The sequence below is a fragment of the Streptomyces sp. NPDC024017 genome, assembly GCF_040638895.1.
Classification (GTDB): domain Bacteria; phylum Actinomycetota; class Actinomycetes; order Streptomycetales; family Streptomycetaceae; genus Streptomyces.
Genome location: NZ_JBEZYZ010000002.1, coordinates 680,129 through 775,208, shown reverse-complemented (window position 1 = coordinate 775,208; position 95,080 = coordinate 680,129). Strand labels below are relative to the sequence as shown.

94 protein-coding genes (1 of these 94 only partly in view) are annotated in these 95,080 nt (G+C 71.6%); 38 read left to right on the top strand and 56 right to left on the bottom strand.

The genetic code is table 11. The annotated features are described in order from the left end of the window. The first annotated feature begins 843 nt into the window (after positions 1-843). Positions 844-1,881: a tryptophan--tRNA ligase gene (gene trpS / locus AB0G20_RS08345; protein WP_361297661.1), complete on the top strand. Its 1,038-nt coding sequence runs from the start codon at positions 844-846 to the stop codon at positions 1,879-1,881. Positions 1,882-1,925: 44 nt separating this feature from the next. Here the strand turns inward: trpS and proC are convergent, their stop codons facing one another. From proC to AB0G20_RS08320, 5 genes are all read right to left on the bottom strand, one after another. After that, entirely contained in the window at positions 1,926-2,738 is an 813-nt protein-coding gene (proC, locus tag AB0G20_RS08340) for a pyrroline-5-carboxylate reductase (RefSeq protein WP_361297658.1), read from the bottom strand. Between the two features lie 112 nt (positions 2,739-2,850). Further along, the gene (locus AB0G20_RS08335; RefSeq protein WP_361297655.1) at positions 2,851-3,630 is read right to left on the bottom strand and encodes an ABC transporter permease; all 780 of its coding nucleotides are present in this window, start codon (positions 3,628-3,630) and stop codon (positions 2,851-2,853) included. Next, positions 3,627-4,460: an ABC transporter ATP-binding protein gene (locus AB0G20_RS08330; protein ID WP_361297652.1), complete on the bottom strand. Its 834-nt coding sequence runs from the start codon at positions 4,458-4,460 to the stop codon at positions 3,627-3,629. The genes AB0G20_RS08335 and AB0G20_RS08330 overlap by 4 nt, the downstream gene beginning before the upstream one ends. Before the next feature lie 47 nt (positions 4,461-4,507). Beyond that, positions 4,508-5,332 carry a class I SAM-dependent methyltransferase gene (locus AB0G20_RS08325; RefSeq protein ID WP_361297649.1) on the bottom strand — a complete coding sequence of 275 codons (825 nt, stop codon included), beginning with the start codon at positions 5,330-5,332 and terminating at the stop codon, positions 4,508-4,510. Positions 5,333-5,451: 119 nt separating this feature from the next. Beyond that, positions 5,452-6,048, bottom strand: a complete 597-nt coding sequence (locus AB0G20_RS08320) for a dihydrofolate reductase family protein (protein ID WP_361297646.1) — start codon at positions 6,046-6,048, stop codon at positions 5,452-5,454. 72 nt (positions 6,049-6,120) lie between these two features. On the opposite strand from AB0G20_RS08320, the gene AB0G20_RS08315 reads away from it, so the two are divergent. Continuing rightward, positions 6,121-6,699, top strand: coding sequence for a TetR family transcriptional regulator (locus AB0G20_RS08315; RefSeq protein ID WP_361297643.1), 579 nt, complete (start codon positions 6,121-6,123; stop codon positions 6,697-6,699). A 47-nt stretch (positions 6,700-6,746) separates the two neighbouring features. Here AB0G20_RS08315 and AB0G20_RS08310 read toward each other — a convergent pair whose 3' ends face one another. Further along, positions 6,747-7,259, bottom strand: coding sequence for an EamA/RhaT family transporter (locus AB0G20_RS08310; protein WP_361297640.1), 513 nt, complete (start codon positions 7,257-7,259; stop codon positions 6,747-6,749). Between the two features lie 280 nt (positions 7,260-7,539). Beyond that, entirely contained in the window at positions 7,540-7,860 is a 321-nt protein-coding gene (locus tag AB0G20_RS08305; protein ID WP_031108843.1) for an SH3 domain-containing protein, read from the bottom strand. Between the two features lie 181 nt (positions 7,861-8,041). Here AB0G20_RS08305 and AB0G20_RS08300 point away from each other — a divergent pair, with 181 nt between their 5' ends. Beyond that, positions 8,042-10,186, top strand: coding sequence for a serine/threonine-protein kinase (locus AB0G20_RS08300; protein WP_361297636.1), 2,145 nt, complete (start codon positions 8,042-8,044; stop codon positions 10,184-10,186). 93 nt (positions 10,187-10,279) lie between these two features. Here the strand turns inward: AB0G20_RS08300 and ilvD are convergent, their stop codons facing one another. From ilvD to AB0G20_RS08280, 4 genes are all read right to left on the bottom strand, one after another. Further along, positions 10,280-12,133 (bottom strand): dihydroxy-acid dehydratase, encoded by a 1,854-nt coding sequence (gene ilvD / locus AB0G20_RS08295; RefSeq protein WP_361297633.1) that lies wholly within the window; start codon positions 12,131-12,133, stop codon positions 10,280-10,282. A gap of 138 nt (positions 12,134-12,271) precedes the next feature. Then, a complete protein-coding gene (locus AB0G20_RS08290; protein ID WP_361297630.1) occupies positions 12,272-12,904 on the bottom strand; it encodes a TetR family transcriptional regulator in 633 nt (210 codons plus the stop codon). Further along, positions 12,901-13,725 (bottom strand): sugar phosphate isomerase/epimerase, encoded by an 825-nt coding sequence (locus AB0G20_RS08285; protein ID WP_184560907.1) that lies wholly within the window; start codon positions 13,723-13,725, stop codon positions 12,901-12,903. Before AB0G20_RS08285 ends, AB0G20_RS08290 begins: the two co-directional genes overlap by 4 nt. A gap of 82 nt (positions 13,726-13,807) precedes the next feature. After that, on the bottom strand, positions 13,808-14,740 hold the full coding sequence (locus AB0G20_RS08280; protein ID WP_361297627.1) for a Ppx/GppA phosphatase family protein: 933 nt from the start codon (positions 14,738-14,740) through the stop codon (positions 13,808-13,810). 71 nt (positions 14,741-14,811) lie between these two features. Here AB0G20_RS08280 and AB0G20_RS08275 point away from each other — a divergent pair, with 71 nt between their 5' ends. Further along, positions 14,812-15,612, top strand: a complete 801-nt coding sequence (locus AB0G20_RS08275) for a hypothetical protein (RefSeq protein ID WP_361297624.1) — start codon at positions 14,812-14,814, stop codon at positions 15,610-15,612. An 8-nt stretch (positions 15,613-15,620) separates the two neighbouring features. Here AB0G20_RS08275 and AB0G20_RS08270 read toward each other — a convergent pair whose 3' ends face one another. Then, the gene (locus AB0G20_RS08270; protein WP_361297621.1) at positions 15,621-17,345 is read right to left on the bottom strand and encodes a hypothetical protein; all 1,725 of its coding nucleotides are present in this window, start codon (positions 17,343-17,345) and stop codon (positions 15,621-15,623) included. 197 nt (positions 17,346-17,542) lie between these two features. Between AB0G20_RS08270 and radA the strand changes: the two genes are divergently transcribed. Both radA and disA read left to right on the top strand, forming a co-directional pair. After that, positions 17,543-18,952, top strand: coding sequence for a DNA repair protein RadA (gene radA / locus AB0G20_RS08265; protein WP_361297618.1), 1,410 nt, complete (start codon positions 17,543-17,545; stop codon positions 18,950-18,952). Positions 18,953-19,032: 80 nt separating this feature from the next. Next, complete coding sequence (gene disA / locus AB0G20_RS08260) at positions 19,033-20,157, top strand: DNA integrity scanning diadenylate cyclase DisA (protein ID WP_361297615.1); 1,125 nt, start codon at positions 19,033-19,035, stop codon at positions 20,155-20,157. 221 nt (positions 20,158-20,378) lie between these two features. On the opposite strand, the gene AB0G20_RS08255 is transcribed toward disA, so the two are convergent. Then, positions 20,379-21,239 carry a hypothetical protein gene (locus AB0G20_RS08255; RefSeq protein ID WP_361297612.1) on the bottom strand — a complete coding sequence of 287 codons (861 nt, stop codon included), beginning with the start codon at positions 21,237-21,239 and terminating at the stop codon, positions 20,379-20,381. A 175-nt stretch (positions 21,240-21,414) separates the two neighbouring features. Between AB0G20_RS08255 and AB0G20_RS08250 the strand changes: the two genes are divergently transcribed. Continuing rightward, complete coding sequence (locus tag AB0G20_RS08250; protein ID WP_361297609.1) at positions 21,415-22,083, top strand: phosphatase PAP2 family protein; 669 nt, start codon at positions 21,415-21,417, stop codon at positions 22,081-22,083. A gap of 165 nt (positions 22,084-22,248) precedes the next feature. On the opposite strand, the gene AB0G20_RS08245 is transcribed toward AB0G20_RS08250, so the two are convergent. Further along, entirely contained in the window at positions 22,249-22,872 is a 624-nt protein-coding gene (locus tag AB0G20_RS08245; RefSeq protein WP_361297734.1) for a response regulator transcription factor, read from the bottom strand. 56 nt (positions 22,873-22,928) lie between these two features. Continuing rightward, positions 22,929-24,506, bottom strand: a complete 1,578-nt coding sequence (locus tag AB0G20_RS08240; RefSeq protein ID WP_361297606.1) for a histidine kinase — start codon at positions 24,504-24,506, stop codon at positions 22,929-22,931. A 218-nt stretch (positions 24,507-24,724) separates the two neighbouring features. Between AB0G20_RS08240 and AB0G20_RS08235 the strand changes: the two genes are divergently transcribed. The 5 genes from AB0G20_RS08235 (at position 24,725) to cseC (ending at position 29,363) form a co-directional block, all read left to right on the top strand. Then, complete coding sequence (locus tag AB0G20_RS08235; RefSeq protein WP_361297603.1) at positions 24,725-25,660, top strand: A/G-specific adenine glycosylase; 936 nt, start codon at positions 24,725-24,727, stop codon at positions 25,658-25,660. Positions 25,661-25,943: 283 nt separating this feature from the next. Next, entirely contained in the window at positions 25,944-26,483 is a 540-nt protein-coding gene (locus AB0G20_RS08230) for a SigE family RNA polymerase sigma factor (protein ID WP_030251439.1), read from the top strand. Beyond that, positions 26,471-27,127 carry a hypothetical protein gene (locus tag AB0G20_RS08225; protein WP_361297600.1) on the top strand — a complete coding sequence of 219 codons (657 nt, stop codon included), beginning with the start codon at positions 26,471-26,473 and terminating at the stop codon, positions 27,125-27,127. The genes AB0G20_RS08230 and AB0G20_RS08225 overlap by 13 nt, the downstream gene beginning before the upstream one ends. A gap of 164 nt (positions 27,128-27,291) precedes the next feature. Continuing rightward, positions 27,292-27,993 carry a two-component system response regulator CseB gene (gene cseB / locus AB0G20_RS08220; protein WP_248510204.1) on the top strand — a complete coding sequence of 234 codons (702 nt, stop codon included), beginning with the start codon at positions 27,292-27,294 and terminating at the stop codon, positions 27,991-27,993. Positions 27,994-28,007: 14 nt separating this feature from the next. After that, complete coding sequence (cseC, locus tag AB0G20_RS08215) at positions 28,008-29,363, top strand: two-component system sensor histidine kinase CseC (protein WP_361297597.1); 1,356 nt, start codon at positions 28,008-28,010, stop codon at positions 29,361-29,363. 16 nt (positions 29,364-29,379) lie between these two features. On the opposite strand, the gene AB0G20_RS08210 is transcribed toward cseC, so the two are convergent. The 3 genes from AB0G20_RS08210 to AB0G20_RS08200 all read right to left on the bottom strand — a co-directional run bounded on the left by AB0G20_RS08210 (position 29,380) and on the right by AB0G20_RS08200 (position 32,551). Continuing rightward, positions 29,380-29,826, bottom strand: coding sequence for a VOC family protein (locus tag AB0G20_RS08210; RefSeq protein ID WP_361297594.1), 447 nt, complete (start codon positions 29,824-29,826; stop codon positions 29,380-29,382). A gap of 65 nt (positions 29,827-29,891) precedes the next feature. Then, entirely contained in the window at positions 29,892-30,326 is a 435-nt protein-coding gene (locus tag AB0G20_RS08205; RefSeq protein ID WP_361297591.1) for a helix-turn-helix transcriptional regulator, read from the bottom strand. Positions 30,327-30,961: 635 nt separating this feature from the next. Then, complete coding sequence (locus AB0G20_RS08200) at positions 30,962-32,551, bottom strand: MDR family MFS transporter (RefSeq protein ID WP_361297588.1); 1,590 nt, start codon at positions 32,549-32,551, stop codon at positions 30,962-30,964. A gap of 124 nt (positions 32,552-32,675) precedes the next feature. Between AB0G20_RS08200 and AB0G20_RS08195 the strand changes: the two genes are divergently transcribed. Further along, positions 32,676-33,272 (top strand): helix-turn-helix domain-containing protein, encoded by a 597-nt coding sequence (locus AB0G20_RS08195; protein ID WP_361297585.1) that lies wholly within the window; start codon positions 32,676-32,678, stop codon positions 33,270-33,272. 20 nt (positions 33,273-33,292) lie between these two features. Here AB0G20_RS08195 and AB0G20_RS08190 read toward each other — a convergent pair whose 3' ends face one another. After that, positions 33,293-34,006 (bottom strand): M23 family metallopeptidase, encoded by a 714-nt coding sequence (locus AB0G20_RS08190; protein ID WP_361297582.1) that lies wholly within the window; start codon positions 34,004-34,006, stop codon positions 33,293-33,295. Positions 34,007-34,447: 441 nt separating this feature from the next. Between AB0G20_RS08190 and AB0G20_RS08185 the strand changes: the two genes are divergently transcribed. Beyond that, positions 34,448-35,080: an HAD family acid phosphatase gene (locus tag AB0G20_RS08185; RefSeq protein ID WP_361297579.1), complete on the top strand. Its 633-nt coding sequence runs from the start codon at positions 34,448-34,450 to the stop codon at positions 35,078-35,080. A gap of 60 nt (positions 35,081-35,140) precedes the next feature. Further along, positions 35,141-38,188 carry an NACHT domain-containing protein gene (locus tag AB0G20_RS08180; RefSeq protein WP_361297576.1) on the top strand — a complete coding sequence of 1,016 codons (3,048 nt, stop codon included), beginning with the start codon at positions 35,141-35,143 and terminating at the stop codon, positions 38,186-38,188. 65 nt (positions 38,189-38,253) lie between these two features. On the opposite strand, the gene AB0G20_RS08175 is transcribed toward AB0G20_RS08180, so the two are convergent. Further along, positions 38,254-40,779 (bottom strand): ATP-dependent Clp protease ATP-binding subunit, encoded by a 2,526-nt coding sequence (locus tag AB0G20_RS08175; protein ID WP_361297573.1) that lies wholly within the window; start codon positions 40,777-40,779, stop codon positions 38,254-38,256. A 430-nt stretch (positions 40,780-41,209) separates the two neighbouring features. Between AB0G20_RS08175 and AB0G20_RS08170 the strand changes: the two genes are divergently transcribed. Continuing rightward, complete coding sequence (locus AB0G20_RS08170) at positions 41,210-41,977, top strand: SCO3374 family protein (protein ID WP_361297570.1); 768 nt, start codon at positions 41,210-41,212, stop codon at positions 41,975-41,977. Positions 41,978-41,986: 9 nt separating this feature from the next. On the opposite strand, the gene AB0G20_RS08165 is transcribed toward AB0G20_RS08170, so the two are convergent. The 10 genes from AB0G20_RS08165 to AB0G20_RS08120 all read right to left on the bottom strand — a co-directional run bounded on the left by AB0G20_RS08165 (position 41,987) and on the right by AB0G20_RS08120 (position 50,183). Continuing rightward, positions 41,987-42,322: an Lsr2 family protein gene (locus AB0G20_RS08165; protein ID WP_361297567.1), complete on the bottom strand. Its 336-nt coding sequence runs from the start codon at positions 42,320-42,322 to the stop codon at positions 41,987-41,989. Positions 42,323-42,588: 266 nt separating this feature from the next. Further along, positions 42,589-43,122, bottom strand: a complete 534-nt coding sequence (locus tag AB0G20_RS08160) for an amino-acid N-acetyltransferase (protein WP_361297564.1) — start codon at positions 43,120-43,122, stop codon at positions 42,589-42,591. Positions 43,123-43,131: 9 nt separating this feature from the next. Continuing rightward, positions 43,132-43,605, bottom strand: coding sequence for a BlaI/MecI/CopY family transcriptional regulator (locus AB0G20_RS08155; RefSeq protein WP_361297561.1), 474 nt, complete (start codon positions 43,603-43,605; stop codon positions 43,132-43,134). A gap of 147 nt (positions 43,606-43,752) precedes the next feature. Then, on the bottom strand, positions 43,753-43,941 hold the full coding sequence (locus AB0G20_RS08150; RefSeq protein ID WP_184560884.1) for a hypothetical protein: 189 nt from the start codon (positions 43,939-43,941) through the stop codon (positions 43,753-43,755). Positions 43,942-43,959: 18 nt separating this feature from the next. Continuing rightward, positions 43,960-44,610 carry a hypothetical protein gene (locus AB0G20_RS08145; protein ID WP_361297558.1) on the bottom strand — a complete coding sequence of 217 codons (651 nt, stop codon included), beginning with the start codon at positions 44,608-44,610 and terminating at the stop codon, positions 43,960-43,962. Positions 44,611-44,756: 146 nt separating this feature from the next. Further along, positions 44,757-45,554, bottom strand: a complete 798-nt coding sequence (locus AB0G20_RS08140) for a type III pantothenate kinase (protein ID WP_361297555.1) — start codon at positions 45,552-45,554, stop codon at positions 44,757-44,759. A gap of 15 nt (positions 45,555-45,569) precedes the next feature. After that, positions 45,570-46,544, bottom strand: coding sequence for a carboxylating nicotinate-nucleotide diphosphorylase (gene nadC / locus AB0G20_RS08135; RefSeq protein ID WP_361297552.1), 975 nt, complete (start codon positions 46,542-46,544; stop codon positions 45,570-45,572). 5 nt (positions 46,545-46,549) lie between these two features. Beyond that, positions 46,550-48,259, bottom strand: a complete 1,710-nt coding sequence (locus AB0G20_RS08130) for an L-aspartate oxidase (RefSeq protein ID WP_361297549.1) — start codon at positions 48,257-48,259, stop codon at positions 46,550-46,552. Then, a complete protein-coding gene (panC, locus tag AB0G20_RS08125; protein WP_361297546.1) occupies positions 48,256-49,257 on the bottom strand; it encodes a pantoate--beta-alanine ligase in 1,002 nt (333 codons plus the stop codon). The genes AB0G20_RS08130 and panC overlap by 4 nt, the downstream gene beginning before the upstream one ends. Further along, a complete protein-coding gene (locus AB0G20_RS08120) occupies positions 49,254-50,183 on the bottom strand; it encodes a DUF2520 domain-containing protein (protein ID WP_361297543.1) in 930 nt (309 codons plus the stop codon). Before AB0G20_RS08120 ends, panC begins: the two co-directional genes overlap by 4 nt. A gap of 181 nt (positions 50,184-50,364) precedes the next feature. On the opposite strand from AB0G20_RS08120, the gene AB0G20_RS08115 reads away from it, so the two are divergent. Beyond that, complete coding sequence (locus AB0G20_RS08115) at positions 50,365-51,546, top strand: beta-eliminating lyase-related protein (RefSeq protein ID WP_361297540.1); 1,182 nt, start codon at positions 50,365-50,367, stop codon at positions 51,544-51,546. Here the strand turns inward: AB0G20_RS08115 and AB0G20_RS08110 are convergent. Next, complete coding sequence (locus tag AB0G20_RS08110; RefSeq protein ID WP_361297537.1) at positions 51,539-51,742, bottom strand: hypothetical protein; 204 nt, start codon at positions 51,740-51,742, stop codon at positions 51,539-51,541. The genes AB0G20_RS08115 and AB0G20_RS08110 overlap by 8 nt on opposite strands. 159 nt (positions 51,743-51,901) lie before the next feature. On the opposite strand from AB0G20_RS08110, the gene AB0G20_RS08105 reads away from it, so the two are divergent. After that, positions 51,902-53,008 carry a DUF5937 family protein gene (locus AB0G20_RS08105; RefSeq protein ID WP_361297534.1) on the top strand — a complete coding sequence of 369 codons (1,107 nt, stop codon included), beginning with the start codon at positions 51,902-51,904 and terminating at the stop codon, positions 53,006-53,008. A gap of 51 nt (positions 53,009-53,059) precedes the next feature. Here AB0G20_RS08105 and AB0G20_RS08100 read toward each other — a convergent pair whose 3' ends face one another. Further along, on the bottom strand, positions 53,060-53,728 hold the full coding sequence (locus tag AB0G20_RS08100) for a response regulator transcription factor (protein WP_361297531.1): 669 nt from the start codon (positions 53,726-53,728) through the stop codon (positions 53,060-53,062). Positions 53,729-53,784: 56 nt separating this feature from the next. Then, positions 53,785-54,978, bottom strand: a complete 1,194-nt coding sequence (locus AB0G20_RS08095) for a sensor histidine kinase (RefSeq protein WP_361297528.1) — start codon at positions 54,976-54,978, stop codon at positions 53,785-53,787. A gap of 118 nt (positions 54,979-55,096) precedes the next feature. On the opposite strand from AB0G20_RS08095, the gene AB0G20_RS08090 reads away from it, so the two are divergent. Then, complete coding sequence (locus tag AB0G20_RS08090) at positions 55,097-56,095, top strand: SAM-dependent methyltransferase (protein ID WP_361297525.1); 999 nt, start codon at positions 55,097-55,099, stop codon at positions 56,093-56,095. Positions 56,096-56,098: 3 nt separating this feature from the next. On the opposite strand, the gene AB0G20_RS08085 is transcribed toward AB0G20_RS08090, so the two are convergent. Beyond that, on the bottom strand, positions 56,099-57,250 hold the full coding sequence (locus AB0G20_RS08085) for an NADH-quinone oxidoreductase subunit D (protein ID WP_361297522.1): 1,152 nt from the start codon (positions 57,248-57,250) through the stop codon (positions 56,099-56,101). A gap of 31 nt (positions 57,251-57,281) precedes the next feature. Between AB0G20_RS08085 and AB0G20_RS08080 the strand changes: the two genes are divergently transcribed. Next, the gene (locus AB0G20_RS08080; protein WP_361297519.1) at positions 57,282-57,812 is read left to right on the top strand and encodes a PH domain-containing protein; all 531 of its coding nucleotides are present in this window, start codon (positions 57,282-57,284) and stop codon (positions 57,810-57,812) included. Next, positions 57,809-59,143, top strand: a complete 1,335-nt coding sequence (locus tag AB0G20_RS08075; protein WP_361297516.1) for a PH domain-containing protein — start codon at positions 57,809-57,811, stop codon at positions 59,141-59,143. Before AB0G20_RS08080 ends, AB0G20_RS08075 begins: the two co-directional genes overlap by 4 nt. A 59-nt stretch (positions 59,144-59,202) precedes the next feature. Here AB0G20_RS08075 and AB0G20_RS08070 read toward each other — a convergent pair whose 3' ends face one another. Continuing rightward, entirely contained in the window at positions 59,203-60,486 is a 1,284-nt protein-coding gene (locus AB0G20_RS08070) for a hypothetical protein (RefSeq protein ID WP_361297513.1), read from the bottom strand. A gap of 135 nt (positions 60,487-60,621) precedes the next feature. Continuing rightward, on the bottom strand, positions 60,622-61,740 hold the full coding sequence (locus AB0G20_RS08065) for an alpha/beta hydrolase-fold protein (protein WP_361297510.1): 1,119 nt from the start codon (positions 61,738-61,740) through the stop codon (positions 60,622-60,624). Between the two features lie 233 nt (positions 61,741-61,973). On the opposite strand from AB0G20_RS08065, the gene AB0G20_RS08060 reads away from it, so the two are divergent. From AB0G20_RS08060 to AB0G20_RS08035, 6 genes are all read left to right on the top strand, one after another. Continuing rightward, a complete protein-coding gene (locus AB0G20_RS08060) occupies positions 61,974-63,809 on the top strand; it encodes a phosphatidylglycerol lysyltransferase domain-containing protein (protein WP_361297507.1) in 1,836 nt (611 codons plus the stop codon). A 73-nt stretch (positions 63,810-63,882) separates the two neighbouring features. Further along, positions 63,883-64,773, top strand: coding sequence for a dihydropteroate synthase (gene folP / locus AB0G20_RS08055; RefSeq protein WP_361297504.1), 891 nt, complete (start codon positions 63,883-63,885; stop codon positions 64,771-64,773). Further along, positions 64,770-65,276 carry a nuclear transport factor 2 family protein gene (locus AB0G20_RS08050; RefSeq protein WP_031106701.1) on the top strand — a complete coding sequence of 169 codons (507 nt, stop codon included), beginning with the start codon at positions 64,770-64,772 and terminating at the stop codon, positions 65,274-65,276. Before folP ends, AB0G20_RS08050 begins: the two co-directional genes overlap by 4 nt. A gap of 237 nt (positions 65,277-65,513) precedes the next feature. Beyond that, a complete protein-coding gene (gene folB / locus AB0G20_RS08045; RefSeq protein WP_361297501.1) occupies positions 65,514-65,873 on the top strand; it encodes a dihydroneopterin aldolase in 360 nt (119 codons plus the stop codon). Beyond that, a complete protein-coding gene (gene folK, locus AB0G20_RS08040) occupies positions 65,870-66,481 on the top strand; it encodes a 2-amino-4-hydroxy-6-hydroxymethyldihydropteridine diphosphokinase (RefSeq protein ID WP_361297499.1) in 612 nt (203 codons plus the stop codon). The genes folB and folK overlap by 4 nt, the downstream gene beginning before the upstream one ends. Positions 66,482-66,540: 59 nt before the next feature. Beyond that, entirely contained in the window at positions 66,541-67,029 is a 489-nt protein-coding gene (locus AB0G20_RS08035) for a DUF3180 domain-containing protein (RefSeq protein WP_361297496.1), read from the top strand. A gap of 12 nt (positions 67,030-67,041) precedes the next feature. On the opposite strand, the gene folE is transcribed toward AB0G20_RS08035, so the two are convergent. The 6 genes from folE to dacB form a co-directional block, all read right to left on the bottom strand. After that, entirely contained in the window at positions 67,042-67,647 is a 606-nt protein-coding gene (gene folE / locus AB0G20_RS08030) for a GTP cyclohydrolase I FolE (RefSeq protein ID WP_361297493.1), read from the bottom strand. 126 nt (positions 67,648-67,773) lie between these two features. Then, positions 67,774-69,813, bottom strand: a complete 2,040-nt coding sequence (gene ftsH, locus AB0G20_RS08025; RefSeq protein WP_361297490.1) for an ATP-dependent zinc metalloprotease FtsH — start codon at positions 69,811-69,813, stop codon at positions 67,774-67,776. A gap of 186 nt (positions 69,814-69,999) precedes the next feature. Continuing rightward, complete coding sequence (hpt, locus tag AB0G20_RS08020; protein WP_030845937.1) at positions 70,000-70,560, bottom strand: hypoxanthine phosphoribosyltransferase; 561 nt, start codon at positions 70,558-70,560, stop codon at positions 70,000-70,002. 61 nt (positions 70,561-70,621) lie between these two features. Beyond that, positions 70,622-71,656, bottom strand: coding sequence for a tRNA lysidine(34) synthetase TilS (tilS, locus tag AB0G20_RS08015; RefSeq protein ID WP_361297485.1), 1,035 nt, complete (start codon positions 71,654-71,656; stop codon positions 70,622-70,624). Between the two features lie 196 nt (positions 71,657-71,852). Next, the gene (locus tag AB0G20_RS08010) at positions 71,853-72,983 is read right to left on the bottom strand and encodes a zinc-dependent metalloprotease (RefSeq protein WP_361297483.1); all 1,131 of its coding nucleotides are present in this window, start codon (positions 72,981-72,983) and stop codon (positions 71,853-71,855) included. Between the two features lie 83 nt (positions 72,984-73,066). Next, positions 73,067-74,644, bottom strand: a complete 1,578-nt coding sequence (dacB, locus tag AB0G20_RS08005) for a D-alanyl-D-alanine carboxypeptidase/D-alanyl-D-alanine-endopeptidase (protein WP_361297480.1) — start codon at positions 74,642-74,644, stop codon at positions 73,067-73,069. A gap of 79 nt (positions 74,645-74,723) precedes the next feature. Here dacB and AB0G20_RS08000 point away from each other — a divergent pair, with 79 nt between their 5' ends. Both AB0G20_RS08000 and AB0G20_RS07995 read left to right on the top strand, forming a co-directional pair. Then, positions 74,724-75,215 carry an inorganic diphosphatase gene (locus AB0G20_RS08000; protein ID WP_003975424.1) on the top strand — a complete coding sequence of 164 codons (492 nt, stop codon included), beginning with the start codon at positions 74,724-74,726 and terminating at the stop codon, positions 75,213-75,215. Positions 75,216-75,335: 120 nt separating this feature from the next. Then, positions 75,336-77,036: a threonine/serine exporter family protein gene (locus AB0G20_RS07995; protein WP_361297477.1), complete on the top strand. Its 1,701-nt coding sequence runs from the start codon at positions 75,336-75,338 to the stop codon at positions 77,034-77,036. Between the two features lie 40 nt (positions 77,037-77,076). On the opposite strand, the gene AB0G20_RS07990 is transcribed toward AB0G20_RS07995, so the two are convergent. Then, entirely contained in the window at positions 77,077-77,940 is an 864-nt protein-coding gene (locus AB0G20_RS07990) for a VTT domain-containing protein (RefSeq protein ID WP_361297474.1), read from the bottom strand. 135 nt (positions 77,941-78,075) lie between these two features. On the opposite strand from AB0G20_RS07990, the gene AB0G20_RS07985 reads away from it, so the two are divergent. Continuing rightward, complete coding sequence (locus AB0G20_RS07985) at positions 78,076-78,441, top strand: YbjQ family protein (protein WP_361297471.1); 366 nt, start codon at positions 78,076-78,078, stop codon at positions 78,439-78,441. A 19-nt stretch (positions 78,442-78,460) separates the two neighbouring features. Here AB0G20_RS07985 and AB0G20_RS07980 read toward each other — a convergent pair whose 3' ends face one another. Next, entirely contained in the window at positions 78,461-79,222 is a 762-nt protein-coding gene (locus AB0G20_RS07980; protein ID WP_361297468.1) for a MerR family transcriptional regulator, read from the bottom strand. Between the two features lie 99 nt (positions 79,223-79,321). Here AB0G20_RS07980 and AB0G20_RS07975 point away from each other — a divergent pair, with 99 nt between their 5' ends. After that, positions 79,322-80,608: an ion channel protein gene (locus AB0G20_RS07975; RefSeq protein WP_361297465.1), complete on the top strand. Its 1,287-nt coding sequence runs from the start codon at positions 79,322-79,324 to the stop codon at positions 80,606-80,608. Positions 80,609-80,658: 50 nt separating this feature from the next. Further along, positions 80,659-82,062, top strand: a complete 1,404-nt coding sequence (locus AB0G20_RS07970; protein WP_361297462.1) for a glutamate decarboxylase — start codon at positions 80,659-80,661, stop codon at positions 82,060-82,062. A 53-nt stretch (positions 82,063-82,115) separates the two neighbouring features. Here the strand turns inward: AB0G20_RS07970 and AB0G20_RS07965 are convergent, their stop codons facing one another. From AB0G20_RS07965 to AB0G20_RS07940, 6 genes are all read right to left on the bottom strand, one after another. Beyond that, positions 82,116-82,877 (bottom strand): ABC transporter permease, encoded by a 762-nt coding sequence (locus AB0G20_RS07965; protein ID WP_361297459.1) that lies wholly within the window; start codon positions 82,875-82,877, stop codon positions 82,116-82,118. Beyond that, complete coding sequence (locus tag AB0G20_RS07960; RefSeq protein WP_361297457.1) at positions 82,874-83,824, bottom strand: ATP-binding cassette domain-containing protein; 951 nt, start codon at positions 83,822-83,824, stop codon at positions 82,874-82,876. Before AB0G20_RS07960 ends, AB0G20_RS07965 begins: the two co-directional genes overlap by 4 nt. A gap of 73 nt (positions 83,825-83,897) precedes the next feature. Continuing rightward, complete coding sequence (locus tag AB0G20_RS07955) at positions 83,898-84,539, bottom strand: PadR family transcriptional regulator (RefSeq protein WP_361297454.1); 642 nt, start codon at positions 84,537-84,539, stop codon at positions 83,898-83,900. 10 nt (positions 84,540-84,549) lie between these two features. After that, on the bottom strand, positions 84,550-85,101 hold the full coding sequence (locus AB0G20_RS07950; protein ID WP_361297451.1) for a DinB family protein: 552 nt from the start codon (positions 85,099-85,101) through the stop codon (positions 84,550-84,552). A gap of 105 nt (positions 85,102-85,206) precedes the next feature. Beyond that, the gene (locus AB0G20_RS07945) at positions 85,207-86,670 is read right to left on the bottom strand and encodes an aldehyde dehydrogenase family protein (RefSeq protein ID WP_361297448.1); all 1,464 of its coding nucleotides are present in this window, start codon (positions 86,668-86,670) and stop codon (positions 85,207-85,209) included. A gap of 96 nt (positions 86,671-86,766) precedes the next feature. Continuing rightward, positions 86,767-87,591 carry a helix-turn-helix transcriptional regulator gene (locus AB0G20_RS07940; RefSeq protein WP_248510256.1) on the bottom strand — a complete coding sequence of 275 codons (825 nt, stop codon included), beginning with the start codon at positions 87,589-87,591 and terminating at the stop codon, positions 86,767-86,769. Between the two features lie 364 nt (positions 87,592-87,955). On the opposite strand from AB0G20_RS07940, the gene AB0G20_RS07935 reads away from it, so the two are divergent. After that, entirely contained in the window at positions 87,956-88,447 is a 492-nt protein-coding gene (locus AB0G20_RS07935) for an ATP-binding protein (protein ID WP_361297445.1), read from the top strand. 93 nt (positions 88,448-88,540) lie between these two features. Here AB0G20_RS07935 and AB0G20_RS07930 read toward each other — a convergent pair whose 3' ends face one another. The 5 genes from AB0G20_RS07930 to rpmG all read right to left on the bottom strand — a co-directional run bounded on the left by AB0G20_RS07930 (position 88,541) and on the right by rpmG (position 91,322). After that, complete coding sequence (locus AB0G20_RS07930; protein ID WP_045296613.1) at positions 88,541-88,759, bottom strand: DUF397 domain-containing protein; 219 nt, start codon at positions 88,757-88,759, stop codon at positions 88,541-88,543. A gap of 701 nt (positions 88,760-89,460) precedes the next feature. Next, on the bottom strand, positions 89,461-89,694 hold the full coding sequence (rpsR, locus tag AB0G20_RS07925; RefSeq protein ID WP_053669730.1) for a 30S ribosomal protein S18: 234 nt from the start codon (positions 89,692-89,694) through the stop codon (positions 89,461-89,463). Between the two features lie 5 nt (positions 89,695-89,699). Beyond that, positions 89,700-90,902, bottom strand: coding sequence for a GTP-binding protein (locus AB0G20_RS07920; protein ID WP_361297442.1), 1,203 nt, complete (start codon positions 90,900-90,902; stop codon positions 89,700-89,702). 4 nt (positions 90,903-90,906) lie between these two features. After that, complete coding sequence (locus tag AB0G20_RS07915; RefSeq protein WP_361297439.1) at positions 90,907-91,155, bottom strand: type B 50S ribosomal protein L31; 249 nt, start codon at positions 91,153-91,155, stop codon at positions 90,907-90,909. Positions 91,156-91,157: 2 nt separating this feature from the next. Continuing rightward, the gene (rpmG, locus tag AB0G20_RS07910) at positions 91,158-91,322 is read right to left on the bottom strand and encodes a 50S ribosomal protein L33 (protein WP_003991959.1); all 165 of its coding nucleotides are present in this window, start codon (positions 91,320-91,322) and stop codon (positions 91,158-91,160) included. A gap of 65 nt (positions 91,323-91,387) precedes the next feature. Between rpmG and rpmB the strand changes: the two genes are divergently transcribed. The 4 genes from rpmB (at position 91,388) to AB0G20_RS07890 (ending at position 93,283) form a co-directional block, all read left to right on the top strand. Next, a complete protein-coding gene (gene rpmB, locus AB0G20_RS07905) occupies positions 91,388-91,624 on the top strand; it encodes a 50S ribosomal protein L28 (protein ID WP_361297436.1) in 237 nt (78 codons plus the stop codon). After that, the gene (gene rpsN, locus AB0G20_RS07900) at positions 91,624-91,929 is read left to right on the top strand and encodes a 30S ribosomal protein S14 (RefSeq protein ID WP_062928325.1); all 306 of its coding nucleotides are present in this window, start codon (positions 91,624-91,626) and stop codon (positions 91,927-91,929) included. The genes rpmB and rpsN overlap by 1 nt, the downstream gene beginning before the upstream one ends. A gap of 123 nt (positions 91,930-92,052) precedes the next feature. Beyond that, positions 92,053-92,559 carry a hypothetical protein gene (locus tag AB0G20_RS07895; protein ID WP_361297433.1) on the top strand — a complete coding sequence of 169 codons (507 nt, stop codon included), beginning with the start codon at positions 92,053-92,055 and terminating at the stop codon, positions 92,557-92,559. A 196-nt stretch (positions 92,560-92,755) separates the two neighbouring features. Next, complete coding sequence (locus AB0G20_RS07890) at positions 92,756-93,283, top strand: DUF4232 domain-containing protein (protein ID WP_361297430.1); 528 nt, start codon at positions 92,756-92,758, stop codon at positions 93,281-93,283. Between the two features lie 24 nt (positions 93,284-93,307). Here AB0G20_RS07890 and AB0G20_RS07885 read toward each other — a convergent pair whose 3' ends face one another. Further along, complete coding sequence (locus tag AB0G20_RS07885) at positions 93,308-94,420, bottom strand: DUF2786 domain-containing protein (RefSeq protein ID WP_361297427.1); 1,113 nt, start codon at positions 94,418-94,420, stop codon at positions 93,308-93,310. Positions 94,421-94,541: 121 nt separating this feature from the next. On the opposite strand from AB0G20_RS07885, the gene AB0G20_RS07880 reads away from it, so the two are divergent. Then, positions 94,542-95,080 carry the 5' portion of a Clp protease N-terminal domain-containing protein gene (locus tag AB0G20_RS07880; protein WP_361297424.1) on the top strand. It continues 202 nt past the right edge of the window, so the window shows 539 of its 741 coding nt (coding positions 1-539); its start codon is at positions 94,542-94,544; the stop codon falls past the right edge of the window.

Genomic DNA, 95,080 nt, shown 5'->3' with positions numbered 1-95,080 from the left:
CCGTGAATGTTTACCGGTAATCCGGTCGACACCACGAGAGCGGAACAGTCAGGCGGAATAGGCCCGACCGTTCACAGCGTCCTCGCTGTGTTTTTTCAAAGGAACCTCGACCATCGGTTGTCCGATGGACGGGGTATCAACATATCTGGCGTTGACTTTTGGCACGCTGTTGAGTTCTCAAGGAACGGTCGCTTCCTTTGTACTCACCCTCTCGGGCTTTCCTCCGGGCGCTTCCCTTCGGTCTTGCGTTTCCGACTCTATCAGATCTTTCCGATCCGATTTCCTCGGTGCTTTCCAGGTTCCCGCTTCCGCGTTTCCCTTTCCGGCGGTTCCGACTCTATCAGATCCTTTCGGGCCTGATCCCCGGTCAGCGGGGTTTGTCTTTGCGGCTGTTGGGCCGTTCCGACGAGTGAGACTTTAGCGGATTCCCCGGCTCCCGAGCCAATCGGGGGCCGCGTCCTTTCGAACGAGGATTCCTCATTCCGTAAATACACATGCCAATGAAGCGACGACAGATGTACTGCACGCCGAATAGTGGCTGGTACCTGCGGATTGGCTGCCCGGGGACCGACCGGAGTCGGCGCTCACGTCGGGCAACTCGGAGAACACTACGGATCCGGGTCTGGGCGTGTCAACTCAAGGGCGGACGGCACTTCGGGGGCGTACTGTGGGCCGCATGACGACGCGTACGTGCACCCAGCTGTGGTGGGCCGCCTGACGGCGGCCGTCCTCACGTATGCACTCTACGGCCGCCGCTTCGGCGGCCGTTTTCGTTTCTCCCTCCCGGAACCACGGAGGGGCGGCCGCCCGGAGCGGCGGTCCCGACCAGGAGGTGGAGGAGAGATGACACGGGTCTTCAGCGGGGTCAAGCCGACGGGGCATCTGACGCTGGGGAACTACCTGGGGGCCATGCGGCGGTGGGCCGAGGTCGACCAGCACGAGGCGGACGCCTTGTTCTGCGTCGTCGATCTGCACGCCCTGACCGTGGACCACGATCCCGCGCGGGTGCGCAGGCTGAGCCGGCAGTCGGCGACGCTGCTGCTGGCCTCCGGGCTCGATCCGGAGCTCTGCACGGTGTTCGTGCAGAGCCATGTGGACGAGCACGCCCGGCTGTCCTACGTGCTGGAGTGCGTGGCCACCGACGGGGAGATGCGGCGAATGATCCAGTACAAGGAGAAGGCCGCGCGGGAGCAGCGGCGGGGCGGGAGTGTGCGGCTGTCGTTGCTGACGTATCCGGTGCTGATGGCGGCGGACATCCTGGCGTACGGGGCCGACGAGGTGCCGGTGGGGGACGACCAGGTGCAGCACGTGGAGCTGACGCGGGATCTGGCGGTGCGGTTCAACCAGCGGTACGGGCACACGTTCGTGGTGCCGCGGGCCACGCGGCCGGGGGTGGCGGCGCGGGTGATGAACCTGCAGGATCCGGCGTCGAAGATGGGCAAGAGCGACGACGTCGGGCCGGGGATCGTCTATCTGCTGGACGAGCCGGACGTGGTGCGCAAGAAGGTCATGCGGGCGGTGACCGACAGCGGGCGGGAGGTCGTGTACGACCGGGAGGCCCGGCCGGGGCTCGCCAACCTGCTGGAGATCCTCGCGGCGTGCACGGGTGGCGAACCCGGGGCCTTGAGTGCTGGGTACACGTCGTACGGCGCCTTGAAGAAGGACACGGCCGAGGCGGTGGTCGAGGTGCTCCGGCCGTTGCAGGAGAGGCACAAGGAGTTGTGCGCGGATCCCGGCTATGTGGAAGGGGTGCTGCGAACCGGTGCGGAGCGGGCCCGGGGGATGGCCCGGCCGACGGTGGATGCCGCGTATCGGGCGATCGGGCTGTTGCCGGCCGTGGCGGAGGCGGCGACCGGTGCCGGGGCCGTGGCGGCGGTGTGAGGTGACGCGGCTGCGGGGGCGGGTGACGGGCCCGCCCCCGGTGGTCAGCTGTTGTTGCCGGAGGCCAGGGCGCGGCTGCGGTCGCGGGCGGCTTCGAGGGCGGCGATGAGGGCGGCCCGTACGCCGTGGTTCTCGAGTTCGCGGATGGCGTTGATCGTCGTGCCGGCCGGCGACGTGACGTTCTCGCGGAGCTTGACCGGGTGTTCGCCGCTGTCGCGGAGCATCGTCGCGGCGCCGATGGCGGACTGGACGATCAGGTCGTGGGCCTTGTCGCGGGGCAGGCCGAGGAGGATGCCGGCGTCGGTCATGGCTTCGACCAGGTAGAAGAAGTAGGCCGGGCCGGAGCCGGAGAGGGCGGTGCAGGCGTCCTGCTGGGACTCGGGGACGCGGAGGGTCTTGCCGACGGCGCCGAAGATCTCCTCGGTGTGGGCGAGGTGGTCGGCGGTGGCGTGGGTGCCGGCGGAGATGACGGACATCGCCTCGTCGACCAGGGCGGGGGTGTTCGTCATGACGCGGACGACCGGGGTGTCGGGGGCGAGACGCTCCTCGAAGTAGGCCGTGGGGATGCCGGCGGCGCCGCTGATGACCAGGCGGTCGGCGGGGACGTGGGGGGCCAGCTCGTCGAGGAGGGTGCCCATGTCCTGCGGTTTGACCGTGAGGATCAGGGTGTCGGCGGTCTTGGCGGCCTCGGGATTGCTGACCGGGGTGACGCCGTAGCGGGTGCGGAGTTCCTCGGCTCGTTCCTGGCGGCGGGCGGTGACCAGGAGGTCGGACGGGGTCCAGCCGGCGCGGATCATTCCGCTGAGCAGGGCTTCGCCGATCTTGCCGGTGCCGAGGACTGCGACTTTCTGGGTCATGGCTGAGGTGCCCTCCGGGGGTTGCGCGTCGTCCGGGTTCATCCTCGCACTCGGGGGTGGCGGGCGGGGGTGATGTCCGGTGGGCGGAATGCCGGCGCCTTCGCCGGGTGGTCTACGCCGTCCGGCGCCTGAGGGTCGCTGCGCCCAGGGTCAGGACCAGGAGTGCGCAGCCCGCGACGATCAGGGCGTCGCGGACGAACGCGGCGGTCATGTCCGTGTGGCGGAGGACCTCGTTCATGCCGTCGACGGCGTAGGACATGGGGAGGACATCGGAGATGGCCTCCAAGGCCGGGTGCATGTCGTCGCGCGGGGTGAACAGGCCGCACAGGAGCAGCTGGGGGAAGATCGCCGCCGGCATGAACTGGACCGCCTGGAATTCCGAGGCCGCGAAGGCCGACACGAAGAGGCCGAGGGCCGTGCCGAGGAGGGCGTCGAGGAGGGCCACCAGGAGGAGGAGCCAGGGGCTGCCGGTGACGTCGAGGCCGAGGAACCAGACCGCGAGGGCCGTGGCCAGGGCGGACTGGATGATCGCGAGGGTGCCGAAGGCGAGGGCGTAGCCGGCGATGAGGTCGCCCTTGCCGAGGGGCATGGCGAGGAGGCGTTCGAGGGTGCCCGAGGTGCGTTCGCGCAGGGTGGCGATGGAGGTCACCAGGAACATCGTGATCAGCGGGAAGATCCCGAGGAGGGACGCGCCGATGTTGTCGAAGGTGCGCGGGCTGCCGTCGAAGACGTAGCGCAGCAGGAACAGCATCACGCAGGGGACGAGGATCATCAGTGCGATGGTGCGGGGGTCGTGGGTGAGCTGGCGCAGGACCCGGGCCGCGGTGGCGGTGGTGCGGGAGGCGTTCAGGGCCCTCGGTGGGGTGATCGTCCTGGTCGGGGTGGTGGTCATCGGGTCGTCTCCTTGGTGCGGGCCGCTGCTTTTGCCGCGTCCACGAGGTGCAGGAAGGCCTCCTCGACCGTGTCGGCGCCGGTGCGGGCGCGCAGGGTGTCGGGGGTGTCGTCGGCGAGGAGTTCGCCCTCGCGCATGAGGAGGAGGCGGTGGCAGCGCTCGGCCTCGTCCATGACGTGAGAGGAGACGAGGAGGGTGGCGCCGCAGCCGGGCGCGATGTCGTGGAAGAGGTTCCACAGGTCGCGGCGCAGGACCGGGTCGAGGCCGACGGTCGGTTCGTCGAGGACCAGGAGTTCGGGGGCGCCGAGGAGGGCGACGGCGAGGGAGACGCGGCTGCGCTGGCCGCCGGAGAGGTTGCCGGCGAGAGCGTCGGCGTGGGTGGTGAGGTCGACGTCGGCTATCGCGCGGGTGACGTTCTCGTCGCGGCGGTCGGCTGCGGCGCGGCCGGGGTCGAGGATCGCGGCGAAGTAGTCGAGGTTCTGGCGGACGGTCAGGTCGTCGTAGACGGACGGGGCCTGGGTGACGTAGCCGATGCGGGTGCGCAGGGTGGGGTGGCCGGCGGGGTGGCCGAGGACGTCGAGGGTGCCGGTGACCTTGGCCTGGGTGCCGACCAGGGCGCGCATGAGGGTCGACTTGCCGCAGCCGGAGGGGCCGAGGAGGCCGGTGATCTGGCCGCGGGGGACGGTGAAGCGGAGGTTGCGCAGGACCGTGCGGGGGCCGCGGACGACGGTGAGGTTCTCGGCGTGGACGGCAGTGGTGTCCGGGTCCGGGGACTGGCCCGGGACGGCTGCCGGACCTGGGCGCGGCGAACCGGGAGCATTATTCATCATGCGATGAATAATGCTCCCGGGGGTGGGAGGCGTCAAGCGGGTGCGCGTCAGGCCGGGGACTTGGCGAGGAGGAGGACGACCTCGTAGACCTCCTCCACGAACCCGTCCGGGAAGGTCCGGAGGAGGTGCTCGCGCTCCTCGGCCAGGAACGCCGCGGTGTGTTCCGCGCCGTGCACGAGGAAGACCGAGTGGCTGCCGATGTTGGCCAGGTGGGTGTCGACCGGGACGCGGCGGCTCCAGCGGACGGTGCGGTGGGTGAAGTCGAGGCGGCCGGTGGGGTCGGCGGCGCGGGCGTTGACGTTGCGCTTCTCGGCGGAGACGTCGATGCCGAAGTGGCGTTCGGTGCGGGCGGCGGCCTCGGCGATCCAGGGGACGTCGAGGGCGTCGGTGTTCCACCAGAGGGCGAGGGCGCCGCCGGGGCGCAGGACGCGCAGGGCCTCCGGGACGGCGCGGGCGGGGTCGGTCCAGTGCCAGGCCTGGGCGTAGGTGATGAGGTCGACGGAGGCGTCGGTGAGGGGGAGGTCGTCTCCTGTGCCGCGGATGATCGGGATGCCGGGGAGGGCGCGGCGGAACTGGGCCGCCATGCCGTCGCCGGGCTCCACGGCGATGACGTTCGCCCCCCGTGCGTGGAGGAGGGCGGTGGCGATGCCGGTGCCGGCGCCGATGTCTGCGGCGCGGGCGCCGGTGAGGGGCCGGCCGGTCAGGTCTTCTATCGCGTCGAAGAGGGCCGGGGGGTAGGAGGGGCGGTTGGCCGCGTATTGGGCCGCGGCGGCGTTGAAGGAGTGGGCTCGGGCGGTTCGGGAGGGCTCGGCGGGAGGTTCGGGGGTGCGGTCGGCTCCGATGGGGTGGTCGGTGGAGGGAGGTGTGGTCATAGGGCCATGGTGGCCGGGGGTGGGGTGCGGTGCGGTGAGTTTTCGGTGAGACCGGCGGATGCTGAAGTGCGGTGGCCGGCGGCGCTCTTCGTGCGGGGCAGGGGGTTGGCCCGCAGGCCCTAGCGGGGGGTGGTGAGGCGGGTGAGGGTGACGCCGCTGGGGAAGGCGGTGCGCTCGGCGACGTCGAAGACGGTGGGGTCGAAGGCTCCGTCGAAGGCAGGGATCCCGGCGCCGGCGACCACCGGGTAGTGCTTGATGACCAGTTCGTCGATCTCGGGCAGGAGGGCACCGGCGAGCTTGCCGCCGCCGCAGAGCCAGACGTTCAGCCCGGTGTTCTCCTCCCGCTTGAGTTCGCGGACGAGGGCGAGCGGGTCGCCCGGAACGACGGTGACGGCCGGGTCGACGTCGGGCGCGAGCGTGCTGGAGACCACGTACTGGCGCAGGTGCGCGTAGGGGCTGGTCATCCCCCTGTCGAGGGGGTCGCGGTAGGTGCCGAGGCCCATGACGACGGGGTCGAAATACCGGTTGGGTGCGTCGGCGAGGCCGACGGCGGCGCGGTAGGCGGTCGGGACGGTCTCGGGGTACAGGGAGTTGACCCAGGCGCTGTAGGCGGCGCTCTGCTGTTCGTCACCGGCAGGGAAGAAGTCGTACTCGCCGCGGGGTCCGGCGATGCGGCCGTCGAGGGTGACCGCGATGTAGTACACGAGCTTTCGCATCTTTGATAACTCCATTCGTAGTACTCTCCTTGAAGTGGTTTGGAAGTTAGTACTACACCTGGAGTGGTGTCAATGGTGAGACGGAACGACCAGCGGCGCGCCGCCCTCGTCGATGCGGCGATCGAAGTACTGGCCAGGGAGGGCGCACGGGGTCTGACGTTCCGGGCGGTGGACGCCGAGGCCGCCGTACCGGCCGGGACCGCGTCCAACTACTTCGCCAGCCGGGACGACCTGCTCACCCAGGCCGGCGCCCGTGTCTACGAGCGGCTCCAGCCCGACGACGCGACGATCGCGCGCCAGCAGGCGGCCGGCCGCGACCGGGAGACCTACGCCGTGCTGATGCGGGAACTGGTCGGCCGCGTCGCCGCTTTCCGCACCGGCTACCTCGCCCTCCTCGAACTGCGCCTGGAGGCCACCCGCCGCCCCGAACTGCGCAAGGTCCTCACCGAGCGGGTCCGCGCCGACGTCGACGCCAACGTCTCCTACCACGAAGCCTCCGGCCTCCCCGGCGACGCCATGGCCGTCAAACTGCTCATGCTGACCCTGAACTGGCTGATCGTCGAACAGCTCACGCTGCCGGACGTCTTCACGGAGGCGGAGCGCGAGGAACTGGTTACGGCCGCGGTCGAGCGCATCGTGGCGGCGCACTAGGCGGCCGGCCCCTCAACCCGCGTCGACAACCCTGCGGGTCAGTACACCTAGGGCCGGCGGCGGTTCCTCGGGTTGCCCGAGCGGCGGGTCGTGCGCTTCTCGTACTGCTTGCGGGCCTCTTCGTACTCCTCGCGGTGGAGCTTCTCTCCGGGGGCCTCGGTGAGGGAGCGGAAGAAGTAGGCGAGGAGGGATCCGACGAAACCGACGGTCAGGAGGCCGCGGAGGGAGGCCTGGCGGTCGGGGTCGGGGCGGCGGGTGAAGCCGTCCCAGGTGTGGCGGAAGGCCAGCGCGCTGCAGATCGCGAACATCACGACCATGAGGAGCGTGACGAAATCGCCGATCGCGGCGATCTGGAGGCCCTGGTAGGCGAGACGCAGGACGAGGCAGGAGGCGACGGCGGTGGCGAGGGAGCCGGCGGCGACCGCGATGCGGCGTGCGGTGTAGCCGTTGTCGTGGTTCAGCCAGGTCGTGCCGAAGAAGCGCAGGGGCTCTGGTCGGGGGCCGAGGGCCTCGGCCGCGGAGCCCGCGGGGGTGACAGGGGTGCTGTCGTCTGCACTCACGGGTCGATTATGACCCTTGCCGGACCGCGGGCTCCGTGCGGGCTAGCCGCAGCGGGAGGCGACGTAGCCGTCGCTGCCCGTCTTGACGTAAGCGTCCGCGACGAACTCACCGTTGCTGATGTTGTCCCAGATGTTCGACGTGCCGTACGTGCCGGTGACGGTGGTCCCGGGCCCACGGCTGCGCCCACAGCAGCAGTGGTGACCACACCGACAGCCAAGGACTTCCAGTCGAACAGTCCGGTCGGGTCGCATGAGTGGTCCCGGCGTAGTGAGAGGCGGATCAGGAGCAGCGCGGGCGGACGTAGCCGTCGCTGCCGGTCTGCACATAGGCGTCCGAGACGTACTCGCCGTCATCGATGTTGTCCCAGATGTTCGTGGTGCCGTACGGACCCGCCACCGTGGTGCCGGGGCGCTGGCAGAAGATGGTGACCCTGGCTCCCTCGGGCAGGACGCGGACCAGGGCGTAGCCGGTGCCGGGTCCGCTGCGGACGTTCAGGCGGACGCCCGGGGCGACGGCGTACGAGCGCAGGGCCGATGCCGCCATGGTGACGGCTTCCCCCTCGCCTCTGCCTTCGAGTTCCTCGACATGGTCGACAGACATGCGTTTCTCCCCCGTTGAACCCCATGGCTGCCATGGGGTGTCGTTGATTCCCCCGAGTCACGCCATGAAACACGTGTGCGCAACTCGTGCGTGGAGGCTAGCAAGCCGCCTCTGTCCCGTACGAGTCTTCGACTAGGCTCCGTGCGTCGCGCGCGCGGACGAACAGCACGGGGGTGGTCCCATGGCGCCACAGCGGAACGCCGGAGCGGGCGCGGAAGCGGAACTTCCCGAATACGCCGGTCACTACCGTCTGGAGTCCTGTCTGGGCTCGGGCGGCATGGGTGTCGTGCATATGGCCCGGAGCGCCTCCGGGATGAAGCTCGCGGTGAAGGTCGTACACGCCCAGTTCGCCAAGGACCCCGACTTCAGGGGGCGTTTCCGGCAGGAGGTGGCGGCGGCGCGGAAGGTGAGCGGTGCCTTCACGGCACCCGTCGTCGATGCTGACCCGGACAGCGAACGGCCTTGGATGGCGACGCTGTTCATCCCGGGACCGACCTTGTCCGACCAGGTCAAGCGGAACGGCCCCATGGAACCGGCCCAGTTGCGGCGCCTGATGGCGGGGTTGGCCGAGGCGCTGCGTGACATCCATCGTGCCGGGGTCGTCCACAGGGATCTGAAACCGAGCAACGTCCTGCTCGCCGACGACGGACCGAAGGTCATCGACTTCGGCATCTCCCGGCCGATGGACAGCGAACTGCGCACCGAGACCGGGAGGTTGATCGGTACGCCGCCCTTCATGGCGCCCGAGCAGTTCCGGCGACCGCGCGAGGTGGGGCCGGCCGCCGACATTTTCGCGCTCGGGTCGGTGATGGTGCACGCGGCCACAGGCCGGGGGCCGTTCGACTCCGACAGCCCGTACATCGTCGCCTACCAGGTGGTGCACGACGAGCCCGACCTGACCGGTGTGCCGGACGAGGTCGCGCCGCTGGTGCTGCGGTGTCTGGCGAAGGAGCCGGAGGAGCGGCCGACGCCGGACGAGTTGATGCGGGAGCTGCGATCCGTCGCGGCTTCGTACGACACGCAGACGTTCATACCGGCTCAGCGGACCGGGGACACCGAAGGTTCGTGGCAACCCGCCGGGAAACCCGTCCGTGCGGTGGAAGCCGCCCGTGCCGTGGAGTCCGGTCATGCGGTGAAAGCCGGTCGTGGCAGAAGGCTGCGGCTCGGCAGGCGGACGCTCCTCGGAGCCGGGGCGTTCGGCCTGGCCGTTGTCGGTGCTCTGGCCTCGCTCCCGTTGCTCGACGGTGACGGTGGCTCACCGCAGCCCGCCTCCCCGCGGACCACATCGGCCGCGTTCAGCGGGTGGCAGACGACCCCGGCTGCCGGGGACAGCGCACCCCTGTGCTCCCACGGGGCAGGACGGCTGCTCTGCGCCACGTCCGGACTGGTCTTCGCCCTGGATCCGTCCGACGGACACCTGTTGTGGCGGCACCCTGTCGGCAAGGGACCCCGGAAGGAGTCGCCGGTGCTGGCGGGTGGACTCGTCCAGCCCTCGCCGGACCAAGGGCGTCGTCTGGAGGCGCTCGATCCGGCCTCGGGCAAAGTGCGCTGGCAGCGGGTCACACCCGAGGCCGGCAGTGCGGTGTACGCCGGCGGCATGCTCCTGGTCACGGGTGCCGACGGGAAGGTCACCGGCGTGGACGGCGCCTCGGGCGACTCGCGGTGGAGCACCCGGATCCCCGGCCATGAGGTGCCGTACGTCGCCACGTTCACCGGTGACCCGTCGGCGTACGCCATCAGCGCGTCGGGGGACGGGAAGCGCACCCGGCTCACTGTGGTGGACCCGCGGACGGGTGACGTGCGCTCGGACGTCCGGCTCGACGGGACGCTGAAGCCCTTCGGCGCGTCGGACGGCTCGGTGTTCCTCCTGTCCGTCGACGCGGTGCACGGCGATGCGCGGGGCGTGGTCCGCTACACCCCGAAGACGGGTGAGACCCGCCGGGTGCCCCTCACCGCTCCCCTCCAGCAGGCCCATGGCGCCGTGCGCGGGAACCTGGCCTACCTCATGGGGACCGGGGGATCGATGGTGGCCGTCGATCTCGAGGCGCGTGAGCAGATGTGGAGTCTGGAGACGGGAACGATGCGGGGGTCCACGCCGGTCGCCGGTGACCGGTACGTGTACGTGGCCGCGTCGGACGGGCGGCTGCTCGCCGTCGACGCGCGGCGCGGGAAGCTCGCCGGGCAGACGTCCCCCCTGCTGGGCGACCGGTCGGACCGGATCCCGGCCGCGCTGCCCGAGCCCGTGGTCGTGGGCGACCGGGTCTACGGCAGTGCGCCGGACGGGACCGTCTTCGCCGTGAACGGGCGCGATCCGGCGGCCTGGTAGCCGACGGGCATCGGCTCCGGCGGCCTGGTAGCCGGCGGGCATGCGCGAGGGCCGCCCCCGGCACGCGGAAGACGGCCCTCGGTGCGAGAAAGGTCAGCCCAGCTTCGACACGTCCCGCACCGCGCCCTTGTCCGCGCTGGTCGCCATCGCCGCATAGGCGCGCAGCGCCGCCGAGACCTTGCGGTCGCGGTTCTTCGGGGCGTACACGCCGTTCAGCGCCTGCTCGCGGCGGGCCAGCTCGGCGTCGTCCACCAGCAGCTCGATGGAACGGTTGGGGATGTCGATGCGGACGCGGTCGCCGTCCTCGACCAGGGCGATGGTGCCGCCCGCGGCCGCCTCGGGCGAGGCGTGGCCGATGGAGAGGCCGGAGGTGCCGCCGGAGAAGCGGCCGTCCGTGACCAGCGCGCAGGTCTTCCCGAGGCCGCGGCCCTTCAGGTACGAGGTCGGGTAGAGCATCTCCTGCATGCCGGGGCCGCCCTTGGGGCCCTCGTAGCGGATGACGACCACGTCGCCGTCCTTGACCTGCTGGGTGAGGATCTTCTGGACGGCCTCCTCCTGCGACTCGCAGACGACCGCCGGGCCCTCGAAGGTCCAGATGGACTCGTCGACGCCGGCCGTCTTCACGACGCAGCCGTCCACGGCCAGGTTGCCCTTGAGGACCGCGAGGCCGCCGTCCTTGGAGTAGGCGTGCTCGGCGGAGCGGATGCAGCCGCCCTCGGCGTCCTCGTCCAGGGCCTCCCAGCGCTCGGACTGGGAGAAGGCCTCGGCGGAGCGGACGCAGCCGGGGGCCGCGTGCCACAGCTCGACCGCCTTCGCGGACGGGGAGCCGCCGCGCACGTCCCAGGTTTTCAGCCAGTCGCCCAGGGACGGGCTGTGCACGGAGTGCACGTCCTCGTTGAGCAGGCCGGCCCGGTGCAGCTCGCCGAGCAGGGCGGGGATGCCGCCGGCGCGGTGCACGTCCTCCATGTAGTACGTGCGGTCCTTGGCGACGTTCGGGGCGACCTTGGCCAGGCACGGCACGCGGCGCGAGACCGCGTTGATCTCGTCGAGGCCGAAGGGGACGCCCGCCTCCTGCGCGGCGGCCAGCAGGTGCAGGATCGTGTTGGTGGAGCCGCCCATGGCGATGTCGAGGGCCATGGCGTTCTCGAAGGCCGCGACGGACCCCACGCTGCGGGGCAGGACCGTCTCGTCGTCCTGCTCGTAGTAGCGGCGGGTGATGTCCATGACCGTGTTCGCCGCGTCGACGTACAGCTGTTTGCGGGCCGTGTGCGTGGCGAGGACCGAGCCGTTGCCCGGGAGGGAGAGGCCGATGGCCTCGGTCAGGCAGTTCATCGAGTTGGCGGTGAACATGCCGGAACAGGAACCGCAGGTCGGACAGGCGTTCTCCTCGATGCGGAGGATGTCCTCGTCCGAGATCTTGTCGTTCACCGCGTCGGAGATCGCGTCGACCAGGTCGAGGGTGCGGACCGTGCCGTCGACCAGGGTGGCGCGCCCGGACTCCATGGGGCCGCCGGAGACGAAGACCGTCGGGATGTTCAGCCGCAGGGCGGCGTTCAGCATGCCCGGGGTGATCTTGTCGCAGTTGGAGATGCAGATCAGGGCGTCGGCGCAGTGCGCCTCCACCATGTACTCCACGCTGTCCGCGATCAGGTCGCGGGAGGGCAGGGAGTAGAGCATGCCGCCGTGGCCCATGGCGATGCCGTCGTCGACGGCGATCGTGTTGAACTCGCGCGGGATGCCGCCGGCGGCGACGACCGCCTCGCTGACGATCCGGCCGACCGGCGCCAGGTGCGTGTGGCCGGGCACGAACTCGGTGAAGCTGTTGGCGACCGCGATGATCGGCTTGCGGCCGATGTCCGCACCCGGTACACCGGAGGCGCGCATAAGGGCGCGGGCGCCCGCCATGTTGCGGCCGTGGGTGACTGTGCGGGACCTCAGCTCGGGCATCGTCGCTCGCTCCTTCAGAGACGGCGTCAGAGGTTCGGAGATTTCTGACTGCTGTCGAGCGTACGCCGGTCATCCAGTGGGCGGGACGGTGTGTCCGAAATGCGGGATGACTGTCTCGGACGACGGCACCCGCACGCCTTACGGATCGGTCAGGTGTCCCTGTACTACGGGCGCGAGCCTGGCGATGATCTGCTCCGGGTCCGCCGAGGCCAAGGGCTCGATCTTGATGACGTACCGCAGAATCGCGGTGCCCACGAGCTGGGCGGCGGCGAGCTCGGCCCGCAGCTCGGCGTCCGGCAGCTCCAGGCGCACGGCGATGCGGCGCAGCACCTGGGTGGCGATGATCCGCCGGAAGACGGCGGCCGCGGTCTCGTTGGTGACGGCGGACCGGACGATGGCGAGCAGGGGCGCGCGGGTCGCCGGGTTCTCCCAGATGCCGAAGAAGAAGCGGGCCAGGCGCTCCCCCACCCCGTCGAGCGGACCCTCCTCGATCGCCTTCGGTGCTTGCAGGGCGGGTCCGAAGGACTGGGTGATCGCCGCCTCGAAGACCTGCTCCTTCGTGCCGAAGTAGTGGTGCACGAGGGCCGAGTCGACCCCGGCGGACTTGGCGATGCCGCGGACGGACGTCTTCTCGTAGCCGCGCTCGGAGAACTCGTCGCGGGCGGCGGTCAGGATGCGGTCGCGGGTGTCCGCCGCCTCCGTGCGCGGGGGGCGGCCACGGCGGCGGGCGGTGGTGCCGGACCCGCCGTCCGCCGGGGGCCGGTCGGTCATCGCCTCGGCACCTTCACGGCCGAGGCCAGGTGCAGACGGGTGAAGGCCAGGGCCTCCGCCAGGTCGGCCTCGCGCTCCGCGCTCGACATGGCGCGGCGGGTGTTGACCTCGATGACGACATGCCCGTCGAAGCCGGTCAGGGCGAGCCGCTCCAGCACCTCGGCGCAGGGCTGCGTGCCGCGGCCGGGCACCAGGTGCTCGTCCTTGGCCGAGCCCCGGCCGTCGGCGAGGTGGACGTGGCCGAGGCGGTCCCCCATGCGGTCGACCATGTCCAGCGCGTCGGAGCGGGCCGTCGCCGTGTGGCTGAGGTCGATCGTGAAGTGCCGGTAGTCGTCCTTCGTCACGTCCCAGTCGGGGGCGTACGCGAGCATCTCGCGGTCGCGGTAGCGCCAGGGGTACATGTTCTCGACGGCGAACCGTACGTCCGTCTCGTTCGCCATGCGCCAGATGCCGGCGACGAAGTCCCGGGCGTACTGGCGCTGCCAGCGGAACGGGGGGTGGACGACGACCGTGCTCGCGTCGAGCTTCTCGGCCGCGGCGCGGGCCCTCTGGAGCTTGGTCCACGGGTCGGTGGACCACACGCGCTGCGTGATGAGCAGGCAGGGGGCGTGCACGGCCAGGATCGGGATCCGGTGGTAGTCGCTGAGTCTGCGCAGGGCCTCGATGTCCTGGCTGACCGGGTCGGTCCAGACCATGACCTCGACTCCGTCGTAGCCGAGGCGCGCGGCGATCTCGAAGGCCGTGGCCGTCGACTCCGGGTAGACCGAGGCCGTCGACAGGGCGACCTTCGCGTCCGGGATCTTTACGGCTGGCTCTGCCATGCAGGACAGATTACGGGGTGTGGTCGGGGTGGGGTGGGGGGCCTCTTGGCCGTTGTGGTGTTTGCCATAGGCGGGCGGGCCCCTACAGGGACTCCATGTGATCCAGGCGACGCAGGATCACGCCCTCCCGCAGCGCCCAGGGGCATATCTCGACGCGCTCCACGCCGAACAGGTCCAGCGCGGCCTCGGCCACCAGGGCGCCCGCCAGCAGCTGGCCCGCTCTGCCCTCGGAGACTCCGGGCAGCTCGGCCCGCTCCGCCTCCGTCATGCCGGCCAGCCTCGGGACCCATTCCTCCAGGGACTCCCGCTTGAGTTCGCGCTGGACGTACAGGCCCTCGGCGGAGCGGGCGGCGCCGGCGATGCGGGCCAGCTGCTTGAAGGTCTTCGACGTGGCGACGACGTGGTCGGGGGTGCCGAGGCGGCTGAACTCTCCGACCGTGCGGGCGATCTCGGTCCGCACGTGGCGGCGCAGGGCGCGGACCTCGTCCGGGCCGGGCGGGTCACCGGGCAGCCAGCCGGCGGTGAGGCGGCCGGCGCCCAGCGGCAGGGAGGCGGCCGCGTCGGGCTCCTCGTCCATGCCGTAGGCGATCTCCAGGGAACCGCCGCCGATGTCCAGGACCAGCAGCTTCCCGGCCGACCAGCCGAACCAGCGGCGGGCGGCGAGGAAGGTCAGCCGGGCCTCCTCGGAGCCGGTGAGGACCTGGAGCTCGACGCCGGTCTCGGCGCGCACGCGTTCGAGGACGTCATCGGCGTTACGGGCCTCCCGTACGGCGGAGGTCGCGAACGGGAGGACCTCCTCGACGCCCTTGTCCTCGGCGGCCTGGAGCGCCTCCTTGATGACCGAGACCAGCCGGTCGACGCCGTGGGGGCCGATCGCGCCGTCGTCGTCGAGGAGCTGGGCGAGGCGCAGTTCCGCCTTGTGCGAGTGCGCGGGCAGCGGGCACGCGCCGGGGTGCGCGTCCACCACGAGCAGATGCACCGTGTTCGATCCCACGTCGAGGACACCGAGTCTCATGTACGGAACGCTACTGCCCGCCGGGGCGTCCGCCGTCCTCGGTGGGGGTAAGAGGCCCGTACCCTGGAGGCGTGCCAAAGACGAAAAAGGCGAAGCGCGACAAATCACCGGGCGTCGTGGAACCCGACGAGAAGGGCCTCGACTTCGCTCGCGCGTGGGTGGAGTTTCCTGATCCGGCGGACGACGAGCAGGTGTTCCGCTGCGATCTGACATGGCTGACCTCTCGCTGGAACTGCATCTTCGGCAGCGGCTGCCAGGGCATCCAGGCGGGCCGCGCCGACGACGGGTGCTGCACGTTGGGTGCCCACTTCTCCGACGAGGACGACGAGAAGCGCGTCGCCGGGCATGTGGCCAGGCTCACGCCGGACATCTGGCAGCACCATGCCGAGGGCACGCGGGACGGCTGGGTCTCCGAGGACGAGGACGGCGAGCGGCAGACGCGGCCCTTCCAGGGCTCGTGCATCTTCCAGAACCGCCCCGGCTTCAAGGGCGGCATGGGCTGTTCGCTGCACATCCTCGCCCTGAAGGAGGGCCGCGAGCCGCTGGAGACCAAGCCGGACGTGTGCTGGCAGCTTCCGGTGCGGCGGACGTACGAGTGGATCGACCGGCCCGACGACACGCGCGTCCTGCAGGTGTCGATCGGTGAGTACGACCGCCGGGGCTGGGGCCCGGGCGGCCACGACCTGCACTGGTGGTGCACGTCGGCGACCTCCGCGCACGGCGCGGGCGATCCCGTGTACGTGTCCTACCGGCCGGAGCTGATCGAGCTGATGGGCAAGGCCGGCTACGACCGGCTGGTCGAGCTGTGCGAGGAGCGGCTGGCCTCGCAGTTGCCGCTGCTGGCGCCGCATCCGGCGGATCCGGTGGCCTGAGGAGCCGACTACGACGTGACCGGGCTCGGGTCGCCGCTGTCCGAGGGCGGAGGCGTCGAGCCCGTCGGATCGGTCGGGGCCGGGTCCGTCGGCGTGGGCGTGGGATCCGGGTCGGTCGACGGCGGCGGGGTGGTCGGTGTCGGATCCGGGTCCGGGGCGGAGGTCGTGGGCGTCGGGTCGGGCTGCGTCGGGGTCGGCTCGCCGGGACCGCTGGGCCGGGGGCCGGGGCCGGTGGGGCTGGGCGCGGTGCCGTAGCCCTCGATGTGGACGACGGCGCCCACCGGGGCGACCGCCACCTGCGCGTGCCAGGGGCCGGCGGGCTCCCGCAGGTGGTCGACGTACACCTTGATCGTCAACGACTCGCCGGGCCGGAGCGTTCCCGAGGACTGGCTGAGGTAGAGCCAGTGGGAGCCCGTGGACGCGGACCAGCGGACGGGGGCCGGGCCGGTGGCGGTCAGGGTGACGAGGGTCGTGTCACCGCTGTTGTCGGCCGTGACCTCCAGGGCGCTCTTGCGGCCGGCGCCGGCGACGCCGATGACCTCCACGGAGACGTCGGCCTTGCCGTCCTTGCCGAAGCGGGGTCCGGGGCGCGTGCTCGCGTTGCCCGTGTTCTCGTAGCCGCCGCCCGCCATCTCGCCGTCCAGGCCGAACGGGTCGTCCGCCTCGCGCGCGGAGGCCGAGCGGCCGTCGTGGCCCTCGCCGATCGGGGTGCCCCGGTAGGCGGCCCACAGGGCCAGCACGGGAGCGGCCACGACGGTGGCGACGACGGTCGTGGTGACGGCACGGGCGCGGAAGCGGTCTCTTCGGGCGGCATGGTCCTTGGGGTCCATCGGGAAGCCGCGCCGGTCGAAGCGGGGCGCGGCGTTCCGCGCGCGCGGGTGGTGGGACATGGCGACGTGCAGGGCCGCGCGGGGCGCCGGCAGGACGGGCAGTTCGGCCGGCGTGACGCTGGTGCCGGGCCAGCGGCCGGGGATGGCGCGCTCGGCGGTGCGGCGGCAGCGCGGGCAGTCGTCGACGTGCCGGACGAGTTCGCGGCGCAGGGCCGTGCCGAGCACGAGCCGGTCGTCGCCGGCGAGGTGCGCGACGCTCGGACACGCCCCGGTCTCGACCACGGCGAGGGCCGCACGCGTGCGTTCCACCTCGCAGGCGGCGGAGGCGAGCAGATCGCGGGTGGCGGCCAGGTCCATGCCGAGGACGGCGGCGACCTCCTGGGCGGCCAGGTGGTGGCGCACGGCCAGTTCGAGCGCCTCCCGCTGCTCCGGGGTGGTGCCGGCGGCCTCCGGCCAGGCCAGCAGGGCCAGTTCGCGACGGCGCCGCTCCTGGACCTCCTCGGAGAGGGCCGGGGCGGCCGGACGGTCGGCGCGCTGCCGATCGGTGCGGCCCGCGGCATGGCTGCTCAGACGTTTCTGCTTGGCCTCGGCCAGCTTGCGCAGGCACGCCCAGCGGGCCAGCGCGTACAGCCAGGCCCTGCGGTCCGCGGGGGCCTCGGGGACGTGCCGGCCGCGGCGTTCGGCGAGTGCGAGGACCTCGCCCAGGGCGGCGGTCGCGGCCTCGTGGTCGCACAGCACGGACAGGCAGTAGGTGAACAGGCCGTCCAGGTACGGCTCGTAGCGCGCGGGCGGCCGCTGCGCCAGCGTGCGCGCCGCCCCACGGTCGCGCGCTTCCCGGTGCGCCCGATGTGCGCCGGCCGTGCGGGTCGAGCGGGTCGAGATCTCCGGAGTACTGCTCATCATTCGGCGACCGTAGGGGGCCGAGAGTGGCACCTTCAGGCGGCTTGAGCACATTTAATCCGTACGGGTGAAACGATCCCTCAATCGGGGACATGAACCGGTGGCTCCGCGGCTGGCGCGGGGTGGCGGGGCCCTGGCGCGCAGGTGGCCGCGGTCGGGCGGTCCCGGCGATGTCAGTGCCTGCGGCTACGGTTTCGTCCATGGCTGCCCGTACGAAGACCACCAAGGACCGTCCGTCCTACCGCTGCACGGAGTGCGGCTGGCAGACGGCGAAGTGGCTCGGCCGCTGCCCCGAGTGCCAGGCCTGGGGGACGGTCGAGGAGTACGGCGCGCCCGCGGTGCGTACGACGACACCGGGCCGGGTCACCACCTCCGCCCTGCCCATCGGCCAGGTGGACGGCCGCCAGGCCACCGCCCGCCCCACCGGCGTTCCCGAGCTGGACCGCGTGCTCGGCGGCGGGCTGGTCCCCGGCGCGGTGGTGCTGGTCGCGGGCGAACCGGGCGTCGGCAAGTCGACGCTCCTGCTCGACGTGGCGGCCAAGTCCGCCAGCGACGAGCACCGCACGCTGTACGTCACGGGCGAGGAGTCGGCCAGCCAGGTCCGGCTGCGCGCCGACCGCATCGGCGCCATCGACGACCACCTGTACCTGGCGGCCGAGACGGATCTGGCCGCGGTGCTGGGCCACTTGGACGCGGTGAAGCCGTCGCTGCTGATCATGGACTCGGTGCAGACGGTGGCCTCCCCCGAGATCGACGGCGCGCCCGGCGGCATGGCCCAGGTGCGGGAGGTCGCGGGGGCCCTCATCCGGGCCTCCAAGGAGCGCGGCATGGCCACCCTGCTGGTGGGCCACGTCACCAAGGACGGTGCCATCGCGGGCCCGCGCCTGCTGGAGCACCTCGTGGACGTCGTCCTGAGCTTCGAGGGCGACCGGCACGCCCGCCTGCGGCTCGTGCGGGGCGTCAAGAACCGCTACGGCACCACCGACGAGGTCGGCTGCTTCGAGCTGCACGACGAGGGCATCACGGGCCTCGCCGACCCGAGCGGACTCTTCCTGACCCGCCGGGCCGAACCGGTCCCGGGCACCTGCCTGACCGTCACGCTCGAAGGCCGCCGCCCGCTGGTCGCCGAGGTCCAGGCGCTCACGGTCGACTCGCAGATCCCCTCCCCGCGCCGCACCACCTCGGGCCTGGAGACCTCCCGCGTCTCGATGATGCTCGCGGTGCTGGAACAGCGCGGGCGGATCAGCGCCTTGGGCAAAAGGGACATCTACTCCGCGACGGTCGGCGGCGTGAGGCTCACCGAGCCCGCCGCGGACCTGGCCGTCGCCCTCGCCCTGGCGAGCGCGGCGAGTGACACACCTCTCCCGAAGAACCTCGTCGCGATCGGCGAAGTGGGCCTCGCCGGCGAGGTGCGTCGGGTCACCGGCGTGCAGCGCAGGCTGGCCGAAGCCCACCGTCTGGGCTTCACGCACGCGCTCGTACCGGGCGACCCCGGCAAGATCCCCTCGGGCATGAAGGTCCTGGAAGTCGCGGACATAGGGGACGCCCTGCGGGTCCTTCCCCGGTCCCGTCGCAGAGAGGCCCCACAGGACGAGGAGGGTCGCCGGTAGACTTTGCCCTGGTCTCGCCCGTCCGTGCGAACCGAGCGCGCGACACGGGGGCGCCCAGAACCTGCGACCGGAGGAGTGCAGTGGCAGCCAACGACCGGGCATCAGCTCCCGGAAAGTCCGGTGGGAGTGCCGGTACCGATGGCCTGATGCGCGCCTCTCTGAGCGCCGTGGCACCCGGCACCGCCTTGCGTGACGGCCTGGAGCGCGTGCTCCGCGGCAACACCGGCGGTCTCATCGTGCTGGGCTCCGACAAGACGGTCGAGGCGCTGTGCAGCGGCGGTTTCGTGCTGGACGTCGAGTTCACCGCGACGCGTCTGCGCGAGCTGTGCAAGCTGGACGGCGGCATCGTGCTGTCCTCGGACCTGTCGAAGATCCTGCGCGCGGGCGTGCAGCTGGTCCCGGACCCGACGATCCCGACGGAGGAGACCGGCACCCGGCACCGCACCGCGGACCGCGTCAGCAAGCAGGTCGGCTTCCCGGTGGTCTCGGTGTCCCAGTCGATGCGGCTGATCGCCCTGTACGTCGACGGCCAGCGCCGCGTCCTGGAGGACTCAGCGGCGATCCTGTCCCGCGCCAACCAGGCGCTCGCCACCCTGGAGCGCTACAAGCTGCGCCTCGACGAGGTCGCGGGCACGCTGTCGGCGCTCGAGATCGAGGACCTGGTGACCGTCCGGGACGTCTCGGCGGTCGCCCAGCGCCTGGAGATGGTGCGCCGCATCGCCACGGAGATCGCCGAGTACGTGGTGGAGCTCGGCACGGACGGCCGTCTCCTGGCCCTCCAGCTGGACGAGCTGATCGCGGGCGTGGAACCCGAGCGCGAGCTGGTCGTGCGGGACTACGTCCCCGAGCCCACGGCCAAGCGCTCCCGCACGGTCGACCAGGCCCTCGCCGAACTCGACGCCCTCACCCACGCCGAGCTGCTCGAAATGTCCACGGTGGCACGGGCGTTGGGCTACACCGGCGCGCCCGAGACGCTGGACTCGGCGGTGTCCCCGCGCGGCTTCCGTCTCCTGGCGAAGGTGCCCCGGCTCCCCGGCGCGATCATCGACCGCCTGGTCGAGCACTTCGGCGGGCTGCAGAAGCTGCTCGCCGCGAGCGTCGACGACCTGCAGACGGTCGACGGCGTGGGCGAGGCCCGGGCGCGCAGCGTCCGCGAGGGGCTGTCGCGGCTCGCGGAGTCGTCGATCCTGGAGCGGTACGTCTGACGCGCGAGACACCCGGCTGGAACGGCTGAGGGCGGTACCCGGCAAGGGGTACCGCCCTCGGGCGTTCGCGGCGCTGGTCGGCCCGGTACCGCCCTTGGCCGTTTGCGGGCCTGGTCGGCCCGGTATCGCCCTTGGCCGTTTGCGGGCCCTGGTCGGCCCGGTTCCGTCTTCGGGCGTTCGCGGGCCTGGTCGGCCCGGTTCCGTCTGCGGGCGTCTCCGGCCTAGTCGGCCGAGAGCACGAACGACGTCTGCGCCTTCGCAAAGCCCGGAGCCTTGGCTTCCACCAGGTACGTGCCCGCCCCGGCCGAACCCGCCGGGGGCGTGGCGCACTCGGGGGCGCTCGGCTTGCGGTCCCACTTCACCGTGTAGGTGATGTCGCTGCCGGCGGCGACCCGGTACAGCTGGTGCGCGGCGGCCCTGGGGCAGTCCTTCGAGGACCAGTAGTCGTCGTCGCTGCTCGCCGGGGCGATCGTGAACACCGCGCTCTTCGGCCCGAGATCGATCTTGCAGTCGCTGCCGGAGACGTTCCGCGCGGTCAGCAGGAACGTCGGCGTCTGCTCGGGGTCGTAGGTGTTGTGCCGGCTGCGCAGGCTGAACTTGACCGCGCTCGCGGTGCAGTTGGGCAGGGTGGAACCGGCCGGCAGGGTGTCGCCCGCGCCGACGCCGCCCGCGGTCGTACCGCTTCCCGAGCCACCGGCGCCGCCGGCCCCCTCGGAGCCGCCGGACCCTGAGCCGTCACCGGCACCGTCGCCGGAGCCCGAGCCGGAACCGTCCCCGGATCCGGCTCCCGAGCCGTTCCCGGAGCCGTCTCCCGAGCCTCCGGAGCCCTCGCCGCCCGACTCGTCGCGTCCGCCGGGGGCTTGGCTGATGGCCGGGCCGGAACTCGACGGGCCGGGCGTGATGGAGGGCGCGGGATTCTTGCCGTTGGCGCCGTTGTCGCCGTCCTTGCCGCCTCCGCCGCCCATGGTCACGATCCAGGTGGTCAGCAGCGCCAACAGGGCGACCACAGACACCAGTACGACCCTCCGACGCCAGTAGATGGAGGAGGGAAGCGGCCCGACCGGATTGCGCAGAGATCCCACGGCGCAAACCTTACGAGAGATCGACGCGTTCGCCGGTCCCACCCGCCGCTCCGGGCCACAACTTTTCCGGATCATCATCCCGGAAATCCCCGACCCGCCCCTGTCTTTCGTCAGGTACGGCACGCGACGATCGCTGGGTGTGACGGTATGGGCTCGCCGCCTACCGTGCGTGACCATGGACTTCGAGGACAGCGGGCTCTACCGCGAGATCACCGACTTCGCCCATGACACCCCGATGTGGGTACAGCAGGGGGCCGGGACATGGACGGAGGCCGGACTGCTCGTGTTCGTCGCGCTGTTCGCCGCCGCCTGGTGGCGCACCCGCCGCGACGACGCCCACGCGTTCGCGATCGCGGCCCTTGCACCTCTGGCCACGGCTGTGGCGTACCTGTGCAGCGAAGCGCTCAAGTCCGCTGTCGCGGAAGAGCGTCCGTGCCGTGCGGTCGCCGGGGCTGCCGTGTCCCTGGCCGAGTGCCCGCCGCACGGCGACTGGTCCTTCCCGTCCAACCACGCCACGATCGCGGGCGCCTCGGCGGTCACGCTGGCCGTTCTCCGGCGCACGCTGCTGTGGCTGACGGCTCCCCTCGCCCTGCTCATGGCGTTCTCCCGGGTCTTCGTCGGCGTGCACTATCCGCACGATGTCGTCGCGGGGTTGGCGCTGGGCACGCTCGTCGCGCTCCTCGCCGTACGGCTGGGCACGGGTCCGATGACGCGGCTGGCCGGGGCGATGCGCACCGCGTCGGCACCGGCCGTGCGATGGGTGGCCGGGCCGGGCCGCCCGGCGGTCATACCGCCGGATGCGATACGCGGGGGCGGCCGGGCGCACCCGCACGCGCGGCGCTGAAGCGGGGTGCGCCGTGCGCCGATGCGCCAAGACGCGTGGTGCGCCGCCGGACCGGGGCGCACGCGCCTCGCCGGACGGCACGCGCCTCGCCGGACGGCACGCGCTCCCGCCCACCGAGCCGCCCCGTCCGCCACGAGCGTTTCGCCTCCAGCCCCGCCCGCTCCGCTACGGCGCCACCAGCCCCGCCTCGTACGCCACGATCGCCGCCTGCACCCGGTTGCGTACGCCGAGGCGGTCCAGGACCGCGCTGACGTACGCCTTCACCGTGCCCTCGACGAGATGCAGCCGGGCTGCGATCTCCGGATTGGACAGACCCGCTCCGACCAGGCCGAGCACCTCGCGTTCGCGGGGGCTCAGGACGGCCACGCGGGCGCGAGCCCGTGCCTCCCGGGTGAGGCGGCCCCCGCCGACGCCCTCGTCGATGACGTAACGGGCCACCTTCGGCGACAGGAACGCGGCCCCGGCGGCCACCGCCCGTACGCCCGCGATGAGTTCGTACGGGTCCCCGGACTTCAGCAGGAAGCCGGTGGCACCGCCGCCCAGGGCACGGGTCACATAGGCGCCCTCGGAGAAGGTGGTGAGCATCGCGACGGCCGTGCCGGGCACGGTGCGGACGATCTCCTCGGCCGCCGTGAGGCCGTCCAGGCGCGGCATGCGGATGTCGAGCAGGGCCACGTCCGGGCGGTGGGCGCGGGCGAGCTCGACCGCCTCGCGGCCGTCGCCCGCCTCGGCGACGACCTCCGTCTCGCCGCTGCTGCCGAGGATGGCGCGCACCCCGGCTCGGACCATCGCCTCGTCGTCGGCCAGCAGCACGCGGATGGGCGCCCTGCTCGTCTCTGCTGTGCTCACCGTGCGAACTCCTCGTACTCCTCCCGGCTTTCGCCGGACAGGCCGACCCGCGGGACGACGTCCTTGGCGACCAGCCGTCCCGCGCCGAAGCACAGTCTGAAGTGGTCGACGGAGACGAAGAGTTCGCCACTCGCCCGGTAGTAACGGCAGTCGGCGCCCTCCGGTGCCGGGGTCGGCGCCCGCTCGTCGGGCGGGTCGTTCACGTCGCGCTCGGGCAGCACGCGCTCGACCTCGGCGGCGGGCGTGCCCAGACGGAGTTTCGTGTACGCGGCGGGGTCGAGCACCGAGTGCTTCTCCGCGTAGACGTACCAGCCGAAGGCGGCGCCGACGAGCACGGCGCCCGCGCCGGCCGCGGTGCCGAGGCCGACGGCGACGCGGCGGCGGGCACGGGTGAGCGGCGCCCGGGCCGGGCGCGCCGGCCCGGGGGCGGGCCGCTCCTCGGGGACGTACGCCCGGACCCGGAAGCCCTCCGCGTGCGGGCCCGCCTCGAACGCGCCGCCGACCGAGGTGACCGCGGCGCGCAGCCCGAGCAGGCCCGTACCGCCTCCGGCGGTCCGGGAACCGTCATCGGTGGCACGGCCGTTGGTGACGGTGACGGAGGTCCCCGCGGCCCGTCCCGTCACGGTCACGACCACGGGGGCGCCCGGTGCGTGCCGTGCCGCGTTGGTCAGCGCCTCGCGGACCACGCGGTGCAGCAGCCGCTCTGCGACCCCGCCGCGCTCGGCGGCGGCGCCCTGCCCGGTGGACTCCCAGCGCACGGAGAGGCCCGACTCCGCGGCGCGGGCCACGAGTTGCTCCAGGGTCTCGCCCGCCGGTGCGAGCGGCACCGGCTCGTCGTCGTCCTCGCGCAGGACGCCGATGATGCGGTGCAGCCGGTCGGTGGCATCGGCGGCGGCCGCGCGCAGGTCGCCCGCCGCGGCCCGGTGTTCGTCGCCCAGGCCGGGGGCCACCTGGAGGGCGCCCGCGCGCAGCGCGATGAGGCTCAGCTCGTGGCCGAGGGAGTCGTGCATGTCCTGGGCGATCCGGGCCCGTTCGCGCAGCCGGGCGCGTTCCTCGGCGAAGCGGGCCTCGTCCTCCAGCCGGGCGGCGCGCAGCCACCCCGCCTCGGCCAGCTCGCGGCTCTGCCGCCAGTAGCGCCCGCCGAGCCAGGGGAAGACACAGCCGAAGAGCAGCGTGCCCGTCATGACGAACCACTCGGGGGCCGGATCCACCCCGGCCAGCGCGATGCGGGCAGTGCCCGCGCAGCCGGCGGCCGCGAAGCAGAGCACCGCGGGACGCGCCCGGCCCGCCCGCAACCCGAGCAGCAGCGCGAACACGCCGAGGGAGGGGCCGTAGGAGACGCTGAAGAGGGCCGGGGCGGCGGCGAGACTCAGGGCGGCCGCCAGCCCGAAGGCGACCAGGGGCAGCCGCCGGGAGACGGCGGCCGCCACGCCCAGCACCACCACGCCGGCCGCCTGCTGCCAGACCGGCCGCGGCTCGTTCAGCCCGATCCGGTCCGCCGTGAGCGCGGGAAGGGCGAGGGCCGCCCCGAGCAGGGCGCCCCGGGCGAGAGAGGCCGGGCAGGGACGTTCCATGCGGCCCGACGCTACAAGCGCCGGGCAGGGCGGCACTGCTGTCGATCGTCAGGGGTGGGCCGATCGGCGCGGGTGCGCACGACTCGGCCCGTGCGGCGATCGAGGACGAGGCCGCGCGGGCGAAGCGGGGTCCGGGGGCGCGGCGCCCGGCAACGCGCACCACGTCCCGGCCGCACGTACCCGGCGCCCCCGGTCCGGCGTGGCACCATCGATAGGCCATGACTGCTCCCACGAAGCCCCCGCGCCCCACCCCCGCCGACACCCCCTCCGGCCCGCCCCGCGGAGAGAATCTGCACTCCCCCGTCATCGACTGGTTCGGCGAACACGCCCGTGACCTGCCGTGGCGGCGCCCCGAGGCCGGGGCATGGGGGGTGATGGTCAGTGAGTTCATGCTCCAGCAGACGCCGGTGAGCCGCGTCCTGCCCGTCTACGAGCAGTGGCTGGAGCGCTGGCCGCGCCCCGCCGACCTGGCCAAGGAGGCGCCCGGCGAGGCCGTCCGCGCCTGGGGCCGGCTCGGCTACCCGCGTCGCGCGCTGCGGCTGCACGGCGCCGCCGTCGCCATAACGGAACGGCACGGCGGTGACGTACCGGCCGACCACGCCCAGTTGCTGGCGCTGCCCGGCATCGGTGAGTACACGGCCGCTGCCGTCGCCTCCTTCGCCTACGGGCAGCGGCACCCGGTGCTGGACACCAACGTGCGCCGGGTGTTCGCCCGCGCGGTCACCGGAGTGCAGTACCCGCCGAACGCCACCACCGCCGCCGAACGCAAGCTGGCCCGCGCGCTGCTGCCCGAGGACGAGCCGACCGCCGCCCGCTGGGCCGCCGCCTCCATGGAGCTGGGCGCGCTCGTGTGCACGGCGAAGAGCGAGTCGTGCCACCGCTGCCCGATCGCCGCGCAGTGCGCGTGGCGGCTGGCGGGCAAGCCGGAGCACGACGGACCACCGCGCCGCGGCCAGACCTACGCGGGCACCGACCGGCAGGTGCGCGGGCGGCTGCTCGCCGTGCTGCGGGAAGCCCACGGTCCGGTTCCGCAGGCCGCCCTGGACCGGGTGTGGCACGAGCCGGTGCAGCGGGCCCGCGCCCTCGACGGTCTCGTCGCCGATGGTCTCGTGGAGCCGCTGGCGGACGGTTCGTACCGGCTGCCACTGACCTGACGTACATGCAGATCACAGCCGTGGGCCGCCTCCCGTAACAGTGCTCGGGGTGGACAAATCACCCCTAACCAGCCTCAACACCCCCACCACCCTCTCCTGTTCGGGCTTCCGTTACACAACCGACGGACAGCCGAGCGCTGGCCGCAGGCTGCTTCGGACAGCGCCGTGACAACGCCTCCGTACCTTCAGATGCGTTCCCGGAAGACACGGGACGTTGAAGACCACAGGCAGTGCACGGGCGGCGGACAGCCGACCCGAACGGGGAAACGGGAGGCGGTTCACCATGGCGCAGGGCGAGGTGCTCGAGTTCGAGGAGTACGTCCGCACCCGGCAGGACGCGCTGCTGCGCAGTGCCCGCCGCCTGGTCCCGGACCCGACGGATGCGCAGGACCTGCTGCAGACGGCGCTGGTACGGACGTACGGCCGGTGGGAGACCATCGAGGACAAGCGGCTGGCCGACGCCTACCTGCGCCGGGTGATGATCAACACCCGCACGGAGTGGTGGCGGGCACGGAAGCTGGAGGAGGTCCCGACCGAGCAGCTCCCGGACGCCTCGGTCGACGACGCCACCGAGCAGCACGCGGACCGCGCCCTGCTGATGGACATCCTGAAGGTGCTCGCCCCGAAGCAGCGCAGTGTCGTGGTGCTGCGACACTGGGAGCAGATGTCCACGGAGGAGACGGCCGCCGCCCTCGGCATGTCGGCCGGAACGGTCAAGAGCACGCTGCACCGGGCGCTCGCCCGGCTCCGCGAGGAGCTGGAGTCCCGCGATCTGGACGCACGCGCGCTGGAGCGTGAGGAGCGGGAGCGGTGCGCGGCCTGACCGGCGAGGGTTCTGCACGGACCCGGGGCAGTATCCAGGCGGTGAGCGCGGCACTGGCCGTGCCCACCGCCCTCGCCCTTTTGGTGTCCGGGTGCGGTGCCGGCGGGACCGGCGCCCGTGACGAGGGCCCGGCGCACGCCGACTCGGTGGCGGGCGCCGCCGCCGCGACCCCGTCCGCCGAGCCGTCGATGTCGCCCGACACCGTCGACGCGGTCAAGCTCGTCAAGGACGACCCGAAGGTCGCACCCGAGGTGAAGCGCGATCTGAAGCCGTGCGCGGCCGACGAGTACCCGGTCGACGTCTCCTACGGCAATCTGACCGGAGGCTCGGCGGACGACGTCGTGGTCAACGTGCTGACCTGCGGTGACGCGGTGGGCGTCGGCAGTTACGTGTACCGCGAGCAGGGCGGCTCGTACGAGAATGTGTTCAAGGCCGAGGAGCCGCCGGTCTACGCGGAGATCGACCGCGGTGACCTGGTGGTGACCAAGCAGGTGTACGACCGGGGCGATCCGGTGTCGAGTCCCTCCGGGGAGAACGTGATCACGTACAGATGGACCTCCGGCCACTTCGCTGAGAAGTACCGCACGCACAACGACTACGGGAAGGTCGTCGGCGACACCGCGACGCCGAAGCCCGCGAGCTGACGCGAGCGGAGGGCCACGCGAAATGATCGGGGCGCGTGAACCGATCGGGCCGCGCGAACCGATCGGGGCGCTCGGACCGATCCCTCGGTGAACGCATCGCAGGGATCGTGCGTCCCAGCAGTAGAACGCACCCCCACGGACCACAGAGGACTGAGAGCACCGGGATGGCAGACCAGACCCACGTCCTGTTCGTCGAGGACGACGACGTCATCCGCGAGGCCACGCAGCTCGCCCTGGAACGGGACGGCTTCGTGGTCACCGCCATGCCCGACGGGCTGTCGGGCCTGGAGGCGTTCCGGGCGGACCGCCCCGACATCGCGCTGCTGGACGTCATGGTTCCCGGTCTCGACGGTGTCAGCCTGTGCCGCCGTATCCGCGACGAGTCGACCGTGCCGGTGATCATGCTGTCGGCGCGGGCCGACTCCATCGACGTCGTGCTGGGCCTGGAGGCGGGCGCCGACGACTATGTGACCAAGCCGTTCGACGGTGCCGTCCTGGTCGCCCGGATCCGCGCGGTGCTGCGCCGCTTCGGGCACGCGGGCGGCGGCCGGGGCGAGGAGCCGGCCGCCCCGGCGAGCGGCGGGATGCTGGCCTTCGGGGACCTGGAGGTCGACACCGAGGGCATGGAGGTCCGGCGCGCCGGGCAGCCGGTGGCGCTGACGCCGACCGAGATGCGGCTGCTGCTGGAGTTCTCCTCCGCGCCGGGCACGGTGCTCTCCCGCGACAAGCTGCTGGAGCGGGTGTGGGACTACGGCTGGGGCGGGGACACCCGCGTCGTCGACGTGCATGTGCAGCGGCTGCGCCAGAAGATCGGCCAGGACCGCATCGAGACGGTCCGTGGCTTCGGCTACAAGTTGAAGGCCTGAGCAGGGGCAGGGGTATGAGGGGGCACTTCCGGCGCCTGGTCGCCGCGGGCTTGGAGCGTGCGGGCATCCGCACGGGCCTCAGATGGAAGCTGAGCGCGGCCATCGCACTGGTGGGCGCACTGGTGGCGATCGCGCTGAGCCTTGTCGTGCACAACGCCGCCCGGGTCTCGATGCTGGACAACGCGCGTGACCTCGCCGACGAGCGGATCATGATCGCCCAGCGCAACTTCGAGCTGTCCGGGCGGATGAACTTCCCCAACACCAAGATCAACGATCCGAACCTGCCGCATGCGCTGCGGGACCGGGTCGAAGCGGGCCAGCGGGCGACGTACGTGGCGGACCGGCCGGGTGACGTGCCCGACATATGGGCCGCCGTGCCGCTGAAGAACGGGCAGGTGATGTCGCTGCACTCGGGCTTCACCGACCGCAGCTCGGACATCCTTCAGGACCTCGACCAGGCCCTGCTCATCGGGTCCATCGCGGTCGTCCTCGGCGGCAGCGCACTCGGGGTGCTCATCGGCGGCCATCTCTCGCGGCGGCTGCGCAAGGCGGCCATCGCGGCCAACCAGCTCGCGGGCGGCGAGACCGACGTACGCGTGCGGGACGCCATGGGCGGGGTCGTGCGGGACGAGACCGACGACCTGGCGAGCGCGGTGGACGCCATGGCCGACACACTGCGGCAGCGGATCGAGGCCGAGCGGCGGGTCACCGCCGACATCGCGCACGAGCTGCGCACCCCCGTGACCGGACTGCTCACCGCGGCGGAGCTGCTGCCGCCCGGTCGCCCGACCGAGCTGGTGCTGGACCGGGCGAAGGCCATGCGCACGCTGGTCGAGGACGTGCTGGAGGTGGCCCGTCTCGACGGGGCCTCCGAGCGGGCGGAGCTGCAGGACATCATGCTGGGCGAGTTCGTCGCCCGGCGGGTCGCGGCGAAGGATCCGGCCATCGAGGTGCGCATCGTGCACGAGTCGGCGGTCACCACCGACCCGCGCCGTCTGGAGCGTGTGCTGTTCAACCTCCTGGCCAACGCGGCCCGGCACGGCAAGCCGCCCATCGAGGTCAGCGTCGAGGGCCGGGTCATCCGGGTGCGCGACCACGGCCCGGGCTTCCCCGAGGACCTGCTGGCCGAGGGGCCGAGCCGCTTCCGCACCGGCAGCAAGGACCGGGCCGGGCACGGCCACGGCCTGGGCCTGACCATCGCGGCCGGGCAGGCCCGGGTGCTGGGTGCCCGGCTGACCTTCCGTAACGTCCGCACCCCCGGGACACCTGAGCATCTGCCGGCCGAGGGCGCGGTCGCCGTGCTGTGGCTGCCGGAGCACGCGCCGACGAACACGGGGAGCTACCCGATGCTGCCGGGGTCGGGGACGTAGGGCCGGGGGCCGCGGATCAACAGGACCAGTCCTGGTCCATGTCGAGGCCGCCCTCGCGGGGCTGGGTGAAGGAGAACCAGTTGCCGGAGTCGTCGCGGAACAGCGCCTCCGTGCCGTACGGGCGCTCCTGCGGCTCCTGGAGGAACTCCACGCCCCGGTCCTTGAGCTTCTTGTAGTCGCCGTGGATGTCGTCGGTGGTCAGCACGCCGGCGCCGAGCGCGCCCTTCGTCACCAGCTTGCGGAGCATCTCGGCGGACTCGGGGTCCATGGCGGGCCCGCCGGGCACCATCAGCGTCAGCTCGACGTCGGGCTGGTTCGGCGAGCCGACCGTGAGCCAGCGCATGCCGCCCTCGCCCATGGTCATGTCCGTACGGACCTCCAGGCCCAGTTTCTCCGTGTAGAACTTCTTGGCCCGGTCCTGGTCGAGGACCCAGACGGTCGAGATGGCGAGACCCTTGATCATGGCGTGCTCCTGCTCTGACTCTGCGGCCGGTTGTGCCTGCCCTGCCACGGTAGGCAGCGGGGGTGTCAGCCCGCTTCTCCGGAATTGCGCTGCTTGCCCGCGCCGGGCCCGGAGCGGAAGCCGCCGGCCCAGAGCATGGCGTAGCAGCCCGGTATGAGGGCGGCTCCGCGGCCCACGTGCTTGGTCCGGTACTCGCTCGGCGTCAGGCCTGTCCACGCCTTGAACCGCGCCGAGAACGTGCCGACGCTGCTGAAGCCGACCAGGTGGCAGATCTCCGTCACCGACAGGTTCGCCGTGCGCAGCAGGTCCTCGGCGCGTTCGATGCGGCGGTGCGTGAGGTACTGGCCGGGGGTCTCGCCGTACGCCTCCTTGAAGGCGCGGATGAAGTGATAGCGCGAGTACCCGGCGTGCGCGGCCACGGTGTCCAGGTCGAGCCCGGGATCGGCCCAGTCCCGATCCATCGCGTCCTTGGCCAGCCGAACCTGCCGCCCCTTGTCCATACGCCCGATGGTGACACGGGGGTCTGACAACTCCCCGTCTCTCGCGCACGAGCGTGCGGGGGCCCGGGCGGACGTCCGGAACGGCCAGGGCGGGAGCCCGGGCGGACGTCCGGAACGGCCAGGGCGGACCTCTACCCGGGCTGGCGACCGACAGCGCAGGGCGAAAGCCCGGGGCGAGTCTCCACCCGGGCAAGGGCGAAGGCCCCGGGGGTTTCGGCTGCCCGGACAGGCGTGGGCCGCAGGCGATGTCCACCCGGCCGGCGCGCAAGATCCGGCCAGGGCGAAGGTCCGGCCGGGTGGCCACCGGGGAAGGCGGCATCCAGGTCGAGCGACTGCCCGTACGCGGCGAAGCTCCGGGCGAGCCGCAGCCCGCGCAGCACGAAAGCCCGGGTGGACACGCGCCCGCGCAGCACGAAAGCCCGGATGGACGCGCGCCCGCGCAGCGCGAAAGCCCGGGTGGACACGCGCCCGCGCAGCTCGAAGGCTCGGCCGGCGCGAATCCCCCTGCGGGCGTACACCGGGCAGCACCCAGCCCGGGCGGGCCTCCCAGCCGGCGCGAACAGCCCCGGCCGAGTCGCTGTCCAGGCAAGGCGAAACCCCGGGCGGAAACCGCCCGGGTCTTCGTCAAGAGCCGGTCAGACCGCCTCGACCACCGGCGTCTGCGCCGTCGGGCCGGCCGTCTTGTCGTCGTCCGACGTACTCGGTCCCGCTCCCTTCAGCGGCACCTCCTTCACGAACACGGCCGCCGCGAGTGCGATCACCGCCACCACGGCGCCGAGCAGGAACGCCGAGTGCGTGCCGGCGGAGACCGCGTGCTGGTACGCCTCCCGGGCCAGCACCGGCAACTTCTCCAGGCTCTTCGCGTCGAGCTGCGCCGACTGCTCGGTCACCTTGGAGCCCAGCGCCCCGGCCCGCTCGGTCATGACGTCCTGGACGCGGTTGTTGAACAGCGCGCCCATGATCGCGACGCCGAACGAGGATCCGAGGGTACGGAACAGCGTGCTGGACGAGGACGCGACGCCCATGTCCTTCATCTCCACACTGTTCTGCGCGACCAGCATGGTGATCTGCATCAGGCAGCCCATGCCCAGCCCGACCACGGCCATGAAGATCCCGGACGTCAGACGGGAGGTCCCGGTGTCCATCGTGGACAGCAGGTACAGCCCGACGATCATCAGCGCGCTGCCGACGATCGGGAAGACCTTGTACTTGCCGGAGTTCGTGGTCACCCGCCCGGCGACCATCGAGGTCACGAGCATCGCACCCAGCATCGGCAGGAGCAGCAGCCCCGAGTTCGTCGCGGAAGCACCCTGCACGGACTGCTGGTACAGCGGCAGGAAGAGCGTGGCGCCGAACATCACGAAGCCGGTGATGAAGCCGATGACCGACATCAGCGTGAAGTTGAGACTGCGGAAGATGTGCAGCGGTACGACCGGCTCGGCGGCCCTCGTCTGCCAGAACACGAATCCGACCAGCGCGGCGACCCCGATGCCGATCAGCTCCATGATCCGCGCGGAGCTCCAGGCGTACTCCGTGCCGCCCCACGTCGTCACGAGCACGATCGCCGTGATGCCGACGGTCAGCAGCGCGGCGCCCAGGTAGTCGATCCGCGCCTCGGAGCGCTTCTTCGGCAGGTGCAGCACGGCACTGACGGCGACCAGCGCGACCGCGCCGAGGGGAAGGTTGATGTAGAACGCCCAGCGCCAGCCCCAGTTGTCGGTGATCGTGCCGCCGACCAGCGGACCGCCGATCATCGCCAGCGCCATGACACCGGCCATCATGCCCTGGTACTTGCCGCGCTCCCGGGGCGGGATCAGGTCACCGATGATCGCCATGACGCCGACCATCAGACCGCCGGCACCGAGGCCCTGCACGGCACGGAAGCCGATCAGCTCGCCCATGTTCTGGGCCATGCCGCTGAGCGCGGAGCCGATGAGGAAGAGCACGATGGACGACAGGAACGTGCCCTTGCGGCCGTACATGTCGCCGAGCTTGCCCCACAGAGGGGTGGAGGCCGCGGTCGCGAGCGTGTAGGCGGTGACGACCCAGGAGAGGTGTTCGAGCCCGCCCAGCTCACCGACGATCGTCGGCATCGCCGTGCCGATGATCATGTTGTCGAGCATCGCGAGCATCATCGCGATCATCAGAGCGAGCAGCACGACCCGCACGCTCTTCGGCTGTTTCCCCCCGGCGTCGGCCGCCGGTGTGTCCGTCGTGTCCGTCATCGCTTCCCATTCCCCCCGGCAACCGCTACTTACTTGCCGACCGGCTAGTGACTACACTCGGAAGCTAGCGGCGGAACTAGCCGGGCGTCAAGTAAGTTTTATGGAAAGCGGGGGGCGTAGGAGGATGGGCGGCACCATGGACGGCACCAGGCAGCGGCGCCGCGGGAACACCCGCCGGCGCATCCAGGATGTGGCCCTCGAACTCTTCGCGGAGCACGGCTACGAGAAGACCTCCCTGCGCGAGATCGCCGAGCGCCTGGAGGTCACCAAAGCGGCGCTCTACTACCACTTCAAGACGAAGGAAGAGATCCTCGTCAGCATCTTCGAGGACCTCACCCAGCCGATCGAGGACTTGATCGAGTGGGGCCGGCAGCAGCCGTCCACCCTCGCGACCAAGCAGGAGATCATCCGCCGCTACGCCGACACGCTCACCCAGGCGGCCCCGCTGTTCCGCTTCATGCACGAGAACCAGGCGACGGTACGGGAGCTGCGCATCGGCGACTCCTTCAAGGAGCGCATCCGCAGCCTGCGCGACATCATCATCGACCCCGACGCGGACATGACCGACCAGGTCCGCTGCGTCAGCGCGCTGTTCACACTGCACGCCGGGATGTTCCTGCTCCAGGACATGGAAGGCGACCCCGAGGAGAAGAACAGAGCCGTCCTCGAGGTCGCCACGGACCTGGTGACCCAGGCCCACCGGGGAGCCGGCGGCTCCTAGGGCCTGCACCGTCGGGTGGATCAGACCTTGACGCCCTTGGCGCGCAGGAACTTCACCGGGTCGACCGCCGAGCCGTAGTTCGGGGTCGTACGGATCTCGAAGTGCAGGTGCGGACCGCTCGAGTTGCCGGTGTTGCCGGACTTGGCGATCTCCTGGCCGGTCTTGACGATCTGGCCGATCCTCACGGTGACCTTCGACAGGTGGGCGTACTGGGAGTACGTGCCGTTGCCGTGCTTGATCACGACGGCGTTGCCGTACGCGGGACCGTCACCGGCGCCGTTGCCGCCGGCCTTGACCACGGTGCCGCCGTGAGTGGCGACGACCTGGGTGCCGCTCGGCACGGCGAAGTCCTGGCCGCTGTGGGTGGACTGCCACATGCCGCCGTTCTGGGCGAAGGACGCGGAGAGCTTGTACTGCTTCACCGGGTCGACCCAGGACGGCTTGGCCTTCTTGGCGGCCGCCTTCTTGGCAGCGGCCTTCTTCTCGGCCGCCTTCTTCGCGGCGGCGGCCTTGGCGGCCTTCTCGGCCTTCACGGCCTCGGCCTTGGCGGCCTTGGCCTGAGCGGCGGCCTGCGCCTGGACGGCACTGGCGGCACCGGACGCGGCCGTGGTGTCGGCGGCGGACGCGACCCCGGCTCCCAGTGCGACCGAGACACCAAGGCCGGCGGCCAGCACGGTCGCACGGGTGCGGAGCTGGGACGTACGGGAAGAACGGGACGTGACGCGCTGGGACATCGAAACCTCGTATGGAAGGGGACGGAGAAAACCACCCGGCGCACAGACGCTCGCCGCATGGCCATCCCTTGGTAACCCGAAGCCCGACAAACTCCCAAAAGCGTGATCTACGACGCTAGCTAGTAATTTGGTTCAGTGTTCTACGTCTCTTGACACACCAGTCATTCGGGACGAATCAGGGCACTAGCCCGCACTTCCACCCCCACCCTGGGGCAAGAATCCCTTTCCTCCCGGTCCGTTATCCACTATTCCAGCTAGTAACGGACATATCGCCTGTGCGGCATGTCACCGGGCACCCTCTTCAGCCATTCCGGAAATGTGGCGCACGCCTCTAGGCGCCTACCGTCCGGTAACCCTACGGTTCCCCTCGCGCCACCCTCGCGCACAAGCATGCACACGACATGTTGGCAGCGTCACGGACGTGAGAGGACCCCCCACGACATGCAGAACCGACGCCCCTGGTTGCGCCGCGCATCAGTGACCGCCGTCTCGGCGGCAGCCCTCGTGGCGATGGCCGCACCGGCCGACGCCACGACCGCCGCCCGAACCACCACGACCGCCACCACGGCCACGGCCGCGGACGTCGACTACGGCACCTGGCAGAAGGACTGCCAGGCCGTGATGGACCAGGCCCTGCCCTATCTGAAGCAGCGGATCGCGGCCACGAAGCCGGGCGAGAAGCAGGCGATCGTCTTCGACATCGACAACACCACGCTGGAGACGGACTTCGGCTTCAGCTACCCGCAACCGGCCAACAAGCCGGTCCTGGAGGCCGCCAGATACGCGCAGGAGCGCGGCGTCGCCCTGTTCTTCGTGACCGCCCGGCCGGACATCATCGCCTCGTTCACCGAATACAACCTGAAGCAGGCCGGCTACCGGGTCTCGGGGCTCTACGTCCGCAACTTCACCGACCTCTTCAAGAACGTCGCCGACTACAAGACGGCCCAGCGCGTCGACGTCGAGCGCAAGGGCTACACGATCATCGCGAACATAGGCAACAGCAGCACCGACCTCTCGGGCGGCCACGCCGAGAAGACGTACAAGCTGCCGGACTACGACGGGCAGCTTTCCTGACCCATCTGTCCAACTCCGGGTAGTCTCACCCCCGTTCGCGCGATCACGGGGGTGAGGCGGTTGGATCCGACGGTACTCGGCGGCAGGCTGGCGTCCTCGCTGGTCGCCCCGCTGCTGAAGAAGCTCTTCCGGGCGGAGGGCCCAGGAGCGGGCCTTGTCGACAAGCCCGTACGCCTGTCCGCTCTCGTGTCCTTCCGGGGCGAGAAACGCACCCTGGACGAGCGGGACGTCCGGAAACTCGCCGCGCAGCTCGTGGCACAGGCGGTGGACTCCCCCGGCGAGCCGCCCTTCGCGCCCGACGAGCTGATCGCGGTCACCGACACTCTGGCCCGTAGGCTGCTCGCCCTCGGCGACCTCGACATGGACGACGTCCAGGCGGTCCGCCTGGGCCACCGCGAACTGGCCAGGAAGCTTCACTACGCGGCGCCCGCACCCGACGGTCTGTCCGCGGACTCCTGTCACTTCCTCGACCACACGACCGACTGGGCGTGCCTGAACATCCTGGAGTTCTTCACCCGCCGCTCCACGTTTGTCGCCCGCACCCTCGTCGAACAGACCCGCGGCCAAGAGGAACTGATCGCCAAGGTCGACGAACTGCTCATGCGGACGCCCCGCCCGTACGCACGGGACGCCGCCTTCGAACGCCGTTACCTGCCGTTCGTCGCCGAGCGCCACAACCACATCACCATCTACGGCATCGACCTGCGGGATTCCCCGGACCGCTGGCCTCTCGAAGTGGCCTACCTGAGCCTGGAGGCGGCCGGGGCCGAGCATGGCGCCACACCCGAGGCGCCGCCGGGCGAGCACGCGGCCGCCACCGTGCGTCTCCCTGCGGAGGAGGCCCTCGGCAGCCACGACCGGGTCATGCTGCGCGGCGACGCCGGCTCCGGAAAGACCACCCTCGTGCAGTGGCTGGCGGTGACCGCCGCCCTGGACACTGCCCGTATCCCGTTCGTCCTCCCTCTGCGCACCCTGATCCGCGTAGGCGCGCTCCCCACGCCGTCCGCCTTCCTCACGGCGGTGGGCTGCCCGCTCACCCCGCCCGAGGGCTGGGCCGAGCGCGTCCTGGCCGCCGGGCGCGGGCTCCTGCTCGTCGACGGCCTGGACGAGATCCCCGCCGCCGACCGGCACCGCACTCGCGACTGGCTGCTCGCCCTGATCCACGCCTTTCCGGGCAACCACTGGCTGCTGACCTCACGTCCCACAGCCGTACGCCCCGACTGGCTGGCCACCGAGGGCTTCCGGGAACTGACCCTCGCCCCGATGCGCCGCGCCGACGTGACGACGTTCGTCCACCGCTGGCACGCGGCCGCGCGGGCGCCCGAGTACGAGACGCAGCTCCTGGACGCCCTGCACACCAAACGCGACCTGGCCCGCCTCGCCACCAACCCTCTGATGTGCGGGCTGATCTGCGCCCTGCACCGAGAGCGGCGGGGCTACCTCCCCACCGGCCGCAAGGAGCTGTACGACGCCGCCCTCGGGATGCTGCTCGCACGTCGCGACCGGGAGCGAGGCATGGGCACGGTGGACGGCGTCGAGCTGGGCGAGGAGGCCCAGCTCGAGGTGCTCCAGCGCCTCGCCTACGCGCTGGTGCTGAGCGGCAATACGGAAATGGACCTGGAGACGGCCGAGGGCATCGTGGCCCGCTGTCTGCCGGTCGTCGCGCCGGGGTCGGGCCAGGGTGACGCCGGTGCGGTACTGCGCACACTCCTGCTCCGCAGCGGCCTGCTCCGCCAGCCCGGCGAGGGCGTCGTCGACTTCGTCCACCGCACCTTCCAGGACTACCTGGGCGCCCGGTACGCCGTCGAGGAGGGCCACCTGGACGTCCTCGCCGGCCACGCGGGCGACAGCCTCTGGGAGGACGTGATCCGCATGGCGGTCGCGCACGCCCGCCCCCGGGAGCGAGCGACACTGCTCCGCCGTCTGCTGGCCGAGGGCACCCCGCGGCTGACCCTCCTCGCCCTGGCCTGCCTGGAGCACGTCGCAGCCTTGGATCCCGGGGTGCGGACGGAGGTGGAGGAACGGGCGGCGGGCCTCATTCCGCCGCGTACGACACCGGAGGCGAGGGCCTTGGCGGAGGCCGGACCGCTGGTCCTGGAACTGCTGCCGGGGCCCGAAGGGCTGACCCCGGGCGAGGGACTCGGCGTCACGGTCGCCGCTTCCCTTCTCGGTGATCAGGAGCCCGAGGGAGCGCTGGCCGTGCTGCGCCGCTTCCGCAAGCATCCGGATCTCGACGTACGACGCCAGCTCGCGGGAACCTGGAGCCGGTTCGACACCCGGGAGTACGCGATCGAGGTGCTCGACCACCTGAAGCGGGACGGGCTCTTCCTGGACTGCGAGTCGGCCGAGCAGAGGGCGGCACTCCGTCTGATGCGTCCCTGGGAAAGGCTGAGACTCCAGGGCCCGGCACCCGTCGCCGAGATCCTCGACTCCGTTGCCGAACCCGCCGCGGTCCGGATGCTGAGCCTGCACCACAACGCGCTCGTCGAGGACCTGGGCGAACTGGTGCGGTTTCGGTCGCTGACCAGCCTGCGGATTCAGGGCTGCCCCCGGGCCGCGGGCCTCTCGTCCCTGTCGGAACTTCCCCTCACCGATCTGCTGGTGTTCGGGCTGGCGGACATCGGCGGGCTGCGGACGCTGCGCCTGCTCACCCAGCTGTGGATCAACCAGAGGCTCCCGGGGACCAGCCTCGCCGATTCCCTGCCGGTCGACGCCCCCTTGGAGGACCTCTACCTGGGCATGGAGGTCATACGTTCCACCGGTCTGCGGGACCTGGCCCGATGGCCCACGGTGCGGTACCTGACCCTCGACGTATCGGCTCAGACGCCCCTCAGCGCCGACGACTGGCAAGAGGTGGCGTCACTTCCGTCGCTCACCGCTCTGTACCTGTACGGGCTGTCCGGCGCCTACTCCCTCGATGCCATGCCGCACCTGCCCGGCGTCACCAGCCTGCAGATCTCCGACCGGTACTACCCCGAGAAGGCGCTCCGCACCCTCGCCTCCCGCCTGCCCGGCTTGCGCACGCTGGCGGTCGCCCGGTTCGAGAGCAAGGAGCCCCTCGTCTCCTACACCGAATTCTTCCCCACCGCCGAGATCATCCGCATCTGACCCCGGGCACGGAGAAGGGGCCGGTGCCCCGGAAGGCACCGGCCCCTCACACTCGGTCGTTACGCTCAGGCGTCCTTGCTCAGGTTCGGACCCGAACCACCCGCCGCCTGCTCGATCGGCGGGACGTCCGGGAGAGCCGCCTTCTCCTCGCCGCGGAAGGTGAAGGTCTTGGTCTCGCCCTCGCCCTCGGTGTCCACGACCACAATGTGACCGGGGCGCAGCTCGCCGAAGAGGATCTTCTCCGACAGCGAGTCCTCGATCTCGCGCTGGATGGTGCGACGCAGCGGACGCGCACCCAGCACCGGGTCGTAACCCTTCTTGGACAGCAGCTCCTTGGCGGACTGGGAGAGCTCGATGCCCATGTCCCGGTCCTTCAGGCGCTCGTCGACCTTGTCGATCATCAGGTCGACGATCTTGAGGATGTCGTCCTGGCTGAGCTGCGGGAAGACGACCACGTCGTCGACGCGGTTGAGGAACTCGGGCCGGAAGTGCTGCTTGAGCTCGTCCGAGACCTTGTTCTTCATGCGCTCGTAGTTGGACTTCGTGTCGCCCTGGGCCGCGAAGCCCAGGTTGAAGCCCTTGGAGATGTCCCGGGTGCCGAGGTTGGTCGTCATGATGATGACCGTGTTCTTGAAGTCCACGACCCGGCCCTGGGAGTCGGTCAGGCGACCGTCCTCCAGGATCTGCAGCAGCGAGTTGAAGATGTCCGGGTGGGCCTTCTCGACCTCGTCGAAGAGGACGACCGAGAACGGCTTGCGGCGGACCTTCTCCGTCAGCTGGCCGCCCTCTTCGTAGCCCACGTAGCCGGGGGGCGAACCGAAGAGACGCGAGACCGTGTGCTTCTCGCTGAACTCCGACATGTCGAGGGAGATCAGCGCGTCCTCGTCACCGAAGAGGAACTCGGCGAGCGCCTTGGACAGCTCGGTCTTACCGACACCGGACGGGCCGGCGAAGATGAACGAGCCACCGGGACGCTTCGGGTCCTTCAGACCGGCACGCGTACGGCGGATCGCCTTCGACAGCGCCTTGACGGCGTCGGTCTGGCCGATGACCCGCTTGTGGAGCTCATCCTCCATACGCAGCAGGCGGGAGGACTCCTCCTCGGTCAGCTTGAAGACCGGGATGCCGGTGGCCGTGGCGAGGACCTCGGCGATCAGCTCGCCGTCCACCTCGGCGACGACGTCCATGTCGCCGGCCTTCCACTCCTTCTCCCGCTTGGCCTTGGCGGCCAGGAGCTGCTTCTCCTTGTCGCGCAGGGAGGCGGCCTTCTCGAAGTCCTGCGAGTCGATCGCGGACTCCTTGTCGCGGCGGACGCCGGCGATCTTCTCGTCGAACTCGCGCAGGTCCGGCGGCGCGGTCATCCGGCGGATGCGCATCCGGGAACCGGCCTCGTCGATCAGGTCGATCGCCTTGTCCGGCAGGAAGCGGTCCGAGATGTACCGGTCGGCCAGGGTGGCGGCCTGGACCAGCGCCTCGTCCGTGATGGAGACGCGGTGGTGGGCCTCGTACCGGTCACGGAGACCCTTGAGGATCTCGATCGTGTGCGGCAGGGACGGCTCCGCGACCTGGATGGGCTGGAAGCGGCGCTCGAGGGCGGCGTCCTTCTCCAGGTGCTTGCGGTACTCGTCCAGCGTGGTGGCACCGATGGTCTGCAGCTCACCGCGGGCCAGCATGGGCTTCAGGATGGAAGCCGCGTCGATGGCGCCCTCGGCGGCACCCGCGCCGACGAGCGTGTGCAGCTCGTCGATGAACAGGATGATGTCGCCGCGGGTACGGATCTCCTTGAGGACCTTCTTCAGGCGCTCCTCGAAGTCACCGCGGTAGCGGGAGCCGGCGACCAGGGCGCCGAGGTCCAGGGTGTAGAGGTGCTTGTCCTTGAGGGTCTCGGGCACCTCGCCCTTGACGATGGCCTGAGCGAGGCCCTCGACGACGGCGGTCTTGCCGACGCCGGGCTCACCGATCAGCACCGGGTTGTTCTTCGTACGGCGGGACAGCACCTGCATGACCCGCTCGATCTCCTTCTCGCGCCCGATGACCGGGTCGAGCTTGGACTCACGAGCGGCCTGGGTGAGGTTCCGGCCGAACTGGTCGAGGACCAGGGACGTCGAGGGGGTGCCCTCGGCAGGCCCGCCGGCGGTGGCGGTCTCCTTGCCCTGGTAACCGGAGAGCAGCTGGATGACCTGCTGCCGCACCCGGTTCAGATCTGCGCCCAGCTTGACGAGGACCTGGGCGGCGACGCCCTCGCCCTCGCGGATCAGGCCGAGCAGGATGTGCTCCGTGCCGATGTAGTTGTGGCCCAGCTGAAGGGCCTCGCGGAGCGACAGCTCCAGGACCTTCTTGGCACGGGGGGTGAAGGGGATGTGGCCGGACGGGGCCTGCTGGCCCTGGCCGATGATCTCCTCCACCTGCTGGCGGACCGCCTCGAGCGAAATCCCGAGGCTCTCAAGGGCCTTGGCGGCGACACCTTCACCCTCGTGGATCAGGCCCAGGAGGATGTGCTCAGTGCCGATGTAGTTGTGGTTGAGCATCCGGGCTTCTTCCTGAGCCAGGACGACAACCCGCCGCGCGCGGTCGGTGAACCTCTCGAACATCGTTAATCGCTCCTCAGAGCGGTCAGGCAGTGGGGGGAACTTCCCCTCCCTGTCCTTCCGCAGCTTAGTCCCGCAAGCGGGGACCGCTCATTCCAACTGCCGACACCGTCCTTGGCCTCCTGACCCCGAACGCCGACATCTGCTCCAACCCGATGGTGCGAGACGATGTTCCCGCAGGCCAGGCAGATACCCCACTCGCCAGTACGCCGATGGCGAACGTGAGACGGCCTTTCCTGCGTGTCGCCCCCTCCCACTAGGGATGTCTTACCCGTACGGACCGGAAGTCCATGCCGAGCACCCCCGTTCCCTCCGCTACGGGCGAACAACCTTGCGCCTCCCCGCACCTCTCGCGCGCCCCCGATTCGCCACTGTGTGCGCACGCGGCAGCACCCAGCGTAACTTGCACGGCCTTCCGGCTGTTTCACTTGGCATGTTCGGCGCCCCTCACCCCGTGATCGCGTCCGCATCCCAGGTCCTCCCGCTCCCCCGCCGGCCGCTCGACCCGGCCGACCCCGTCGTGGGCGGTCCCGGCGCGAGCCGTCCCGGCACGAGCCGTCTCGTCGCGAGCGGTCAGGTCCGGCGGTGGTACGAGAACGAACTGGGCTGGCCGACGGTGCCCGGCGATCCCCCGCGGCTGGCGGTGGGGGTGCGCTACGACGTCCTGGACGCACCGGCGGAGGCGGGGCAGGCGGCGCTGCGGCATCTGACGCCGGGCTCTCCTGTCGCCCTGCACGGCGACCGGATGCAATTCCTGGTGGCCGCGGGCAGCGCGGAGGAGCTTCCCGGCCTGCTGGAGTGGCTGGACTGGGGAACCCTGACCCTCGACCTGCTCGCGGTCGGCCCGGGCGGCTTCATGGAAGCGCCGCTGCCGCCGGAGAGGGAGTCGCCGGTGCTTCGCGAGGCGGGCACCCTTATGCCCCCCGGCTCGGACGTGCCGATGTCCCCCGAGTCCGGCTCGTGTGCCGGCCGGCCGCTTCCCCCGGGCCGGGTCGGTTCCCAGGGGGCCGCCGTGTGGCTGCGGCCCCCCGAGCCGGGATGCGAGGTCGAGGCCTCGCTGCCGACGCTGTCGGCGCTGGGGGGCGGTGGGGATGCCCCCGATCTCGTGCGGCTGGTGAACACGGTGGCCACGCAGTGCCACCGGGTCCGGCTGCGGCGCGCGTGCGCCCAGCCACCGGCCGTGCGTGCGCAGGGTCGGTAGTGCCGCTGTTCAGCCGTTGGCCTTCTCGTAAGCCTCGCGGATGGTCGCGGGAACACGGCCGCGGTCGTTGACCTCGTAGCCGTTCTCCTTCGCCCAGGCGCGGATCGCCGCGGTGTCCTGGCTGCCGCTCGAAGCAGTGCGCGCCTTTCCACGCCCGCCCGAAGCACGGCCTCCGGTACGACGACCGCCCTTCACGTAAGGCTCGAGAAGGCCGCGGAGCTTGTCCGCATTGGCAGTGGTGAGATCGATCTCGTACGTCTTGCCGTCCAGCGCGAACGTCACGGTCTCGTCCGCCTCGCCACCGTCGAGGTCGTCGACAAGAAGGACCTGAACCTTCTGTGCCACCGGATTTCCTTTCATCGATATCTTCAGGGCCGGGGTGTGCCGGCGTCCGCCGTATCGCCGTCCCCTGTTATATGCAGTACTGCAGTACGTCGGAAAGCAAACCGCTTTTGCCTGAAAAACACAAACCCCCGGCAGAGACCGGCAGCCCGGGCTCGGTCCGGAAACGTGCGCGTTTCGGACATAGGGCACCGGGGCAGGGGTGGGCGCCATGGAATATGCCTTGACGAACCGGCCGGACCCACTTGCGACCGACTAGCGCCCGGCGATCACAGATGCAGAAGCATCCGGCTGTTGCCCAAGGTGTTCGGTTTCACTCGTTCGAGTCCGAGGAACTCCGCGACGCCCTCGTCATAGGAACGCAGCAGCTCCGCGTAGACATCCGTGTCGACGGGCGTCTCACCGATCTCCACGAAGCCGTGCTTGGTGAAGAAGTCGACTTCGAAGGTCAGACAGAAAACCCGGCGAACGCCGAGCCAGCGGGCGGTCTGCAGCAACTTCTCCAGCACGCGGTGTCCCACGCCCGCGCCCTTCAGGCCGGGCTTCACCGCGAGAGTGCGGACTTCCGCGAGGTCTTCCCACATCACGTGCAGCGCCCCGCAGCCCACGACCTCGGCGTTGTCGTCCCGTTCCGCGACCCAGAACTCCTGGATGTCCTCGTAAAGCGTCACCGTTGCTTTGTCGAGCAGGATGCCGCCACGGACGTAGGCGTCAAGGAGGCGGCGCACCGCCGGGACATCGCTGGTGCGGGCCCGTCGGACGGTGATGGCTTTTGCGGTGGCTTCGGGGCTCTTCGCGGACATGGCGGGACGCTATCGCCCGTCGCGGTCCTGAGCGGAGGCGGGGTTCTCCGGAGGGCCTTCCGCGGGTTCCGCTCCTTCGGGCGGTTCTGCGGATTCCGACGGTTCGGTCGGTTCCTGGGTTTCCGGGCCCTGGACGATCCGTACGGCATCGCTGAGTGACCGCCGCTGTTCCTCGCTCATCATGCCGAAGAAGGCGACGAGAGCGGCGGCGGGGTTGTCGCTCTGCGACCAGGCCTCGTTCATCAGGGCGGCTGCGTAGGCGGCGCGGGTGGAGACCGCCTCATATCGATAGGCGCGGCCTTCCGCCTCGCGGCGCACCCAGCCCTTCTGATGGAGATTGTCCAAAACGGTCATCACGGTGGTGTACGCGATGGACCGCTCCTTCTGAAGATCTTCCAGGACTTCTCGAACGGTCACCGGGCGGTTCCACTTCCACACCCGCGACATGACCGCGTCTTCGAGTTCTCCCAATGGGCGAGGCACAGCTCAGAACAATAGTGGGAGATCCCGGTTATGGCGTGGCGGACGTGCGCTTGACCGGCAAACAGCGACAAAAAGGGCGTACGGCTCGAAAATGCGGGCGCCGCGGGGTGCGGGCTCGCCGAGTCGTACGCCCTGTGAGGGGGTGCGTCAGGCGTCGGCCTTCGGAGGCGTCGCGGTGGACTGGCGGGCACCCTCCACGCGCGCGAGCGCGGCGTCGACGGCCGCGTCCTCCTTGGCCTTGTTGGCGCCGCCCTGTGTCTTCACGATCACCCGGATCACGCCGATGAAGAAGACGGCCATGACGGCCGGGGGCAGGAGCGCGGAGACGTAGTCCATGGATCCAGGGTAGCCACGTCAGCCCGCGGCGAGCTGCTGGGGGTTCGCCGGGGGTGGCGGTGCCGGCTTGCGGCGCGGGAAGACCTCACCCGGGGTGGGGATCGGGCGGGAGGGCTTCGGGGTGCCCGGTGCGGGTGCCGGAGCCGGGGCGGGCTTGGGGGCCGCCGGTTTGCGTGCGGGCTTCTTCTCGGGCTGCTTCTCCGGGCCGCCCTCGGCAAGGGCGCAGCGGCCCCCGGGGAGGGCCAGGAGGCGGGTGCGGGAGCCGGGGATGGCGGCCGCGGGGAGAGGGAGGGGGGTGACGGGGGTGACCGCGCAGCGGTCCAGGAGGGCCGCTGCGGCGGGGTTGCCGCGCAGAGCGCGGAGGGCGGCGAGGTCGTCGGGCAGGGGGCGGTAGCCGGCGCCCAGTGCCTCGTCCAGGAGTGCGAGGTAGCCGGCGGCGGTACCGGGGAGGGCGGCGCGGTACCGGCCCAGGTCGGCCACGAGGAAGGCACGCAGCCTGGCCCCCTCCCGCAGCGCCTCGTCGAGCGACTCTGCGAGACGGAGACAGTCCTGGACGTCGTCGGCCGAGGCGGTGGTGGGGTGAAGGGCGAGGGCGAGAGCGCGGCGGAGCACACGCAGCTCCTCCACGCCGAACGCCATGCCGCCGCGGGATCCATATGGCGTGGGCATGCGGCGACGATACGCGCTAATCAGACAAATCTCGCATAGGGGGCGGGTGTGGCGTGGGGGACCACTCGGGTGGTGGGTCGGCGGCGACGGGTGGGCGCGCGGGCGCCCCGCTTCACCGGGCTGCGCGCCCACCCGCCCGCGGCCCCTCACATGCGCGACACGTTCCGCTCGTACACCAGCCGCAGCCCGATCAGCGTCAGCCAGGGCTCGTGCTCGTCGATCACCGACGACTCACCCAGCACCATCGGCGCGAGGCCGCCCGTCGCGATGACGGTGACGTCGTCGGGGTCCTCCGAGAGCTCGCGGGCCATGCGGTTGACCACGCCGTCGACCTGGCCGGCGAAGCCGTAGATGATGCCCGACTGCATCGCCTCGACGGTGTTCTTGCCGATGACGCTGCGCGGCCGGGCCACCTCGATCTTGCGGAGCTGGGCGCCGCGGACGCCGAGAGCCTCGACGGAGATCTCGATGCCGGGGGCGATGACCCCGCCGACGTACTCGCCGCGCGCGCTGACCGCGTCGAACGTCGTCGCCGTGCCGAAGTCGACGACGACCGCGGGGCCGCCGTAGAGCTCGACGGCGGCGACCGCGTTGATGATGCGGTCCGCGCCGACCTCCTTGGGGTTGTCGGTCAGGATCGGGACGCCCGTCTTGACGCCCGGTTCGACGAGCACCGCCGGCACGTCGCCGTAGTAGCGGCGGGTCACCTCGCGGAGTTCGTGCAGGACCGAGGGGACGGTGGCGCAGATGGCGATGCCGTCGATGCCGTCGCCCAGCTCGTCGCCGAGGAGCGGGTGCATGCCCATCAGGCCCTGGAGGAGGACCGCCAGTTCGTCGGCGGTGCGGCGCGCGTCCGTGGAGATGCGCCAGTGTTCGACGATCTCGTCGCCGTCGAACAGGCCGAGCACGGTGTGGGTGTTTCCTACGTCGATCGTCAGCAGCATGGCCCGTACCCGCCCCTACTCCGCCGGCCGCAGGTCCAGGCCGATGTCCAGGATCGGCGAGGAGTGGGTGAGGGCTCCGACGGCGAGGTAGTCGACGCCGGTGTCCGCGTACGCCTTGGCGTTGTCGAGGGTGAGGCGGCCCGAGGCCTCCAGGGCGGCGCGGCCCTGGACGAGGGCGACCGCCTCCTCGCACTCACCCGGTGTGAAGTTGTCCAGCAGGATCAGGTCGGCGCCGGCGTCCAGGACCTCACGGAGCTGGTGCAGGGTGTCGACCTCGACCTCGATGGGGATGTCGGGGAAGCGTTCGCGGACCGCCTGGAAGGCCTGGGCGACGCCGCCCGCGGCGACCACGTGGTTGTCCTTGACGAGCGCCGCGTCGGAGAGGGACATGCGGTGGTTGACGCCGCCTCCGCAGCGGACCGCGTACTTCTCCAGGGAGCGCAGGCCCGGCGTGGTCTTGCGGGTGTCGCGGACCCTGGCCTTCGTGCCGTCCAGGACGTCCGCCCACGCGCGCGTGGCCGTCGCGATGCCCGACAGGCGGCACAGGAGGTTCAGCGCGCTGCGCTCAGCCGTGAGGAGGTCACGGGTGCGGGTGGTGACGGAGAGGAGCTTCTGACCCGCTTCGACGCGGTCGCCGTCCTCCGCGTGGCGCTCGATCTCCAGCTCCTCCTCGCAGACCACCGAGATGACCGCCTCGGCGATGCGCAGGCCTGCCACCGTGCCCGCCTCGCGTGCGGTGAAGTCGGCCGTGGCCACCGCGTCCTCGGGGATGGTCGCCACCGTGGTCACGTCCACGCCGTGGGCCAGGTCCTCCTGGAGGGCCACGTTGGCGATGTCCTCGACCTCGACGGGGTCGAGGCCTGCGTCGGCCAGGAGCTGGGCGAGTGCGGGGTCCAGGCCGCACTCCAGGTATGCCTCGTCGTCCGCGCCGCAGGCGCAGCCGTCTCCGCAGCCTCCGGAGGAGGCGAGGGGAAGGTCGGGGGTGCTCACGTCGGTCACTGCTCCTGGGGGGCCTGGGGCGGGAAATTCGTCGGGGGGAAGTCTGTGGTGTCCGTGGTGTGCACGGCCAGCGTGCGGTCCGGGTTCAGGGTCACGACGATGTGGCGGCGCCAGGCGCTGTCGTCGCGCTCGGGGCGGTCCTCGCGCCAGTGGCAGCCCCGGGTCTCCTCGCGCAGCAGGGCGGCGGCGACCAGGACGCGGGCCACGCACAGGAGGTTGGTGGCCTCCCAGGTGTCGACGCCGGCCTCGGCCGTCTTGCCGTTCTCGGCGAGTGCCTCCCGGGCGTCGGTGTGCAGGCGCTGGAGCTGGTCGGCGGCCTTGGTGAGGGAGCCCGCCGAGCGCAGGACGCCCGCCCCGGCCGTCATGATCCGCTGGATCGTGAAGCGGGCCTCGGGGGTCTGCAGGGGGTGCTCGGGGATCTCCGGGTGCGGGACCGGCTGGGGCACGCGCGCGGGCAGGCCGTTCGCCGCGATGTCGGCCGCGATGCGCTCGGCGTAGACGAGGCCTTCGAGCAGGGAGTTGGACGCCAGGCGGTTGGCTCCGTGCACGCCGGTGCAGGCGACCTCGCCGCACGCGTACAGGCCGGGGACGGTCGTACGGCCGTGGGAGTCGGTGCGGACGCCGCCGGAGGCGTAGTGGGCGGCCGGGGCGACCGGGATGGGGGTGGTGACCGGGTCGATGCCGTGGGCGCGGCAGGCGGCGAGGATCGTCGGGAAGCGGTGCTCCCACATCTCGGCGCCGAAGTGCCGGGCGTCGAGGTACATGTGCTCGGCGTCCTGCTCCAGCATGCGGCGCGTGATGCCCTTGGCGACGATGTCGCGGGGGGCCAGCTCGGCGAGTTCGTGCTGTCCGACCATGAAGCGCACGCCGTCGGCGTCGATCAGGTGGGCGCCCTCGCCGCGCACGGCCTCGGAGACCAGGGGCTGCTGGCCCTCCGCGTCCGGGCCGAGGAACAGCACGGTCGGGTGGAACTGGACGAACTCCAGGTCGCTGACCTCCGCGCCCGCCCGCAGGGCGAGCGCCACGCCGTCGCCCGTCGACACCGACGGGTTGGTGGTGGCGGAGAAGACCTGGCCCATGCCGCCGGTGGCGAGGACCACCGCGGGGGCGTGGACGGCCCCGACGCCGTCGTGCTGGCCCTCCCCCATGACGTGCAGGGTGACGCCGGCGGTGCGGCCCTCGGCGTCCGTGAGGAGGTCAAGGACGAGCGCGTTCTCGACGGTGCGCATGCCCCGCGCGCGGACGGCCTCGACCAGGGCGCGGGAGATCTCGGCGCCGGTGGCGTCGCCGCCGGCGTGGGCGATGCGGCGGCGGTGGTGGCCGCCCTCGCGGGTCAGTGCCAGCTCGCCCTCGGACTCGTCGAACCGGGCGCCGGTCTCGATGAGGCGGCGTACGGCGTCGGGGCCCTCGGTGACGAGGAGACGGACCGCGTCCTCGTCGCACAGGCCGGCGCCCGCGACCAGGGTGTCGTCCAGATGCTGCTCGGGGGTGTCGCCGTCGCCGAGGGCCGCGGCGATGCCGCCCTGGGCCCAGCGGGTGGAGCCGTCGTCGAGACGGGCCTTGGTGACGACGACCGTCCGCAGGCCCGCGGCCTCGCAGCGCAGGGCCGCGGTCAGCCCGGCGACGCCGGAGCCGACGACGACCACGTCCGCGGCGATGGACCACCCGGCGGCGGGGGCGTGCAGTCGTATGCCTGTGGTGGTCACGAGGCGGCTCCGAAGCTTCCGAAGGTGAGGGGGATGTTGTCGATCAGCCGGGTCGCCCCGACCCGGGCGGCGACGGCGAGGACCGCGTCGCCGGTGAAGTCGTCCCCGATCTCGGTGAAGTCGGACGGGTCGACCAGGGCGAGGTAGTCCAGCGCGAGCGGCGGGTCGAGGCGGGCGGCCTCGTCGAGGACCTGGCGGGCGGCCGCGCGAACGGCCGCAGGGCCGCCCGGGACGGCCGTCGCCACGGCGTGCGCGTCGGCCGCCGCACGGGACTCGCCTATGGCGCTGAGCGCCTCGGCACGCGCGCGCGTGGCGGGCACTTCGCGGGCCCGGGCGCGCAGCGCCTCCTGCGCGGCATGCCGGTCCTGGCCCGCGAACAGGGCCCCGGACAGGGCGAGGGCGGTGCGCCGCTCCGCGGCCGACAGGTAGCGGTTGCGGCTGGACAGGGCCAGGCCGTCCTCCTCGCGGACGGTGGGCACTCCGACGATCTCCACGCCGAAGTTCAGGTCCCGCACCATGCGGCGGATCAGGGCGAGCTGCTGGGCGTCCTTCTGGCCGTACAGGGCGACGTCGGGACGGGTGAGGTGCAGCAGCTTGGCGACGACGGTGAGCATGCCGTCGAAGTGGCCGGGGCGGGAGGAGCCTTCCAGGCGCTCGCCCATGGGGCCCGCGGTGATGCGGACCTGGGGCTCGCCGCCCGGGTAGACCTCGTCCACGGAGGGAGCGAACACGACGTCGGCGCCCGACTGGCCGGCGAGTTCGAGGTCGGCGTCCAGGGTGCGGGGGTAGCGGTCGAGGTCCTCGCCCTGGCCGAACTGCAGCGGGTTGACGAAGACGGTGACGACGACCTCGCCGTCCCGGCCCGCGATGTCGCGCGCGGTGCGGATCAGCGTGGCGTGGCCCTCGTGCAGCGCACCCATGGTCATCACCACGGCGCGGCGGCCCGCACGCGCGCGTGCGTGCAGTTCCCCGGCGGTGCGCAGCAGGGTGGTGGTCATCGGGCGTCCCCTTCGGTGCCGTCGGTCCCGTGGGCGAGTACCCCGAGGAGGTCCTCGGCGAGTTCCGGCTTCAGCAGGCCGTGGGCCAGGGCCCGGTCGGCGGTCGCCCGGGCCATCGCCAGATAGCCGGCGACGGTCTGCGGGGCGTGCCGGCGCAGCTCGGTGACGTGCGCGGCGACGGTGCCCGCGTCCCCGCGGGCGACCGGGCCGGTGAGGGCCGCGTCGCCGGAGCGCAGGGCGTTGTCCAGGGCCGCGCCGAGCAGCGGGCCGAGCATCCGGTCGGGGGCCGAGACGCCGGCGGCGCTCAGCAGCTCCATGGACTGGGCGACCAGCGTGACCAGGTGGTTGGCGCCCAGGGCGAGCGCCGCGTGGTAGAGCGGCCGGTTCTCCTCGGCGATCCACTCCGGCTCGCCGCCCATCTCGATGACCAGGGCCTCGGCGGCCAGGCGCAGCTCCTCGGGGGCGGTGACGCCGAAGGAGCAGCCGGCCAGCCGCTGGACGTCCACGGGCGTTCCCGTGAAGGTCATCGCGGGGTGCAGGGCGAGCGGCAGGGCGCCCGCGCGCAGGGCGGGGTCGAGGACCCGCGCGCCGTACCGCCCGGAGGTGTGGACGAGGAGCTGCCCCGGCCGTACGGATCCGGTGTCGGCGAGGCCGGTGACCAGGTCGGGCAGGGCGTCGTCGGGAACGGTCAGCAGCACCAGGTCGGCCCGCTGGAGGACCTCGGCGGGCGGCATCACCGGTACGTCGGGCAGCAGTTGCCCGGCGCGGCGCCGGGAGGCGTCCGAGACCGCGGAGACGGCGACCGGGCGGTGCCCGGCGAGTTGCAGGGACGCCGCCAGCGCGGGACCCACGCGGCCGGCGCCGACGACGCCGACGGTGAGCCGCGCGGGGCGGTCCTTGGGGTCTGGCTGTGGGGTTGTGTTCACTCGACGGCGGCCTTCCCGTTCCAGTCCGCTCCGGGTACCGGACGATTTCTCGTCATGTTAACGCGATCGGTTCGAGGGGCGTCCGGTTGTCCACAGGCTGTGCATGCCCGTGCGGCGTTCCCGGAACGGCGTACGGAAATGCGGATGCCCGGCCGCACGCGCGCGAGGGAGGATCCGGGGCATGACCGATACGGCGGAACGCGACGATCAGGTGACGGAAGAGGACCGGGGCGCACGGCTGCGTGAGCGGCGGCTGGCCGCCCACCGCACGGCACGGCGCGTGTTCGCGCGCTTCGGCTTCCACCTGACCCTCCGGGAACGCCTGGCCGTGCTGGACGAGGCGGCGGGCGTCCACGACCTGGACGAGCTGTCCGACCTGTACGGCGACGGTGTCGTCGAGGCGCTGGAGACGAAGGTCGCCGGGCTGCTCGGCACCGAGGCCGCCGCGTTCTTCCCGACGGGCACGATGGCCCAGCAGGTGGCCCTGCGCTGCTGGGCGGGCCGCACCGGGAACCCGGCCGTCGCCCTGCACGCGCTCAGTCATCCCGAGGTGCACGAGCGGAACGCGTTCAGCGAGGTCGGCGGTCTGCGCCCGGTGCGGCTGACCGGCGAGCCGCGGATGCCGACCGCCGCCGAGGTGCGCGACTTCGAGGAGCCCTTCGGGGCGCTCATGCTGGAACTGCCCCTCAGGGACGCCGGTTTCGTGCTGCCCGCCTGGGAGGAGCTCACCGCGGTCGTCCAGGCCGCCCGGGAACGGGACGCGGTGGTGCACTTCGACGGGGCCCGCCTGTGGGAGTCCACCGTCCACTTCGGCCGCCCCCTGGAGGAGATCGCGGGCCTGGCCGACAGCGTCTACGTGTCGTTCTACAAGTCCCTGGAGGGGTTCGGCGGCGCGGCCCTGGCCGGCCCGAAGGAGCTCGTCGAGGAGGCGAAGACCTGGCGGCACCGGTACGGCGGGATGGTCTTCCAGCAGTTCCCGACGGTGCTGTCGGCGCTGGTCGGGCTGGAGCGGCAGCTGCCCCGGCTGCCGGAGTACGTGGCCCACGCGCGCGTGGTGGCCGCCGCCCTGCGCGAGGGCTTCGCGGCGGCCGGGGTGCCGTGGGCACGCGTGCACCCGGAGGTGCCGCACACCCACGACTTCCAGGTGTGGCTGCCGTACGAGCCGGACGTCCTCGCGGAGGCGGCGGTCCGGACGGCCGAGGAGACGGGGGTCGTCCTGTTCGGCGGCGCCTGGGACCGGGGCGGGCCGGGGCTCGCGTTCACGGAGGTGCATGTGCGGGCCGCCGGGCTGGAGTGGACCGCCGAGGACGTCAAGGCGGCGGTGGCGGACTTCGTAACCCGGCTGCCGGAACAGGTCAGGTAGGGCGCCGCCGCCACCGGACCAGGGCGTCCCGGAGCCGGGGGCGGACCGGGCGGCCGGCGAGGACCGCGCGGAACCGCCGTTCGTCGCGCCACTCCCGTACGGCCTGCCGGTCGTGCGTGCCCGGCGCGGGCGGGGCGGGCTCGCCGAGGGACCGGGCGCGGTAGGCGTCGAGGAGGTACTGCTGCGTGATGCTCATGGTGAATCGCCTCTGCGGGACGGGGTGATGGAGGTCCGAAGGCTCCGCGGCTGCCCCGGTGGTCCCACCGTGCGCCTGCGCCCGGGGCGGCGTCGCGTCGATTGACGGGGCCCGTCAATCGACGGGGGCGCTGTCAGTGGCCGGGTGCACCATGAGGGCATGAGCGTGCACATCGACATCGCGGGGCTGCGGCCGGAGGAGGTCGCCGTCGTGCCCTCGCCCCTGGCCGAGCTCGGCATGGCGCTGCACGCGCTGTCCGAACCTGCGCACCACCCGGGCCTGCAGGGCTGGGTCACGGGCGTGACGGCCCGGCTCGACCCGCATCTGGCCGACCGGATGTGCGAGGCGGACTTCCTGTGGCGGACGACGTTCTCGGACCTGTTCCTGCCCTGGGCCGGCCTGCCGGACCGCCGCACGCTCCCGGGTGCCACCCTCGCCGAGGAGCTGGACCAGCTCGACAAGCTGTCCGACGAGCAGTTCGTGGACGCGGCACTGGAGTTCACCTGTGCCGTCGGCTACGGCGAATGCGGTCCGACGGCCCTGTCCGACGAGGAGACGCGCCGCCGCGCGCTGGACCTGGCCGCCGCACGCGGACCCCGGCAGCTGCGCTTCGGCGAGCGGTTGCTGGCCGACCCGCCCAGGATCCGGGCCTGGCTGCGGCAGTTCCTCCGGGACTGCGAGGAGGCGTTCTTCGCGGAGGCCTGGTCCCGGCTGCGCCACCAGCTCGCGGCGGACGCCCGCCACAAGACGGACCTGCTCCGGCGCAAGGGCCTGGCCGAGGCGCTGTCCGCGGTGTCCCCGGCAGTCACCCTCGACGAGGCGGCCACCCGGATCACGATCGACAAGCTGGGCGACGGCCGCACGGCGACGGGCGACGGCGGCCTGCTGCTCGTCCCGACCAGCCTCGGCTGGCCGCATCTGATGGTCCTGCACCGGTACGGCTGGCAGCCGGTGCTGCACTACCCGGTGGGCTCCCCGGAGCTCGCCGCACCGCAGACGCTCGAACAACTGGCCATGCGGATGACCGCGTTGTCCCACCCGGTCCGGATGCGCATGTGCCGCCATCTGGCCCGCAGCGCGCACACCACCAGCGAGCTGGCGCAGGTGCACGGCATGACGGCCCCGGAGATATCCCGGCATCTGGCCGTGCTGAAGAAGGCGGGCCTGATCACCACCCGTCGCCGCGGCCGCTACGTCCTGCACCAGCTGGACGTGACGGTGGTGGCCCGGCTCGGCAGCGAGTTCCTGGAAGGGATCCTGCGGTAGCCGGCCCGCGCCGATGGGACGGCCGTGCGGCCGCAGGCCCGCCCGTACGGGTCAGCCGTGCCCGCCGGCCCGCACCAGCCCCGTCTCGTAGGCCAGCACCACGACCTGCACCCGGTCCCTGAGCCCCAGCTTGGTCAGGATGCGGCCCACGTGGGTCTTCACGGTCGCCTCCGACAGCACCAGCCGCGCCGCGATCTCGCCGTTGGACAGGCCCTGCGCGACCAGCATCATGACCTCGCGCTCGCGGTCGGTGAGCCGCTCCAGCTCCTTGTGCTGGGGCTGCTTGGTGCCCGGCAGCATCGGCGCGAAGCGGTCCAGGAGCCGCCGGGTGGTGGAGGGCGCGACGACCGCGTCACCGCTGTGCACGGCCCTGATCGCGGCCAGGAGCTCGGCCGGCGGCACGTCCTTGAGCATGAAGCCGGAGGCGCCCGCCTTGAGCCCGGAGAAGGCGTACTCGTCGAGGTCGAAGGTGGTCAGGATGAGCACCTTCGGCGGGTCGGTGTCCGCGCAGATCCTGCGGGTCGTCTCCACCCCGTCGAGCTTCGGCATGCGGACGTCCATCAGCACCACGTCGACTTCGGTCGTGCGCAGTTCCTGGAGGGCCTCGACGCCGTCGCCCGCCTCCGCGACGACCTCCATGTCCGGCTGGGCGGCGAGCACCATCCGGAACCCGGTGCGCAGCAGCACCTGGTCGTCGACGAGCATCACGCGGATCGTCATCGGGCCTCTTCCCTATCGGGGTCGTTACAGGTGTCAGCGAGGGGCGTGTGCCGGCGTCAGTGCGCTGGTTTGAGCGGCAGCAGTGCACTGATGCGGAAGCCTCCGCCCGGGCGCGGGCCGGCGTCCAGGGTGCCGCCGACCATACCGACCCGCTCGCGCATGCCGATCAGACCGTGGCCCTGGCCGTCGAACCCGCCCTCTTCGTACAGCTCGTGCGGGGCGCCCTTGCCGTCGTCCTCGACGAGCAGGCCGAGGCCGTCGTCGAAGTAGACCAGGCGCACGCTCGCGCCCGCGTTGGGCCCGCCGTGCTTGCGGGTGTTGGTGAGCGCCTCCTGCACGATGCGGTAGGCGGTGAGCTCGACGCCGCTGGGCAGCGGGCGGGGCGTGCCCTCGACCTTGAAGTCGACGGGCAGTCCGGAACCGCGGCACTGCTCGACGAGATCCTCGATCTGCTGCACGTCGGGCTGCGGCACGTACTCGCCGGCCTCCTGGTGCTCGCCGGTGCGCAGCACGCCGAGCAGGCGGCGCATCTCGGCGAGGGCCTGGCGGCCGGTGGAGGAGATGGTCTCCAGGGCCTTCTTCGCCTGGTCGGGCGCGGCGTCGAGGACGTAGGCCGCGCCGTCGGCCTGGACCACCATCACCGAGACGTTGTGCGCGACGACGTCGTGCAACTCGCGTGCGATCCGGGCGCGTTCGGCGGCGACGGCGACCTTGGACTGTGCCTCGCGCTCCTTCTCCAGGCGGGCGGCCCGCTCCTCCAGCTGCGCGAAGTAGGCGCGGCGGGTGCGGATGGAGTCGCCGAGCACCCAGGCGAGGGCGAAGGGGACGGTCTGGAGGACCGCCAGGGCGATGTCACCCGCGACACCCGTCTGCTCGTTCGACCAGCGCAGCTGCGCCAGCGGGGCCGCACACAGGCCGGCCACCAGCGCGAAGCGGGAGGCCCAGCGGGCACCTTCCACCGCGACCGTGTAGACGATCACCAGCATGGCGAAGTCGGCGGGCAGTATCGGGACGTCGGTGACCAGCTGCACCACGCCGACGGCGGTCGCCAGCAGCAGCATCTTCTCCGGCATCCGGCGGCGCAGCGCGACCACGAGGCTCAACAGCAGCGTGATCGGAAGGACGGCGGCCAACGGGCCGATCTGCTCGCCGGCCGCCCCGCCCAGCACCGAAATCCCGAGGAGGACCACGGCCCAGAAGCCGTCGACCCACATCGGGTGCCTGCGGAGGAAGTCATAGAGGCGCTGCACGTAACCCAGCGTAGGGAAGCGGGATAGGTGCAGGGGTCAACCGGAGGGCCGATCCGTACCGGGCGCGCATACTCCGCAAGGTGGAGTTGCGTACGTTGCGTGCACATAGCCTGGGCCGGTGACAGCGGGAACCAGGGACCAGTGGCACGGGTGGCGCGCGGCGGCGCAGGACGCGCTGTACGCGCCGGGTGGCTTCTACCGGCGGGCCGAGACCGAGGGGCCGGCCGGGCACTTCCGTACGTCCGTGCACGCATCGCCGCTGTTCGCCGGGGCCGTGGCGCGGCTGCTGTGCCGGGTCGACGAGGCGCTGGGGCGGCCCGCCGCCCTCGACTTCGTCGACATGGCGGCCGGGCGGGGCGAGCTGGCCGGCGGGGTGCTGGCCGCACTCCCCGCCGACGTGGCGGCCCGCACGCGCGCGTACGCCGTCGAGATCGCCGAGCGGCCCGCGGGGCTCGATCACCGGATCGAGTGGCTGGCCGAGCCCCCGCAGGGGACGACCGGGCTGCTGTTCGCCAACGAATGGCTGGACAACGTACCCGTGGAGGTCGCGGAGGTGGACGCCGCGGGCGTCGCCCGGCTGGTGCTGGTCCGGGAGGACGGGACCGAGCGGCTCGGGGAGCCGGTGGACGGGGCGCAGGCGCGGTGGCTTCAGCGGTGGTGGCCGCTGCCCGGCGAGGAGGGGCTGCGCGCCGAGATCGGCCTGCCCCGGGACGAGGCCTGGGCCGCGGCAGTCGCGACGCTTCAGCGAGGGTGCGCCGTCGCCGTGGACTACGCGCACACGGCGCAGACCCGGCCGCCGTTCGGGACGCTCACCGGGTTCCGGGACGGCCGCGAGACCACTCCCGTCCCGGACGGCTCCTGCGACATCACGGCCCATGTCGCCCTGGACGCGTGCGCGCTGCCCGGCGGGCGCGTGCTCCCCCAGCGCGAGGCGCTGGGCGCCCTGGGCGTGACCGGCGCACGGCCCCCGCTCACGCTGGCCTCCACCGACCCCGCCGCGTACGTGCGCGCCCTCGCGAGCGCCGGAGAGGCCGCCGAGCTCACCGCGGCGGGCGGGCTGGGCGACTTCGGCTGGCTGGTACAGCCGGTAGCGGTCCCGGATCCGTTCCGGGAATGAGCCCTACTTGTCGATGTCCCCGACCACGAAGAACATCGACCCCAGGATCGCCACCATGTCGGCGACCAACGTCCCCGGCAGCAGCTCCGTCAGCGCCTGGATGTTGTTGTACGACGCCGAGCGCAGCTTCAGCCGGTAGGGAGTCTTCTCGCCCTTGCTGACGAGGTAGTAGCCGTTGATGCCGAGGGGGTTCTCGGTCCACGCGTACGTGTGGCCCTCGGGTGCCTTCAGGACCTTCGGGAGCCGCTGGTTGACCGGCCCGGGCGGCAGCTCGGCGAGCCGGTCCAGGCAGGCGTCGGCCAGGTCCAGCGCGTTGTGCGTCTGCTCCAGGAGGCACTCGAAGCGGGCGAGGCAGTCGCCCTCCTGCCGGGTGACGACCTTCAGGGTGTCCTGGAGGTCGCCGTAGGCGAGGTACGGCTCGTCCCGGCGCAGGTCGAAGTCGACGCCCGAGGCGCGGCCGATCGGCCCGCTGACGCCGTACGCGTGCACGGCCTCCGGGGTGAGGACGCCGACGTTCCTCGTGCGGCCGCGGAAGATCTCGTTGCCGAGCACCAGGTCGTCGAAGCGGTCCATCCGGGATCGCACGTCGGCGACGGAGGCACGCGCGCGCGTGGTCCACCCGGCCGGCAGGTCCTCCTTGAGGCCGCCCACCCGGTTGAACATGTAGTGCATCCGCCCGCCGGAGATCTCCTCCATGACGTGCTGGAGCTCCTCGCGCTCCCGGAAGGCGTAGAAGATCGGGGTGATCCCGCCGAGTTCCAGCGGGTACGAGCCGAGGAACATCAGGTGGTTGAGCACCCGGTTCAGCTCGGCGAGCAGCGTGCGCAGCCACACCGCGCGCTCGGGGACCTCCATGCCGAGCATCCGCTCCACGGCGAGGACCACGCCCAGCTCGTTGGAGAACGCCGACAGCCAGTCGTGGCGGTTGGCGAGCATGATGATCTGGCGGTAGTCGCGCGCCTCGAACAGCTTCTCCGCGCCGCGGTGCATATAGCCGATCACCGGCTCCGCGTGCTTGATGCGCTCGCCGTCCAGGACGAGCTTCAGCCGCAGCACACCATGGGTCGACGGGTGCTGCGGGCCGATGTTGAGCACCATGTCGGTGCTCTCCGCGGCGCCGCCGATTCCGACCATGGTCTCCGTCGTAGGAGTCATGGACACAGTCTCTCCTACGTACGCTGGCCCCATGGATACGGGGAGTCCGCACGAGGCGGGGCCGGACGGGCCGCGGGGCACGATCGAGGCCGTCGAGAACGAGCCGGTGTGGATCGCGCTGCCGCCCGGCCTGCTGAGGATGCGCCGACTGCTGCTGGTCGTGTGGCTCGGGCTGATCGCCCTGGCCGCCGGGCTGGTGCCGGGGCTGCTGGCCGGGCCCGCCTGGGCCGCCTTCGCGCTGCCGCCGCTGGCGCTGATGGCCTGGGGCTGGGTGATGATCGAGCGCAACTGGCGTTCCTGGCGGTACGCCGAGCGGGCCGACGACCTGCTGATCAGCCGTGGCGTGCTGTGGCGCGAGGAGACGGTCGTGCCGTACGGGCGGATGCAGCTGGTCGAGGTCACCTCCGGGCCCGTCGAGCGGCACTTCGGGCTGGCCAGCGTGCAGCTGCACACGGCCGCCGCGGCCACCGACGCGACCATCCCCGGCCTGGACCCGGCCGAGGCGGAGCGGCTGCGCGACCGGCTCACCGAGCTGGGCGAAGCCCGGTCGGCGGGGCTGTGACGGCGCCCGGGGCCGCCGAGGCCTCCAAGGCCGCCGCCGAGGTCACCGAGCGGCGGCTGCACCCCGTCACACCGCTGCGCCGCGCCTGGGCACCGGTCGCCGTGCTCATCGGCTGGGCCGTGCACGACCCCGACGGGGCGCAGCGCCATCTGACCCGGCTGACGACGACCACGCTGCTGATCGGCCTCGCCGTGCTCGTCCCGGCCGCCGCCCTCTACGGCTTCTGCTCCTGGTGGTTCACGCACTTCGCGGTGACCGAGAGCGAACTGCGCATCCGTACCGGACTCGTCTTCCGGCGCACCGCGCACATCCGGCTGGAGCGGGTCCAGGCCATCGACGTCACGCAGCCGCTGCTCGCCCGGGTCGCGGGCGTCGCCAAGCTCAAACTCGACGTCATAGGCACCGACAAGAAGGACGAACTGGCCTTCCTGGGCGCGGACGAGGCACGGTCGCTGCGGGCCGAACTGCTCGCCCGGGCGGCCGGTTTCGCCCCCCAGACCGCGCACGAGGTCGGCGAGGCCCCGTCCCGGCAGCTGCTGCGGGTGCCGCCGGGCGTCCTCGCCCTGTCGCTGGTGCTGACGGGCGCGACCTGGATGTCTCTGGCCGCGGCGCTCGTCGTCCCGCCGGTGCTGTGGCTGCTCACCCACAGCCTGTGGACGGTCCTCGCGGTCGCCCTGCCGCTGCTGGGCGCGGCGGGCGCGAGCAGCGTCGGACGGTTCGTCGCCGAGTACGACTGGACGGTGGGCGAGTCGCCCGACGGGCTGCGCATCGACCACGGTCTGCTGGACCGGGCCCATGAGACGGTGCCGCCGGGACGCGTCCAGACCGTGCGGATCGTCGAACCGCTGCTGTGGCGGCGGCGCGGCTGGGTGCGCGTGGAACTGGACGTGGCGGGCTCGTCCAACTCCGTGCTGGTGCCGGTCGCTCCGCGCGAGATCGCCGAGGACGTCGTGGCGCGCGTGCTGCCCGGGGTGAGCGTGCCGGGGCCCGAGGCCCTGTCGCCGGCGCCGCGCAGCGCCCGCTGGTGCGTGCCCCTGTGGTGGCGCGGCTACGGACTGGCGGTCACGGACGCGGTGTTCGCGGCCCGGTCCGGGCTGCTGCGGCGGGACCTGGCGCTGGTGCCGCACGCCAAGGTGCAGAGCGTGCGGATGACGCAGGGGCCGTGGGAGCGGGCCCGGGGCGTCGCCGACGTGTGTGTGGACACGGGCGCGAACAAGACGGTGCGGGCCCGGCTGCGGGACGCGGCCGAGGCGCGCGAGCTGCTGGCGGCCCAGGCGGAGCGGTCCCGGACCGGACGCAGGGACGCGCGCCCGGACCGCTGGATGGCATGACTCCCCGAACGCCGAAGGCCCCCCGGCCGTAGCCGGGGGGCCTTCCGTCACCACGGGCCTCAGGACACCGCGCTGCGCAGTCCCTGTACGTCGATCTGCTCCGTCTCGTCGTGCGCCGTCAGGTCGATGACCTGGCCGATACCGCGCGACTCCTCGTCGGCCGGCTTGTAACGGGCCTCGGTCTCGGCCTTGTGCAGGGCGAGCGCCTCCTGGCCGACCACATCGGCGAGATCCTCGTTCTGCACGGCCTCCAGGGCCGCCGGAGAGGTGTCGGGCTTCGTGCCGAAGAAGTCGAAGCCTCCCTCGGCCAGCGGACGCCGCACCGGCGGCTGCGGCGCGACGGCCACGGCGGTCGGCACGGTGTAGTGACCGGCGAGCCGGCCTCCGGGCCGCTCGGGCCGCGCGGACTCGGGGAGTTGCTCGGTCTCACCGGCCGAAGCGGAGTCCTCCGCGGCCGGCACGGAGGTCTCACCGACCGGCAGGGAGGTCTCAGCGGCCGGCACCAAAGGCTCGCCGGCCGGCTCGGAGGTCTCGGCGGCCGCGCGCTCGTGCCCGTCGACCGCCTCGGACTGCCCCTGCGCCTCGTGCTCCCGCGTCTGCTCCCGCTGCTCCGCCTGCTCCTGCTTCGGCTCCTGCGCGGGCTCCGCGTCCTCGCCCTTCGGTACGCCGTCGCCGTCGCCGCCACCGTCCGGGTCCGGGACCGTCTCACCGTCGAACCGGGCGAGTGCCGCGGCGGCCCGCAGGAACAGCCGGGACCCCTCGGGCGAGAACACGGCGGGAACCGCGGGCTCGTCCTCGACGGTGAGAGCGGCCGGCGCGGCGTCCTGCTCCGGCGCGGCGTCCGCGGTGTCCGTCGCCCCCGCGGGCAGCGCGGCACGGACCGGAGCCGTCGCCTCTATCTCGAGCACCCGGCGTTCCTCCAGGACGCTCGCGCGTTCGGCCTCCGCCGTGGCGTACCGGCGCAGCAGCGCGGCGTGCTCGTTGCGCAGCCCGGCCAGTTCCGTGCGCTTGGCGCGCAGCCGCTGCTCCAGCTTCCCGCGCAGCTCGCGCGACTCCTCGAGGTCGGCCTCCAGTTCGGCGACCCGCTCCTCGAAGCGCCACTCGTCGCTCGCACGCGCGCGCGTGAGGTCGGCGACGCGCTTGCCCGCCTGGGTGTCCCAACGGCGCAGCACGACCGCGCCGATGACCGCCGTCGCCGCGGCGGCCGCGGCCAGACCGCGGAGCACCATCGGCTCCGTGAACACCCAGGGCCCCAGGGCGCAGACGAGGGAGACGCCTGCGATCGCCGACGGGGGCAGCATCCTGTGCAGGGGCGGGGAATGGCGGTGACGTCCACGTGGCATGGCCAGAAACTTACCGCGCGTAGGCGAATCATGGTGACCCACCCCGCAAAAACAAAGCCACACCGAAACGTTCACACGGCATCAGAACTCGGGAAGAACCGGAATCGACCGCTCATCCAATTCCCAAGATCATTTTCAACGCCCGCTCAGCCGCCCGCTCATCCACTCCAGGGCCGCCGGAATCTCGCGCCTCCAGGTGTTGAAGTTGTGCCCGCCGCTTTCGAGGATGATCGACGAGATCCGCGTCCGCCCGTTGCCCTTCACCCGGTCTATGAACTTCAGCGTGTCCTTGTAGTTGCTCTCCCCCCGCCTGCTGCTGCTGACCAGCAGGGACGTGTCGGGAGCGGGCGTGTGCGCGAGGTACCACCACAGGTCGGCGCGATTGCGCAGCGCCTTGTCGCCCTGGAAGAGATCGCCTGTCGTGGCGTCGATCGGCGCCTTGTAGTACGCCGACAGGCCCGCCCCGGCCGCATACACATCGGGATGGTGCAGGGCGATCTTCAACGCGCAGTAGCCGCCCGTGGAGTTGCCGATGATGCCCAGACCGCCCGGCTTTTCGGCCACCCTGTAGTGCGTGCGCAACGCGTCGGGGAGATCCTTCGCGAAGAACGACTCGGTCTGCGGACCACCCGGGATGTCGACGCACTCCGTGTCCCGGGGCGGCGCCACCGTGGGCCGCAGCATCACGAGGATCATCGGCTTCGCCCGGCCCGCCCGGGCCAGTTCCAGAGCCGTACGCGGATAGTGGAGCTTCTCCACCAGCGCCGACGCCGTACCCGGGTAACCCGTCAGCACGACGGCCGTGGGAAACCGGTGGGTGCGGTACCGCGACTGGAAGTACTCCGGCGGCAGATAGACGTACGCGGGCGTGGCGATGTTGGTCGTACGGCCCACGATGTCGACCTGCTGGACCCGGCCGCCGGCCCGGGACAGCGCACCGCCCGCCCCCGGCACCCGGCGCGAGCCGACCACCTCCAGCGGGCCGCCGCCAGGCGTGTGGTCGACGACCACGCCCTGGTCCTTCTCCTGCCCGAACAGGTCCGCCCAGCTCGCGTAGAACCCGAAGGCCTGGTTGGCGGCGAGGCCCACCGCGGCGAACAGCGCCACCTGGGTGGCCAGCAGCAGGCCGACCCGTCCGCCCACGGCACGCCAGCTGCGCCGGGCCAGTCGTGGCCACAGCCAGACGGTGCCGGCGAACAGCAGCACGGCGGACAGCACCGCCAGTACCAGCACCTTGTTGCTCGTCAGACCCATGCGTTGGTTACCTGTCCGCGCTCTCCGTCCGGACCGGCCCCGCGATCACACTTTCGCAAGGGCTTGTCCCGGACTTTCCTTGGCCTTTGAAACGGCTTTGACGTGGGGAGTGAACCTCTTCCCCCGAGACACCGTCCTAGAGGGCGCAATGTCGCCGGATGCCCGAATCGGCACCGGATCCAAGGTCTCTCGCAGAACTACGGGATGCGATGTCTGTCAGGACAGATGAGGAAATGTCGGGCGAGGTTCCGAGTCGCAGCAGCGGCACGACCCGTCCGGGCCGGGTGAGCCGGATACTGCGCGGGCCACGCCCCGAGGCCGTCCCCGTCCTCGTCGGCAGAGCCTGCGCCCTGGTGGGCGTCCTGGACATCGCCGCGGGCGTCTTCCCCCGCTTCCGGCACAGCCGGATGCACGCCATCGCCGAGGTCCTGCCCGGCGCGCTCGGCCCGTTCGCGGCCGCCCTGTCCCTCAGCACCGGCGTGCTGTTGCTGCTGCTCGCCCACGGCCTCAAGCGCGGCAAGCGCCGGGCCTGGCGGGCCGCCGTGGCGCTCCTGCCCGCCGGTGCCGTCGCGCAGTTCACCTACCGGCACTCGCTCGTGGGCGTCCTGATCTCCCTGGCACTGCTGGCACCCCTGCTGCGCCACCGCGACCAGTTCAACGCCCTGCCCGACCCGCGCAGCCGCTGGCGGGCCCTGGCCAACTTCGTGCTCATGAGCGCCGGTTCGCTCCTGCTCGGACTGCTCATCGTCAGCGTCCACGGCGAGCGCATCATCGGCGACCCGAGCCTCGCCGACCGCATCACCCACGTCATCTACGGCCTGTTCGGCTTCGAGGGCCCGGTCGACTACCAGGGCACCACCTCCTGGACCGTCGCCTTCTCCCTCGGCGCCCTCGGCCTGCTCACCGCCGTCACCACCATCTACCTGGCCTTCCGCCCCGAACACCCGGCCGCACAGCTCACCGAGGAGGACGAGGCCCGGCTGCGCGCCCTGCTGGAGAGGCACGGACGCCGCGACTCCCTCGGCCACTTCGCGCTGCGCCGCGACAAGGCCGTCGTCTTCTCCCCCAGCGGCAAGGCGGCGGTGACCTACCGCGTGGTCTCCGGCGTGATGCTCGCCAGTGGCGACCCGATCGGCGACGTCGAGGCCTGGCCCGGCGCCATCGAACGCTTCATGGACGAGGCCAAGGCCCACTCCTGGACCCCCGCCGTCATGGGCTGCTCCGAGACCGGCGGCGAGGTGTGGACCCGTGAGACCGGGCTCGACGCCCTCGAACTGGGCGACGAGGCGGTGGTGGACGTCGCGGATTTCTCTCTCGCCGGCCGCGCGATGCGCAACGTGCGCCAGATGGTCAAGCGCATCGAGCGCGCCGGTTACGAAACCCGGGTCCGACGTGTCCGTGACCTCGGCGAGGCCGAGCTGGAGCGCATCCGGCAGGCCGCCGACGACTGGCGCGGCACCGACACCGAACGCGGCTTCTCCATGGCGCTGGGCCGCGTCGGCGACCCCGCCGACGGCGACTGCCTCATCGCCACCGCCCACAAACAGGACGACCACCCGGGCCCCTACGGCGACCTGAAGGCGATCCTGCACTTCGTGCCGTGGGGCACCGACGGCGTCTCCCTGGACCTGATGCGCCGCGACCGCTCGGCCGACCCCGGCATGAACGAACTGCTCATCGTGGCCGCCCTCCAGGCCGCCCCCAGGTTCGGCATCGAACGGGTCTCCCTCAACTTCGCCATGTTCCGCGCGGCACTGGCCCGCGGCGAGAAGATCGGTGCCGGGCCGGTGCTGCGCGCCTGGCGCGGACTGCTGGTCTTCCTCTCCCGCTGGTTCCAGATCGAGTCCCTGTACAAGTTCAACGCCAAGTTCCGGCCGCGCTGGGAGCCCCGCTTCGTCGTCTACCGCGCCTCCGCCGACCTGCCCCGCATCGGTTTCGCCGCCATGCAGGCCGAGGGCTTCGTCACCCTCGCCCCGCCCCTGCCGCGCTTCCTGCGCCGCCGGCGGCTGGCCACCCCCCGGCCGTGCGCCCACGGCACCACGGCGGAGCGGGACGTCCAGGCTGCGTGACCCGGCCCCCGCAACGGGGCCGTCACCCGGGCCGCAGCGCCTGACGGCCCCCGCCGGGGCCTACGCTGAACATATGAGCAACCAGAGCGGACGCGGGCGAGTGGCCGGCCTACCCGAATGGGACCGCTGCGCGGTCATGGGAGTCGTGAACGTCACCCCCGACTCCTTCTCCGACGGCGGCCGCTTCTTCGACACCACGGCCGCCGTCAAACGCGGCCTCGATCTGGTCACCGAGGGCGCGGACCTCGTCGACGTGGGCGGCGAGTCCACCCGCCCCGGCGCCAGCCGGGTCGACGAGGACGAGGAACTGCGCCGCGTCCTCCCCGTCGTCCGCGGCCTGGCCTCCGAGGGCGTCACGGTCTCCGTCGACACGATGCGCGCCTCCGTCGCCGAACGGGCCCTCGCGGCCGGTGCCGCCCTCGTCAACGACGTCAGCGGCGGTCTCGCCGACCCCCGCATGATCCCGGCCGTCGCCGACGCCGGAGCCCCCTTCGTCGTCATGCACTGGCGCGGCTTCCTCCAAGGCGGCAACGTCAGGGGCGAGTACGCCGACGTCGTTACCGAGGTCGTCGACGAACTGCACGCGCGCGTGGCGGCCGTCCTGGCCGGCGGCATCGCCCCCGACCGCGTCGTCGTCGACCCCGGCCTCGGCTTCTCCAAGGACGCCGAGCACGACCTCGCCCTCCTCGCGGGCCTCGACCGGGTCCTCGACCTCGGCCACCCGCTGCTCGTCGCCGCCTCCCGCAAACGCTTCCTCGGCCGGGTCCTCGCCGGTCCCGACGGCCCCCCACCGCCCGCACGCGAACGCGACGCGGCCACCGCCGCCGTCTCCGCACTCGCGGCGCACGCCGGCGCGTGGGCGGTCCGCGTCCACGAGGTGCGCGCCACGGCCGACGCCGTCAGGGTCGCCCGCGCCATCGCGGGAGCGCGCACAACGGGCACCGGCGCAGAAGGAACCCGGTGAGCGCCCCGCACACCGACGTCGAGCAGGTCGAAGCCGCCAACACCGCCTTCTACGAGGCACTGGAGCAGGGCGACTTCGAGGAACTGGCGTCGCTCTGGCTGACCCCCGCCGACCTGGGCGTCGACGAGTCCTACCACGACCCTGCCGACACCGGCGTGGTCTCCTGCGTGCACCCCGGCTGGCCCGTGCTGACCGGCCGCGGCGAGGTCCTCAGGTCGTACGCGCTGATCATGGCGAACACCGACTACATCCAGTTCTTCCTGACCGACGTGCACGTCTCGGTCACCGGCGACACCGCCCTGGTGAACTGCACCGAGAACATCCTCAGCGGCGGCCCCGCCCCCGAGGGCGCCGGCGAGGAGCTCGGCCCGCTCGTCGGGCAGCTCGTGGTCGCCACCAACGTGTTCCGGCGCACGCCCCAGGGGTGGAAACTCTGGTCGCACCACGCTTCCCCCGTCCTCGCCGAAACCGACGAGGACGAGCAGGACGACACCCCCGCCTGAGTGGGTAGGCGCCAGGACGTGGTTGGAATCACGGACGCCCGGGTAGGGGCGGCTACCTACCTGTGCACCGACGGGTTCCCCAGGGGAAACGCTGGATGAATCCTGCCGGGCCCGGCCGGAGCCCCCACCCCCGTGGCCCGGTCCCGTCCGTGCCCGCAGGTAGATTCGACTGAGGCCGGTGTGCCGACCGCACCCGGCACCGACCGGCCCTGACCGACGATTGCAGGAGTGATTCGCGTGGATCGTGTCGCGCTGCGCGGCCTGAAGGCCCGTGGGCACCACGGCGTGTTCCCCGAGGAACGCGAAGAGGGCCAGACCTTCGTCGTGGACCTCGTCCTCGGCCTGGACACCCGACCGGCCGCGGCCGACGACGACCTGGCGAAGACCGTGCACTACGGCATCGTGGCGGAGGAGGTCGTGGCCGTCGTCCAAGGCGAGCCCGTCGACCTCATCGAGACGCTCGCCGAGCGCATCGCCCAGGTCTGTCTGAAGCACGAAGTGGTCCAGGAGGTCGAGGTCTGCGTCCACAAGCCGGACGCCCCGATCACCGTCCCCTTCGACGACGTGACCGTCACCATCACCCGGAGCCGAGCATGACCGCGCCCTTCATCAAGGGTCCCAGCGACCCGACCGTTCAGCCGGTACCCGCCTCCGTCGTCGAGAAGGTCGACGCCGCCGACACGACCCTGTCCAATCCCAAATGGGCCGTGGTCGCTCTCGGGTCCAACCTGGGCAACCGCCTGGAGACCCTCCAGGGAGCCGTCGACGCCCTCGGGGACACGCCCGGCCTCCGCATCAAGGGTGTCTCCCCGGTCTACGAGACCGAGCCCTGGGGCGTGGACCCCGGCAGCCAGCCCGCCTACTTCAACGCCGTCGTGGTCCTCAAGACCACCCTCCCGCCGTCCTCGCTCCTGGAGCGCGCGCACGCGGTCGAGGAGGCCTTCCACCGCGTGCGGGACGAACACTGGGGCCCCCGCACCCTCGACGTCGACATCGTCTCCTACGCCGATGTCGTCTCCGACGACCCGCAGCTCACCCTCCCCCACCCCCGCGCCCACGAACGCGCCTTCGTCCTGGCCCCCTGGCACGACCTGGACCCCGAGGCCCAGCTGCCCGGCCGCGGTCCCGTCGCCGCTCTCCTCGACACCGTCACCCGCGACGGGGTGGCGCCCCGCAAGGATCTGGAACTCCGGCTGCCCGAATAGCCGTTAAGGTCAAGACGGCCGCGAACCGGGCCGGAAGCCGGGGGAACCGAAGGGACACCGTGAGAGAGCTGCGTATCAGGGTGCTGGCCGGCGTCTTCGTCGTGGCCGGCGTCCTGTCCTGGGCGGGCGCCCGCCTGTGGAACTCGGTCGGAACGCTCCCGAGCGTCCCGCTGGCCGCCCCCATCGTCCTGGCCGTGATCGCCGTGGTCCTGCTGGCCACGGCGCTCTCGATCCGCGCCCGTCTCAAGGCCCAGCGCGAGCGCCGCCCCGAAGCCAAGGGCGTCGACCCCCTCATGGCGGCCCGTGCGGTCGTCTTCGGGCACGCCAGCGCCCTGGTCGCCGCCCTGGTCGCCGGCATGTACGGCGGCACGGGCGTCTTCCTCCTGGAGTCCCTCGACATCCCCGCCCGCCGCGACCAGGCCGTCTACGCGGGCTTCTCCGTCCTCGCGGGCATCGCCGTCATAGCGGCCGCCATCTTCCTGGAGCGCGTCTGCAAGCTCCCGGAGGACGACGAAAGCGACGGCACGGGGGCGGCGCCGACGGTGTGAGGCGGGGCCGGGTCAGCGGGCCATGATGAGGCTCATGGCCTCGTTGCGGGTCGCCGGGTCGCGCAGCTGCCCCCGGACCGCCGAGGTGATCGTCTTCGCGCCCACCTTCCGGACTCCGCGCATCGACATGCACATGTGTTCGCACTCGACGACGACGATCACGCCGCGCGGCTCCAGGATCTCCATCAGGGAGTCGGCGATCTGCGTGGTGAGTCGTTCCTGCACCTGCGGGCGCCGGGCATAGACGTCCACGAGCCGGGCGAGCTTCGACAAGCCTGTGATCTTGCCTTCGACGGACGGGATGTAGCCGACGTGCGCGACGCCGACGAACGGCACGAGATGGTGTTCGCAGGAGCTCAGGACTTCGATGTCCTTCACGAGGACCATCTCGTCGTGCCCTAGGTCGAACGTCGTGGTCAGCACGTCCTCGGGCTTCTGCCACAGCCCCGCGAATATCTCCCTGTACGCCCGCGCCACCCGCGCCGGCGTCTCCCTCAGACCCTCGCGGTCCGGGTCCTCGCCGACCGCGATCAGCAGTTCGCGTACGGCGTTCTCGGCGCGCTTCTCGTCGAACTCGCCGATGTGGCCCTCGCCGTCCAGCGTCACGGGGTCGGTCATCTGGTGCCTCGTTCCTGTGTCCTTCACGGTGGGCCTGCGGAATATGGCGCAAAGCCGCGCCCCCCAGGCTAAAACCTGGGGGGCGCGGCATCCATTCCGGGGCCGGTGGGCCGGCCGAGAACCCGGTCAGCTCTCGGGGCGGTCCTCCGGGGTCCGCTCGGGCGCCGGGGCGGGCTCCGCCACGGTGCTCTTCGCGGTGGAGATGACCGGCGTCGCGCCGTTCGCCCCGTTCGTCAGGGCCAGCTCCTTGGGGGAGAGGACCGGCGGGCGGGTGGACGGCGTACGGCGGGAGGAGCCGGTCCAGGCGGGCCTGGGCGGGCGCTTGACGATCGGCGCGAAGATCTCGGCGATCTCCTCCTTGCCCAGCGTCTCCTTCTCCAGCAGCTGCAGCACGAGGTTGTCGAGGACGTCGCGGTTCTCGACCAGGATCTCCCAGGCCTCGTTGTGCGCGGTCTCGATGAGCTTCTTGACCTCTTCGTCCACGAGCGCGGCGACCTCTTCCGAGTAGTCGCGCTGGTGAGACATCTCACGGCCGAGGAACGGCTCGGTGTTGTCGCCACCGAACTTGATCGCGCCGAGACGCTCGGTCATGCCGTACTGCGTGACCATCGCGCGGGCCAGACCGGTGGCCTTCTCGATGTCGTTGGCGGCACCCGTGGTCGGGTCGTGGAAGACGAGCTCCTCGGCCGCGCGGCCGCCCAGCATGTAGGCCAGCTGGTCCAGCATCTCGTTGCGCGTGGTCGAGTACTTGTCCTCGTCCGGCAGCACCATCGTGTAGCCGAGGGCGCGGCCTCTCGACAGGATCGTGATCTTGTGGACGGGATCGGAGTTCGGCGAAGCCGCCGCGACCAGGGCGTGCCCGCCCTCGTGGTACGCGGTGATCTTCTTCTCCTTGTCCGACATGATCCGGGTCCGCTTCTGCGGGCCCGCGACCACACGGTCGATCGCCTCGTCGAGCATGTGGTTGTCGATCAGCTTCTTGTCGCTGCGGGCCGTCAGCAGGGCGGCCTCGTTCAGCACGTTGGCCAGATCGGCACCCGTCATGCCGGGCGTACGGCGGGCCATGGCCGACAGGTCGACGTCGGGCGCGACCGGCTTGCCCTTCTGGTGGACCTTGAGGATCTCCAGACGGCCCTGCATGTCCGGGCGGTCGACGGCGATCTGCCGGTCGAAACGGCCGGGGCGCAGCAGCGCCGGGTCGAGGATGTCGGGCCGGTTCGTCGCGGCGATGAGGATCACGCCGCCCTTGACGTCGAAGCCGTCCATCTCGACGAGGAGCTGGTTCAGGGTCTGCTCGCGCTCGTCGTGACCGCCGCCGAGGCCGGCGCCGCGGTGGCGGCCGACCGCGTCGATCTCGTCGACGAAGACGATCGCCGGGGCGTTCGCCTTGGCCTGCTCGAACAGGTCTCGGACTCGGGAGGCACCGACACCGACGAACATCTCGACGAAGTCGGAACCGGAGATCGAGTAGAAGGGGACGCCCGCCTCGCCCGCGACGGCACGCGCGAGCAGGGTCTTGCCGGTGCCGGGAGGCCCGTAGAGCAGGACGCCCTTGGGGATCTTGGCGCCGACGGCCTGGAACTTGGCCGGCTCCTGGAGGAACTCCTTGATCTCGTGGAGCTCCTCGACGGCCTCGTCGGATCCGGCGACGTCGGAGAAGGTCGTCTTGGGGGTGTCCTTGGTGATGAGCTTCGCCTTGGACTTCCCGAAGTTCATGACCCGGGAGCCGCCGCCCTGCATCTGATTCATCAGGAACAGGAACACGACCACGATCAGCACGAAGGGCAGCAGGGAGAGCAGGATGCCGACGAACGGGTTCTGCTTGGACGGCGAGACCGTGTAGCCGTCCGGGATCTGCTTGTCCTGGTACTTGTTCTGCAGCGTGTTGGCGAGGTCAACGCCTTGGGTGCCGATGTAGCTCGCCTGAATCTTCGAGCTGTCCTCGACCTTTACGCCGTCCTTGAGCGTGACCTTGATGATCGACTCGTCACCGGTGGTGAGCTTGGCCGACTCGACCTTGTTCTGGTTGATCGCCTGGACGACCTGGCCGGTGTCCACCGTCTTGTAGCCGCCGGACGAGCCGACGACCTGCATCAACACGACCACGGCAAGGACGGCCAGCACGATCCACATGACCGGCCCACGGAAGTATCGCTTCACGTCCATCCATACGGAGCGGTGCCGCCCCGTCCCTCCTGCCATAGTGAGTTTGATAAAGACTGTTCTTCGGACGGTACCCCAGCATTGTCACCTGAAGCCGCGTGGGACAGCTGGCGATCCGCCTACGCCTGCTCCAACGGCGGGAAGCCCGCTGGGGTTCCCGATCACCGTGACGGCACTCCGGCCGGAATTTCAGCCGCCGTACACGTGGGGCGCGAGCGTACCGACGAACGGGAGGTTGCGGTACTTCTCGGCGTAGTCGAGGCCGTAGCCCACGACAAATTCGTTGGGGATGTCGAAGCCGACCCATTCCACGTCGATGGCGACCTTCGCGGCCTCGGGCTTGCGCAGCAGCGTGCACACCTTGAGGGAGGCGGGCTCGCGCGAGCCGAGGTTGGAGAGAAGCCAGGACAGGGTCAGGCCGGAGTCGATGATGTCCTCGACGATCAGGACGTGCTTGCCCTTGATGTCGGTGTCGAGGTCCTTGAGGATCCGCACCACACCGGAGGACTGGGTGCCCGCCCCGTACGAGGATACGGCCATCCAGTCCATGGTGACGGGGGTGGACAGCGCCCGGGCGAGGTCGGCCATGACCATCACCGCGCCCTTGAGGACTCCGACGATCAGCAGGTCCTTGCCCGCGTACTCCGCGTCGATCTTCGCGGCCAGCTCGGCCAGCTTGGCGTCGATCTCTTCCTTGGTGATGAGCACCTTCTCGAGGTCGGCACCCATGTCTTTCGCGTCCACCCGCATCACTTTCGGTCGTCCAACCGGCCGATCGGCCCCTCCGCCGGCTGCGGGGAGGGGTCGTGGTTCAGCCTTGCCGAATCACCAGTCTGCCACCCTGCCGCCGGGCCACGACTTTGCCGGGGAGATTGATGGCTCCCTGACCGCGCCAACCGGTGATCAGCCGGTCGATTTCCTCGATGTGTCGGGCGAACAGCGAGCCGGCGGGCGCACCGGCCGCGATGGCGGCCCGGCGCAGGATGCGGCGGCGTACGGCGGGCGGCAGGGCGTAGAGCTTGGCGCACTCCAGGAGTCCGGCGGCGTCACGGACGGTGGCCTCGGCCTGGCCGGCCCAGGAGTCGAGGGCGTCGGCGTCGTCGCGGGAGAGCTGGGCCGTACGGGCGAGGGCCTCGACGACGCCCTTGCCGAGGGCCTTCTCCAGGGCGGGCAGACCCTCGTGGCGCAGCCGGGAGCGGGTGTAGGCCGGGTCGGCGTTGTGGGGGTCGTCCCAGACGGGCAGGGACTGGACCATGCAGGCCTTGCGGGCGGTCTGCCGGTCGAGTTGCAGGAAGGGGCGCCGGTAACGGCCGCCCCCCGAGACCGCGGCCATTCCGGACAGGGACCGGATGCCGGAGCCGCGGGCGAGGCCGAGCAGGACGGTTTCGGCCTGGTCGTCGCGGGTGTGGCCGAGCAGGACGGCGGCGGCGCCGTGGCGTTCGGCGGCGGTGTCGAGTGCGGCGTAGCGGGCGTCGCGGGCGGCGGCTTCGGGTCCGCCGGCGCGGCCGACGGTAACGGCGACGGAGTCGACCGGGTCGAGGCCGAGTTCGCGCAGGCGCTGGACGACTTCCGCGGCGCGGGCGTCGGAGCCGGGCTGGAGGCCGTGGTCGACGGTGACGCCGCCGGCTCTGATGCCGAGCTTGGGTGACTCGAAGGCGAGGGCGGAGGCGAGAGCCATGGAGTCGGCGCCGCCGGAGCACGCCACGAGCACGAGCGGCGGGGGCGGCGGCTCGTGCGGGGAGGCGTGCGGGACCGCGGCGGGGGCGCGGTGGTGCTCGGTGAGGAGGTCGTGGAGGACGCGGCGGACCGCCAGGCGTATCGCCGCGACCGCAGGATGGGGACCCATGTCCGGTTCCCTTCATGAAGTTTTCGGGGGGTGAGCCCGCGTGTCGGTCACGCAGAGTGTGTAGATGGTGACAGAACCGGGCCGTTCCCCGAGCATTGCACGCCTACCCCTGCCTCACGGTCCCTCGGACGGGTGATTGGAGGGGCGTTCGCCTGCCGTCGGCCGGTTTCCTTTCACGACCTTCCCGCGATGTTCACTACTCGGCCTTGCGATGCACCCGCGCGACCCAGTCCGCCGGTTTGGCGATCTCCGACTTGGTGGGGAGGGTGTTGGGCGAGGTCCACACGCGGTTGAAGCCGTCCATGCCGACCTCGTCGACGACGGCCCGCACGAAGCGTTCGCCGTCCCGGTACTGGCGGAGTTTGGCGTCCAGGCCGAGCAGCTTGCGCAGGGCCAGGTCCAGGCGGGAGGCGCCCTTGGCGCGGCGCTGCTGGAACTTCTCGCGGATCTCCCCGACGGTCGGTACGACGTCCGGCCCGACGCCGTCCATCACGAAGTCGGCGTGGCCCTCCAGCAGGGACATGACGGCCGTGAGGCGGCCGAGGATCTCACGCTGGGCGGGGGTCTGGACGATCTCGACGAGGGAGCGGCCGCCGTCGTCCTCCTCGGCCTCGGGGCGGCCCCCGGCGAGGGTCTGGGCGGCTTCCCGGACGCGTTCCAGGACGGTCATGGGGTCGACGTCCGTCTCCTCCAGGAACGACTGGATTTCACCCCCGAGGTGGTCCCGCAGCCAGGGCACGGCGGTGAACTGGGTGCGGTGCGTCTCCTCGTGCAGGCAGACCCAGAGCCTGAAGTCGTGCGGGTCGACGTCGAGTTCGCGCTCCACGTGGACGATGTTCGGGGCGACGAGCAGGAGCCGGCCGCCGCCACCCGGGCCGCCGGAGGGGAGTTCGCGGGTGGCCGGGGCGAAGGTCTCGTACTGGCCGAGGACGCGGGAGGCCAGGAAGGACAGCAGCATGCCGAGTTCGACGCCGGTGACCTTGCCGCCGACGGCGCCCATGACCGCGCTGCCGGGGGTGTTGCCGCGTCGTTCCTGCATCTTGTCGAGCAGGGGCCTGAGGATTTCCCGGAACCCGGCGACGTTCGCCCGGATCCAGCCCGGTCGGTCGACGACGAGGACGGGGGTGTCGTGCCCCTCCTCGGTGCCCAGACGGGTGAATCCGCGGACGTGTTCCTCCGAGGCCTTGGCATGCCGGCGCAGCTCCGCGACGACGGCCCGGGCCTCGTCGCGACTGACCTCGGGGCCCGGCCGTACGAGCCGGGTCGCGGTCGCGACCGCGAGATTCCAGTCGACCATGCCGGTTGAAGCACCACCGATGCTCGTCATGCGTCAACCGTACGTGAGCGCCGCCCGCTCGGGCAGGGCGGCGAGGGCCGGGTGATGCCGGGCTGCCCGGCCGGACCCGCCCGTCACCTGCAGCCGCAGGCCGCCAGGGCCGTGGCGACCCGGTCCAGGGCCTGCTGGGACGCTGTCGGGTTGCCGGGGTCCGTGCCGGTGGCCATGAACGCGAAGGCCAGCAGGCGGCCGTCCTCGTCGACCAGGGTGCCCGCGAGGGTGTGGACGCCCGAGAGGGTGCCGGTCTTGGCGCGGACGACGCCGGATGCTCCGTCCGTGTAACGGGTGGTCAGGGTGCCGGTGAAGCCGGCGACGGGGAGGCCGGTGAGGGCCGGGCGGAGCTCGGGGTGGGAAGGGTCGGCCGCCTTCGCGAGCAGCGCGGTGAGGAGGTCGGGGGTCAGCCGGTCGGCGCGGTTCAGGCCGCTGCCGTCCTTGAAGGCGGCGCCCTTCACGGGGAGGCCGAGCTTGCGCAGCTGGGCGCTGATGGCCTTGCCCGCGCCGGCGAAGTCGGCCCGGTTGCCCGTGGCGATCGCCGTCTGGCGGGCGAGGGCCTCGGCGATGTCGTTGTCGCTGTTGGTCAGCATGCGTTCGACGAGGTCGGAGAGCGGGGGCGAGGAGACCGCCGCGAGGGTCTCGGCGCGGGTCGTGGCCTTGGACGGGCCGGGGGCCGTGGTCTTGATGCCGTGGGACTTCAGGAGGTCCCCGAACCGGCGGGCCGCGTCCGCCGCCGGGTCCTTCACGCGCTCGACCGGACCGCTCGCCGAGTCGTTCGTGCGGCCTTCGTCGGCCATCAGGGGGCTGACGAGGGCGAGGTTGGGGTTGTCCCCGATCGGGTGTTTTTCGTCGCCCGCGTAGAGGGTCGTGTCGTAGGAGAGGGTGACCTCGCGGACCCCTCGGTCGGCGAGGGCGGCGGCCGTTTCGGCGGCCAGGGTGCGCAGGCTTGCCGCGCTGTCGGCGTTCTCGCGGGCGGTGAGCGTGGGGTCGCCGCCGCCGACCAGGACGACTTCCTTGGTATCGGGTTCCAGCGCGGCGCGGGTGGTGAGGCGGTGGTCGGCGCCCATCGCGGACAGCGCGGCGACGGCCGTGGCGACCTTCGTCGTCGAGGCCGGGGTGAGCCCGGTGCCCGAACCGGAGCCGTACAGGCGCCTGCCGGTGGTCACGTCGATGACCGCCGCCGCGGGGCGGGGGCCGAGGGCCGGGTCCTTCAGCAGGGGTGTGAGGGCGTCCGCGAGGGCCTTGCCGTCCGGGGCGGACTTCACGGTGCTGACCCCGCCGAGGCCGGTCAGCACGGGTCCGGCGCTGGGAGCGGGCCGGGGCCGGCCGGGCGCGCCGGGCGCTCTGCCGTGATCTGTGCCACCCGCGCGGCCCAGGGCCACTGCGCGGTCCCGCTCGGCCGTACGCTGACCCGAGGAGTCCCAGGGACCGGCGGCGGTCACCACACCGGCGGCCAGTGCGAGTCCGGCGGTGGCGGCGCCCGCGGTGTACTGCCAGGCCTTCGGCTGCGTGACCTGCGGTTTCCCGGCTCGTACGAGCCGCGCGAGCCGTGGTTTCGTGGCCGCTGCGGCCCGGGCCAGGCGCGGTCGCACGGCATCCGCGATCCGCACCACGTGCGGTTTCGCGGCCCGCCAAGGCCTCAGCTCTGGCACGACCACCAGCCCCTTTCGCGATCACACACCTGCGTGAGGGACACTTAACCACCAGAACTATGTGTTGATCATGGAGGAGCCACCGGTGGAGTTCGACGTCACGATCGAGATTCCGAAGGGTTCGCGCAACAAGTACGAGGTGGACCACGAGACCGGTCGTATCCGCCTGGACCGGCGACTCTTCACCTCGACCGCCTACCCGACCGACTACGGTTTCGTCGAGAACACCCTCGGCGAGGACGGCGACCCGCTGGACGCGCTGGTCATCCTCGACGAGCCGACGTTCCCGGGCTGCCTGATCCGCTGCCGCGCGATCGGCATGTTCCGCATGACGGACGAGGCGGGCGGCGACGACAAGCTGCTGTGCGTGCCGTCGACGGACCCGCGCGTGGAGCACCTGCGGGACATCCACCACGTGTCGGAGTTCGACCGCCTGGAGATCCAGCACTTCTTCGAGGTCTACAAGGACCTGGAGCCCGGCAAGTCGGTCGAGGGCGCCGACTGGGTGGGCCGCACCGAGGCCGAGGCCGAGATCGAGCGGTCCTACAAGCGCTTCAAGGACCAGGGCGGTCACTGACCTCCTCTCCTGTTGCTGACGGGCCGCACGCCTGCGCGTGCGGCCCGTTCGTCCGTCTGTGCGCATACTGAGGCTGTGGGGGGTTACGAGGCCCACGTGTCGTACAGGGAGCGCCAGGCAGTGACGGACGCGGAGGACCGCAAACCGAAGTCGGACGAGGCGAGGAGTGCGTTCCTGCCTCCGGCCGGGACGGGCGGCGTCGACGGGGACATGTCGACGACGTCGGAGTTCGCGATCCCCGAGGGCCTGGCCCTGCACAGAACGGCCGGCACGGAGTCCGACACGACGTCCGAGTTCGCCGTGCCGCAGGGGCTGGACGTCCATGCCACGCCCGCGGCGGAGCAGGAGGGGTCGGCGTTCACCCCGCCGAGCACGTACAGCTCGAAGCACGCCCCGACGGCCTTCACGCCGCCGAGCGGGATCCCCGTGGTCAGCCTGACCAAGGACGTGCCCTGGCAGGACCGGATGCGCACGATGCTGCGCATGCCGGTGGCGGAGCGGCCCGCGCCCGAGGCGATCCAGCGCAGCAGCGACGAGTCCGGGCCCGCGGTGCCGCGCGTGCTCGACCTGACGCTGCGTATCGGCGAGCTGCTGCTGGCGGGCGGTGAGGGGGCCGAGGACGTGGAGGCGGCCATGTTCGCCGTCTGCCGGTCCTACGGGCTGGACCGCTGCGAGCCCAACGTCACGTTCACGCTGCTGGCGATCTCCTATCAGCCGTCCCTGGTCGACGACCCGATCACGGCGTCGCGGACCGTGCGGCGCCGGGGCACCGACTACACGCGGCTGGCGGCCGTGTACCAGCTGGTGGACGACCTCAGCGACGACGAGACGGCGGTCTCCCTGGAGGAGGCCTACCGGCGGCTGGCGGAGATCCGCCGTAACCGGCACCCCTACCCCGGCTGGGCGCTGACCGGTGCGAGCGGGCTGCTGGCCGGTGCGGCCTCCGTGCTCGTGGGCGGTGACCTGATCGTGTTCGTCGCCGCGGCGCTGGGCGCGATGCTCGGTGACCGGCTGGCGTGGCTGTGCGCGGGGCGCGGGCTGCCGGAGTTCTACCAGTTCACGGTGGCCGCGATGCCGCCGGCCGCGATCGGTATCGCCCTGACGCTGGGCCACGTGGACGTGAAGGCCTCCGCGGTCATCACCGGTGGGCTGTTCGCGCTGCTGCCCGGGCGGGCCCTGGTGGCGGGTGTGCAGGACGGTCTGACCGGCTTCTACATCACCGCGTCCGCGCGGCTGCTGGAGGTCATGTACTTCTTCGTCGGCATCGTCACGGGTGTGCTGCTGGTGCTGTACTTCGGTGTGCAGCTGGGAGCGCGGCTGAACCCCGACCAGGCGCTCGGGGCCTCCGACGACCCGGTGATGATGATCGGGGCGTCGATGCTGCTCTCACTGGCGTTCGCTGTGCTGCTTCAGCAGGAACGATCCACCGTGGTGTGGGTGACGCTGAACGGCGGTGTCGCCTGGGTTGTGTACGGCGCGATGCACTACGTGGGCGACATCTCGCCGGTGGCGTCCACGGCGGCGGCCGCGGGGCTGGTGGGGCTGTTCGGGCAGTTGCTGTCGCGGTATCAGTTCGCCTCCGCCCTGCCCTACACGACCGCGGCGATCGGGCCCCTGCTGCCGGGTTCCGCAACGTACTTCGGGCTGCTGGCGATCGCGCAGAACGAGGTGGACGAGGGGCTGGTGTCGCTGTCCGCGGCGGTGGCGCTCGCCATGGCCATCGCCATCGGGGTGAATCTCGGGTCCGAGATCTCCCGGATGTTCCTGCGGATCGGGTCCGCGGAGAAGCGGCGGGCCGCCAAGCGGACCAGAGGTTTCTAGCGCCGTTGGCGGCCGGGGGCCGGTGGGGGTCGTCCGCGGTTCAGTAGCCGCCGTTGTACGGCTGCTGGTGGCCGCCGCCCTGCTGCTGCTGGCCGTAGCCCGGGGCCTGCGGGTACTGGTTGTAGTACTGCTGGTCGTTGTAGCCGTTCTGGTTGCCGTACGGCGGCTGCTGCGGCTGCTGGTAGTGGGGCGGCTGGTCCTGCGGGGTGATGCGGCGGAGCTGGGTGGTGGCGTCGTCCATGGCGGGGGGCTGCTGCCGCTCCGCGGGGGCCTGCGCCGCAGCGCGCTTCTTCTTGGAGCGGTCCCGCAGGTACTCGATGATGATCGGGACGACGGAGAGCAGGACGATCAGGATGAGGATCGACTCGACGTTCTTCTTGATGAAGTCGATCTGGCCGAGCCAGTACCCCGCGAGGGTGACGCCGGTGCCCCAGGCGATGCCGCCGATGATGTTGTACGTGAGGAACGTGCGGTACTTCATGCGGCCGGCGCCGGCCACGATGGGGGCGAAGGTACGCACGATGGGGACGAAGCGGGCCAGGACGATCGCCTTGGGGCCGTACTTCTCCATGAACTCGTGGGCCTTGTCCAGGTTCTCCTGCTTGAAGAGCTTGGAGTTCGGACGGTTGAAGAGCTTCGGGCCCAGGAACTTGCCGATCATGTAGCCCACTTGGTCGCCGATGACGGCGGCGAGCACGATCAGAACGCAGACCAGCCACAGCGGCTGGGTGATGTACGTGCCCTCGGCCACGAAGAGGCCCGCCGTGAACAGCAGGGAGTCACCCGGCAGGAAGGCGAAGAGACCGGACTCCGCGAAGACGATGAGCAGGATGCCGGGCAGGCTGAACGTCGAGATCAGGTAGTCCGGGCTGAGCCACTCGGGGCCGAGCGCAAGCGTGGTCACGGGGATGTGGCTCCTGCTGCTGTGGGGGACGGGCGGGGGCTGGCTGCCTCAAAGTATCAACGCAGCCGCCATGGCCCAGGTTCCATGGGCGTACTCAGGATGCACTGTGCGCGGTCCCGGTCAAAGCTGTGAACCATGGGCATCGAAGATTACGGCGGCGGACAGGGCCCGGAGCCCGAGGTCCTCGTCGTCACGACGAACGACGTACCCGGCTACCACGTGCGGGAGGTGATCGGTGAGGTGTTCGGCCTGACCGTGCGCTCCCGGCACCTGGGGAGCCAGATCGGCGCGGGGCTGAAGTCGATGGTCGGCGGCGAACTGCGCGGGCTCACCAAGACGCTCGTGCAGACCCGCAACCAGGCCATGGAGCGGCTCGTCGAACAGGCACGCACGCGTGGCGCCAACGGCGTCCTCGCGTTCCGCTTCGACGTGACGGAGGCGGCGGACGTGGGCACCGAGGTGTGCGCGTACGGCACGGCGGTGGTCCTGACCCGGGAGTGAGTGACCCCCGGGCCGGGGGTCAGGCGGTGTGACGTGCCGCGTTCGCGACGATCGCGTCCCTCAGGTGCTCGGCGAGGCCCGGGCGCAGCGCGTCGTAGAACGCCTTGAACCGCTCGTCGGAGACGTACATTTCGCCGAGGCAGCAGTGGATCTCGTAGGAGCACTCGTAGAACCACGTGCAGATGTGCTGCCGGTGCTCCTCCGCCAGGGTCATGGCCGCCTCGCCGGTGGGCGGCTCGTCCGCCGACATCAGGGCGCCGTAGCGCTCGCCCCAGTCGGCGGCCTCGGCCTGGATGCGCTTCCAGTCCTCCTTGGTGTAGCTCGCGGTGCGGCGCTGCGAGTCGGCGTACTCGTCGGTGTCGCCCCAGCGCTCCTCCACCTCTTCGGCGTACTGCTCCGGGTCGTTGTCCCCGAAGACCTCGAACCTCTCCTCGGGCGTGAGGTTGAGTCCCATCGTGCGTGCCTCCATGGCGTGCTCCACGGCCGCCGCCATCTTCCGCAGCTTCTCGATCCGGGCGGTCAGCAGTTCGTGCTGGCGGCGCAGGTGCGCGCGCGGGTCCGCGTCCGGGTCGTCGAGCAGGGCGGCGACCTCCTCGAGCGGGAAGCCGAGCTCCCGGTAGAACAGGATCTGCTGCAGCCGGTCGAGGTCGGCGTCGCTGTAGCGCCGGTGGCCCGCGTGGCTGCGTTCGCTCGGGACGAGCAGGCCGATGTCGTCGTAGTGGTGCAGCGTGCGCACCGTGACACCGGCGAATCCCGCGACCTGTCCCACCGAGTAGTTCACTTCCGCTCCCTTCTTCCGTGCTCCACGGTCGGGCCTCACGCCACGTGAGGTGCAAGCGTGTTTCCGTTTTGTCCTCTTTGAGACGTTTATGGTGTGCGCGTGGTCCAGGATTCCGCGCAACAGGCGCCCTCCGTCACCCCCGCGACTCCCGCCCGCACCCTGTTGCCGACGATCCTGCCCGCACTGGCCGTGGGGATCGTGTCCAGCCTGGTCCTGGTGGGGGTGGAAGTCGCCGCCGGGAAGCTCCAGGACGTGCTCTGGGGGCCGCTGCCCGACGCGCTGGGAATCGGCCGGTACTCCGTGGCGTGGATGTTCGTGATGCTCTTCGCGACGGGGATCGCGGTCGGGCTCGTGGTGTGGAAGATGCCGGGCCACGCCGGCCCGGACCCGGCCATGGTCGGACTGGACGCCCCCGTCCTTCCGCCCGTCGTGCTGCCGGGGCTGCTGCTGGCGACCGCGCTGATGCTGGCCGGCGGGCCCAGCCTCGGCCCCGAGAACCCCGTCATCACCGTGAATGTCGCCCTGGCGGCCTGGCTGGGCGCACGGCTCGTGCCGCGGGCGCCGGGCCGGGCCTGGCCGGCGCTGGCCGAGGCGGCGACGATCGGCGCCCTGTTCGGAACGCCGGTCGCAGCGGCCCTGGTGATCTCCGAGGCGCTGGCCGTGCGGGAGACCCGCGGGCTGCTGTGGGACAACGTCTTCGCGCCGCTGACCGCCGGCACGGCCGGTGCCCTCACCGCCACCCTCATCGACCACCCGAGCTTCGACCTCGACCTTCCCTCCTTCGGCCGGCCGGGCTGGAGCGACCTGCTGGCGGCGGTCGTGGTCGCCACGGTCGGCGCCCTGTTCGGCATGGCCGCCGTGCGGGCCTTCCCCTACGTCCACGGCGCCTTCGGCCGGCTGCGCCATCCGATGCTGATGCTCCCGGCGGGTGGTCTCGTACTGGGCGCCCTCGCGGCCCTGGGCGGCCATCTGACGCTGTTCAAGGGGCTCGACGAGATCGCCGAGCTCGCAAAGGACCCGGACAGCCGGTCGGCCGGGGAGTACGCCCTGCTGACGGTCGTGAAGCTGGCCGCGCTGCTGATCGCCGCGTCCTGCGGCTTCCGGGGCGGGCGCATCTTCCCGGCCGTGTTCGTCGGCACCGCCCTCGGCCTGGGCGCCCACGCCCTGGTGTCCGGGGTGCATCCCTCGGTGGGGGTCTCGGCGGGTGTGCTCGGACTGCTGCTGGCCATCACCCGGCAGGGCTGGGTGAGCCTGTTCGTCGCGGCGGTGCTGGTCGCCTCGCCGGGGATCATCGCCGTGCTCTGCATCGCCTCGCTGCCCGCCTGGCTGCTCGTGACGGGCCGGCCGCAGATGCAGCTGCGCGCGGACGGCACGCCCGTCCGCTGACGCCCCCTCCCTCTCTCGAACCCCTCTCGAACCCACCCCTGGAGGCACCCATGTCGCTCCACGAAGGTCACCGGCCCGTCGAACGCCGCCTGTCCGTCAACCCCTTCTACGGTCCCGCCAACCCGCTCGGCGACATGGCCGAGGCCCCGCCCACGCACCGGCTCCCGGACCAGCCCATGGCACCGGCGACCGCCCACCAACTGGTGCGCGACGAGCTGATGCTCGACGGCAACGCGCGACTGAACCTCGCCACCTTCGTCACCACCTGGATGGAGCCCGAGGCCGGGGTGCTGATGGCGGAGTGCCGGGACAAGAACATGATCGACAAGGACGAGTACCCGCGCACCGCGGAGCTGGAGCGGCGCTGCGTGGCGATGCTCGCCGACCTGTGGAACGCCCCCGACCCGGCGACCGCCGTGGGCTGTTCGACGACCGGGTCGAGCGAGGCGTGCATGCTCGCCGGGATGGCGCTGAAGCGGCGCTGGGCGAAGCGCAACGCCGACCGCTACCCCGGGGTCCGGCCCAACCTGGTGATGGGCGTGAACGTGCAGGTCTGCTGGGAGAAGTTCTGCAACTTCTGGGAGGTGGAGGCCCGGCTGGTGCCCATGGAGGGCGAGCGGTTCCACCTCGACCCCGAGGCCGCGGCCGGGTTGTGCGACGAGAACACCATCGGCGTCGTCGGCATTCTGGGCTCCACCTTCGACGGGTCCTACGAGCCGGTCGCCGAGCTGTGCGCGGCGCTGGACGCGCTGCAGGAACGGACCGGGCTCGACATCCCCGTGCATGTCGACGGGGCGTCCGGGGCCATGGTCGCGCCCTTCCTCGACGAGGACCTGGTGTGGGACTTCCGGCTGCCGAGGGTGGCGTCGATCAACACGTCGGGGCACAAGTACGGGCTGGTCTACCCGGGCGTGGGCTGGGCGCTGTGGCGGGACGCGGAGGCCCTGCCGGAGGAGCTGGTGTTCCGGGTGAACTACCTGGGCGGCGACATGCCGACGTTCGCGCTCAACTTCTCCCGGCCGGGCGCGCAGGTCGTGGCGCAGTACTACACGTTCCTGCGGCTGGGCCGGGAGGGCTACCGGGCCGTCCAGCAGGCCGCGCGGGACGTGGCCATGGACCTGGCCGGGCGGGTCGAGGCACTCGGCGACTTCCGGTTGCTGACCCGGGGCGATCAACTGCCGGTGTTCGCCTTCACGACCGCGCCGGACGTGACGGCGTACGACGTCTTCGACGTCTCCCGGCGGCTGCGCGAGAGCGGCTGGCTGGTGCCCGCGTACACCTTCCCGCCCGACCGGGAGGACCTGTCCGTGCTGCGGGTGGTGTGCCGCAACGGCTTCTCCGCCGACCTCGCGGAACTGCTCGCGCAGGACCTGGAGCGGCTGCTGCCGGATCTGCGCCGGCAGCCACGCCCGCTGACCGAGGACAGGGGCGCGGCGACCAGCTTCCACCACTAGGGGGTGTCGGCGACCGGCTTCCACCACCAGGGGATGTTGCGGGAGGACACCTTCTAGCGGCTGAGCCGCCCGAACCTCCGGACCGCCAGCGGGAAGAACACCGCCAGCAGGGCCAGGGGCCAGACGATCGCGGCCCACGCGTGCCCGGACTCCGTGCCGGGCACGCCGAACAGGTCCCGGACGGCCGTGGCCGTGTGGGACATCGGGTTCCACTCGACGACCGCGCCCAGCCAGCCGGGCATGGAGCCGGGGGCGGCCAGGGCGTTGGAGAGGAAGCCGACCGGCCAGACCAGGATCTGCACGGCCTGGACCATCTCCGGCTTCCCGGCGACCAGGGCCAGGTGGATGCCGATCCACAGCATGGCGAACCGGAACAGGAGCAGCAGGCCCACGGCTCCGAGGAGGGCCGTCGGGCCACCCCCGGGACGCCAGCCGAGCGCGGCTCCCACGCCGATGAGCACGACCAGGGCCAGCGCCGACTGGAGCATGTCGGCCGCCGAACGGCCCACCAGCACCGCGCCGTTGGCCATGGGCATCGAGCGGAAGCGGTCGATCACACCCTTGTTGAGGTCCTGCGTGACGGCGAGCATCGTGCCCTCCAGGCCGAAGGCCATGGTGAGCGCGAGCATGCCGGGGATCAGGTAGTCGCGGTACTCGCCGCTCACCCCCCGGCCGCCGCCGACGAGATAGCCGAACATCAGCAGCAGCATCACCGGGAAGACCAGGTTCACCACCAGCTGGACCGGCTGCCGCCCCCAGCGGGCGAGTTCCCGGCGGGTCATGGTCCAGGAGTCGGTCAGGGCGTAGGCGCTCACGCGGCCTCCTCCACTCGGCGGTCGTCCCCGGTGAGGTGCAGGAACACCTCGTCCAGCGTCGGGCGGCGCAGGGCGACGTCCTCCGCCTCGATCCCGGCCTCCTGAAGGGCCCGTACGACCCCGGAGAGCGCCTCCATACGGTCGGTCACCGGCGCGCTCAGCAGCCGTCGGTCGGGGTCGACGCTAACCCCGGCGAGGGGCAGCAGGGCGAGGGCCGCGCCCAGTTGGCCGGCGTTGCGCAGGACCACGTCGATGCGGTCGCCGCCGGTCTCGGCCTTCAGCTCGTCCGCCGTGCCCTCGGCGACGACCCGGCCGGCGTCGACGACCGAGATGCGGTCGGCGAGCTGGTCGGCCTCCTCCAGGTACTGGGTGGTGAGCAGGACCGTCGTACCGCCGCCGACCAGGGAGCGGACGGAGGCCCACACCTCGGCGCGGCCGCGCGGGTCGAGGCCGGTGGTGGGCTCGTCCAGGAACAACACCTCCGGCTCGGTGATCAGGGAGGCGGCGAGGTCCAGGCGGCGGCGCATGCCGCCGCTGTACTGCCGGACCGCCTTGCGGCCGGTGTCGGCCAGTTCGAAGCGCTCCAGGAGCTCGCCGGCACGCGCGCGTGCCCGTCGGGCGCCCAGGTGGTGCAGCCGTCCGAACAGCTCCAGGTTCTGCCGGCCGCCGAGCTCCTCGTCGAGCGCGGCGTGCTGGCCGAGCAGGCCGATGCGCAGCCGCACGGCGTACGCCTCGCGCACCACGTCGTGCCCAGCCACCTCGATCCGGCCCGCGTCGGGCCGCAGCAGGGTGGACAGGACCCTCACCAAGGTGGTCTTGCCCGCGCCGTTCGGGCCGAGCACCCCGTGCACCGTGCCGCGCGCCACCGTGAGGTCGAGCCCGTCCAGCGCCTTCTTGTCGCCGTACTTCTTCTCCGCGCCGTCGACGGTGATCGCCGTGTCGGCCACTGAGCCTCCCTCGCTAGTCAAACTTGACTACATGCTCGAAGGTAAACCCGTTCGAGCCATTCGTCAAACTTGATTAGTGAGCGTCCCCGGGGTGCCGCTCCCCCGTCGCGTACGGGTTCTCCTGGTCCTCGGCCAGGATGCCGACGAACGGGTCGCCCTCGTCGGCGAAGGTGTAGGCGCCGCCCTCGATGCGCTCGATGAGACCGCGGGTCCACTCGCCCTCGGAGTCGGCCGTGTGGACCCACATGTTCATGATCTCGCCGATGTGCCCGAGCTGTTCCGGCCCCTCCTCGGGCACGTAGTGCTCCAGGACGGAGGCCCGCCACTGCTCGATCCGCAGGGTCCGCTCCTTCAGCAGCGCGACCGCCTCCGCCCGCGGCAGGTCGACGACGAAGCCGACGGCGGCCGTCTTCACGTCCCCGCGCTGGTCGTAGGTGACCAGCGCCTCCCGCAGCAGCCGGAAGTACTCCTCGGTGCCCTGCCCGGTGATCTCGTACTCCGTGCGCGGCGGGCCTCCGGCCGTGGACGGGGCGATCTCGTGCGCGTGCAGCAGTCCCTGCTTCGCCATCTGCTTCAGGGCGTGGTAGATCGAGCCGGGCTTGGCGCTGGACCACTCGTGCGCGCCCCAGTACTCCAGGTCGTTGCGCACCTGGTAGCCGTGGGCCCGCCCGTGCATACGGACCGCGCCGAGCACGAGGAGACGGATCGCTGACATGCGGTCCAGATTAGGACCCGGCCGTCACCTGCTGCTCCTCGGCCACCAGCTCGAAGGCGGTCCTGCCGTCCAGGGACTCGCGGACGATGTCGGCGTGGCCGGCGTGCCGGGCCGTCTCGCGGATGAGGTGGAGGCACAGCCAGCGGTGGGAGACCCGGCCGTCCGGCGGGAACCAGGGCTGGGCCGGCAGCGCGAAGGTGTCGTCGAGGCTCGGCACCGAGCGGATGTACGCCTCCGTCTCGGCGGCGACCTTCTCCCAGTACGCCAGCTGCGACTCGACGGTCTCCCCCTCGACCAGCCGGAAGCACTCGTGCCAGTTGCTCTGGTCCCGCACGACGGCCGGCGGCTCGCCCTTGGCCAGCGAGATCCACATCTGCTCGACCTCGGCGACGTGCTTGACCAGCCCGGCGAGGGACAGCTCACTGGCGCTGGGACGGGAGCTCGCCTGCTCGTCCGTCAGCCCGAGCACCGCCCGGCGGATGCCACCGCGCTGCTCGGCGATGAAGGACAGGAGCGCTCCGCGCTCGTCGCCGTGTGCCTCCGCGGGAACGTGAGTGACCATGACCGCCGCCTTTCGCCGGACCGGGGGCTTCTCCCCCTGACACCGACGAATCTACGGACCCTTGCGGTCAGCTTCTGTCCGCAAGGGTCCGGGCGCTGAGAGGACCTAGAACGGGAACCCGCTCCGGCCATGCTGCACCGAGATCCACTTGGTCGTGGTGAACGAGTCCAGCATCGTGTCGCCGTTGAGCCGGCCGATGCCCGAGTGCTTCTCGCCGCCGAACGGGACGATCGGCTCGTCGTGCACGGTGCCGTCGTTCACGTGGAACATGCCCGTGTCGATCTGCTTGGCGAAGTTCACACCGCGCTCGATGTTCCCGGTGTGGACCGCGCCGCTCAGGCCGTACGGGGTGTCGTTGACCAGGCGTACAGCCTCCTCCTCGCCGTCGAACGGCACGAGGAAGGCGACCGGCCCGAAGACCTCCTGCTTGAGTAGCGCCGAGTCGGCGGGGACGTCCGTCAGCACGGACGGCTCGACGAGGTTGTCCGTCCGCCCGCCGCGCACCAGGGCCGTGGCGCCCTCGGCGAGGGCCTGCTCGACCACGCCGGAGAGGGCGTCCGCCTGCGAGGAGTTGATGACCGGGCCGATGACGGTCTCCGGGTCGCGCGGGTCGCCCGCCTTGAGGGTCTTCACCTTGGCGACGAACTTCGCGGTGAACTCGTCCGCGATCGAACGGTCCACGAGGACCCGGTTGGCGGCCATGCAGACCTGGCCCTGGTGGACGTACCGGCTGAAGACGGCCGCGTCGACGGCGTAGTCGATGTCGGCGTCGTCGAGGACCACCAGCGCGCTGTTGCCGCCCAGTTCGAGGACGGAGCGCTTGAACAGCCGGGCGCAGACGGTCGCGACGTGCCGGCCGACCGCGTCGGAACCGGTGAAGGAGATGACCTTGGGGACCGGGTGCTCCAGGAAGGCGTCGCCGATCTCCGCGATGTCCGTGATGACGACGTTCAGCAGCCCGCCGGGCAGCCCCGCGTCCTCGAAGAGCTTCGCGACCAGGGAGCCGCCGACGATCGGCGTGTTCTGGTGCGGCTTGAGCACCACGGCGTTGCCGAGCGCGAGCGCCGGGGCGACGGACTTGATCGACAGCAGGAACGGGAAGTTGAAGGGGCTGATCACACCCACCACGCCGACCGGCACGCGGTAGACGCGGTTCTCCTTGCCGTCCACCGGCGAGGGGATGATCCGGCCCTCGGGGGCCAGCGCCAGATGGACCGCCTCGCGCAGGAACTCCTTGGCGAGGTGCAGCTCGAAGGCGGCCTTCAGTCGCGTGCCGCCGAGCTCGGCGATGATGGCCTCGGAGATCTCGGCCTCGCGCTCCTCGATCAGGCGCAGCGCCTTCTCGAAGACCGCCCGGCGGGCGTAGGGGTTGGTCGCGGCCCACTGCTTCTGGGCACGGGCGGCGGCCCGGTACGCCTGATCGACCTCGTCGACCGTGGCTATGGTGATCGACGCGAGCTTCTCGTCGTCGTACGGGTTGAAGTCGATGATGTCCCAGGAACCGGTACCCGGGCGCCACTCACCGTCGATGTACTGCTGTGCAAGGTCGGTGAAGTAGGACGACGACATGTGTGATCCCTCGATCCCTGGCAGACCTCTGATCGCGCCTTCACGATCTGATCACACGTCATCGTACTTCTGTTTCAGGAGAGTTGGAGGAGTACTTCAGGAGAGCTGGAGGAGGCCCCGCAGAAGGTCCCGGCTCTCCGAAGGGCCCGGGCTGTCGCTCTGGAGCTCCTTGAGCGCCTTCTCGTACTGGGCTACGTCCTCGGCCTTGTCCAGGTACAGCGCGCTGGTGAGCTGCTCCAGGTAGACGACGTCCGACAGGTCGGACTCCGGGAAGCTGAGGATCGTGAACGCGCCACTTTCGCCGGCGTGGCCGCCGAGGCTGAACGGCACCACCTGAAGCCGTACGTTGGGCCGCTCGGAGATCTCGATGAGGTGCTGGAGCTGGCCCCGCATGACCTCGCGGTCGCCGTACGGGCGGCGCAGCGCGGCCTCGTCCAGGATGATGTGGAAGTCGGGGGCGCGCTCGTCGACGAGGTACTTCTGCCGCTCGAGACGCAGCGCCACACGGCGTTCGACGTCGGCCTCGCTCGCGCCCTGCATGCCCCGCCGGACCACCGCGTGGGCGTACGCCTCGGTCTGCAGCAGGCCGTGCACGAACTGCACCTCGTACGCCCGGATCAGCGAGGCGGCGCCCTCCAGGCCGACGTAGGTCGGGAACCAGCTGGGCAGCACGTCCGAGTAACTGTGCCACCACCCGGCGACGTTGGCCTCTTTCGCCAGGGACAGCAGGGAGGCGCGCTCCTGCTCGTCCGTGATGCCGTACAGGGTCAGCAGGTCCTCGACGTCTCTGGTCTTGAAGCTCACCCGGCCCAGCTCCATCCGGCTGATCTTCGACTCGGAGGCGCGGATCGAGTAGCCCGCCGCCTCGCGCGTGATGCCCCGCGCCTCACGCAGTCGCCTGAGTTGTGATCCGAGCAGCATGCGCCGCACCACCGATCCCGGCTCTCCCGCGCTCACGTTCGCCAGCCTCCCCAACGTCTCCAGGGGCCGCAGTCTGCCACTAAAACACTCCGAGCAGTACTCGTCCGGTTACGGAAACGGAATCGAGACGGTCGACGCTCGCGCGCGGAAGCAAGAAGAGGGCAAGTGAACGGCCAAAGAGGGACGCGAAGATGACGGAAAAATTAACCAACAAGCGGTACGGGCCGTCTCATTCCGGTCACGTGCACGTGCATCTGCCCTTGCATCTGCTGTACGCATCCGAAACCATGGTCCCGCACCACCGCCGCATCGCACCGACCGCGAATTCCCGGGAGTGCCTCGCATGGGGACGAATGGATCGACCATGCTCGAGCCGTTACGGCAGGGCCTTCCGCCGCTGGATCCCGCGGCCGTGTCCGACGCCGCCTCCTGCGCTCTGCCCGCCCGCTACGAAGCGGTGGGCGAGGCGCGGCGGTTCACCCGCAGAACCCTCGACCAGTGGGACATGGGCGACCGGTTCGACGACGTCTGCCTGGTGGTCTCGGAGCTCGTCACCAATGCCCTGCGGCACGGCCTGCCAGCGAACAACGCGTGCGTCAGCGGCCGTGAACCTCCCGTGCGGCTGCACCTGATGCGGTGGACCGAGCGGCTGGTGTGCGCGGTGCGCGACCCCAGTCACGACAGTCCGGTCGCCCGGGAGACCGACGACTTCTCGGCCGAGTCGGGCCGCGGGCTGTTCCTCGTCGACTCCTTCAGCGACAGCTGGGGCTGGCATCCGCTGGCGGGCGCGCTCAACGGCAAGGTTGTCTGGGCGCTGTTCAGGCTGCCGCGGACCGGTTCGCCGCACGGGGAATGAGAAAACCGCGGCGCTTCCTGGCGTCGCGGTTCTACGCGCGTCACCGCGCATTGGGTACCGATTGCCCCGATTTCGCCGGGGCCCTTGGGGTCGTCAGCCGCCCACCAGGTGGTCGAACTCGCCGTCCTTCACGCCCAGCAGCATCGCTTCGATCTCCGCACGGGTGTAGACCAGCGCGGGGCCGTCGGGGAAGCGTGAGTTGCGGACGGCCACGTCCCCGCCCGGCAGCCGGGCGAACTCCACGCACGAGCCCTGCGAGTTGCTGTGCCGGCTCTTCTGCCAGGCCACGCCGTGCAGCCCGGCGGCCGCCATGCCGTTGTACGCGTCGTGGTCCACAGGTCGCTCCCCGGTGGTGCACTGGCTGAGTGGCCATTGATGCAGTGGTCAACTGACCCGGATCATAGCCCTGTTCATGTGCAGATGCAGGGGCAGATGCACGTGCACGCGAGGTGGTCCTGCGGTTACAGCTTTGACGACCGCTTTACCGAAGTTCTTGACTGTTTGACGGCCCGGCCCCGCCTCTCGTTCCCGGAGACCCGCGATGAAGTCGCGTGGGTTCGGGGAGGTCCGGTGGAGGCGGAGCATCCGCTCGACGGCCGGGCGAGGGGCCGCGCGGGGGCCGCGTCGAAGAAGCGGGAGCTGAGGCGCGGGGCCCGGGGTGAGCCGTTCGGCCGGCCGACCCGCATCCGGAAGACCGTCGCTGCCTGCGAGGACGGGGAGAAATGGGCCGGTCGCAGGAGGGCAGGGTCCACCCCGCGGCCGGTGCCGCACTCGGACGATCGCCGGACACGCCCTCGGCTCTTCTGCCCCCGACGACCCGCACGGCAGCACCCCGGGCCGCCCCGGCGGACGACCGCCGCGCAACCGGTCCGACCCGCGTCCGGCCCGCGTCCTGCCCGGTCCCGACGGCCCGTCGCGGGCCACGGCGGCGGCCTGCCGCCGGCCCGGTCACCTCATGGGCAGGAGGCCCCCCACCCGTCAAGCGTGGGGAACCTCACCCGATCCGGGCCGGCTCAGCGCCCGGCGTACGGCAGCAGCGCCATTTCGCGCGCGTTCTTGATCGCCCGGGCCAGCTGCCGCTGCTGCTGGGACGACACCCGGGTGACGCGGCGGCTGCGGATCTTGCCCCGGTCGGAGATGAACTTCCGCAGCAGGTCGGTGTCCTTGTAGTCGATGTAGGTGATCCCGGCCTGGTCCAGGGGGTTGGGCCGGTCCTTGGCGGGCTTGCGGTCGGGCTTGCGCGGCATGGGGGTCAGACCTCCAGGAGGGTGTCGAAGGCGTGCGGCAGTCGCTGCCAGGCGTCGGGCCCGGCGGCGTACTCGGCGTCGGTCAGCAGGCAGGACTCCAGCAGCCGCTCCAAGCCGTCCCGGTCGAGGCCGGGCGAGGTGAAGACGAGGTGCTGGCAGCGGTCGCCGTGCTCGGGGTGCCAGTCCAGCGCGGCGGCGGCACGGCGCACCGGCGGGACCATCTCCCAGGCCGCGTCCGGCAGGGAGGCCAGCCACGGGCCCGCGCTCTCCACGCACAGGGCCCCGCCCGCCGCGTCCCAGTGGAACAGCGTGTCGGGCTTGTCGGCGAGCCAGAACCGGCCCCGGCTGCGGGCGGCCGCGCAGGTCAGGTCCTCCAGGGCGGCGTAGAGCCGCTCCGGGTGGAAGGGGCGGCGGCGGCTCCAGACCAGGGTGGAGACGCCGTGCGCGTCGGCCTCGACGGGCAGCAGGGCGCAGGCCGGGTGCTGGGCGGCGGCGGCCGCCTCGACGTCGAAGCCGGCCAGGGCGGCCTGGGCCAGGGAGGAGAGCGGACGCCGGCGCGGGGTCGGCACCGTCAGACCGTCGTCGGCCTGGTCCGCGGGGGCTTCCTGCCCGATCGGGGCCCGGCGGGCCGTGGGGTGCAGTTGCGCGAGCAGCTCACGGTCCTCGTCGTCGGCCTCCGGGGACTCGGCGACCGCGAGGACGGGGGCGTACTCCAGCTGGCGCGCGAAGGTGTCGGCGACCGTGCGCTGGTCGGTGGCGGCGGCCGCGAGACCGCCGTCGGCCAGGTCGTCGCCGTTGCCGAGGTACGGCAGGACCAGGGCCGGGTCGACGGCGGTGATCACGCCGGTGACGGTGAGCCCGCCGGCCGTGACGACCTCGGCCATGGCCTTGGGCTCGACGGAATCCCACAGCTCGACGACGGCGAGCCGGGTGCCGCCGGTGTCCCGCAGCCGCTCCAGCTCCGGCACCAGGTCCTCGCGCAGGGCGCAGCACGCGCAGTCGTTGACGAGCGGCGCCTCCCCCGCGTCGAGGATGCCGGTGGCGTCCCTGATGGTCCGTACGACCGTGCCCGCGGCGGCCGTCGCCAGGTCGTGGTGGAGGACGACGCTGCCGGGCACGTCGGCGAGCAACCGCGCGACGGCCGCCCTGCGGGCGTCGGCATGCAGCCCGCCGACGATCACGACGGGGAGCCCAGGAGGGGCAGCCACGGGATCAGCCCTTCTTTCCGTACCGGCGCTCGAAGCGCTCCACGCGGCCGGCGGTGTCCAGGACGCGGGCCGTGCCGGTGTAGAAGGGGTGGCTGACGTCGGAGATCTCGACGTCGACGACCGGGTAGGTACCGCCGTCCTCCCACTCGATCGTCTTCTCGCTCGTCATGGTCGAGCGGGTGAGGAAGGCGTAGTTCGCGGCACGGTCGCGGAAGACGACGGGGCCGTAGGCCGGGTGGATTCCCTCGCGCATGGTCAGCGCTCCTCTCGGAAGTCGACGTGGCGGCCGGCGACCGGATCGAACTTGCGCAGGGTCAGGCGGTCCGGGTCGTTGCGGCGGTTCTTGCGGGTCACGTAGGTGAAACCGGTCCCGGCGGTGGACCGGAGCTTGATGACCGGCCGGAGTTCGTTGCGTGCCATGCCGCTATGATACTGAAAATGAAATCCATTTCCACCACTCGAGTCGGAGAGGTACGTCACCACCCATGTCCGCGCACTGCATGCTGACCGGCACCCGGCCCGGCTTCGGCAACCGCATCTCGCACTCCCACCGGCGCACGTCGCGCCGGTTCGACCCCAACATCCAGGCCAAGCGCTACTGGCTGCCGAGCGAGGGCCGGTACGTCCGGCTCCGGCTCAGCGCCAGGGGGATCAAGACCATCGACACGATCGGCATCGAGGCGGCCGTCGCCCGGATCCGGGCCCGGGGAGTGAGGATCTGATGGCGAAGAAGAGCAAGATCGCGAAGAACGACAGGCGGCAGGAGGTCGTCGCGCGGTACGCCGCCCGGCGGGCCGAGCTGAAGGAGATCATCCGGCGGCCGTCGTCGACGGAGGCCGAACGGCTCGCCGCACAGGCGGAGCTGCGCAGGCAGCCGCGCGACGCGAGCGCGACGCGCGTGCGCAACCGCGACCAGGTGGACGGCCGGCCGCGCGGCTACTTCCGGGCGTTCGGGCTGTCCCGGGTGAGTCTGCGGGAGCAGGCGCACGCCGGGTATCTGCCCGGGGTGCGCAAGTCGTCCTGGTAAGAGGCATTCACGGGGGGCCTTGACGGGCCCTGGTAGCTTGCTGCGATCGTTCCGGCCAGGAGGCCGGCCGGTGCCGTCCGGGCCGGTCGGCCGGCTACAGCTTGGGGGCTTGCAGTGACTTCGGTGATCTTCTCGCGTCGTTCCGGCGCCGTGCGCGTCGCGGCGGCGGCCGCGGGGCTGGCGGGCGCGCTCGTGCTGACCGCGTGCAGCAGCGACGGCGACTCGGGCGACGGCTCGGCCTCCAGCCCGGCTCCGTCCGCTTCGGAATCCGCCGGCAAGGGCGGCGACACCGGGTCCGGTTCCGGGGAGTCGGCCGGTGGCGAGCTGGCGGGCAGCTGGCTCGCGACGACCAAGGGCAAGGCCGTGGCCCTGGTGATCACCGGCAAGCAGGCCGCGCTGTTCGCCACCGGGGGCAGCGTGTGCAGCGGCACCGCGGGCGAGGAGTCCGGCATGCGGATGATCCGCCTGAAGTGCACGGACGGCTCCAAGGACCGGGCGTCCGGCAAGGTCGACTCCGTGAACGGGAGCAGCCTGAAGGTCACCTGGGAGGGCGGCCTCGGCGCGGAGACCTACACGAAGGCCGAGGGCGGGAAGCTGCCGACGGGGCTGCCGACGGCGGGCCTCGGCTGACACCCGGAATCCCTGCGGACGGGCCGCGGATCGCCTGAGGGCACCGCGGCCCGTCCGGCGTTCGGGGAGTCACCGGGGCCCAGGGGCCCGTCCGGCGTTCGGGGGAATCGCAGGGGGCGCGTGCCCGTACGGAACGCGCGTGCGTGATGATCCAGGGGCCCGATGCCGCTCCCGTTCGACACGCCCAGAGGACCCCATGCGCACCTTCCCCCTCACCATGGCCGCCGCCCTCGCCGCGACGGTCCTGCTGACCGGCTGCAGCGACGACAAGTCCGGTGGCGACGACGTCAAGAACGCGGACCGGCCGAGCGACTCGGCCTGTGCCCTCGGCGACATGAACGTGGAGGTCGGCGCCGCCGCCGCCCCGGCCGCCGGCGACACCGGCACCGTCACTGTGACGCTCACCAACAAGGGCGCGCAGTGCACGCTGAAGGGCTTCCCCGGCGTGGACCTGCTGGCCGACGACAAGACGACCTCCGTCTCCCCGGACGAGGGCGCGAAGGCCCAGTCGCTGACCCTCGTGAAGGGCGGCACCACGTCCTTCACGATCACCTACGTCCGGGGCGAGGCGGGCTCCGCGGAGAGCCTCGACGTGCACAAGGCGTCCTTCACCCTGCCCGGCGACACCAGGACGGCGCACGAACTGACGTGGTCGTACGGCGCGGTCGACTGGACGGATGACCAGAAGCCCTCGGTGAGCGGCTTCGAGACGTCGGGCGACTGACGTCACCGACCGCACGACGGCAGGTCAGCGCAACGGCGGCCGGTGCCGGACCTGGGCCCGGTCCGCCGCCTGCGCTCCCTCCGTCCAGCCCGCCGCGTCGCGCACCCCGCGCAGCCGGGTCGTGGTCGTCTCCGGGAACATCCGGTCCAGCCGCCCGGTGACCGCGACGTCGCGGGAGGCGAGGACCGGGAGCAGGTCGTCGGTCACCTGGGTCTCGGCGGCCGCCGCCAGGCGGGTGCCTATGCGGTGGGCGTAGGCCGCGAGGAACGACTGCCGGAACGTCTTGGTGCGCTTGCGGCCGCCCGCCCGCTGCGCGGCCTCCGCCTTCGTCATCGCGGCCGTGGCCTGCACGAGGAGTGAGGTGTAGAGGAGTTCGACCGCCTCCAGGTCGGTTTCGAAGCCGACCACGGTGGAGAAGCCGAGCGGCTCGTTCCACACCGCGCGGCAGTGGTTGGCGTCGGCGACGGCGTCCAGCAGCACCGCCTTGGCCTGCTCGTACGGCGGCTCGACCCCGATCCGGCAGGCCCCGGGCGCGTCAGGGGAGGGTGCCCGCGCCGCGAGCAGCGCCTCGTCGACACTGTGCCGGGCCATCAGCTCCTGCGCCTTGGCGCTGAGCGCCTCGGCCTCCTCGGGGAACCCGGTGGCCTCCGCCTTGGCGAGCAGGGCGCGGATGCGGGTGAGCATGCGGGACTCGGTCCTGGCGCCCCCGGCCGCCTCCCCCGGCGCCTCGTCGAGGGCCTCCAGGGCCGGCAGCCGCAGCAGCAGGCGGTACAGCTCCAGCACGGCGGTGGCGTGCGAGAAGCGGTCGGTGCGGGGCGGGGCGTCGGCGGGGAGCTCCGCGAGCTGCGCGGTCCAGCGTCGGCCCCGGGGGCCGTCGCCGGGTGCCTGGGAGCGGATCAGCGCGGCCACCAGGAGCACGTGTGCGTCGTCCAGCTCGCGCCGGACGATCCGTACGAGGTCGGCGGGCTGCCAGCCGCGCCGCCAGGACGCCGCCACGAACTCCTGCCCCCGCCGGGCGAGTTCGGCGTCCGCCGCCGGGTCCGAGGCGAGCAGGGACGCGCCGGTGTCGAGGGCCGTCTCGCCGGTCTCGTAGAGGGCCGCTGCGAACGCGCGGTCGACGGTGCTGGACGTACTCACGGGCCGATGGTGCCATGCCGTCGCGGACGGCCCGGAACCCGCGGCCCCGCACGTCTCTCACCCCATCAATGACTGTCAACCCGAGGTTGACAGCCAGAGGGGTGCAACCTACGGTTGACACATGACGAACCCCGACACCACGTCATCCATCCGTCTCGACGACCTCATCGCGGCCATCAAGAAGGTCCACCAGGAGCCGCTCGACCAGCTCCAGGACGCGGTGATCGCCGCCGACCACCTGGGCGACGTGGCCGACCACCTGATCGGCCACTTCGTCGACCAGGCCCGGCGGTCCGGCGCGTCCTGGACCGACATCGGCAAGAGCATGGGCGTCACCCGGCAGGCCGCGCAGAAGCGGTTCGTGCCGAAGGAGTCGGCCGACCTCGACCCGAGCCAGGGCTTCAACCGCTACACGCCCCGCGCCCGCAACACCGTGATGGCCGCGCACAACGCGTCCAAGGCCGCGCACAACGCCGAGGGCGTCCCCGAGCACCTCGTCCTCGGGCTGCTGGCCGAGCCCGAGGGCCTCGCCGCGAAGGCGATCGTCGAGCAGGGCGTCCCGCTCGACACGGTCCGCGCGGCGGCGACGGCGGCACTCCCGCCGGCCGTCGAGGAGGCCCCGGAGCTGGTGCCCTACGGCCAGGCCGCCAAGAAGGTCCT

Bases quoted from the DNA above. Each gene is read 5' to 3' on its own strand.
- trpS (WP_361297661.1), top strand. From the start codon at position 844: ATGACACGGGTCTTCAGCGGGGTCAAGCCGACGGGGCATCTGACGCTG.
- proC (WP_361297658.1), bottom strand. From the start codon at position 2,738: ATGACCCAGAAAGTCGCAGTCCTCGGCACCGGCAAGATCGGCGAAGCC.
- AB0G20_RS08335 (WP_361297655.1), bottom strand. From the start codon at position 3,630: ATGACCACCACCCCGACCAGGACGATCACCCCACCGAGGGCCCTGAAC.
- AB0G20_RS08330 (WP_361297652.1), bottom strand. From the start codon at position 4,460: ATGATGAATAATGCTCCCGGTTCGCCGCGCCCAGGTCCGGCAGCCGTC.
- AB0G20_RS08325 (WP_361297649.1), bottom strand. From the start codon at position 5,332: ATGACCACACCTCCCTCCACCGACCACCCCATCGGAGCCGACCGCACC.
- AB0G20_RS08320 (WP_361297646.1), bottom strand. From the start codon at position 6,048: ATGCGAAAGCTCGTGTACTACATCGCGGTCACCCTCGACGGCCGCATC.
- AB0G20_RS08315 (WP_361297643.1), top strand. From the start codon at position 6,121: ATGGTGAGACGGAACGACCAGCGGCGCGCCGCCCTCGTCGATGCGGCG.
- AB0G20_RS08305 (WP_031108843.1), bottom strand. From the start codon at position 7,860: ATGTCTGTCGACCATGTCGAGGAACTCGAAGGCAGAGGCGAGGGGGAA.
- AB0G20_RS08300 (WP_361297636.1), top strand. From the start codon at position 8,042: ATGGCGCCACAGCGGAACGCCGGAGCGGGCGCGGAAGCGGAACTTCCC.
- ilvD (WP_361297633.1), bottom strand. From the start codon at position 12,133: ATGCCCGAGCTGAGGTCCCGCACAGTCACCCACGGCCGCAACATGGCG.
- AB0G20_RS08290 (WP_361297630.1), bottom strand. From the start codon at position 12,904: ATGACCGACCGGCCCCCGGCGGACGGCGGGTCCGGCACCACCGCCCGC.
- AB0G20_RS08285 (WP_184560907.1), bottom strand. From the start codon at position 13,725: ATGGCAGAGCCAGCCGTAAAGATCCCGGACGCGAAGGTCGCCCTGTCG.
- AB0G20_RS08280 (WP_361297627.1), bottom strand. From the start codon at position 14,740: ATGAGACTCGGTGTCCTCGACGTGGGATCGAACACGGTGCATCTGCTC.
- AB0G20_RS08270 (WP_361297621.1), bottom strand. From the start codon at position 17,345: ATGATGAGCAGTACTCCGGAGATCTCGACCCGCTCGACCCGCACGGCC.
- radA (WP_361297618.1), top strand. From the start codon at position 17,543: ATGGCTGCCCGTACGAAGACCACCAAGGACCGTCCGTCCTACCGCTGC.
- AB0G20_RS08250 (WP_361297609.1), top strand. From the start codon at position 21,415: ATGGACTTCGAGGACAGCGGGCTCTACCGCGAGATCACCGACTTCGCC.
- AB0G20_RS08245 (WP_361297734.1), bottom strand. From the start codon at position 22,872: ATGGTCCGAGCCGGGGTGCGCGCCATCCTCGGCAGCAGCGGCGAGACG.
- AB0G20_RS08240 (WP_361297606.1), bottom strand. From the start codon at position 24,506: ATGGAACGTCCCTGCCCGGCCTCTCTCGCCCGGGGCGCCCTGCTCGGG.
- AB0G20_RS08235 (WP_361297603.1), top strand. From the start codon at position 24,725: ATGACTGCTCCCACGAAGCCCCCGCGCCCCACCCCCGCCGACACCCCC.
- AB0G20_RS08230 (WP_030251439.1), top strand. From the start codon at position 25,944: ATGGCGCAGGGCGAGGTGCTCGAGTTCGAGGAGTACGTCCGCACCCGG.
- cseB (WP_248510204.1), top strand. From the start codon at position 27,292: ATGGCAGACCAGACCCACGTCCTGTTCGTCGAGGACGACGACGTCATC.
- cseC (WP_361297597.1), top strand. From the start codon at position 28,008: ATGAGGGGGCACTTCCGGCGCCTGGTCGCCGCGGGCTTGGAGCGTGCG.
- AB0G20_RS08210 (WP_361297594.1), bottom strand. From the start codon at position 29,826: ATGATCAAGGGTCTCGCCATCTCGACCGTCTGGGTCCTCGACCAGGAC.
- AB0G20_RS08205 (WP_361297591.1), bottom strand. From the start codon at position 30,326: ATGGACAAGGGGCGGCAGGTTCGGCTGGCCAAGGACGCGATGGATCGG.
- AB0G20_RS08200 (WP_361297588.1), bottom strand. From the start codon at position 32,551: ATGACGGACACGACGGACACACCGGCGGCCGACGCCGGGGGGAAACAG.
- AB0G20_RS08195 (WP_361297585.1), top strand. From the start codon at position 32,676: ATGGGCGGCACCATGGACGGCACCAGGCAGCGGCGCCGCGGGAACACC.
- AB0G20_RS08190 (WP_361297582.1), bottom strand. From the start codon at position 34,006: ATGTCCCAGCGCGTCACGTCCCGTTCTTCCCGTACGTCCCAGCTCCGC.
- AB0G20_RS08185 (WP_361297579.1), top strand. From the start codon at position 34,448: ATGCAGAACCGACGCCCCTGGTTGCGCCGCGCATCAGTGACCGCCGTC.
- AB0G20_RS08175 (WP_361297573.1), bottom strand. From the start codon at position 40,779: ATGTTCGAGAGGTTCACCGACCGCGCGCGGCGGGTTGTCGTCCTGGCT.
- AB0G20_RS08170 (WP_361297570.1), top strand. From the start codon at position 41,210: ATGTTCGGCGCCCCTCACCCCGTGATCGCGTCCGCATCCCAGGTCCTC.
- AB0G20_RS08160 (WP_361297564.1), bottom strand. From the start codon at position 43,122: ATGTCCGCGAAGAGCCCCGAAGCCACCGCAAAAGCCATCACCGTCCGA.
- AB0G20_RS08150 (WP_184560884.1), bottom strand. From the start codon at position 43,941: ATGGACTACGTCTCCGCGCTCCTGCCCCCGGCCGTCATGGCCGTCTTC.
- AB0G20_RS08145 (WP_361297558.1), bottom strand. From the start codon at position 44,610: ATGCCCACGCCATATGGATCCCGCGGCGGCATGGCGTTCGGCGTGGAG.
- AB0G20_RS08140 (WP_361297555.1), bottom strand. From the start codon at position 45,554: ATGCTGCTGACGATCGACGTAGGAAACACCCACACCGTGCTCGGCCTG.
- panC (WP_361297546.1), bottom strand. From the start codon at position 49,257: ATGACCACCACCCTGCTGCGCACCGCCGGGGAACTGCACGCACGCGCG.
- AB0G20_RS08115 (WP_361297540.1), top strand. From the start codon at position 50,365: ATGACCGATACGGCGGAACGCGACGATCAGGTGACGGAAGAGGACCGG.
- AB0G20_RS08110 (WP_361297537.1), bottom strand. From the start codon at position 51,742: ATGAGCATCACGCAGCAGTACCTCCTCGACGCCTACCGCGCCCGGTCC.
- AB0G20_RS08105 (WP_361297534.1), top strand. From the start codon at position 51,902: ATGAGCGTGCACATCGACATCGCGGGGCTGCGGCCGGAGGAGGTCGCC.
- AB0G20_RS08100 (WP_361297531.1), bottom strand. From the start codon at position 53,728: ATGACGATCCGCGTGATGCTCGTCGACGACCAGGTGCTGCTGCGCACC.
- AB0G20_RS08085 (WP_361297522.1), bottom strand. From the start codon at position 57,250: ATGACTCCTACGACGGAGACCATGGTCGGAATCGGCGGCGCCGCGGAG.
- AB0G20_RS08080 (WP_361297519.1), top strand. From the start codon at position 57,282: ATGGATACGGGGAGTCCGCACGAGGCGGGGCCGGACGGGCCGCGGGGC.
- AB0G20_RS08070 (WP_361297513.1), bottom strand. From the start codon at position 60,486: ATGCCACGTGGACGTCACCGCCATTCCCCGCCCCTGCACAGGATGCTG.
- AB0G20_RS08065 (WP_361297510.1), bottom strand. From the start codon at position 61,740: ATGGGTCTGACGAGCAACAAGGTGCTGGTACTGGCGGTGCTGTCCGCC.
- AB0G20_RS08060 (WP_361297507.1), top strand. From the start codon at position 61,974: ATGTCGGGCGAGGTTCCGAGTCGCAGCAGCGGCACGACCCGTCCGGGC.
- folP (WP_361297504.1), top strand. From the start codon at position 63,883: ATGAGCAACCAGAGCGGACGCGGGCGAGTGGCCGGCCTACCCGAATGG.
- folK (WP_361297499.1), top strand. From the start codon at position 65,870: ATGACCGCGCCCTTCATCAAGGGTCCCAGCGACCCGACCGTTCAGCCG.
- folE (WP_361297493.1), bottom strand. From the start codon at position 67,647: ATGACCGACCCCGTGACGCTGGACGGCGAGGGCCACATCGGCGAGTTC.
- ftsH (WP_361297490.1), bottom strand. From the start codon at position 69,813: ATGGACGTGAAGCGATACTTCCGTGGGCCGGTCATGTGGATCGTGCTG.
- hpt (WP_030845937.1), bottom strand. From the start codon at position 70,560: ATGCGGGTGGACGCGAAAGACATGGGTGCCGACCTCGAGAAGGTGCTC.
- tilS (WP_361297485.1), bottom strand. From the start codon at position 71,656: ATGGGTCCCCATCCTGCGGTCGCGGCGATACGCCTGGCGGTCCGCCGC.
- AB0G20_RS08010 (WP_361297483.1), bottom strand. From the start codon at position 72,983: ATGACGAGCATCGGTGGTGCTTCAACCGGCATGGTCGACTGGAATCTC.
- AB0G20_RS07985 (WP_361297471.1), top strand. From the start codon at position 78,076: ATGGGCATCGAAGATTACGGCGGCGGACAGGGCCCGGAGCCCGAGGTC.
- AB0G20_RS07970 (WP_361297462.1), top strand. From the start codon at position 80,659: ATGTCGCTCCACGAAGGTCACCGGCCCGTCGAACGCCGCCTGTCCGTC.
- AB0G20_RS07955 (WP_361297454.1), bottom strand. From the start codon at position 84,539: ATGTCAGCGATCCGTCTCCTCGTGCTCGGCGCGGTCCGTATGCACGGG.
- AB0G20_RS07950 (WP_361297451.1), bottom strand. From the start codon at position 85,101: ATGGTCACTCACGTTCCCGCGGAGGCACACGGCGACGAGCGCGGAGCG.
- AB0G20_RS07945 (WP_361297448.1), bottom strand. From the start codon at position 86,670: ATGTCGTCGTCCTACTTCACCGACCTTGCACAGCAGTACATCGACGGT.
- AB0G20_RS07940 (WP_248510256.1), bottom strand. From the start codon at position 87,591: ATGCTGCTCGGATCACAACTCAGGCGACTGCGTGAGGCGCGGGGCATC.
- AB0G20_RS07935 (WP_361297445.1), top strand. From the start codon at position 87,956: ATGCTCGAGCCGTTACGGCAGGGCCTTCCGCCGCTGGATCCCGCGGCC.
- AB0G20_RS07930 (WP_045296613.1), bottom strand. From the start codon at position 88,759: ATGGCGGCCGCCGGGCTGCACGGCGTGGCCTGGCAGAAGAGCCGGCAC.
- rpsR (WP_053669730.1), bottom strand. From the start codon at position 89,694: ATGCCGCGCAAGCCCGACCGCAAGCCCGCCAAGGACCGGCCCAACCCC.
- AB0G20_RS07915 (WP_361297439.1), bottom strand. From the start codon at position 91,155: ATGCGCGAGGGAATCCACCCGGCCTACGGCCCCGTCGTCTTCCGCGAC.
- rpmG (WP_003991959.1), bottom strand. From the start codon at position 91,322: ATGGCACGCAACGAACTCCGGCCGGTCATCAAGCTCCGGTCCACCGCC.
- rpmB (WP_361297436.1), top strand. From the start codon at position 91,388: ATGTCCGCGCACTGCATGCTGACCGGCACCCGGCCCGGCTTCGGCAAC.
- rpsN (WP_062928325.1), top strand. From the start codon at position 91,624: ATGGCGAAGAAGAGCAAGATCGCGAAGAACGACAGGCGGCAGGAGGTC.
- AB0G20_RS07890 (WP_361297430.1), top strand. From the start codon at position 92,756: ATGCGCACCTTCCCCCTCACCATGGCCGCCGCCCTCGCCGCGACGGTC.